Origin of the sequence: Dysgonomonas sp. GY617, from assembly GCF_015233815.1 — a bacterium.
GTDB lineage: Bacteria > Bacteroidota > Bacteroidia > Bacteroidales > Dysgonomonadaceae > Dysgonomonas_A.
Window position 1 is genome coordinate 230,687 of the sequence record NZ_JADCLR010000003.1, and the last position, 115,343, is coordinate 346,029.

Annotated in this window: 99 protein-coding genes, 2 tRNA genes, 1 pseudogene and 1 riboswitch (2 of these 103 running past the window's edge); of the genes and pseudogenes, 61 read left to right on the plus strand and 41 right to left on the minus strand. The window is 34.2% G+C overall.

All coding sequences use genetic code 11. From position 1 onward, the window contains the following. Window positions 1-1,377 carry the 3' portion of a rod shape-determining protein RodA gene (rodA, locus tag IR022_RS05180; protein ID WP_050709634.1) on the plus strand. The gene continues 81 nt to the left of window position 1, outside the view, so only the last 1,377 of its 1,458 coding nucleotides appear in the window; its start codon lies off the left edge, out of view; its stop codon occupies window positions 1,375-1,377. 12 nt (window positions 1,378-1,389) lie between these two features. On the opposite strand, the gene IR022_RS05185 is transcribed toward rodA, so the two are convergent. The 3 genes from IR022_RS05185 to gltB all read right to left on the minus strand — a co-directional run bounded on the left by IR022_RS05185 (window position 1,390) and on the right by gltB (window position 7,753). Then, complete coding sequence (locus IR022_RS05185) at window positions 1,390-1,632, minus strand: hypothetical protein (protein WP_194202881.1); 243 nt, start codon at window positions 1,630-1,632, stop codon at window positions 1,390-1,392. 89 nt (window positions 1,633-1,721) lie between these two features. Beyond that, entirely contained in the window at window positions 1,722-3,146 is a 1,425-nt protein-coding gene (locus IR022_RS05190; RefSeq protein ID WP_194202882.1) for a glutamate synthase subunit beta, read from the minus strand. A 104-nt stretch (window positions 3,147-3,250) separates the two neighbouring features. After that, window positions 3,251-7,753 carry a glutamate synthase large subunit gene (gene gltB, locus IR022_RS05195; protein WP_194202883.1) on the minus strand — a complete coding sequence of 1,501 codons (4,503 nt, stop codon included), beginning with the start codon at window positions 7,751-7,753 and terminating at the stop codon, window positions 3,251-3,253. 285 nt (window positions 7,754-8,038) lie between these two features. Between gltB and asnB the strand changes: the two genes are divergently transcribed. From asnB to IR022_RS05225, 6 genes are all read left to right on the plus strand, one after another. Then, window positions 8,039-9,709 (plus strand): asparagine synthase B, encoded by a 1,671-nt coding sequence (gene asnB, locus IR022_RS05200; protein ID WP_194202884.1) that lies wholly within the window; start codon window positions 8,039-8,041, stop codon window positions 9,707-9,709. A 130-nt stretch (window positions 9,710-9,839) separates the two neighbouring features. Beyond that, window positions 9,840-10,373 (plus strand): O-acetyl-ADP-ribose deacetylase, encoded by a 534-nt coding sequence (locus IR022_RS05205; RefSeq protein WP_194202885.1) that lies wholly within the window; start codon window positions 9,840-9,842, stop codon window positions 10,371-10,373. Between the two features lie 512 nt (window positions 10,374-10,885). Next, a complete protein-coding gene (gene dapF, locus IR022_RS05210; protein WP_199330268.1) occupies window positions 10,886-11,725 on the plus strand; it encodes a diaminopimelate epimerase in 840 nt (279 codons plus the stop codon). A 60-nt stretch (window positions 11,726-11,785) separates the two neighbouring features. After that, the gene (locus IR022_RS05215) at window positions 11,786-13,018 is read left to right on the plus strand and encodes an LL-diaminopimelate aminotransferase (RefSeq protein ID WP_194202886.1); all 1,233 of its coding nucleotides are present in this window, start codon (window positions 11,786-11,788) and stop codon (window positions 13,016-13,018) included. 29 nt (window positions 13,019-13,047) lie between these two features. Next, entirely contained in the window at window positions 13,048-15,234 is a 2,187-nt protein-coding gene (locus IR022_RS05220; RefSeq protein WP_194202887.1) for a glutamine synthetase III, read from the plus strand. A gap of 108 nt (window positions 15,235-15,342) precedes the next feature. Continuing rightward, window positions 15,343-15,831: a GNAT family N-acetyltransferase gene (locus IR022_RS05225; RefSeq protein ID WP_199330269.1), complete on the plus strand. Its 489-nt coding sequence runs from the start codon at window positions 15,343-15,345 to the stop codon at window positions 15,829-15,831. Between the two features lie 60 nt (window positions 15,832-15,891). Here IR022_RS05225 and dnaB read toward each other — a convergent pair whose 3' ends face one another. Together dnaB and IR022_RS05235 are read right to left on the minus strand one after the other, a co-directional pair. Continuing rightward, window positions 15,892-17,346, minus strand: coding sequence for a replicative DNA helicase (gene dnaB / locus IR022_RS05230; protein ID WP_194202970.1), 1,455 nt, complete (start codon window positions 17,344-17,346; stop codon window positions 15,892-15,894). 198 nt (window positions 17,347-17,544) lie between these two features. Further along, a complete protein-coding gene (locus IR022_RS05235; RefSeq protein WP_194202888.1) occupies window positions 17,545-18,561 on the minus strand; it encodes a hypothetical protein in 1,017 nt (338 codons plus the stop codon). Between the two features lie 232 nt (window positions 18,562-18,793). Here IR022_RS05235 and tsaD point away from each other — a divergent pair, with 232 nt between their 5' ends. The 13 genes from tsaD (at window position 18,794) to IR022_RS05300 (ending at window position 34,230) form a co-directional block, all read left to right on the plus strand. Further along, window positions 18,794-19,810, plus strand: a complete 1,017-nt coding sequence (gene tsaD / locus IR022_RS05240; protein ID WP_199330270.1) for a tRNA (adenosine(37)-N6)-threonylcarbamoyltransferase complex transferase subunit TsaD — start codon at window positions 18,794-18,796, stop codon at window positions 19,808-19,810. A 69-nt stretch (window positions 19,811-19,879) separates the two neighbouring features. Further along, on the plus strand, window positions 19,880-20,554 hold the full coding sequence (locus IR022_RS05245; protein ID WP_194202889.1) for a hypothetical protein: 675 nt from the start codon (window positions 19,880-19,882) through the stop codon (window positions 20,552-20,554). A gap of 59 nt (window positions 20,555-20,613) precedes the next feature. Beyond that, window positions 20,614-21,846, plus strand: a complete 1,233-nt coding sequence (locus IR022_RS05250; RefSeq protein ID WP_194202890.1) for a M48 family metallopeptidase — start codon at window positions 20,614-20,616, stop codon at window positions 21,844-21,846. After that, entirely contained in the window at window positions 21,843-22,865 is a 1,023-nt protein-coding gene (locus IR022_RS05255) for an acyltransferase family protein (RefSeq protein WP_194202891.1), read from the plus strand. The genes IR022_RS05250 and IR022_RS05255 overlap by 4 nt, the downstream gene beginning before the upstream one ends. A gap of 49 nt (window positions 22,866-22,914) precedes the next feature. After that, entirely contained in the window at window positions 22,915-25,251 is a 2,337-nt protein-coding gene (locus IR022_RS05260) for a glycoside hydrolase family 3 N-terminal domain-containing protein (protein ID WP_194202892.1), read from the plus strand. Between the two features lie 164 nt (window positions 25,252-25,415). Further along, window positions 25,416-26,555, plus strand: a complete 1,140-nt coding sequence (locus IR022_RS05265) for a glycerate kinase (RefSeq protein ID WP_194202893.1) — start codon at window positions 25,416-25,418, stop codon at window positions 26,553-26,555. Between the two features lie 123 nt (window positions 26,556-26,678). Continuing rightward, a complete protein-coding gene (gene argR / locus IR022_RS05270; RefSeq protein ID WP_194202894.1) occupies window positions 26,679-27,137 on the plus strand; it encodes an arginine repressor in 459 nt (152 codons plus the stop codon). Window positions 27,138-27,166: 29 nt separating this feature from the next. Further along, window positions 27,167-27,772, plus strand: coding sequence for a GNAT family N-acetyltransferase (locus IR022_RS05275; protein ID WP_194202895.1), 606 nt, complete (start codon window positions 27,167-27,169; stop codon window positions 27,770-27,772). Then, a complete protein-coding gene (gene argG / locus IR022_RS05280; RefSeq protein ID WP_194202896.1) occupies window positions 27,769-28,971 on the plus strand; it encodes an argininosuccinate synthase in 1,203 nt (400 codons plus the stop codon). The genes IR022_RS05275 and argG overlap by 4 nt, the downstream gene beginning before the upstream one ends. A gap of 240 nt (window positions 28,972-29,211) precedes the next feature. Further along, window positions 29,212-30,180: an N-acetyl-gamma-glutamyl-phosphate reductase gene (gene argC, locus IR022_RS05285; RefSeq protein WP_194202897.1), complete on the plus strand. Its 969-nt coding sequence runs from the start codon at window positions 29,212-29,214 to the stop codon at window positions 30,178-30,180. 120 nt (window positions 30,181-30,300) lie between these two features. Beyond that, window positions 30,301-31,677, plus strand: a complete 1,377-nt coding sequence (locus IR022_RS05290) for a MutS-related protein (RefSeq protein WP_194202898.1) — start codon at window positions 30,301-30,303, stop codon at window positions 31,675-31,677. 68 nt (window positions 31,678-31,745) lie between these two features. After that, a complete protein-coding gene (locus IR022_RS05295; RefSeq protein WP_194202899.1) occupies window positions 31,746-32,867 on the plus strand; it encodes an aspartate aminotransferase family protein in 1,122 nt (373 codons plus the stop codon). Window positions 32,868-32,940: 73 nt separating this feature from the next. Beyond that, window positions 32,941-34,230 (plus strand): solute carrier family 23 protein, encoded by a 1,290-nt coding sequence (locus IR022_RS05300; protein WP_194202900.1) that lies wholly within the window; start codon window positions 32,941-32,943, stop codon window positions 34,228-34,230. Between the two features lie 57 nt (window positions 34,231-34,287). Here the strand turns inward: IR022_RS05300 and IR022_RS05305 are convergent, their stop codons facing one another. Next, complete coding sequence (locus IR022_RS05305; protein WP_194202901.1) at window positions 34,288-34,641, minus strand: cupin domain-containing protein; 354 nt, start codon at window positions 34,639-34,641, stop codon at window positions 34,288-34,290. A 142-nt stretch (window positions 34,642-34,783) separates the two neighbouring features. Here IR022_RS05305 and IR022_RS05310 point away from each other — a divergent pair, with 142 nt between their 5' ends. After that, window positions 34,784-35,098 (plus strand): hypothetical protein, encoded by a 315-nt coding sequence (locus IR022_RS05310; protein WP_050710906.1) that lies wholly within the window; start codon window positions 34,784-34,786, stop codon window positions 35,096-35,098. A gap of 145 nt (window positions 35,099-35,243) precedes the next feature. Next, window positions 35,244-38,930 (plus strand): phosphoribosylformylglycinamidine synthase, encoded by a 3,687-nt coding sequence (purL, locus tag IR022_RS05315; RefSeq protein ID WP_194202902.1) that lies wholly within the window; start codon window positions 35,244-35,246, stop codon window positions 38,928-38,930. 116 nt (window positions 38,931-39,046) lie between these two features. Here purL and IR022_RS05320 read toward each other — a convergent pair whose 3' ends face one another. The 3 genes from IR022_RS05320 to IR022_RS05330 all read right to left on the minus strand — a co-directional run bounded on the left by IR022_RS05320 (window position 39,047) and on the right by IR022_RS05330 (window position 42,934). Next, a complete protein-coding gene (locus IR022_RS05320) occupies window positions 39,047-39,847 on the minus strand; it encodes an energy transducer TonB (RefSeq protein WP_194202903.1) in 801 nt (266 codons plus the stop codon). A 201-nt stretch (window positions 39,848-40,048) separates the two neighbouring features. After that, on the minus strand, window positions 40,049-41,077 hold the full coding sequence (locus tag IR022_RS05325) for a 2-oxoacid:ferredoxin oxidoreductase subunit beta (RefSeq protein WP_194202904.1): 1,029 nt from the start codon (window positions 41,075-41,077) through the stop codon (window positions 40,049-40,051). A gap of 9 nt (window positions 41,078-41,086) precedes the next feature. Beyond that, on the minus strand, window positions 41,087-42,934 hold the full coding sequence (locus tag IR022_RS05330) for a 2-oxoacid:acceptor oxidoreductase subunit alpha (protein ID WP_194202905.1): 1,848 nt from the start codon (window positions 42,932-42,934) through the stop codon (window positions 41,087-41,089). Window positions 42,935-43,180: 246 nt separating this feature from the next. On the opposite strand from IR022_RS05330, the gene IR022_RS05335 reads away from it, so the two are divergent. The 4 genes from IR022_RS05335 to IR022_RS05350 all read left to right on the plus strand — a co-directional run bounded on the left by IR022_RS05335 (window position 43,181) and on the right by IR022_RS05350 (window position 47,560). Continuing rightward, complete coding sequence (locus IR022_RS05335) at window positions 43,181-44,947, plus strand: S41 family peptidase (RefSeq protein ID WP_194202906.1); 1,767 nt, start codon at window positions 43,181-43,183, stop codon at window positions 44,945-44,947. Window positions 44,948-45,104: 157 nt separating this feature from the next. Beyond that, window positions 45,105-45,701, plus strand: coding sequence for a DUF4290 domain-containing protein (locus IR022_RS05340; RefSeq protein ID WP_050710900.1), 597 nt, complete (start codon window positions 45,105-45,107; stop codon window positions 45,699-45,701). 3 nt (window positions 45,702-45,704) lie between these two features. After that, a complete protein-coding gene (gene rimM / locus IR022_RS05345) occupies window positions 45,705-46,232 on the plus strand; it encodes a ribosome maturation factor RimM (protein ID WP_050710899.1) in 528 nt (175 codons plus the stop codon). 497 nt (window positions 46,233-46,729) lie between these two features. Next, the gene (locus tag IR022_RS05350; protein WP_194202907.1) at window positions 46,730-47,560 is read left to right on the plus strand and encodes an energy transducer TonB; all 831 of its coding nucleotides are present in this window, start codon (window positions 46,730-46,732) and stop codon (window positions 47,558-47,560) included. Between the two features lie 56 nt (window positions 47,561-47,616). Here the strand turns inward: IR022_RS05350 and IR022_RS05355 are convergent, their stop codons facing one another. The 3 genes from IR022_RS05355 to IR022_RS05365 all read right to left on the minus strand — a co-directional run bounded on the left by IR022_RS05355 (window position 47,617) and on the right by IR022_RS05365 (window position 50,971). Continuing rightward, window positions 47,617-48,015 carry an acyl-CoA thioesterase gene (locus tag IR022_RS05355; protein WP_194202908.1) on the minus strand — a complete coding sequence of 133 codons (399 nt, stop codon included), beginning with the start codon at window positions 48,013-48,015 and terminating at the stop codon, window positions 47,617-47,619. Between the two features lie 96 nt (window positions 48,016-48,111). Beyond that, the gene (locus IR022_RS05360; RefSeq protein ID WP_194202909.1) at window positions 48,112-50,139 is read right to left on the minus strand and encodes a TonB-dependent receptor plug domain-containing protein; all 2,028 of its coding nucleotides are present in this window, start codon (window positions 50,137-50,139) and stop codon (window positions 48,112-48,114) included. Between the two features lie 229 nt (window positions 50,140-50,368). Beyond that, window positions 50,369-50,971 carry a TetR/AcrR family transcriptional regulator gene (locus tag IR022_RS05365; RefSeq protein WP_194202910.1) on the minus strand — a complete coding sequence of 201 codons (603 nt, stop codon included), beginning with the start codon at window positions 50,969-50,971 and terminating at the stop codon, window positions 50,369-50,371. 164 nt (window positions 50,972-51,135) lie between these two features. Here IR022_RS05365 and IR022_RS05370 point away from each other — a divergent pair, with 164 nt between their 5' ends. The 5 genes from IR022_RS05370 (at window position 51,136) to IR022_RS05390 (ending at window position 57,880) form a co-directional block, all read left to right on the plus strand. Next, window positions 51,136-51,660: a hypothetical protein gene (locus IR022_RS05370; protein WP_050710895.1), complete on the plus strand. Its 525-nt coding sequence runs from the start codon at window positions 51,136-51,138 to the stop codon at window positions 51,658-51,660. Then, on the plus strand, window positions 51,641-55,009 hold the full coding sequence (locus IR022_RS05375) for a DEAD/DEAH box helicase (protein WP_194202911.1): 3,369 nt from the start codon (window positions 51,641-51,643) through the stop codon (window positions 55,007-55,009). Before IR022_RS05370 ends, IR022_RS05375 begins: the two co-directional genes overlap by 20 nt. Window positions 55,010-55,585: 576 nt before the next feature. Continuing rightward, a complete protein-coding gene (locus IR022_RS05380; RefSeq protein ID WP_194202912.1) occupies window positions 55,586-56,071 on the plus strand; it encodes a helix-turn-helix domain-containing protein in 486 nt (161 codons plus the stop codon). Between the two features lie 130 nt (window positions 56,072-56,201). Next, window positions 56,202-56,981: a dihydroorotate dehydrogenase electron transfer subunit gene (locus IR022_RS05385; RefSeq protein WP_194202913.1), complete on the plus strand. Its 780-nt coding sequence runs from the start codon at window positions 56,202-56,204 to the stop codon at window positions 56,979-56,981. Then, window positions 56,969-57,880 carry a dihydroorotate dehydrogenase gene (locus IR022_RS05390; RefSeq protein ID WP_194202914.1) on the plus strand — a complete coding sequence of 304 codons (912 nt, stop codon included), beginning with the start codon at window positions 56,969-56,971 and terminating at the stop codon, window positions 57,878-57,880. The genes IR022_RS05385 and IR022_RS05390 overlap by 13 nt, the downstream gene beginning before the upstream one ends. Before the next feature lie 87 nt (window positions 57,881-57,967). Here IR022_RS05390 and IR022_RS05395 read toward each other — a convergent pair whose 3' ends face one another. Then, window positions 57,968-58,579, minus strand: a complete 612-nt coding sequence (locus tag IR022_RS05395; RefSeq protein ID WP_050711376.1) for a SagB/ThcOx family dehydrogenase — start codon at window positions 58,577-58,579, stop codon at window positions 57,968-57,970. Between the two features lie 159 nt (window positions 58,580-58,738). Here IR022_RS05395 and IR022_RS05400 point away from each other — a divergent pair, with 159 nt between their 5' ends. The 6 genes from IR022_RS05400 (at window position 58,739) to IR022_RS05425 (ending at window position 70,037) form a co-directional block, all read left to right on the plus strand. Beyond that, complete coding sequence (locus IR022_RS05400) at window positions 58,739-59,929, plus strand: DUF4105 domain-containing protein (RefSeq protein WP_194202915.1); 1,191 nt, start codon at window positions 58,739-58,741, stop codon at window positions 59,927-59,929. Window positions 59,930-59,992: 63 nt separating this feature from the next. Next, window positions 59,993-61,576 carry an alkaline phosphatase family protein gene (locus tag IR022_RS05405; protein WP_194202916.1) on the plus strand — a complete coding sequence of 528 codons (1,584 nt, stop codon included), beginning with the start codon at window positions 59,993-59,995 and terminating at the stop codon, window positions 61,574-61,576. A gap of 50 nt (window positions 61,577-61,626) precedes the next feature. Continuing rightward, window positions 61,627-64,923 (plus strand): preprotein translocase subunit SecA, encoded by a 3,297-nt coding sequence (gene secA, locus IR022_RS05410; RefSeq protein WP_194202917.1) that lies wholly within the window; start codon window positions 61,627-61,629, stop codon window positions 64,921-64,923. A gap of 227 nt (window positions 64,924-65,150) precedes the next feature. Then, the gene (gene gyrA, locus IR022_RS05415) at window positions 65,151-67,715 is read left to right on the plus strand and encodes a DNA gyrase subunit A (RefSeq protein ID WP_194202918.1); all 2,565 of its coding nucleotides are present in this window, start codon (window positions 65,151-65,153) and stop codon (window positions 67,713-67,715) included. Window positions 67,716-67,742: 27 nt separating this feature from the next. Further along, complete coding sequence (locus tag IR022_RS05420) at window positions 67,743-69,008, plus strand: hypothetical protein (RefSeq protein WP_050711381.1); 1,266 nt, start codon at window positions 67,743-67,745, stop codon at window positions 69,006-69,008. Window positions 69,009-69,380: 372 nt separating this feature from the next. After that, a complete protein-coding gene (locus IR022_RS05425; RefSeq protein WP_050710613.1) occupies window positions 69,381-70,037 on the plus strand; it encodes a superoxide dismutase in 657 nt (218 codons plus the stop codon). An 85-nt stretch (window positions 70,038-70,122) separates the two neighbouring features. Here the strand turns inward: IR022_RS05425 and IR022_RS05430 are convergent, their stop codons facing one another. Then, window positions 70,123-71,103: a metallophosphoesterase family protein gene (locus tag IR022_RS05430; protein WP_050710600.1), complete on the minus strand. Its 981-nt coding sequence runs from the start codon at window positions 71,101-71,103 to the stop codon at window positions 70,123-70,125. A 189-nt stretch (window positions 71,104-71,292) separates the two neighbouring features. Next, window positions 71,293-71,380, plus strand: a riboswitch (TPP riboswitch). A gap of 107 nt (window positions 71,381-71,487) precedes the next feature. Here IR022_RS05430 and IR022_RS05435 point away from each other — a divergent pair. From IR022_RS05435 to IR022_RS05455, 5 genes are all read left to right on the plus strand, one after another. Beyond that, entirely contained in the window at window positions 71,488-73,713 is a 2,226-nt protein-coding gene (locus tag IR022_RS05435) for a TonB-dependent receptor (RefSeq protein WP_194202919.1), read from the plus strand. Window positions 73,714-73,790: 77 nt separating this feature from the next. Continuing rightward, window positions 73,791-74,405 carry a nicotinamide riboside transporter PnuC gene (gene pnuC / locus IR022_RS05440; protein WP_199330271.1) on the plus strand — a complete coding sequence of 205 codons (615 nt, stop codon included), beginning with the start codon at window positions 73,791-73,793 and terminating at the stop codon, window positions 74,403-74,405. Continuing rightward, window positions 74,392-75,039, plus strand: coding sequence for a thiamine diphosphokinase (locus IR022_RS05445; protein WP_194202920.1), 648 nt, complete (start codon window positions 74,392-74,394; stop codon window positions 75,037-75,039). The genes pnuC and IR022_RS05445 overlap by 14 nt, the downstream gene beginning before the upstream one ends. 156 nt (window positions 75,040-75,195) lie before the next feature. Further along, a complete protein-coding gene (locus tag IR022_RS05450; protein ID WP_317174049.1) occupies window positions 75,196-75,846 on the plus strand; it encodes a DedA family protein in 651 nt (216 codons plus the stop codon). 134 nt (window positions 75,847-75,980) lie between these two features. Further along, window positions 75,981-77,303, plus strand: a complete 1,323-nt coding sequence (locus tag IR022_RS05455) for an NAD(P)/FAD-dependent oxidoreductase (RefSeq protein ID WP_050710605.1) — start codon at window positions 75,981-75,983, stop codon at window positions 77,301-77,303. A 78-nt stretch (window positions 77,304-77,381) separates the two neighbouring features. Here IR022_RS05455 and IR022_RS05460 read toward each other — a convergent pair whose 3' ends face one another. The 8 genes from IR022_RS05460 to IR022_RS05495 all read right to left on the minus strand — a co-directional run bounded on the left by IR022_RS05460 (window position 77,382) and on the right by IR022_RS05495 (window position 85,488). Further along, entirely contained in the window at window positions 77,382-78,191 is an 810-nt protein-coding gene (locus IR022_RS05460; RefSeq protein ID WP_194202922.1) for a glycosyltransferase family 2 protein, read from the minus strand. Beyond that, entirely contained in the window at window positions 78,188-79,039 is an 852-nt protein-coding gene (locus tag IR022_RS05465; protein ID WP_194202923.1) for a beta-1,6-N-acetylglucosaminyltransferase, read from the minus strand. Before IR022_RS05465 ends, IR022_RS05460 begins: the two co-directional genes overlap by 4 nt. Window positions 79,040-79,050: 11 nt before the next feature. After that, the gene (locus IR022_RS05470) at window positions 79,051-80,103 is read right to left on the minus strand and encodes a glycosyltransferase family 4 protein (protein ID WP_194202924.1); all 1,053 of its coding nucleotides are present in this window, start codon (window positions 80,101-80,103) and stop codon (window positions 79,051-79,053) included. Between the two features lie 3 nt (window positions 80,104-80,106). Further along, on the minus strand, window positions 80,107-80,946 hold the full coding sequence (locus IR022_RS05475) for a glycosyltransferase (RefSeq protein ID WP_194202925.1): 840 nt from the start codon (window positions 80,944-80,946) through the stop codon (window positions 80,107-80,109). A gap of 101 nt (window positions 80,947-81,047) precedes the next feature. Further along, a complete protein-coding gene (locus IR022_RS05480; RefSeq protein WP_242053071.1) occupies window positions 81,048-82,094 on the minus strand; it encodes a glycosyltransferase family 4 protein in 1,047 nt (348 codons plus the stop codon). Then, the gene (locus tag IR022_RS05485; protein WP_191976352.1) at window positions 82,057-83,343 is read right to left on the minus strand and encodes a hypothetical protein; all 1,287 of its coding nucleotides are present in this window, start codon (window positions 83,341-83,343) and stop codon (window positions 82,057-82,059) included. The genes IR022_RS05480 and IR022_RS05485 overlap by 38 nt, the downstream gene beginning before the upstream one ends. Window positions 83,344-83,349: 6 nt before the next feature. After that, complete coding sequence (locus IR022_RS05490; protein ID WP_194202927.1) at window positions 83,350-84,411, minus strand: glycosyltransferase family 2 protein; 1,062 nt, start codon at window positions 84,409-84,411, stop codon at window positions 83,350-83,352. A 3-nt stretch (window positions 84,412-84,414) separates the two neighbouring features. Continuing rightward, on the minus strand, window positions 84,415-85,488 hold the full coding sequence (locus IR022_RS05495; protein ID WP_194202928.1) for a glycosyltransferase: 1,074 nt from the start codon (window positions 85,486-85,488) through the stop codon (window positions 84,415-84,417). 193 nt (window positions 85,489-85,681) lie between these two features. Here IR022_RS05495 and IR022_RS05500 point away from each other — a divergent pair, with 193 nt between their 5' ends. The 6 genes from IR022_RS05500 to IR022_RS05525 all read left to right on the plus strand — a co-directional run bounded on the left by IR022_RS05500 (window position 85,682) and on the right by IR022_RS05525 (window position 90,154). Continuing rightward, window positions 85,682-87,052, plus strand: a complete 1,371-nt coding sequence (locus IR022_RS05500; protein WP_194202929.1) for a sugar transferase — start codon at window positions 85,682-85,684, stop codon at window positions 87,050-87,052. 95 nt (window positions 87,053-87,147) lie between these two features. Continuing rightward, complete coding sequence (locus IR022_RS05505) at window positions 87,148-87,678, plus strand: nitroreductase family protein (protein WP_194202930.1); 531 nt, start codon at window positions 87,148-87,150, stop codon at window positions 87,676-87,678. 117 nt (window positions 87,679-87,795) lie between these two features. Then, window positions 87,796-88,119: a LiaF transmembrane domain-containing protein gene (locus IR022_RS05510; protein WP_050710935.1), complete on the plus strand. Its 324-nt coding sequence runs from the start codon at window positions 87,796-87,798 to the stop codon at window positions 88,117-88,119. Between the two features lie 7 nt (window positions 88,120-88,126). Beyond that, window positions 88,127-88,891: a Rossmann-like and DUF2520 domain-containing protein gene (locus IR022_RS05515; RefSeq protein ID WP_194202931.1), complete on the plus strand. Its 765-nt coding sequence runs from the start codon at window positions 88,127-88,129 to the stop codon at window positions 88,889-88,891. Between the two features lie 7 nt (window positions 88,892-88,898). After that, window positions 88,899-89,420 (plus strand): KdsC family phosphatase, encoded by a 522-nt coding sequence (locus IR022_RS05520; protein ID WP_050710933.1) that lies wholly within the window; start codon window positions 88,899-88,901, stop codon window positions 89,418-89,420. A 65-nt stretch (window positions 89,421-89,485) separates the two neighbouring features. Then, window positions 89,486-90,154, plus strand: a complete 669-nt coding sequence (locus IR022_RS05525; RefSeq protein WP_242053073.1) for a glycoside hydrolase family 25 protein — start codon at window positions 89,486-89,488, stop codon at window positions 90,152-90,154. 16 nt (window positions 90,155-90,170) lie between these two features. Here the strand turns inward: IR022_RS05525 and IR022_RS05530 are convergent, their stop codons facing one another. The 3 genes from IR022_RS05530 to IR022_RS05540 all read right to left on the minus strand — a co-directional run bounded on the left by IR022_RS05530 (window position 90,171) and on the right by IR022_RS05540 (window position 92,255). After that, window positions 90,171-90,578: a DUF2752 domain-containing protein gene (locus IR022_RS05530; protein ID WP_050710931.1), complete on the minus strand. Its 408-nt coding sequence runs from the start codon at window positions 90,576-90,578 to the stop codon at window positions 90,171-90,173. A gap of 71 nt (window positions 90,579-90,649) precedes the next feature. Continuing rightward, window positions 90,650-91,021 carry a CD225/dispanin family protein gene (locus IR022_RS05535; protein WP_050710930.1) on the minus strand — a complete coding sequence of 124 codons (372 nt, stop codon included), beginning with the start codon at window positions 91,019-91,021 and terminating at the stop codon, window positions 90,650-90,652. 67 nt (window positions 91,022-91,088) lie between these two features. Then, window positions 91,089-92,255: an AIR synthase-related protein gene (locus IR022_RS05540; protein WP_194202933.1), complete on the minus strand. Its 1,167-nt coding sequence runs from the start codon at window positions 92,253-92,255 to the stop codon at window positions 91,089-91,091. Window positions 92,256-92,381: 126 nt separating this feature from the next. Here IR022_RS05540 and IR022_RS05545 point away from each other — a divergent pair, with 126 nt between their 5' ends. The 10 genes from IR022_RS05545 (at window position 92,382) to IR022_RS05590 (ending at window position 101,691) form a co-directional block, all read left to right on the plus strand. Beyond that, on the plus strand, window positions 92,382-93,341 hold the full coding sequence (locus IR022_RS05545; RefSeq protein WP_194202934.1) for an NAD-dependent epimerase/dehydratase family protein: 960 nt from the start codon (window positions 92,382-92,384) through the stop codon (window positions 93,339-93,341). Between the two features lie 174 nt (window positions 93,342-93,515). After that, window positions 93,516-94,442 (plus strand): transcription antitermination factor NusB, encoded by a 927-nt coding sequence (gene nusB, locus IR022_RS05550; protein ID WP_194202935.1) that lies wholly within the window; start codon window positions 93,516-93,518, stop codon window positions 94,440-94,442. A 108-nt stretch (window positions 94,443-94,550) separates the two neighbouring features. Then, window positions 94,551-94,868: a preprotein translocase subunit YajC gene (gene yajC / locus IR022_RS05555; RefSeq protein ID WP_050710926.1), complete on the plus strand. Its 318-nt coding sequence runs from the start codon at window positions 94,551-94,553 to the stop codon at window positions 94,866-94,868. Window positions 94,869-95,023: 155 nt separating this feature from the next. Beyond that, window positions 95,024-95,902, plus strand: a complete 879-nt coding sequence (locus tag IR022_RS05560) for a YbbR-like domain-containing protein (RefSeq protein ID WP_194202936.1) — start codon at window positions 95,024-95,026, stop codon at window positions 95,900-95,902. 3 nt (window positions 95,903-95,905) lie between these two features. Continuing rightward, window positions 95,906-96,484 (plus strand): dephospho-CoA kinase, encoded by a 579-nt coding sequence (gene coaE / locus IR022_RS05565; RefSeq protein WP_194202937.1) that lies wholly within the window; start codon window positions 95,906-95,908, stop codon window positions 96,482-96,484. After that, window positions 96,481-97,122 (plus strand): carbonic anhydrase, encoded by a 642-nt coding sequence (locus IR022_RS05570; protein WP_050710923.1) that lies wholly within the window; start codon window positions 96,481-96,483, stop codon window positions 97,120-97,122. The genes coaE and IR022_RS05570 overlap by 4 nt, the downstream gene beginning before the upstream one ends. A gap of 107 nt (window positions 97,123-97,229) precedes the next feature. After that, window positions 97,230-98,093, plus strand: coding sequence for a metal ABC transporter solute-binding protein, Zn/Mn family (locus IR022_RS05575; RefSeq protein WP_194202938.1), 864 nt, complete (start codon window positions 97,230-97,232; stop codon window positions 98,091-98,093). Next, window positions 98,086-98,883 (plus strand): metal ABC transporter ATP-binding protein, encoded by a 798-nt coding sequence (locus tag IR022_RS05580; protein WP_050710921.1) that lies wholly within the window; start codon window positions 98,086-98,088, stop codon window positions 98,881-98,883. The genes IR022_RS05575 and IR022_RS05580 overlap by 8 nt, the downstream gene beginning before the upstream one ends. Window positions 98,884-98,935: 52 nt before the next feature. After that, entirely contained in the window at window positions 98,936-99,793 is an 858-nt protein-coding gene (locus IR022_RS05585; RefSeq protein ID WP_194202939.1) for a M48 family metallopeptidase, read from the plus strand. Window positions 99,794-100,044: 251 nt separating this feature from the next. After that, window positions 100,045-101,691, plus strand: a complete 1,647-nt coding sequence (locus IR022_RS05590; protein ID WP_194202940.1) for a diphosphate--fructose-6-phosphate 1-phosphotransferase — start codon at window positions 100,045-100,047, stop codon at window positions 101,689-101,691. Between the two features lie 75 nt (window positions 101,692-101,766). Here the strand turns inward: IR022_RS05590 and dprA are convergent, their stop codons facing one another. Further along, window positions 101,767-102,882 carry a DNA-processing protein DprA gene (gene dprA / locus IR022_RS05595; RefSeq protein WP_194202941.1) on the minus strand — a complete coding sequence of 372 codons (1,116 nt, stop codon included), beginning with the start codon at window positions 102,880-102,882 and terminating at the stop codon, window positions 101,767-101,769. A 91-nt stretch (window positions 102,883-102,973) separates the two neighbouring features. Here dprA and IR022_RS05600 point away from each other — a divergent pair. Together IR022_RS05600 and IR022_RS05605 are read left to right on the plus strand one after the other, a co-directional pair. Next, a tRNA-Gly gene (locus IR022_RS05600) sits at window positions 102,974-103,046 on the plus strand. 41 nt (window positions 103,047-103,087) lie between these two features. Further along, window positions 103,088-103,171: transfer RNA gene (locus IR022_RS05605), tRNA-Leu, on the plus strand. A 28-nt stretch (window positions 103,172-103,199) separates the two neighbouring features. Here the strand turns inward: IR022_RS05605 and IR022_RS05610 are convergent. After that, window positions 103,200-104,045 (minus strand): alpha/beta hydrolase, encoded by an 846-nt coding sequence (locus IR022_RS05610; RefSeq protein WP_194202942.1) that lies wholly within the window; start codon window positions 104,043-104,045, stop codon window positions 103,200-103,202. 749 nt (window positions 104,046-104,794) lie between these two features. Between IR022_RS05610 and IR022_RS05615 the strand changes: the two genes are divergently transcribed. Next, window positions 104,795-106,072, plus strand: a complete 1,278-nt coding sequence (locus IR022_RS05615; protein WP_194202943.1) for a tyrosine-type recombinase/integrase — start codon at window positions 104,795-104,797, stop codon at window positions 106,070-106,072. Between the two features lie 371 nt (window positions 106,073-106,443). On the opposite strand, the gene IR022_RS05620 is transcribed toward IR022_RS05615, so the two are convergent. From IR022_RS05620 to IR022_RS05680, 14 genes and pseudogenes are all read right to left on the minus strand, one after another. Then, complete coding sequence (locus tag IR022_RS05620; protein WP_194202944.1) at window positions 106,444-106,938, minus strand: hypothetical protein; 495 nt, start codon at window positions 106,936-106,938, stop codon at window positions 106,444-106,446. Window positions 106,939-107,363: 425 nt separating this feature from the next. Further along, a complete protein-coding gene (locus IR022_RS05625; RefSeq protein ID WP_194202973.1) occupies window positions 107,364-107,606 on the minus strand; it encodes an RHS repeat-associated core domain-containing protein in 243 nt (80 codons plus the stop codon). A 649-nt stretch (window positions 107,607-108,255) separates the two neighbouring features. Beyond that, complete coding sequence (locus IR022_RS05630) at window positions 108,256-108,621, minus strand: hypothetical protein (protein WP_194202945.1); 366 nt, start codon at window positions 108,619-108,621, stop codon at window positions 108,256-108,258. Between the two features lie 64 nt (window positions 108,622-108,685). Next, complete coding sequence (locus tag IR022_RS05635) at window positions 108,686-109,021, minus strand: YbbC/YhhH family protein (RefSeq protein ID WP_194202946.1); 336 nt, start codon at window positions 109,019-109,021, stop codon at window positions 108,686-108,688. 181 nt (window positions 109,022-109,202) lie between these two features. After that, on the minus strand, window positions 109,203-109,325 hold the full coding sequence (locus IR022_RS20165) for a hypothetical protein (RefSeq protein WP_262892240.1): 123 nt from the start codon (window positions 109,323-109,325) through the stop codon (window positions 109,203-109,205). Between the two features lie 6 nt (window positions 109,326-109,331). Then, the gene (locus IR022_RS05640; RefSeq protein WP_194202947.1) at window positions 109,332-109,850 is read right to left on the minus strand and encodes a hypothetical protein; all 519 of its coding nucleotides are present in this window, start codon (window positions 109,848-109,850) and stop codon (window positions 109,332-109,334) included. A 133-nt stretch (window positions 109,851-109,983) separates the two neighbouring features. Further along, window positions 109,984-110,415 (minus strand): JAB-like toxin 1 domain-containing protein, encoded by a 432-nt coding sequence (locus tag IR022_RS05645; protein WP_194202948.1) that lies wholly within the window; start codon window positions 110,413-110,415, stop codon window positions 109,984-109,986. Window positions 110,416-110,621: 206 nt separating this feature from the next. Then, window positions 110,622-110,909: a hypothetical protein gene (locus tag IR022_RS05650; protein WP_194202949.1), complete on the minus strand. Its 288-nt coding sequence runs from the start codon at window positions 110,907-110,909 to the stop codon at window positions 110,622-110,624. An 11-nt stretch (window positions 110,910-110,920) separates the two neighbouring features. Beyond that, window positions 110,921-111,730 carry a hypothetical protein gene (locus IR022_RS05655; protein WP_194202950.1) on the minus strand — a complete coding sequence of 270 codons (810 nt, stop codon included), beginning with the start codon at window positions 111,728-111,730 and terminating at the stop codon, window positions 110,921-110,923. 381 nt (window positions 111,731-112,111) lie between these two features. Then, window positions 112,112-112,816 (minus strand): hypothetical protein, encoded by a 705-nt coding sequence (locus tag IR022_RS05660; protein ID WP_194202951.1) that lies wholly within the window; start codon window positions 112,814-112,816, stop codon window positions 112,112-112,114. A gap of 54 nt (window positions 112,817-112,870) precedes the next feature. Further along, on the minus strand, window positions 112,871-113,383 hold the full coding sequence (locus IR022_RS05665) for a hypothetical protein (protein WP_194202952.1): 513 nt from the start codon (window positions 113,381-113,383) through the stop codon (window positions 112,871-112,873). Window positions 113,384-113,398: 15 nt separating this feature from the next. Beyond that, window positions 113,399-114,094, minus strand: coding sequence for a hypothetical protein (locus IR022_RS05670; protein ID WP_194202953.1), 696 nt, complete (start codon window positions 114,092-114,094; stop codon window positions 113,399-113,401). Between the two features lie 145 nt (window positions 114,095-114,239). Then, window positions 114,240-114,887 (minus strand): hypothetical protein, encoded by a 648-nt coding sequence (locus IR022_RS05675; RefSeq protein WP_194202954.1) that lies wholly within the window; start codon window positions 114,885-114,887, stop codon window positions 114,240-114,242. Window positions 114,888-114,892: 5 nt separating this feature from the next. Further along, window positions 114,893-115,343, minus strand: a pseudogene (locus IR022_RS05680) (RHS repeat-associated core domain-containing protein) (its annotated part continues 335 nt past the right edge of the window); the annotation flags it as partial.

Genomic DNA, 115,343 nt, shown 5'->3' on the forward strand with positions numbered 1-115,343 from the left:
GGATGGCTTAGCATATACGGTGCAAGCTACGACTACGATCATGTAACTAGCTTATTTGATTTTTCGGGTCGTGCAGGTATGCAACTTGTATGGATGGGGATATCAATTATAATCGGTTTTGTACTACTCAAGTTAGATAATAATCTGTATGATATTCTAGCTTATTTCGTATATGCATTTTTCATTGCTTTATTGATAGTCACCATAATTATAGCACCCGACATAAAAGGCTCTCGATCTTGGCTCGTTATAACAGATTCTATACGCCTACAGCCTGCCGAATTTACCAAATTTGCTGTTGGCTTAGCGATAGCTAGATTTATGAATAGCTACAATTTTAAATTGCTCACAGCAAAAAATCTGCTGATATTATCTATAATGATAATATTACCAATGGTACTTATTATGCTTCAAAAAGAAACAGGATCAGCTCTTGTTTTTGCAGCTTTTATACTAGTTCTATACAGAGAGGGCTTACCGGGAATGGTTTTATTTTCAGGAATTTGTGCAGTTATCCTATTCATTATAGGATTAAAATATTCGGATATCGATGTGGGAACTCTCACAATGGGAGAGTGTATATCTATCCTTTTCATTATTGTCGTGACAGCTATTCTGACAATCAACTTTCGTAAAGATTATAAAACAGCATCTTTTATATTATTAGGAACAGCCATATATGGAGGTATTTGCTATGTAATTTCTCTCTTTGATATTTATATAAATTGGGGTATTATTTCCATTACTGCTATCAGTGCAGTTATAATATATTTACTCATTACAGCAGGTCGCGAGTGGTCTAAAACCTATTTATTCTTAGCTCTATTTGCTATTGGTAGTATTGTGTATGTTAGCTCTGTAAACTATGTTTTTACAGATGTTCTACAATCGCATCAACAAATACGGATTAAGGTTTCTCTAGGTATGGAGGATGACTTAATGGGGGCAGGATACAATGTCAATCAATCAAAAATAGCAATAGGTTCAGGTGGAGCATTGGGTAAAGGTTTCTTAAACGGAACGCAGACCAAATTAAAATATGTACCTGAGCAAGATACCGACTTTATATTCTGCACAGTAGGAGAGGAGCAGGGTTTTCTTGGGTCTGTGTTAGTATTGCTAGGATTGTCGGCTCTTATAATTAGGGTATTCTTTTTAGCAGAAAGACAGAAAAACACCTTCGGACGAGTCTATGGATATGGAGTTGGCTCTATATTCTTATTCCACTTAACAATAAATGTTGGTATGGTTATAGGATTGTTACCCGTTATTGGAATTCCCTTGCCATTTTTTAGTTATGGTGGATCTTCATTATTGGCTTTTACAATTCTTTTATTTATATTCTTACGTCTAGATATGGCTAGAAAAAGGAGATAAATACTTTCTGTTTCATGCCATATTGTAAGCAATACAGGCTCCTATAATAATCCCTATTACCGTCAAGCTAATTCCCAAAAAGATAAATACAACACCATGTTCAATATTTGACCAATTGGATGGTTGACCTCTATTTACAACTCTAGAGATAAATCTTATAACACTTGGAGAAAACAAATCGAGAAATAATGTAGTTATTACTCCCAATAAACCTCCACTAATAATTCCTATTAATACAAATACAAAAGTTCTCACAAATAAATCCTCACAATTAGTTAGCCAAAAACAAAAAAGAATGCCAATATAGACATTCTCTTTTGTTTAATGAAATCGTAAGATATAGATTATTTCTTCAAATAGTCGTTTATATGTTTAGCTGTCCTACGTCCCGATGCTATACTTGTTACCACCAAGGATTGTCCACTAACACAATCTCCGGCTGCAAATACTTTCGAAACATTAGTTAATCTGTTTCCATCAGTAGCAATATTTTTACGAACATCATCTACTTTTACACCAAGCTCGGCCAACAGCCCATCTTGAATAGGGTGTATAAAACCTAATGCAAGAAAAACATAATCAATTTCCAAGATTTCGGGTTTTCCAACTTCTTTCATCACCATTTTTCCAGAATCATCTTTCTCCCAAGCTATTTCTACAAGTTCAACACCTGTTAATATTCCATTTTCTCCTATGAAGCGTTTGGTGTTCATCGACCAACGACGCTCACAACCTTCAAGATGAGAAGAACTGGTTTTCATTACGCCTGGAAATGGTATTGGCCAACTATTTTCTAACTCATCCAATGTTGGAGGTTTGGACATAATTTCTATCTGCAAAATATTAGCTGCTTTTTGACGATTAGCTGTACCAATACAATCCGATCCAGTATCACCACCACCAATTACCAATACATTTTTACCTTTTGTATTTATAATCTTATCTACTGGAACTTCTTCTTTAGCCACTAATCTGTTTTCCATCGTCAAATACTCCATAGCATAATAGACACCTTTCAGCTCTCTGCCTTCAACGGGTAAATCACGAGGAACTTGCGAACCGATAGCTACACAAACAGCATCATTATTTTTGATTAAGTCTTTGCCTTTAATATCTATCCCTACTTCGGTATTGGTTACAAATCTAATGCCCTCGGCCTCCATCAATTCAAGACGACGATCAATGATATTTTTATTCAATTTAAAGTCAGGAATACCAAAGCGGAGTAGACCTCCAATACGGCTGTTCTTTTCGTAAACAGTAACATCATGTCCCATTCGATTCAATTGATTAGCAACAGCCATTCCCGATGGACCTGAACCTATTACTGCCACTTTCTTTCCTGTTCTTACCTTTGGTATAAAAGGCTTGATATATCCTTCCTGAAAAGCATGCTCTAATGCTGATGCTTCATTCTCACGGATAGTTACCGGAGATTTATGCAAAGACAAAACACAAGTTTTCTCACATGGAGCAGGACAAATACGTCCAGTAAACTCAGGAAAGTCATTTGTTTGCATTAGTACTTCTGCTGCTAAACGCCAGTTTCCTTTATAAATATAATCTTGCCACTCAGGCATTTTATTTCCAAGAGGACATCCCCATTGACAGAAAGGTATTCCGCAATCCATACAACGTGAGGCTTGTTGCTGTCTATCTTCTGAGTTTAAAGTCTGTTCAACTTCTCCGAAGTCGAGGATACGTTCTTGACGAGGACGGTATCCCGCTTCTTTTCTTTTTACTGTTAAAAATGCTTTTGGATTTCCCATGATTCCCCGTTATATTATGTATTCTAAACTATTTATTACCATATTATTCTCAATAACAAGCTTTAGTAATATTACAGACCAAAGCAATAAAAAGGTCTGAGACCTTAGTAGTCAAATTCTACGTTTGCAATTTTCTTTTTCAAAGCTTCCATTTTTTCCTCTTGAAGAACTTTTTTATACTCGATAGGCATAATTTTTATGAACTTGTTCACTTCTTCATTCCAGTTTTCAAGAATATTCTTCGCTAATGGGCTTTTAGTATATTTATAATGTTGAGAGATTAATTGATGCAGTTCTTTATTATCTGTACTATCTTCAATTAAAGAGAGTTCAACCATTTCCATATTACAGAAGAAATCAAAATCTCCATCTCCATTATATACATAAGCAATTCCACCACTCATACCTGCTGCAAAGTTTCTCCCTGTTTTTCCTAAGACAACAGTACGTCCGCCGGTCATGTATTCACAACAATGATCACCTGCTCCTTCAACAACAGCTATTGCTCCACTATTTCTTACGCAGAAACGTTCGCCAACCTGTCCGTTAATATATACTTCACCACCTGTTGCTCCATACAATAAAGTATTTCCTGCAATAATATTATCCTGAGGTTTGTAAGTTGATGTAGTAGGGGGTACAATCACTAGTTTACCACCAGACAGCCCTTTACCAACATAATCATTAGCATCACCTTCAAGCTTGAAAGTTACTCCATGAGAAAGGAACGCTCCAAAACTTTGTCCCGCAGATCCTTTAAAGGTACATTGAATAGTATCGGTAGGCAATCCGTCATTTCCATAACGTTTTGCTATTTCACCCGAAAGCATAGAACCAACAGCTCTATCTGTATTTTTTATGGAACGAGACAGTTCTACAGGCATGGCTTTTTCAATGGCTGGACGAGAAGTTTTTATCAATTCAACATCCATTACTTCCTGTAATTTATGATCTTGTCCTTTAACTTGTTTTACAGCGTTCATTTTAGCAGCTTCGGGGGAGTAAATGATTCTCGATAAATCTAACTTACTCAATTTACTGCTCGAATTATCTTTTACATATTTCAGCAAGTCTGTACGTCCGACAACCTGATCTAAAGAAGTAAATCCAAGAGCAGCTAGATGCTCACGGACCTCTTGAGCCAAGAAGCTGAAATAGTTAATCAAATATTCACTCTTTCCGATAAATTTCTTTCTCAGTTCTTCATCCTGAGTAGCAACACCTACTGGGCAAGTATTTATATGACACTTACGCATCATTATACAACCAAGAACTATCAATGCACTTGTAGCAAATCCAAATTCTTCGGCTCCAAGCATAGAGGCCACTATAATGTCATGACCTGTTTTTAATTGTCCATCAGTTTGCAAGCGAATTTGTCCACGTAAATCATTAATTACAAGTGTTTGTTGAACTTCTGCTAATCCGATTTCGAGAGGTAAACCTGCATGTTTGATTGAACTTACAGGACTTGCTCCTGTACCTCCTTCGCATCCGCTTATCAATATAAGATCGGCTTTTGCTTTTGCAACTCCGGCAGCAATAGTACCAACACCACTTTCGGACACTAGCTTCACACTCACAATAGCTTGCGGATTGACATTCTTCAAGTCAAAAATCAATTGAGCCAAATCCTCTATCGAGTAAATATCGTGATGTGGGGGAGGAGATATCAATGAGATTCCGGGAATAGAGTGACGTGTTTTAGCAATCACTTTATCTACTTTAAAACCGGGTAACTGACCACCTTCTCCGGGTTTTGCTCCCTGAGCTATTTTGATTTGAATTTCGTCTGCATTTACCAGATATTCGGTAGTCACACCAAAACGCCCTGAGGCAACTTGCTTAATAGCCGATCGGGCATTGGTTGCAAAACGCTCGGGTAATTCTCCACCTTCACCTGTATTGCTTTTTCCTCCGATGGCATTCATGGCAATCGCCATCGCTTCATGAGCTTCGCGGCTGATCGAACCGAATGACATAGCACCCGTTACAAATCGTTTAGTTATTTCCGAAACAGGCTCTACTTCATCAAGATTGATAGGGGTATTTGTATCAAAATCCAAGAAATCACGTAAGAATAATTTTTCTTCTTTTTTATCAATGGATTCCGTGTACTCTTTGAACTTCTTATAACTGCCCAAGCGTGTAGCCAATTGAAGTTTGGTTATCGTTTCGGGATTCCAAGCATGATCTTCACCATCACGTCTCCAAGCATATATTCCTTGATTAATTAACGAACTGTCGATATAATCAACTTCGTATGCTTCGGTGTGGGCTTCAATTGTATCGGCTGCAATATCTTTCAGGTCTATACCTTCAATTTTAGAAGTTGTACCCTTGAAGTATTTATTTATAACAGCAGAGCTAATTCCTATTGCTTCAAACAGTTGAGCACCTAAGTAACTCTTTAAAGTAGAAATACCCATTTTAGAAAGGGTCTTCAACAATCCTTTGTCGATAGACTTAATGTAGTTCTTTTCTGCTGTATGGAAATCGAGTTGAATAGTTCCGCTTTTCACTAAATCTTCGAGAACTGCAAATGCCAAATAAGGATTAACCGCATTAGCTCCATATCCAAATAATAGGGCAAAGTGCATCACTTCACGAGGTTCGGCAGATTCTACTACAATATCAATCTGCATACGTTTACGGCGATCTATCAAGTAATGATGAACCGCAGAAACCGCCAACAGCGAAGGTATTGCCACATGATTGGCATCAATACCTCTGTCGGAAATAATGATATAGTTACTGCCTTTGTCTACAGCTTTTTCAGCTTTCAAACATAAATCTTCGATAGCTTTTTCTAAACCTGCCGCACCGTCTTTAGGATTGAATAATAATGATAAGGTTTCAGCTTTGAAACCTTTATACTCGATATGTACTAAAAGGTCAAGTTCACGATTAGTAATAATAGGATGCGACAAGCCAACCATCTTACAATGTTCGGGCATTGGCTCCAATATATTTTTATGAAGCGAGCCTATGTAACCTGATAATGACATTACCAATTCTTCACGAATAGGGTCAATAGGAGGGTTAGTTACTTGTGCAAATAACTGACGGAAGTAAGTAAATAAACGATAACGTTTACTTGACAATACCGCCACAGGAGTATCATTCCCCATGGAAGCTATTGGTTCTTTACCATCCACAGCCATTGGTGTAATTATTCTCTCAATATCTTCTTTATAATATCCGAAAACTTTTAAATGCTGAGAATAATTATCCAGAGAGTATTTAATACTTCTTCCAGAAGAAATATCGTCTAACGAGATTCTGTTTTTATTTAACCAATCTCTATATGGATAAGCTTTTGCTAAGCTTTCTTTTAATTCGGGATCATATTGGATAGTACCCTCTAGGGTATCTACCATCAACATTTTACCAGGTTTCAAGCGTCCTTTTTCTTTTATCTCCGAAGGCTCAAAAGAAAGAACACCGGTTTCAGAAGCTACCACCATTACATCGTTGTGCGTAATAAGGTAACGAGCAGGGCGAAGTCCGTTTCTATCTAACAAACCTCCAGCATAACGTCCGTCTGAAAATAGTATGGTTGCAGGCCCATCCCAAGGTTCCATAAATATACTGTGATATTCATAGAATGCTTTAAGATCGGAAGATATTGGGTTTTTAAAGTTCCAAGATTCGGGAATCATCATTGCCAAAGCATGAGGTAATGATTTGCCCGACATCACAAGAAATTCCAATACATTGTCAAACGAAGCACTATCACTCATTCCATGTTGTACGATAGGCCATATTTCTTTCATGTCACCCAAAGATTCTGATTTTACAACACTTTCGCGTGCTTCCATCCACAATCGGTTACCTCTGATAGTATTTATTTCTCCATTATGTCCTACCATTCTGAATGGCTGAGCCAAATCCCATGTAGGAAACGTATTTGTACTAAAACGAGAGTGTACTAAAGCTATTCCACTTGTAAAATTAGGATTTAACAAATCGGGGAAATAATGTCTCAATTGAAGAGAGGTAAGCATCCCTTTATATATAATCCTCTTAGTTGATAAGCTGACAATATAAGAATTACGTTTATCCTTAATTGTAGAACTCAAAATTACTTTCTCTATCTTTTTTCTTAACAAATAGAGTTTCAGTTCCAATTGATCTTGCGATAAACCTTCTCCTGTAACAAATATTTGTTTGATAGTCGGCTCACTGGCTTTTGATGTTTCGCCCAAAATATCGCTATTCACAGGTACATCCCTTACTGCCAAAAGGTTTAAACCATCTCTCTCAATAAGATCCGACAGTGTAATCATATAGATCTCAGCTTCCATTTCGTCCTTAGGAAGAAATACAAGCCCAGTACCATAATGTCCTTTTTCGGGAACGGGAATGCCTTGAAGAAGAATAAATTCGTGTGGTATTTGTAGCATAATACCTGCACCATCACCAGTTTTGCTATCGGCACTCTCAGCTCCACGGTGCGTCATATTTTCCAATACTTGTAAACCATTTTCTACAATGGCGTGTGATTTAGCTCCTTTAAGATGAAGAATTAAACCAACACCGCAAGCATCGTGTTCATATGTGGGGTCGTATAACCCATTTTGCTCTACTAATGATAAGTCTTGCATATTACTTAGTTGATATAAGATAAGTGAATCAATATTTTCTTTTTACCCCATCTAAAAGACTAAAAAGACAATAATATCTGCAAATATAATATATTTTGTTACTTTTAAATTGTTTTTATAGTCAAAAATTCAAATTTTAACAAAAACAATACGTTTAAACATTCATTTATTTACTTTTTGGGAACTATTTATACCATTTAAGTGTTTTTATTCTACAAAAACATACAATTACAAAATAAAATAACATATATTTGTCAAAATTTCGACTAAAAACAAACTAATAATATGTGTGGATTCGTAGGAGCATTCGATTTAACGCAAGATTTAACTAATCTACGTTCTCAGGTACTAAAAATGGCAAAACGCATACGTCATCGTGGTCCAGATTGGTCTGGAATCTATTGTGGCGAGAAAGCAATATTAGTACACGAAAGACTTTCTATCGTTGATATTAAGTCAGGTGGTCAACCCTTATACAATAAAGATAAGAATCTTGTATTAGCTGTAAATGGCGAAATATATAATCATCAAAATATACGAAATCGATTTAAAGGAAAATACGAATTTCAATCTAATTCTGATTGTGAAGTCCTATTAGCTTTATATCAAGAAAAAGGGATAAATCTATTTGATGAGCTCAATGGTATTTATGCTTTTGCTCTTTATGATATCGAAAACAATTCGTACCTGATTGGTCGCGATCATATGGGAATCATTCCTTTATATATGGGATATGACGATTTCGGACAATTTTATGTAGCCAGCGAGCTAAAAGCTTTGGAAGGTATATGTCCCAATATCAAAGAATTTCCGGCAGGCTACTATTATGATAGTCGCGATGGAGAGCTTAAACAATGGTACAAACGCGATTGGATGGAGTATGACAATGTAAAGGACAATAATACAGACTTAGAAGTTCTTAAAAAAGGACTGGAGGATGCTGTCCATCGCCAATTAATGTCTGATGTACCTTACGGAGTACTACTTTCGGGAGGATTAGATTCATCTATTATATCTGCTGTTGCCAAGAAGTTTGCAGCCAGACGTATCGAAAATAACAATGAGACCGAAGCTTGGTGGCCACAGTTACACTCTTTTGCTATTGGTTTAGAAGGTGCACCCGATTTAATTGCAGCTCAAAAAGTAGCAGATTATATAGGAACTGTACATCACGAAATACACTTCACCGTAGAAGAGGCACTTGATGCTTTGAGTGATGTTATTTATCATATCGAAACTTACGATGTAACCACAGTACGCGCATCTACACCTATGTATCTACTTGCCCGTTTTATCAAATCGATGGGAGTGAAAATGGTACTATCAGGAGAAGGTTCTGATGAAATATTCGGAGGTTATTTATACTTTCACAAAGCACCCAATGCAAAAGCTTTACACGAAGAAACTGTTCGTAAACTAGATAAATTACATTTATACGATTGCCTTCGTGCTAACAAAACATTGGCTGCTTGGGGAGTTGAAGGGCGTGTACCTTTTCTTGACAAAGAATTTATGGATATTGCGATGCGAATGAATCCACAGGATAAAATATGTGGAAATGGAAAGATGGAAAAATATGCTCTACGTAAAGCATTCGAAGGATATTTACCAGAAAGTGTAACATGGAGACAAAAAGAACAATTCTCGGATGGTGTTGGCTATAATTGGATTGATACCTTGCGTGAAGTGGCTAGCAAAAAAGTGACTGACAAGCAAATGGAAAAGGCCTCAGAGCGTTTCCCTATTAATCCGCCTATGTCTAAAGAAGAATATTGGTATCGTACAATGTTTGAAGAACATTTCCCTTCGGCATCCGCTGCGGGAACCGTACCTTCCGTTCCATCCGTAGCGTGCAGTAGTGCCGTTGCTTTAGAATGGGATGCTTCATTCAAAAACAGAATAGATCCATCTGGACGTGCAGTAAAAACCGTTCACGCCGAAGCTTACGAAAATTAAGTCCTAAATATTTAACGCACATAAAAGCAATGTAGAAGCGATTCTATATTGCTTTTTTCGTTTACAAGCATTCTATTGAGTAATTTTGTGTTAGTGAGTAAATAATTTGAAACCCTAAATTATCCAACACATGAAAATTAAAAACACAGCTATAGAATTAATAAAAGGAGACATAACAACAATTCATGCAGATGCTATAGTTAATGCTGCAAATTCTTCTTTACTTGGTGGCGGAGGAGTTGATGGAGCCATTCACAGAAAAGGTGGTAGCCAAATTTTGGAAGAATGTAAAATCATTAGAAGCAAGCAAGGTGGATGCAAAACGGGTGAAGCTGTATATACTACCGCTGGTTTACTTCCTGCAAAATATGTAATACACACAGTCGGTCCCATATGGAATAAAAGCAATACGAACAATAACCAACTTCTTGCTAATTGCTACTATAATTCATTAAATATTGCCAAAGATCTGCAAATAACTTCCATTGCTTTCCCCAATATAAGTACTGGAGTTTATAAGTTTCCTAAAATCGAAGCTGCTGAGATTACAATTAATGCAGTAAAATCTTTCCTTGAAACGGAAAGTAGCCAATTAAAGACTGTTATTTTTGTGTGCTTTGATGATGAAAACTACAAGTTATACCAAGAAATATTAGCCATCTGAAACAACCTAAAGATATATTCCTCACTTATATTATGACAATATAATCAGTAAAAATCTAGCAAGATGGTATTTTGGTTTAAATCCTAAAGTAAAGTTTAAATTACAAATCATCTAAAGCTGTAATATCTCTAAAAGCAAGAATTAATCAGATTCGTTTTTCATTATTCAAAGAAAAACCAGACAGTTATAATATCTGTAATATTTCAAAATACTGCCTTACAAATAATATTAACTATAATAGAAATTTGTGTGCTTATTTACTACAATAAATCTCATGTTATTCTATTTTAGGAAATAAGACAATATCTATCTTAAATATAATAAGTTAGTATATTTTCAGCAAGCAATCACTTTAACTATCTTTTTGAAACAAATAAAAAACAAATAATCTCAAAATGATATTTTTATCACAACAAACATAAAAAATACACATTAAATCTTGCGAGATTAAATAATTTATATCACTTTTGTAGTATAAAAAATATCAGACTAAAAAGTTGCTATTTAAAAGGATGAAAAACTTGAAATTTACAAAGATGCATGGTGCAGGAAATGACTATATTTATGTCAACGGATTGACAGAAAATATAGAAAATGCTTCGCAACTTGCAATTAGCTTAAGCAACAGAAATTTCGGAATAGGATCAGATGGTCTTGTTCTTATATTACCATCAAACAGTTGTGATTTCAGAATGCAAATGTTTAACTCCGATGGCTCTGAAGCTGAAATGTGCGGAAACGCAACCCGATGTGTTGGTAAATACGTTTATGATAATAAACTAACCAACAAAAAAGAAATTACATTAGAAACTAAAGCTGGAACTAAATATATCACATTGCTTGAAGGAGACTCTAAAACTCGCAAAGTAACAGTAGATATGGGAGAACCAATTCTCGATCCAACTCTAATCCCTGTAAATATTACTCAGAATCCTGTTCTTAACTATCCACTAAACATCGATGGAAAAGAGTGGCAAATTTCTTGTGTATCTATGGGAAATCCTCATACAGTAGTTTTTACAGAAGGAATCAAAGATTTTAATTTACCTGTATTAGGTCCAAAGTTCGAGACAAACCCAATATTTCCCCGTAAAACAAATACCGAGTTTATAGAGGTTATAGATCGTAACACTTTAAACATGCGTGTTTGGGAACGTGGGGCAGGGGAGACTCTTGCTTGCGGAACAGGTGCTTGTGCAGCGGCTGTTGCTGCTATATTAAACGGACATTGTGATAGAAAAATAAAAATACATTTATTAGGTGGAGATTTGGATATCGAATGGCGTGAAAGTAACAATCACGTATATATGACCGGTGAAGCCGTAACTGTATTTGAAGGAACAATTTTATAAGGTCTCAGACCTTTTTATTGTTTTTAATTGAAAAATATACCAATAAAATAGTTAGTACAAATGGTATTGATAAACGAAAATTATACGAAACTGCCGGGAAGCTATTTATTCTCGGAAATAGCTCGAAAAGTAAACGAATTTAAAATAGCTAACCCCACAGCAGATGTTATACGCTTGGGTATTGGCGATGTAACCAAGCCTCTTCCGCAAGCTTCTATAGATGCGATGCATAAAGCTGTTGATGAAATGGCTTCTGCCGAAACTTTCAGAGGATACGGTCCTGAACAAGGTTATGACTTTTTAGTTAACAAAATTGTAGAAAATGATTATAAAGCTCACGGATTAGATATTCAAACTGACGAAGTATTTGTCAGCGATGGTTCTAAAAGTGACACAGGTAATATCGGTGATATTTTAGGTACAGATAATATTGTAGCTATTACTGACCCTGTATACCCAGTATATATCGATACTAATGTAATGGCTGGTCGTGCAGGCGATTTAGGCGCAGACGGTAAATGGAATAAAATTGTATATTTACCTTGTACTGCCGAAAATAACTTTGTACCCCAATTACCAACTACTAAAGTTGACATTATCTATTTATGCTATCCAAACAATCCATCGGGAACTACGCTTACTAAAAGCGAATTGAAAGTCTGGGTTGATTATGCATTAGAAAACAAAGCTTTAATTCTATTTGATTCTGCATACGAAGCATATATCACAGAGGATGATGTGCCTCATAGTATTTACGAAATTGAAGGAGCTAAAAAAGTAGCTATTGAATTTCGCAGTTTTTCAAAAACCGCAGGATTTACAGGTACACGTTGTGCGTATACAGTTGTGCCTAAAGATTTAATGGCATATACTAGCAAAGGTGAGGAAGTTTCTTTAAATAAATTATGGAATCGTCGCCATACAACTAAATTTAATGGTGTACCTTACATAATTCAACGCGCAGCCGAAGCTTGCTATTCTCCCGAAGGAAAAAAGCAAGTGAAAGATACTATTGAATATTATCTGAACAATGCAAAAATAATAAGAGAAGGCCTTACTGAGCAAGGATTAAAAGTATATGGAGGTATAAACTCTCCTTACATTTGGGTGAAAACTCCAAATGGTATGTCTTCTTGGGAATTTTTCGATTATCTCCTAAATGAGCTAAATGTGGTAGGAACACCCGGAGTAGGCTTTGGTCCTAGTGGCGAAGGCTACTTACGACTAACTGCTTTTGGTACACTCGAAAATACAAAAGAAGCCGTTCTTCGACTAAAAAAAATAAAACTCTAAATAACAAAACCCAATTAAACTAGCTTAATATGTCAAAGTTACGTTTTAAAGCTGTTGCTGCTGCTGCAAACAGAAAACCCGTAGAGGTTGAGAAGCCTAAAGAAAAAACGTCAGCGTATTTTGGAAACAAAGTTTTTAACCGTAAGACAATGATTCAGTATTTGTCTAAAGCTACTTTCAAAGCTATAACCAAAGTTATAGACAAAGGAGAAGTTATAGACAGAGCAATAGCCGAGCATGTTGCTGCGGGTATGCGTATGTGGGCTTTAGAAAATGGAGCTACACACTACACTCACTGGTTTCATCCATTAACTGATGGTACTGCCGAAAAGCATGACGCTTTTGTAGAGCACGACGGAAATGGTGGTATGATCGAAGAGTTTAGCGGAAAAATATTAGCTCAACAAGAGCCAGATGCGTCTAGCTTTCCATCGGGAGGTCTTCGTAACACTTTCGAAGCTCGTGGATATTCGGCATGGGACCCATCTTCACCTGCATTTATTATTGGCGATACCCTATGTATACCAACTATATTTATATCATATACAGGAGAGTCTTTGGATTATAAAACTCCTTTATTAAAATCTATATCAGCTGTAAGTAAAGCTGCAATGGATGTTTGCCACTATTTTGATCCTCAAGTATCTAAAATATATTCCTTCTTAGGATGGGAGCAAGAATACTTCCTTGTAGATGAAGATTTATACGCAGCTCGTCCTGATTTAGCTTTAACAGGTAGAACTCTGATGAGTCACGAAAGTGCAAAAAATCAACAATTGGAAGACCACTACTTCGGATCAATTCCACAACGTGTATTGAAATTCATGGAAGACCTTGAATACCAATCATACGAATTGGGTATTCCTGTAAAAACACGTCACAACGAAGTAGCACCTAACCAATTTGAGTTAGCTCCTATATATGAAGAATGTAATTTGGCAGTAGATCAAAACTTATTGATTATGTCATTAATGGAAAAAATAGCTCGTAGCCATTCTTTCCGTGTACTTCTTCATGAAAAACCATTTAAAGGCATCAATGGATCGGGCAAACACAACAACTGGTCATTAGGAACAGATACAGGTGTTAATCTTCTTTCTCCAGGTAAGGATACTGAGGAAAACCTTCAATTCATTACCTTTATTGTAAATATTTTAGCTGCCGTTCATAAAAACAATGCATTGCTAAAAGCATCGATATCTTCTGCAACCAACGCTCACCGCTTAGGTGCAAACGAAGCTCCTCCTGCAATTATATCTGTATTCTTGGGTACACAAGTAAGTGATATTCTTGATAAATTTGAAAGCAGTAGCGTAAAAGACGCAATTGTTGTTGACGATAAAAAAGGAGTAAGTTTAGGTGTAGGTCAAATTCCAGAGATTTTACTAGACAATACCGATCGTAACAGAACATCACCTTTTGCTTTTACAGGTAACCGTTTCGAATTTAGAGCTGTTGGATCGTCTGCAAACTGTGCTTCGGCAATGACTGCATTAAATGCTTCGGTAGCCGAACAATTAAGAACTTTCAAAATTGAAGTTGATGCACTTATCAACAAAGGCAAATCGAAAGAAGAAGCTTTATACGAAATCCTGAAAAAATATATCAAAGAATCAAGAGTCATCAGATTCAATGGTAATGGATATAGTGATGAGTGGAAAGTTGAAGCTAAGAAAAGAGGTTTAGATTGCGAAACAAGTGTACCTGTTATCTACGATAGCTATACTTCAAAGCAAAGTATCAAAACTTTTTCGGGCATTCTATCAGAAGTAGAACTTCATGCTCGTAACGAAGTGAAATGGGAAACTTACGTTAAGAAAATCCAAATTGAATCTCGTGTTCTTGGAGACTTAGCTCTTAATCATATTATCCCCGTAGCTATTACATACCAATCTATTCTATTGGAAAATGTAGCCAACCTACAAAAGATATTTACAGATCCTGTAAAATTCCAGGAAATGGCAGAAGAACAAATTCGCTTAATCGAAAAAATATCAATTCATGTAAATGCTGTAAATGCAAAAGTACATGGTATGATTGATGCTCGTAAAAAAGCAAATAACATAGAAAGCGAACGCGAAAAAGCAATTGAATATCACGATGCCGTAGCTCCATTCTTAGACGAGATACGCTACCACATCGATAAATTAGAACTTATTGTTGATAACAACATGTGGCCTCTACCTAAGTACAGAGAGCTATTGTTTTTGAGATAATACTCTTCTTTAATAAGTTATATAGAAAAAGGCTATCTTAATAAAATAAGATAGCCTTTTTTATTCCTTTTTTCGAGTCTTTGAAATAACCTATTATACAAAAAAACTATGCTTACACACTGCGGAACACAAATGATCGAATCTAAAAATTTAACTCTAAGACAATTCTCTTATGATGATAACAAAAATATGCTTGATTATTGGGTAAGTGACCCTAATATACAATCTATGTATTCGGAACCCATATACACTACTGAAGAGGAAGTAAAAGAATTGCTAAACAACTACATAACATCTTATTCTCAAGAAAGCTATTATAGATGGGCAATCATAGAGAAATCAACCCAGATCTGCATCGGGCAAATAGCTTTTTTTCTTGTAGACAGTAAAAATCATTTTGGAGAAATAGAATATTGTATTGGAAGTAAATTTCATCGCAAAGGATACGCCTCTGAGGCTGTAAAAAATATTCTTCAATATGGATTTGAGAAAATCAATTTCCACAAAATCCAAGTTTGTCATAAGGAGAACAATATAGCATCAAAAGGAGTAATAAGAAAAGTCGGCTTCAAATATGAAGGCACACTAAGAGATTAACATGAACAATAACTATGTTAGCCGACTATACTATTCTCTATTAAAAAGCGAATGGATAAATTAGAATGGAACAACATCATTACCTGACATAGGAGGAAAGCTTTCAGCAGAAGGAGTAGTACTCATTTTAGACATGAATTGTGCTCCATCGGCATTATATTCGTCTTCCACATTCTGAAAACGAGCAAACTCACTCTTGAATCGAAGTAGAACGTCTGCGGTTGCACCATTACGGTGTTTTGCTATAATAATTTCGGCCATTCCTAATAAAGAATTACCCTTTTCATCTTCCAATATTTTATAATATTCAGGACGGTGTATAAAACATACCATATCTGCATCCTGCTCAATAGCTCCCGACTCACGAAGGTCAGATAATTGAGGACGCTTACCTTCAATACCTGTACGTCCCTCAACTCCACGGTTAAGCTGCGAAAGAGCGATAATAGGAATATTCAATTCCTTTGCTAACCCCTTAAGCGAACGAGAAATCATACTTACCTCTTGTTCACGGCTACCATAAGCCATTCCACTAGCATTCATCAACTGCAAGTAGTCAATAATAAGCATTCTCACACCATGCTCACGAACAAGACGACGTGCTTTAGTTCTTAATTCGAATACCGACAAACTTGGTGTATCATCTATAAATAGGGGAGCGTCATATAATTCTTTTATCTTAAAGTCTAGCTGTTCCCACTCATATGGGGCAAGCTGACCGTTCTTTATCTTCTCACCGGGAATCTCACAAGTATTTACGATCAAACGATTTACCAGCTGAACGTTTGACATCTCCAGAGAGAATAATGCTACAGGATAATTATATGTTACCGACATATTTTTAGCCATAGACAAAACGAAAGCCGTTTTTCCCATCGCAGGACGAGCTGCTATAATAATCAAGTCAGAATTCTGCCAACCCGAAGTAATCTTATCTAGATTATGGAAACCTGTTTGCAACCCGCTTAATCCTTCTGGACGATTGGCTGCGATTTCCAAAAGCTGTAAAGCTTCTTTAATAACCGGATTAATCTGTTGCACATCCTTTTTCACATTACCTTGCGACATCTCGAATAGCTTACTCTCTGCTTCCTGCATCAAGTCATCCACATCAAATGTTTCGTCAAAAGCTTTATTAGTTATTTCCGAAGAAAAACCAATCAATTCACGTGCCAAATATTTTTGAGCTATAATGCGAGCATGAAACTCTATATGTGCCGCAGAAGCCACTTTTTCAGTAAGTTGAGCAATATAAACAGGACCTCCTACGGATTCTAACTCTCCTGTCTTCTTTAATTCTTCTACTACTGTAAGCATATCCACAGGAGCCTGTTTAGATATTAAACTTACAATAGCACGATACACTATCTGGTGTATAGTATCATAAAAACTATCAGGTTTCAAGATGTCACTCACCAATGAATAAGCATCTTTTTCGAGCATAAGCGCCCCTAAAACAGCCTCTTCTAATTCTCTTGCTTGTGGTTGAATTCGTCCGATCTCCGGACTTTGCATTGTATTATCTTTGGCTCGGCCTCCTTTGCGTTGCTGACCTTTCTTGTTATTTTCCATAATGAGTTTTACCTAAAAGTATTCCAAAGATACATTAAATTTATTCGTATAAAAAGATAAAGTTATCAACACTAAATGTCAATAACTTTATCTGTATTTTCGATATTTTACTTAAATATCAATATATTAAGCGTCTATATTTCAAGGATTGTATTTTGATTGCTTGAGAATATTTTGCATATCCGATTCTTTAATTATCGAATCTAAACTTGCACCAGTATTTGCAGCATATGCTTTTACTATCTGCCAACCAATCCATGCACCTAATCGACCTGGAGAATCTGTTGAAATTGTTGCTGTATATGGAGCTTCCTCCAAATACTTTAAGATAGTCATATAATCAGTAGTGAACAGATAATTTTGATCAACTGTAACTTTCCATATCTCTTTTTCTTTATTCTTGCTCCAGTCTAGTTGTTCAGAAGTATAACCAATTAAGGCAGCCTCCCCCCAATTAGGTAGAAGTAATTGCAAAGTATATAGAATTTTTCCTTCATTTATAATTTCCGCCAATAAATCCTTACGCTTATTGGAAATTGGTATTTCTGTGAGAATCCACGCTTTAAGATAATCTCGACTAATCATTTCCGGTTTCATTTGCTGACGTTGATAGTCTTCAAAAAAATCTTTATAACCTGAATAATCCGTACCTAGATATCTATCAGAAGAAATAGAAATAAAATCAGCTAGAACAATTGTATTAGCTTTAAAGCCCGAGACATGCATTCCTAAAGTAGGCAATTGCTTACCTGCAAAATACTTTCGAATAAGTTCATCTGCAACTGATAATTCTTTCTCATATGGAAGCACCACACTAAACGTATCCAAAGCATCCTTGTATATTTGAGAAAGCATCGGATTTGAGAAATAGCCTTTTAAGTCAGAAAAATAAGACGCAACACTAATATCAGAATTATTAATAGTTACAGTCCCAAAAGCTTCCATAAACTTTCCGTATGACCCAATTAGAGAGTCTTGTTGTAGTGAAGATGGGTTTTGTAAATATCTATATAAATCCTGATCGAAGCGCTTAATGCTAATTAATTCGCCTTGATTTTGTATCGATGCAGAGTCATTCCGTTGTTTACTATTGCTGGTACAACTATACAGTGATGATAATGAAACGAAAAGGAAGAGTAAAGTGATAACATACTTCATATTAATTTAAGAATCTGCGTAAAATTTCTGTACGAGGCAAAGTTAAATAAATTTTGGATATAAAGATAAATTTATTTCAAAAAAAGGTCTAAGTGACACTTAATAATAAATAACCTGATAAATAGTATCTTGTGCTAATTTAATGTATTTATATCGCGATTTTACTATTTGAGAAACAGAAATAAACCCATACATTTGTATAACAATTTTATATATAAAGGCTATAATTATTATGATTAATATATTAGGTATAGAATCATCATGCGATGATACCGCTGCCGCTATAATACAAGACGGTGTTTTACTATCAAACATCATATCCAGTCAAAAAGTTCACGAAAGCTATGGAGGGGTTGTTCCCGAGCTAGCATCTCGAGCTCACCAACAGAGTATAATCCCCGTAGTAGATGAAGCTTTAAAGAAAGCAGGTATATCAAGAGAAGATATTACTGCCATTGCTTTTACCAGAGGTCCAGGTTTAATGGGCTCCCTCTTAGTGGGAACATCTTTTGCTAAGGGGCTATCTACAGCATTGAACATCCCGATGATTGATGTAAATCACTTACAAGCACATGTTTTAGCACATTTTATAAAGGAAGATAAAGACGACCAAGATCAGCCAGCTTTTCCTTTCTTATGCTTACTGGTATCAGGAGGAAATTCTCAAATCATTGTTGTTAAGTCTCACAAAAAGATGGAAATTATAGGGCAAACGATTGATGATGCTGCCGGAGAAGCATTTGATAAATGTGCGAAAGTTATGGGATTAGGCTATCCCGGAGGACCTATTGTAAATAAATTGGCAAATCTAGGTAACCCTGATAAATTCAGATTCAATAAACCACACATCCAAGGTTATAATTACAGTTTCAGTGGTTTGAAAACTTCTTTCCTATATTTCTTAAGGGATGAATTGAAAAAAGATCCTGATTTTATTGAAAATAATAAAGAAGATTTGTGTGCATCACTGCAAAAAACCATTATTGATATATTAATGGATAAGCTACGTAAAGCAGCTAAAGATTTAAACATAAAAGAAGTTGCTGTAGCTGGTGGAGTTTCTGCAAACTCAGGACTGAGAGATGCTTTTGAAGACCATGCCCAACGTTTTGGATGGAAAATTCATATACCTAAGTTTGGCTATACAACAGATAATGCTGCCATGGTAGCTATATCGGGACACTATAAATATTTAGACAACGAGTTTTGTTCTATGGATGCTGCACCTTTTGCTAGGGTAACAGTTTAGTTTCATTTTGTTTATAATGTCTAAGAATTAGACTTTTCAAATCATACACTAACACTAAATATTTGATTTATGAGCAACAGGGATTTTGATGAAATTCACGATTACGATTATAACAAAGGCTTTGAAGAAACTGATATCACTCATAATGAAATATCAGAAGATAGTAATCTAAGCGAGCCATCTACTATCAATGAGCGTGAAGTAATTAACAGCAGATCATTGTTTTCGCCAAATAGTGAAAATAATAATTCCAATATAATTGATAATGAGACTGCAATGAATATGATTCAGGGCAATGTGGGAGATACCATTAGCCTTGAAGAGCTTAGAGCACAACAAAATTTACCAATGGGATTGGTTGGTGGAGTATTAGCTTCAGTTCTATGTATTCTTGTATGGTCATTAATAACTGTACTAACCAAATATCAAATCACTTATATGGCTATAGGTGTAGGTTTTGCAGTCGGATTTTCTATTCAGAAACTAGGCAAAGGAATAACACCTATATATGGTGTAATAGGAGCAATACTTTCTTTACTGACATGCTTTATAGGTAATCTTATCAGCTCGATTTGCTTAATTGCAGATGAAGTAAATTTTAGCTATTCAGAAGCATTCTCTAGCCTCGATAGTGATACTATAATTATGATCGTAAAAGAAACATTTCAATTTATGGATTTAGTATTTTATGGTATAGCAATATACACGGGGTACATCTGCTCTATAAAGAGCGACCCTAAATAATACGAATAGTATTCCCTATAATAAAGGAATACTATTTATTTAGAACCTAAAATTATTATATGATATATTACACAATCTTATTATTCGTTATTCTTGATTTTCTTTGGACTCAATATCTAGCATATAGAAATAGAAAACGAATGAACCCTAATATTCCTGAGCAATTAATCGGAATATACGACCAAGAAAAATATCAAAAACAACAAGCTTACCAGAAAGAGAATAGTAGAATTGGACTATTTTCCGGATTCGTTTCATTTGTAATAATTTTGCTCATTCTTGTTTTTAATGGATTTGGTTATCTCGATCAATATGTAAGAGGATATATCCATAATAGTATTTTGGTTTCTCTTGCATTTATTGGCATCCTATATATTGGTAACGAAATCATATCATTACCATTTTCTCTTTATGACACTTTCGTTATAGAGAAAAAGTATGGATTTAATAAATCTACACTACAAATATTTTGGATTGATCAACTAAAAGGATTAATCCTTTCCGTAATATTAGGCGGATTGATATTAACTCTTCTGATTTGGTTTTATAATGGCTTCGGAAATTACGCATGGTTGTATGCTTGGGGGCTTATTACAGCATTCTCTCTATTTATGACTTTATTTTATTCCAACATCATTGTACCCCTTTTTAATAAGCAAACTCCTCTTGAACCCGGAGAACTACGAAATGCTATTGAAAAATTTTCTCAAAAAGCCGGTTTTGAGCTTACGAACATTTATGTGATGGATGCATCAAAGCGATCAACTAAAGCAAATGCTTATTTCACAGGCTTAGGCAGTAAAAAAAGAATTGTTTTATTCGATACTTTAATAAATGATCTAACCACAGATGAGATAGTAGCTGTACTAGCACACGAAATAGGACATTACAAGAAAAAACATATCATTCAGCATCTCATTACATCTATATTATATATAGGAGTACTACTTTTTATATTATCTTTTTTCTTAAACAACTCCACTTTAGCACTAGCATTAGGGAGCGAAATACCATCTTTTCATCTAGGAATTATAGCTTTCTCAATTCTCTTCACTCCTATATCCTTATTACTCGGATTATTAATGAATATGGCAAGTCGCAAGAATGAATATGAAGCAGATGCATATGCAGCAAGCTTTGGCTTAGGCGATTCTTTAATTAGTGGTCTAAAGAAACTATCTGTGGAAGCTTTAAGTAATCTAAATCCTGATCCATGGAATGTATTCGTTTATTATTCACACCCAACTCTTTTGCAACGCATCGAGCGACTTAGACTTAATAATCAAGAATGAACAAAATAACCAGAATTGAAGCTCTTAGAGGATTCGTTGCAATATACGTAACCTTTGCCCATGTTTTTCATGATCGATCTTATGCTTTAGCAGAATACAATTTCATCTGGAACTATGGAGATTTAGGAGTTGCAATCTTTTTCGTTATATCAGGATTTGTTATTCAATTATCGTATGAACGAGCTAAAGATAAATCATTTAAATCTTATTTCTTTAAACGATTCTTTAGAATATACATTCCATTGATATTTGTTTTTATAACAAACTATTTTGTGCAATTAATGGAATTTGGAGTGGAAGGTTTTACCATACCTCGATTAATAACCAATCTGCTAATGCTCCAAAATACAAATCAGCCAGACTCAATATTTGCTCCTCTTTTCAATAATGGACCTCTGTGGTCTTTAGCCTATGAATGGTGGTATTATATGATATTTTTCTTTATCATCAATAAATTAAAAGAAAAGTCTTCAATAATTATTTACACTTTAGGAATAATCTCTAGTATATTATATCAATTTTATCCTGTTTTCATTGTTCAATTGATGATCGATATGGTTATCTGGTGGTTTGGGGTAGAATTAGCTAGGTTATATTTATCCAACAAAAGAATATCCTTTGTCAATTTAAAATATCCTTTATTAGTACTTCTAGCTTCTGCTTTAATTATAACTTTTACTGAGCCAACCGATGGAAAAGAATTCCTATTCAACACACACCTTTGGAGGGGCTTATTTGCAATATGTATAGGTATACTATGGTATAAAGCAAATTGGAAATTTTTTAATAAAACAATTGGGTTATTCCTCCCTTTTGCAAGTATGTCTTATGTTATATATATTTCTCATTGGTTTCTAGTCCATGAAGCCACTTTTCTACACTTTTTATTTGGACGAAGCCGACTTGTATATCTATTTTATTTCATAATTTGTCTTATTTTCAGTTATTTAGTAGAAAAGATAATTTATCCGAGACTTAATAAATTCTTTATGAGCAGAATTTTTCCATTGAAGAAATAAAAGATATATCAATAATTGCAATTACCTAATAATTAAATAATATTATCTGATGAAATACACATTACTGCTTTTATGTATAGCCTTATCTTTAGGACATACATATGCTCAACCAAAGTATAAAAATCCCAAACTGAGTGCGGAAGAACGAACTAAAGACTTAGTCAGTCGCATGACTCTTGAAGAAAAAGTAGGTCAGCTACTTTGCCCACTAGGATGGGAGATGTACGAGATAAAAGGCGATAAAGTTACACAGTCAAAGAAATTTGAAGATATCGTAAAAGAAAGACAGATCGGTATGCTGTGGGCAACCTTCCGTGCTGATCCATGGACTCAGAAAACATTAGAAAACGGATTAAATCCTACTTTAGCTGCTGAAGCAGGAAATGCACTTCAAAAATATATTATAGAAAATACACGTTTAGGAATTCCTATCTTCTTAGCTGAAGAATGTCCTCACGGACATATGGCTATCGGAACAACTGTTTTTCCGACTGCCATAGGTCAGGCTGCAACTTGGAATCCTGAGTTATTAACTAAAATGAGTTCTACAATCGCACAAGAAGCTCGCTTACAAGGTTCACACATTGGATATGGTCCTGTGCTTGATTTAGCTAGAGAGCCTCGCTGGTCTCGTACCGAAGAAACTTATGGAGAAGATCCAATCTTGATAGCTCGCATGGGCGAAGCGTTTGTAAAAGGTTTCGGTAGGGGCGATTTAACTAAAGAAAATAGCCTTATATCAACCCTTAAACACTTTGTGGCTTATGGTGTACCCGAAGGTGGTCATAATGGAAACCCAAATAGTGTAGGAATGAGAGACCTTAGAGAAAATTATCTCCCTCCTTTTCAAGCAGCAGTAAAAGCAGGTGCATTATCTGTGATGACTGCATACAATTCTATTGATGGTATTCCTTGTACTTCTTATGAGTACCTCTTAAAAGATGTACTTCGTAAAGAATGGGGATTTAATGGTTTTACAGTTTCTGATCTTGGTAGTATCGAAGGTCTGAAAGGAAGCCACCATGTTGTAGACAATATACAGGATGCAGCTATTTTATCCGCTAATGCAGGATTGGACGTTGATTTAGGAGGAAATGCTTTCTTTCTATTAATTGATGCAGTGAAAAACAACAAAGTAAAAGAGTCTGTTATTGATGAAGCAGTTAGACATGTTCTTAGGTTGAAGTTTGCAATGGGACTTTTTGAAAATCCTTATGTAGATGTAAAACAAGTAGCTACAAATATCAGAAACCAAGAACATATTGATTTAGCTCGTAAAGTAGCACAAGAGTCTGTTACTCTTCTTAAAAATGAAAAGAATATTTTACCTCTAAACAAGAACATAAAAAAAGTAGCCGTTATAGGACCTAATGCCGATAACATCTATAATCAATTAGGAGATTATACAGCACCTCAAGAAAGAGATAATATAAAGACAGTTTTAGATGGAATTAAATCAAAACTGAATGCTTCTCAGATTCAATATGTAAAAGGAACAGCAATCAGAGATACTACAAACCTAGAAATACAAGAGGCTGTTGTTGCTGCAAAAAATGCAGATGTTGCAATAGTTGTAGTAGGAGGATCAAGTGCTCGTGACTTCAAGACAAAATATATTGACACAGGAGCTGCCGTTGCTTCAAAAGACAATATCAGCGATATGGAAAGTGGCGAAGGATACGACAGAGTCTCATTAGACTTAATGGGAAAACAGCTTGATCTATTAAAAGCAATAAAAGCAACAAGTACCCCTGTTATTGTAGTATATATTGAAGGACGTCCATTAAATATGAACTGGGCTGATGAAAATGCAAATGCACTTCTTACAGCATGGTATCCAGGGCAAGAGGGAGGAAACGCTATTGCTGATATTCTATTTGGAGATTATAACCCCGCAGGTCGTTTGCCTATTTCTGTACCTCGTTCAGTAGGTCAATTACCAGTATATTATAATCAGAGAAATCCAAAGAGCCATGATTATGTAGAAATGACTCAAGCTCCACTTTATCCCTTTGGTTTTGGCTTAAGCTATACATCTTTTGAATATAGTAATCTAGCTATTCGCAAAGTAAATAATACAAGTTACACGGCAGAATTTACAATTACAAATACTGGTAATTTTGATGGCGATGAAGTTGCTCAACTTTATATACGCGATGAAGTTGCATCTACAGTTCGTCCGGTAAAACAACTAAAACACTTCTCACGTATTAATCTGAAAAAAGGTGAAAGTAAAACTGTTTCATTTGAACTTTCTAAAAACGATTTCTCAATCATTGATCAGCAAATGAAACAAATTGTAGAACCCGGAAAATTCAAAATTATGATAGGCTCTTCTTCTGAAGATATTAAATTAGAGGATGTAGTAAACATTGAGACTATTTAAGGGTTCAGACCTTTTATTACTTTAGCTAGCACAACAGAAATAATCGGTTATAAATCGAAAGTATATCATTTACAGAAAGCTCCTGAAATAAAATTATTTCAGGAGCTTTTTTATTAACTTTATATTGCATTCAGAAAACAAACAGACTTTATATAAAAATACCGATGGAAAATCTAACATTTGTTTTAGCACCAGATTCTTTTAAAGGCTCTATGACTGCACAAGAAGTATGTGAGGCTATGGAAAAAGGCATAAGAAAGGTACTTCCCAATGCAAACTGTATCAAAGTTCCGATGGCAGATGGGGGAGAAGGTACAGTTCAATCATTAGTAGATGCAACCCACGGTACAATATATAACCTTGAAGTTGTAGGTCCTCTAAATACTCCTGTTATTGCCCAATACGGAATACTGGGAGATGGAACAACCGCTGCAATAGAAATGGCATCCGCCAGTGGTATTCAGTATATAAATGAAAAGACCCGTAATCCTTTAATTACCACAACATATGGTACAGGTCAATTAATCATAGCATGTTTAGATAAAGGCATAAAGAAAATAATCCTAGGAATAGGAGGCAGCTCAACCAATGATGGTGGAGTGGGGCTTGCCCAAGCATTAGGTGCACGCTTCTTAGATAAACAAGATCGTGAATTACCATTTGGAGGCGAAGCACTATCTCAACTTGCGAGAATTGATATATCGAAACTTGATTCTCGTTTAGATAATATTGAAATGGAAGTTGCCTGTGATGTAACTAATACTTTGTATGGCGAAACAGGAGCATCTAAAGTATTTGGTCCTCAAAAAGGAGCTACACCTCAGATGGTAGAAATCTTAGATAATGCACTTTATCATTATTCTGAAATAATAAAACAACAACTAAATAAAGATATTGCAAACATTCCCGGTGCAGGAGCTGCTGGAGGTTTGGGTGCAGGTATTCTTGCATTTACAAATGCAAAACTAAAACGAGGTATAGATATTATCATCAACTACACCAACTTAAAAGAAATTATCAAACAAGCAGATTTTGTATTTACAGGTGAGGGTGGTATTGATTTTCAAACACAATACGGAAAAACTCCCTATGGAGTTGCTCAAGTAGCTAAGTCTGAAAACAAAAAAGTGATTGCCATTGCCGGATATATAGGTGAAGGTATAAATCAACTATATGACTGTGGCTTTGATGCTATTTTGGGAATTTTACCACAAGCAGTTTCTCTGGAAGAAGCTCTTTCGAAAGGAAAAGAAAATGTTGAAAGAACTATCGAAAATATTGTCCGCATACTTCTAATTAAATAAAAGCACCTTTACTTAATACAAAATCGTTTTTTAGCATCAATATATACAAAAAATAATCTCAAATATGTTTGAATATACAATATTATGTATAAATTTGCAGAATAAAATGTATATTTATTCAAAATGAGAAAGAAAATCCGACATACAACCATCAAAGAAGTTATATTATCTGAGGATATAACCAATCAGGATATGCTTCTAAATGCCCTAATAAACAAAGGGTTTGATGTGACACAAGCAACACTTTCTCGTGATATAAAAGAGCTGAAAATTATAAAAGCACCAACACCAAGAGGTAATTATGCATACCAATTGGCTGATGCAATTGTAAATTCGCCCGAAAATATAATGCCTCTATCATCATTTGGTTTTCTTAGTATTGAATTCTCTGGACAACTGGCAGTTATAAAAACTCGCCCCGGATATGCTATGGCTATTGCCGGAGAAATAGATTCAAAAGCTAACCAAACGATACTAGGTACTGTTGCCGGAGACGATACGATATTAATAATACCCAAAGATAATATTAGCAGAGAAGAAGTGCTAGCATCTCTTTCCTCCTTTATTCCAAATATGAAATGATCAACAATATTTTATCGACAGATAAAAAAATGAAAGAAGAATTAAAACCAGAAATAACTATCGAAATAGCCAGCGATAAACATATCGAATATGTTCAGACTATATTAGATACAATAGAAGCAGCCGCAAAGGTGCGTGGTACAGGTATAGCCAAACGCTCGCCCGAGTATGTGGAGCTTAAAATGAAAGAAGGCAAATCGATCATCGCTCTTGCCGGGAAAGAATTTGCAGGTTTCTGTTATATAGAAACTTGGGGTAATAAACAATTTGTTGCCAATTCGGGGCTTATTGTTGTTGATAAATTCCGAGGGCATGGTTTAGCTAAACGTATCAAGCAGATGGCTTTTGCTCTTTGTCGTCATAGATTTCCTGATGCAAAGGTATTTGGGTTAACGTCGGGTGCTGCTGTCATGAAAATCAATACCGATTTGGGGTATGTACCTGTTACTTTTGCTCAATTAACGGATGACGAAGCTTTCTGGAGAGGTTGTCAAGGTTGTGTTAATTATGATGTATTGACCCGCACAGACCGCAAATATTGTATTTGTACTGCAATGCTTTATGATCCAAAAACACATGAAGATAAGCCGGAGATAAAAGATTTACTGAAAAAATTAAAAGATACAGACCAATGAAAAAGAAAGTCGTTTTAGCTTTTAGTGGAGGATTAGATACTTCATTTTGTGCCAAATATTTGTCCGAAGAAAAAGGATACGAAGTATATACAGCTATAGCTAATACCGGAGGTTTCTCGCCGGACGAACTAAAGGTAGTTGAAGAAAAAGCCTATAAATTAGGAGCAGTAAAACACGTAGCATTAGATGTTACACAAGAATATTACGAGAAGAGCATCAAGTATATGGTGTTTGGAAACGTTCTGAGAAACGGAACTTATCCAATATCTGTAAGTTCTGAACGTATATTTCAAGCAATAGCCATTATTAATTATGCAAAAGAAATAGGTGCTGATGCAGTTGCACATGGCAGCACAGGTGCCGGTAACGATCAGGTACGTTTCGATTTGACTTTTGATGTATTAGCTCCCGAAATAGAAATAATAACTCCAACACGTGATATGATCTTAACCCGTGAATATGAGATTGATTATCTTAAAAAACATGGTTATGAAGCAGATTTCACTAAAATGGAATACTCTATAAATAAAGGTCTTTGGGGAACAAGTATAGGTGGTAAAGAGACATTGAAATCGAACCAAACCTTACCCGAAGAAGCATATCCTTCTCAATTGATTAAAAAAGAATCGGAGATTCTAACCATTGATTTTGAACAAGGAGAAATAGCCGGAGTAAACGGAAAAAAATATACTAATAAAATAGAGGCGATTAATAAAATTGAAGAAATAGCTTCGGCTTTTGCAATAGGTCGCGATATGCATATTGGTGATACCATTATAGGTATTAAAGGACGTGTAGGTTTCGAAGCTGCTGCACCGTTGGTAATTATCAACGCACACAAAATGCTAGAAAAGCACACTCTTACCAAATGGCAACAATACTGGAAAGAGCAATTAGGCAATTGGTACGGAATGTTTCTACATGAAGCACAATACCTTGAACCTGTAATGCGTGACATTGAGGCTTTCCTTACAAGTTCTCAAGACAATGTAACAGGTACAGTTACTATCAAATTAATGCCTTATAACTATGTACTAGTTGGTGTTGACAGCGATTTTGACTTAATGAAAGCCGAATTTGGAGAATATGGAGAAATAAATAAAGCATGGAGTGCTGATGATGCAAAAGGCTTTACTAAAATTTACTCTATCCCTACAAAAGTATTTCACAGCGTACAAAAGAAAAATAATAAAGCCTAAGAAACCACTTTAAGGAACAATAAGTATTTAATGCAACAGAATTTAATTATAACTATCTGTTGCATTTATACTTACTAAAGTAGTAGGTAATTCTAAGATCTTTGTTGTTCTTTTTTTCTACAAACGACAAGATACTTCTAAAAAAACTCTTATTTTTATAACTATGGGTCTCGAACCTATTTATAATTTAGTGATATAACACTAAATACTTTTATTTACTAAATAGACGATCAAAATAAAATGATAAAAGCAGGAATAATAGGTGGAGCAGGATATACAGCAGGAGAATTGATTCGTTTATTGATTAATCATCCTCAAGTAGAACTAGTTTTCGTTAATAGTACTAGTAATGCAGGAAATAAGCTAACCGATGTTCATGGAGGTTTACTTGGTGAAACTAATATGAAATTTACAGATCAGCTTCCATATAACGAAATAGATGTACTCTTTTTCTGTACAGCACATGGTGACACTAAAAAATTCTTGGATACAAATAAAGTTCCTGAGAATTTGAAAATTATAGACTTGTCTACTGATTACCGTAAAGAATCGGCAGAACATGAGTTTGTATATGGTTTACCCGAATTAAACAAAGAGAGAATAAAGCAAGCAAAACGAATTGCTAATCCCGGATGCTTTGCAACAGCTATACAATTGGCTTTACTGCCCTTAGCTAATGCTCAATTATTGAATACCGAAGTTCATGTAAATGCAATTACGGGATCAACAGGGGCAGGGGTTAAACCTTCGGCAACATCACATTTTAGTTGGAGAGAGAATAATATTTCAGTATATAAAGCTTTCGAACATCAGCACTTAGGCGAAATTCGTCAATCATTGACTCAACTTCAAAATAATTTCTCTGAAGATATTAATTTTATACCTGTTCGCGGTAATTTTACTCGTGGTATATTCGCCAGTATTTATCTGAATTTTGAAGGTTCGGAAGAAGATGCTCGTAAACTATACGAAGACTTCTATAAGAATAGCCCTTTTGTTATAGTAACTGATAAAAATCCTGATCTAAAACAAGTTGTCAACACTAACAAATGTGTTTTATATGTAGAGAAGCATGGTAATAAACTGCTTATTCTTTCTTGCATCGACAATCTAGTGAAGGGTGCTTCGGGGCAAGCTGTTCATAATCTAAATCTTATCTTTGGTTTAGATGAAACAGAGGGATTAAAGCTGAAAGCAACAGGATTTTAAGATCAAGTAATATCTTATTTTCTAAATTGAGATATTCAGTTTTTGAGCTAATGACAAAAGAGTCTTATAAAAAAATAACTTTATCGAATACTAGGTTTATTAATTAAAAACATCGCGCCTATGCCCTTTCAGATAGACGACCAGACAAAAAAGGATCTAGACATTTTTGGTACATACAAAAGTGGTAAATCGATATTTGACCTGTTTAACTTGACTACATGTAAAGGAGGTCAAGACAAATTGTATCGCTTTTTGGCAGAGCCAATGACTGATCTTCAAAAAATAAACGAAAGGAAAGAGGCTGTTCTGTTTTTTCAGCATCATGTGACATCACGATTGACGATTGATAAAGATGCTCTCGATTATGCAGTATATTACCTAAAAGACAGAGGTGCATCTATCAGACGTGCATCAAAAGTATGGTCGGCGGAGCGAAAAATAATGAATACACTGAATCCGACAGAAAGCTACTATGTTGTAAAAAACGGAGTGAACTCTATGATTGTGATTCTAAAATCATTGTACGAATTTTCTCTAAATTTGGTTAATGAAGAAAAAGCTAATCATTGCCCTATATTATTAAAGAAAGACAATGATAAGGTTCTCGAAATATTTGCTTTATCAGAATTTCAAAGTGCTCTTGATTTAAAAAGCCTAAAGGCTTACGATATAGATGTGTATGACTCTATTTTCAGACACTCACAAAGTAGAAATATTCAATTTCTAATCAATCTCATATATGAATACGATGCTTTTCAGGCAATAGCTAATGCTGCTGATAAGTACAATCTTTGCTATCCCGAAGTTTTACCCAAATCAGCAAATTGTCTTGAACTCGAAGGACTTTTTCACCCATTTGTAGAAGATGCGATAGCAAATGATATTAGCTTCGGAGGAGAGTCAAATCTATTATTCATCACGGGACCCAATATGGCTGGGAAATCAACTTTTCTAAAAGCCTTGGGTGTTTCTGCATATTTGGCACACGCAGGATTTCCTGTCCCTGCCAAAAGCATGAGATTGAGTCTTATATCAGGGTTATGTACTACCATCAATATATCTGATGACTTACATTCGGGTTACAGCCACTTCTACGCAGAAGTTCTGAGGGTAAAGTATGTTGCTAATCAACTGAAAGAAAATAATAATCTACTGGTTATTTTCGACGAACTATTTAGAGGAACAAACGTAAAAGATGCCTATGATGGTACTTTAGCCATAGTGTCGGCATTTGCACGCATCAAAAGTTCATTCTTCGTTATATCTACACATATAATAGAAGCAGCCGAAAGTTTAAGTGCAAATGATAATATAAGTTTCCGAAGTTTTGAGATACGTGAAGTTGATGGACATCCTACCTATACCTATAAATTAAAAAATGGTATATCGACAGATAGATTGGGCATGTACATAATTCGTAAAGAAAGGGTAGTGGAGATGATAAATGAAGTATTGACAACCGAACCCAAAAGTGATAATATAGAAAGCAACGATTAGATTACTTTCTAAAATAGAAATAAGAATAAGTAATAAATAGGTTTAAGACCTTTAATATAAAGTATAAAATGAAACTATTTGATGTATTTCCATTATTCGACCTTAACATAGTAAAAGGAAATGGATGTTATGTATATGATGAAAAAGGAAACGAATATCTGGATCTTTATGGCGGACATGCGGTAATTTCAGTAGGTCATACACATCCATATTATGTGGAAAAAATAACAGACCAATTAAATAAACTTGGTTTCTATTCAAACTCAGTTATCAATGAATTGCAACAAGAAGTTGCTCAAAAATTAGGAGAACAATGCGGTTATCCTGATTATTTCCTTTTTCTTATCAACTCGGGTGCCGAAGCAAATGAGAATGCAATAAAGTTGGCTTCTTTTCACAATGGTAGAAAAAAAGTTCTAGCCTTTAAAAAAGCATTTCACGGACGTACATCTGTAACTGTTGCAACAACAGATATTCCTGCATATTCTGCTCCTGTAAATGATAACTCAAATGTTACATTTGCTCCGTTCAATGATATTGAATTCGTCAAAAAAGAATTGGCAACAAAAGAATATTGCTCTGTAATCATAGAAGGTATTCAAGGCGTTGCAGGTATTCACATTCCAGACGATAAGTTTCTAAAAGAACTTCGTGATGTTTGTACAGAAACCGGAACAATCCTTATTCTGGACGAAATTCAATCAGGTTACGGACGTAGTGGTAAATTCTTTGCACATCAGTATGCTGATATAACAGCTGATATTATAACTGTTGCTAAAGGTATTGGTAATGGTTTCCCTATGGCTGGTGTTTTGATTAACCCTATGTTTAAAGCTGTTTACGGACAACTTGGAACCACATTTGGTGGTAATCATTTAGCTTGTGCTGCTGCTATTGCAGTATTAGATATAATGAAAAAAGAGAAGTTGGTTGAGAATGCTTTAAATATAGGAGAATATTTAATCACGGAACTAAAAAAAATATCAGGAATAAAAGAAGTGCGTGGACGTGGTCTTATTATAGGTATCGAAATGAACGAACCTATTAAAGAAAAAAGATCAAAGCTTCTATTCGAAGATAAGGTATTTACAGGCTCAACAGGAACTCATGTATTCCGCCTCCTGCCTCCATTGTGCTTAACGAAAGAGCAAGCCGATGTATTTCTGACTAAATTTAAGCAGATAGTATAATTCCTATTAAAAAAGCACCTATTTTAGCGGTGCTTTTTTATTGCCTAAAAATAAAATCAATCAAATCATTACCATGAAGCCTTCGAGTAAAATAGTTCTTCGAATAGATGAGAAGCCTAAATTTCATCAATGGATCTTACTAAGTATCCAACATCTCTTTGCCATGTTTGGGGCAACAGTTTTAGTTCCTGCCCTTACAGGTATGAGTCCTGCAGTTGCTCTTGTTTCAAGTGGCTTGGGTACATTAGCCTTTATTTTAATAACTCGTGGAAAAGTACCTTCTTATTTAGGATCATCGTTTGCATTTATTAATCCGCTTATAGCAATAAAAGCATTTGAAGGATATGCAGGTATTATGGTAGGAAGTTTCCTTGTGGGAATCGTGTACGCTCTTGTTGCTTTAATTATTGCTAAAACTGGGACTAAATGGCTGATGAAATTATTACCACCTATTGTAGTAGGACCCGTAATTATGGTAATCGGACTAGGATTATCAAGCGTAGCAGTCAGCATGGTTACCAATCACGATGGGGGATACGATATAGATTACGTTTTAGTGGGACTTGTAACACTAGTCATAACCATTGTATTTGCCATATTTACCAAAGGATTTTTAAGTGTGGTTCCTGTATTAATGGGAATCATCGGAGGATACATTTTTGCTCTCATAATGGGAATTGTCGATTTTCAAAGAGTTATAGAAGCCAGCTGGTTTGAAGTACCCCCTTTCGAAATTCCTTTTGTACATTTTACACCTCACTTCACATGGAGGGTATTTTTACTCATGGTTCCTGTAGCTATTGTACCTATTGCCGAACATATAGGGCATCAATTGGTATTGAGTAAAGTTGTAGAGAAAGATTTGCTAGAAGATCCAGGATTACACAAATCCTTATTTGGTGATGCTGTAGCATCTATGATTGCTGCTTGCATCGGAGGACCTCCCAATACTACTTATGGCGAAAACATCGGAGTACTTGCTATCACAAAAGCATTTAGTATATACCTATTTATTGGAGCTGCCTTTTTTGCTATCCTTTTCGGATTCTGCGGTAAAGTATCAGCCCTTTTATCAACCATTCCTACACCTGTGATGGGTGGAGTATCTATACTTCTATTTGGAATTATAGCATCTAGCGGATTGAGAATGCTTGTTGAAAATAAAATAGACTTTTCTCAAAAGAGAAACCTCATTATAGCATCAGTTATTCTTGTTATTGGCATAGGTGGAGCGGCAATACATATCGGAAGTCACTTTTCGCTCGAAGGTATGGCATTAGCTTCTATTATCGGAGTAGTATTAAATCAAATATTACCGGGAAAACAAGTTGTCGATTTTAAAGATATGTTTAGCGGTGACTAAAAGAGAACTGGCGTTTAAATAATAAAATAAAGAGAGCTGTTTTAATAACAGCTCTCTTTATTTTATCGTCTCATAGAAATCTTCTCTTACCGGACTAAAAGTATCAATAATAATACCTGCCTCTAAACAAACTAAGCCATGCATAATATTAGGTTCTGCAAAAAAACCATCACCGGCTTTTAAAGTCTTAGTTTCTCCATCTATTGTAACTTCATACACTCCCGATTCAATATAAGCCGTTTGCACATGAGGATGCGAATGCTGATAACCAATAGCACCTTTTTCAAAGATTACTTTCACTGTCATTATCTCATTGTTATACCCTACAAATTGACGTATTATACCCTTATCGGCAGTATATACAAGTTCTTCATCTTTTAGAAAGAAAGGTTTACTTTTAATCTGTTCCATTGTTTTGTATTTATATTTCAGAACAAGGTAGATATTTATCTGAAAATATTCAAATGATTCGCAATTATAACCATAGTTTGTTAAACTATTTTTTATACATTGGCGTTATAAGAACATAAGAATAATTTTAATATTAAATAATATGGAAAACTTACTAAAAAGATTACAAGAAGAAGCAGGTTTATCGGAAGAACAAGCTGTAAAAGTTGTAACGATAGTGAAAGACTTTATGGATAAAGAAGGTCTTGAAATAGATTGGGATAAATTTTTCAAAGGAAAATATGGTGATCTAAGAGAGCAAGCCAAATCGTTATTCGATGTAATTTCACATAAAGCTCGTGAGTACTCAGATAAAATCGAAGATAAAGTAGAAGATCTTACAATACAAGCTAAACGTACAGCCCGCGATCTTTCACAAAAGGCAAGCGACTATCTGGACGATGAAAAGAAAAAATAAAATCACTTATGATAGGAAGGTTGGTAATTTAATTATCAACCTTTTTTATTTTATGTCTTAAATAAAGAATTTTGTCTTTATTAGTTGTATACTTTTGATTAACTTTGTTCACAGATTAATAAAGTGATAATATAGCTTAATCAATATGGTATCTTTCTTCCTTAATTCTGCTAAAAACGTCATTGCAGTAGAAACATCTTCTCCAATAGAATCTTCTGATATCCAAAAGTTAAAATGGCTCTTCGACGAAGCTCAACTAATTGACTCTTCGGAGGTTCAAGGGCATTTCGTTGGCCCTCGTAAAGAGATGGTTACTCCTTGGAGCACCAATGCTGTTGAGATTACTCAAAATATGGCTATTACGGGTATTATCCGTATTGAAGAATTCTTTTCTGCTGAGCCAGATTCTAAATACGACCCAATGCTTCAACAAAGCTACAATGGGTTAGGACAAACTCTGTTTACAATTGATAAAAAACCCGATCCGATTCTAGAGATCGATGATATTGCAGCATATAATGCCAAAGAAGGTTTGGCTCTAAGTTCAGAAGAAATAGACTACCTAAATGGTTTAAGTGCTAAGTTGAATAGAAAACTTACAGATAGTGAAGTTTTTGGTTTTTCTCAAGTAAACTCAGAACATTGCCGCCATAAAATATTCAATGGCACATTTATTATTGATGGTGAAGAAAAAGAAAGTTCTCTTTTTCAACTTATAAAGAAGACATCAAAAGTCAACTTAAATAAACTAATCTCTGCTTATAAAGATAATGTTGCATTTAATGATGGACCCGAAATAGAACAGTTTGCTCCTGCCAGTGGAGATAAACCAGACTATTTTGAGACTAAACAAATTAAATCGGTCATTTCATTAAAAGCCGAAACTCATAATTTCCCTACCACAGTAGAACCTTTTAATGGTGCTGCAACAGGAACAGGGGGAGAGATTCGCGACCGTTTGGCAGGAGGTAAAGGTTCTTTACCCATTGCTGGAACAGCTGTTTATATGACAGCATATCCTCGTACCAAAGAGGGTAGAGCATGGGAAGAAAATATGGCTGAAAGAGATTGGTTATACCAAACTCCTGAAGAAATCTTGATCAAAGCATCAAATGGTGCGTCAGATTTCGGGAACAAATTTGGACAGCCTCTTATTTGTGGTTCAGTTTTGACTCTTGAGCACCAAGAAAATCAAAAGAAATTTGCATACGATAAGGTAATAATGTTAGCCGGAGGTGTTGGTTTTGGAAACAAACGCGATGCTATAAAAAACGAACCTGAAACAGGTGAAAGCGTTGTTTTGTTGGGGGGCGACAACTATCGTATCGGAATGGGTGGAGGTGCAGTATCTTCTGTTGATACAGGTCAATACTCTAGTGGTATTGAATTGAATGCAGTTCAACGTGCTAACCCTGAAATGCAAAAACGTGTATCGAATGTTATCCGTACATTATCGGAATCTGATAATAACCCAATTGTATCAATCCACGATCACGGTGCGGGAGGACACTTAAATTGTCTTTCGGAACTTGTAGAGCTAACTGGTGGTATTATAGATGTATCAAAACTTCCTGTAGGAGACCCAACTTTATCTTCTAAAGAAATTGTAGGTAACGAGAGTCAGGAAAGAATGGGTATGATAGTGCCTGCAGAAACAGCAGAAGCTATAAAAAGAATAGCAGAACGCGAACGTTCGCCGATGTATGTAGTTGGTAAAACTACAGATGACAAGAAGTTTGTTTTTGAACAAGCTGATGGTAAACGTCCTATAGATTTAAGTTTAGAAGACTTCTTCGGAAAAGCACCACGTACAATTATGCGTGATGAAACTATAGAAGAGTATTTCACTAATCCCGATTATAAATTATTAAGCTTGAAAGGACATTTATCAAATGTTCTTCAACTCGAAGCTGTTGCTTGTAAAGACTGGTTAACAAACAAAGTAGACCGTTCTGTAACAGGAAAAGTAGCTCGTCAACAATGTCAGGGAGAAATACAACTTCCATTAAGTGATCTTGGTGCTGTTGCACTTGATTACAGAGGTCGTTCGGGTATTGCAACATCTATCGGTCATGCACCTCAAGTAGCAATGGTAGATTCGGAAGCAGGTTCTGTAATAGCTATCGCAGAAGCACTGACAAATATAGTATTTGCACCTCTTGAAGATGGAATTCAAGGTATATCACTAAGTGCAAACTGGATGTGGCCGTGTAAAAACCCCGGAGAGGATGCTCGTTTATACCGAGCAGTAGAAGCTTGTTCTAACTTTGCCTGTGAATTAGGAATCAACATTCCAACAGGAAAAGATTCACTATCAATGACTCAAAAATACGGAGATGATAAAGTATATGCTCCCGGTACAGTAATTATATCTGCTGCTGCCGAAGTGAAAAATATACGTAAAATTGTATCTCCTGTATTAGCGTATATCAAAGGTACATATCTCTATTATATTGACTTCTCTTTTGATACTTTCAAATTGGGAGGATCAGCTCTTGCTCAAACCATGAGCAAATTGGGCGAAGAGGTTCCTACTGTAAAAGATCCTGAATACTTTAAGGACGCATTTACTTGTATCCAAGAATTAATAGAAAGAGGATTAGTACTTGCAGGACACGATATTTCTGCCGGAGGTATGATTACTGCTATGTTAGAAATGTGTTTTGCAAACCCTCAAGGAGGTCTGGAAGCTAGATTAGATAAATTACATCATACAGATCTTATCAAAGTATTATTCTCTGAAAACCCGGGAGTTTTGATTCAGGTAAAACATCATCATTTAGTTGAAAAAATATTGGATGATTATGGTATTGGTTATGCAATAGTTGCGAGACCTACTGAAAATAGAAAACTAACTATTCAGAAAGACGAGTTCTACGAAGAGTTTGATATTGATGAATTGAGAGATATTTGGTACCAATCGTCTTATTTATTAGACAGACTTCAAAGCGGAGAAGATTGTGCTAAAGCTCGTTACGAGAATTATAAAAACCAACCCGTAGAGTTTAAAATAAATAGTTCTTTCAATGGCAAATTCTCACATTTGGGAATTACACCCACGAGAGAAGGAAAATCGGGAGTTAAAGCAGCTATCATCAGAGAAAAAGGAACCAACGGTGAGCGTGAAATGGCTTACGCTTTATACTTGGCCGGATTTGATGTAAAAGATGTACACATGACCGACCTTGCATCAGGAAGAGAAACCTTAGAAGACATAAGTTTAATTGTTTTCTGTGGTGGATTCTCAAACTCGGATGTACTAGGTTCTGCTAAAGGATGGGCTGGTAGCTTCATGTATAACGAAAAAGCAAAAATTGCCTTACGCAATTTCTATGCTCGTGAAGATACTTTAAGTTTAGGAGTTTGTAACGGTTGCCAATTGGTAATGGAGTTAGGATTAATTTATCCTGAACACGATGAAAAACCTAAGATGAATCATAATGCTTCTCATAAGTTTGAATCTACATTTATATCTGTTGATATACCTAAAAATAACTCGGTGATGTTTGGTTCATTATCAGGCAGCAAGCTTGGTGTTTGGGTAGCTCATGGCGAAGGACGCTTTACATTACCTAAGGCAGAATCAGAATATAACATTGTTGCTAAATATGCATATGATGAATATCCGGGTAACCCTAATGGATCGGATTATTCTACTGCAGCCGTATGTTCTAAAGATGGTCGTCACTTAGCAATTATGCCACACCCTGAAAGAGGAATATTCCCTTGGCAATGTGCTTACTATCCATTTGAAAATCGTAAGGATGATGTTACACCTTGGATGGAAGCGTTTATCAATGCTAAAAATTGGGTAGAAAAACATAAATCTTAATAGTATAGATCTATTATCCAAAAAGACCAATACCTGAGGGGTATTGGTCTTTTTGGTATTTTATATAAGCATTTAACTTACAAGTATTAAAAAATATGCAACCTTATCTCTGCAATTTAAATAATACAGGTAAAGTAAAGTACACAGCCACAGGATGTCCATTTAGACATGCTTCTTACAACTCTTACAGCTTCCTTATCGCAAGATGGATCAAGAGGTCTTATTACCTGTATGTTAGATATACTACCATCTTTACCAACTACAAATTTAAGGACTACACGCCCTTCAATATTATTTTCAGCAGCAATTGTTGGATACTTCATATTTGCACTTAAATATCTCATCAACTCACTTGTTCCTCCAGGAAATTGAGGCATTATTTCCACAATTTCATGAATTTGATTAGGCTCTTGTGGTGGTTGATTTGTTATTTGTCGTTGTTCTTTTAGAACTTCTGCAATATCAACACCTTCAGTATTGCCAGTCTCCATTGTTGCAATAGATATTTGTGCAGTACTAGAGTTTAGCTCCTGCTGAGACAATAACTCTCTTGATTCCTCTACCATATCATCGGCTGTTACAACGGGAGGAGTAAATTTCTGTGAATCAATAATAGGAGGAGGGGGTAGGGTAGTAGAAGGTTTTACAATAGGTTCTTCCTCTTTTTCTAGTTCGTCTGCTCCTCCAACTATATACTCACTTGTTATATTTTGAACATATTCCTTTGGTGGATTTACTGCATTCAATATTGAAGGAAGGCCTGCAACTATTCCTACAAAAATGACGACAATAAAAAAAGCCAGAAGATGCCTCTTTGAAGAACTTTGGCGTAAAGCATACGCCCCATAGGTTTTGTTTTTACCGGTGAAAACTATATCACACCAGTCAGAAGAATTAAGTTGAATGTTACGTACCATAATCATATAATTTAAATGGTTATTACTACATATTCACTCCCTCTTTGCTTAATAGATAGAAATATTTAACAAATTCCATAAGGCGTAATAAAAAAGAAAGAAACCATTGATTAAAAGTTGATATAAAAAAGAAAGAGCCTGTTTGCAAATTGCAAACAGGCTCTTTCTTTTTTATATGTATGGATAATTAAGCAGCTGAGACTATTTTACTTCCCAAACTTCGCCACTCATTAGAAAATCGTTTAATGTATGTACTTTCGTTTTAACTTGAACATCATCAATCATTTTCTTCACTTCCTGATCATAGCATAATCCTTTTACATTACGAATTACACCTATAGCTACCGGAAATCCGTTTTCAGGAGCCATTAATCCTAGCCTTAGATGTAACATATTATCTTCAGTAGTAGCATCATGCACCAAAATATCTTCAATAGTATAACCATCTTGTCCAATAGTTACCACCTTCAGGTTAAAGCCATCCAATACCAAGCCTTTATCCATATTAGATCCAAAGATCATCTTTTCTCCTTGTTTCAATAAAATGGTACGATCGTCTCTGTAAGCTTTGTCTACTATCTCTTTGTGTATATTATCATTAAATATGACACAGTTTTGAAGGACTTCAACCACAGAAGTTCCCTTATGTTGTTCTGCCTGAACAAATGCATCTGTCGTATTTTTCAAATCAATATCAATACAACGTGCAAAAAATGTTCCTCTTGCTCCCAAAGTAAGTTCTATCGGATGAAAAGGGTCTTCTACAGTTCCATAAGGAGACGATTTTGAAACAAAACCTCTATCCGAAGTAGGAGAGTATTGCCCTTTAGTTAAACCATATATTTTATTATTCAGAAGTAAGATATTAATATCCACATTCCGTCTGATTGTATGTATAAAATGGTTACCTCCGATTGCCAAACTATCGCCATCACCGGTTGTAAGCCACACCGACAATTCGGGTTTGGCTACTTTCACACCTGTCGCCACAGCCGCTCCACGCCCATGGATAGTATGAAAACCGTATGTATTCATATAGTAAGGTAAACGGGAAGAACACCCAATACCCGAAATCGCAGCCAGATTATGCGGTTCTATTTGTAAAATTACCATTGCCTTATGCAGGCATGTTAGCACAGCATGATCGCCGCATCCGGGACACCAACGAACATACTGATCACTTTTATAACTTCTGGTGTCATGAACAATAGGATTAGTTATTGTATCCATATGTTTTATTTATTTTTTAAGCTTTTGTGTAAAAAAGTCGATTAAATCAGAAACAACAAAAGGCTGACCATTCACTTTGTTGTATTTAATTATGGGTAGATTATTGAATTTCTCGGATAAATATCCGGCAAATTGACCATTGTTTTGCTCTGCCACAATTATTTTATCATATTTTCTTAAAACGCTCTCAGTATTTCTAGGCAAAGGACTTATAAAATTAAAGTGAGCTAAAGCTATTTTATTTTCAGCTCTATTCATTTCTTCTACGGCCTCTCTTAAATGTCCGTAAGTACCTCCCCAACCAACAATTAGAGTCTTCGCATTGATATTTCCTAATACCTCTAGCTCAGGAATATAATCTGCAATTCTATCTATTTTTGCTTGTCGGGTGTCAACCATCTTTTGGTGATTATCAGGATCCGTGGATATTGCTCCTGTAAAATAATCTCTCTCTAAACCACCTATACGATGAGTATATCCTTCTGTACCTGCTGGAGCCCAATAACGTGCATAATTCTCCTCATTTCTGGCAGCTACTGTCCATTCATCTCCTGTGTACAGGCTTATATCATTTGGCTTGATTGAAGGATATTCATCCATATTAGGAATTTTCCATGAAGAAGATCCATTTGCTATATAGCTATCAGTCAACAAAATAACGGGAGTTATATGCTCCAATGCTATCTTTGATGCCCAATATGCTGTATCAAAGCAATTAGTAGGACTTGATCCTGCAATAACTACAATAGGACTTTCGCCATTACGTCCATATAATGCTTGACGCAAATCTGTTTGCTCTGTTTTGGTAGGCAATCCCGTTGAAGGTCCACCACGTTGTACATCTACTACAACTAAAGGTAATTCTGCCATTACCGCTAAGCCAATAGCTTCCCCTTTAAGAGCAAGCCCAGGTCCAGATGTTGAAGTAACAGCTAAGCTTCCGGCAAAACTTGCACCAATAGCTATACATATTCCCGCAATTTCATCTTCTGCCTGTACAACCTTTACACCTAAGTCTTTTCTCTTTACTAACTCATGCAAAATATCTGTAGCAGGAGTTATAGGATATGACCCTAAAAATAATTGCAAATTAGCTTTTTCAGCAGCAGCAATCAAGCCAAAAGCCGTTGCTGAATTACCGTTTACATCCATATAGTATCCCTTATCCATTTGTAAGGTATCTACTCTGTATGAAGAAACAGACAAACTGGTATTATGACCATAATTATATCCATTCGCTAAAACCTGTAAATTAGCATCAGCCAAAATCGGTTTTTTCGAAAATTTAGTAGATAGCATTTGATTCACAACATCAATAGATCTGTTGAATAGCCAGCAAACAACACCAAGAGCAAACATATTTTTGCATCTGATTTTGCTTTTCATATCCAAATCAAAAGTAGCTAAGCTATCTTTCGTTAATGTTGTAATAGGAATAGCAACTATTTGTTGAGTAGTAAGTCCTAATTCGAGAAAAGGATCTTCGGTTTTGAACAAAGCCTTTTCTAAATCTCGTTTTTGAAAAGAGTCTGTATCAACAAGTATTATTGAGTTTGATTTTAGTTGGTTTGCATTTACTTTCAATGCAGCGGGGTTCATAGCTACTAACACATCCGCTTTATCACCGGAGTTATAAACTTGTGTACCTATATGCAGCTGAAAGCCCGAAACACCACTTAATGTACCTTGAGGAGCTCGTATTTCTGCCGGAAAATCGGGAAATGTAGATATCTGATTTCCCAAAATAGCAGATAAATTCGAGAATAAAGTACCGGATAATTGCATCCCGTCTCCTGAGTCTCCCGAAAAGCGTATTACAATATCTTGTACATCGTTAACTTGCGTTTTTTCCAACATTGTCTTTTAGTTTTATATCTTTAGCAAAGGAATAAAAGAGTGCTCGAATAAGCAAGGAATAATAAGAAATTAAAAACTTTTATGCTCACTATTTTGTTTTTAAATACATAATAACAAAAAATAAATCCTCGTTTGTAAAAAAAGTCGTTACTTTGCTCGGCTTTGTTAAAATTACAGCCTTGCAGGTTTTAGCTTGAACTGAATATAAATCACTATTAAATAATAGATTAACACATATAAAATTAGATGAAAAAAGGAGTTGGATTTCTTGTTTTTGCAACATTTCTCCTAAGCGGATCGTCAATGTATGCTCAAGACAAAGGCAATGCCGAAAAACGGTATTTCGAGATCAATAAAAATATTGAAGTCTTTAATTCAGTTATTAAAGAACTAGATATGTTTTATGTAGATACATTGGATGTAGAAAAAACAATAGAATCGGGTATTGTAAATATGTTAGCTGGATTAGATCCGTATACTAACTATATGACTGAAGAAGAAGTTAGCGATTTTACAATATTGACTACCGGAGAGTACGCAGGAGTAGGAGCCGTGATTTCGTCACGAAATCTTGATGGACGTGATATAGTTTATATAGTAGAGCCATACGAAAATATGCCTGCTGCTAAAAGTGGACTGAAAGTAGGCGATATTATACTCTCTATTAATGGAGAAGATATGACAACTGCCGAAAAAGTGCCGGGAGAGCCTTATGGTAAAACGCTATCAAATAAAGTTACCAGCAAACTTAAAGGACAGGCGGGTACCGAAATTACGGTTAAAGTTGAACGTCCAGGGGTAAAGAAACCCATTGAAATGAAAATTGTACGTCAAAATGTACAAATCTCATCCGTACCATATTATGGACTACTTCAAGACGGCGTTGGATATATTGTCCTCACAGGATTTACAGATAAATGTGCTCAAGATGTAAAGAATGCTTTTCTTGATCTTAAAAAACAAGGTATGACTTCTTTGATCCTCGATCTTAGAGGAAATGGCGGAGGTATTATGGAAGAAGCAGTACAACTAGTAAACTTCTTTGTACCAAAAGGTCAAGTAGTATTGAGTACCAAAGGAAAGATGAAACAATGGGATAGAATCCACCGTACAACCCTAGATCCTATTGATGCCGATATTCCTTTAGTTGTTTTAGTTGACAAAGGTTCTGCTTCAGCTTCAGAAATCGTATCGGGAGCATTGCAAGATTTGGACAGAGCTGTCATTATGGGACAGCGTACCTATGGTAAAGGTTTGGTACAAGCTCCTAGAGATTTACCTTATGGTGGAAGTCTTAAAGTAACTACCTCTAAATACTATATACCAAGCGGTCGTTGTATTCAGGCAATAGATTATAAGCATCACAACGAAGACGGAAGCGTAGGGCGTATTCCAGATAGTTTGACTACAGTATTTAAAACATCTATTGGACGCGAGGTCAGAGATGGTGGGGGAGTAACTCCAGATATTAAACTAGAAGAAATAAAAGTTCCAAGTATTACATATTATCTTCTAAATCAGTATATCGTAAATGATTGGGTTACCGATTGGGTTATCAAAAATCCTAAAATTGGTCCTCTTGATAAATTTAGCATTACTGATGAAGATTATGAAAGCTTCAAGACTTTTGTAAAATCTAAAAAAGACTTTAAATACGATGGGTTGAGTGAAAAAAGATTGAAGACCTTGAAAGATGTAATGGACTTTGAAGGATACTCAAAAACAGCTGATGAAGAATACAAAGCTTTAGAAGCAAAACTTGTTCCCAATCTTGATAGAGATTTAGATAACTTTAAAGATGATATAAAAAAGCTTCTGAATATGGAAATTGCTAAACGCAATTATTTCCAAAAAGGAGAGCGTATTGAGTCTTTGAAAACAGATAAAGATGTGAAGCAAGCTATTGAATTATTAAACAATCAAGAGCAATATAAAGAGATATTTACTCCCGGTCGTAAGATTATAGATCTGGCTAGTAAAACAGGTTCGGAGGAAGAAGCCGAAAATCTATAATTCGATATAACGTTTTAAGACAAAAACCTATAAAAAAGTATCTCACCGACAAGATGAGATACTTTTTTTATTATCTTTGCACTACTTAAGAACTACTTAATTAGAAGAACTTTCGTTTATACTTTTCTTATTCTCACTTATATAGATTATTTTATACATGGATTATAACACGCAATTAAAAAAGCTTGCTCTTCCTGAATATGGAAGAAATATCCAAAACATGGTCGATTTTTGTCTGACTATCGATGATCGTGCGGAACGCAAAAGATGCGCCAATACGATTATTAATATTATGGGGAACATGTTTCCACATCTACGTGATGTGAACGACTTCAAACATATACTTTGGGATCACTTGGCTATTATGTCTAATTTCGAACTTGATATTGATTATCCTTACGAAATCATTAAGAAAGAAGACTTATTTTCTAAACCTGGAAAAGTTGAGTATAGCCGTCCTACCATGTTTTTTAAACATTATGGAAAAACGCTCGAAAAACTAATAGCACTTGCTGCCGAATATCCGGAAGGAAAAGAAAAAGAGCAATTAGTATGGTTAGTTCTTAACCATATGAAAAAGACATATATCCAATGGAACAAAGAAGTAGATGATGCTAAATTATTTCAAGATTTGTATGATTTATCTGAGAGAAAAATAGATAAACGTAACTCTGATATGAAATTAGCAGATATGAAAGATCTTAACCAAAGGAAGCAACAGCGTAATAACAGCCCACAGCAAAAGAAAAAATAATATATGATTCGTGAAGACGAAGTTCTCAAAATAGGGAAATTTATTAAACCCCATGGTATCAAAGGCGAAATTACTTTCGCCTTTGATAATGATATATTCGATAGAGTTGATTGCCCCTATTTAATCTGCTCTGTTGACAACATCTTAGTACCTTTTTTTGTTAAATCGCGAAGATTTAAAGGTAGCGATACTGCACTGATTCTTTTTGAAGATGTAAATTCGGAGATTGAAGCAAAACGTTTCAATGGATTGAGTGTGTATTTTCCACGTAAGTATTTTGATGAAAATGAGGAGGTAGAATTCACCCTCAGTTATTTTATAGACTTCATTGTTATTGATAAAGAACTTGGCGAAATCGGAACTATTTCTGATGTAGATGAATCTACTATCAACACACTCTTTTTGCTTAAAAAGAAAGGAAATGGAGATGATATTATTATCCCTGCATCTGATGACTTCATTACAGATATTGATTCTGAAAAGAAAATATTATATGTAGACCTACCTGCTGGTCTGATTGATGTAGAATAATAAAAGTTACTGTTTTCACATATAGACATAAAAAAAGAGGATAGCTTAACTTCCTCTTACCAAACCACAAAACTAATCTAAACAAAAATCTCTCAATCCTAATGATTGACGAGATTTTAAAATATTACTAATAACCTAAACACTTAAACCTTAAACCTAATTTATTGGATGAGTCCAATAATAACCAATTTTCAATCTTCTTACCTAGCTTTACACTAATTCCTTAACTCTATACGACAAAGATATGTGATATATTTTCATCCTCCAAATATTTAATGCTATAAAACATGTTTTTTTAATTGTTTTTCTCAATGTTAACATAAACTATATCTATTTCCAAAACAACAGAAAACAATAACTAACTAATATACAAAACAATAGAAATATAAAAATTAAATACTCTAAAATATTTATTAAGATATTTATGGAATATCTGATGCCAATTCTATCTATTAGGTAAAGAGACACTAATTACAAACACTCTAAAACCTAAAGTTATGGCACGTAATATCCAACTCAATTCTTCTGACTGGTGTGATATAGTTTTCGCCGGCAAAAACAAAACCTATGGAGCCTACGCTCTACGTCAAGGCTCTTCCAAAAGACACATTTTAGCTTTCGGTATTATGGTGTTCTTTGTTGGAGCAGTAGCTGCACTTCCATCATTTTTGGAAGTAGTTAAAGCCAACAGCTCCCTTATAAAAGGCATAGATGATGAATTTAGAATGTCTACAATAACAAAAGTAGAAGAACAGATACCCGAAGAAAAGCTAATCCATCAAGAAATAGCTCCACCCAAACCAATTCTAAAATCAACTATTGCATTTACACCTCCAGCTATAGTATCTGTTGTAGCCCCTGAGAAGGAAATGAAAGCTATAGGAACACTTCTTGATAGTCCAGCCCCAATATCTAAAGCAACTATTGAGGGTAGTAATGATCCCGGAGCAATAGACATAGCCGATATAAAAGAGCATACAACAATTATCGAGGAACCTGCAAAACAAGATAGACCATTTATAAGTGTAGAACAAATGCCTCAGTTTCCAGGTGGTGATGCGGAACTTATGAAATTTATCAGCAGCAATCTTAAATACCCTATTATTTCCATAGAAAACAGAATCGAAGGACGTGTGATTATCCGATTCGTAATAGGTAAAGATGGACGAGTATCTGACATTGAAGTAGTAAGAACTCTTGACCCCGCTTGCGACAAAGAAGCTATGAGAGTTGTGAAAATGATGCCAAAATGGGTTGCAGGAATGCAAAATGGAAGAAACGTACCCGTGTATTACACATTACCTGTACTATTTAAACTTCAAAAATAATACTCTTTATACAAAGAAAAAGAGAGACAAATTTTAAAATTTGTCTCTCTTTTATATTATAGATATTTTTCTAATATTTTATCGAAAACATCTGGTCTACCTATCTTCCCATTCACTAAGCAGACGACCTCTACTCGAGCTTCTGAGCATAAAGCATTATCCGAAACTCGTATTATTTGCTGATTAAAATAATATCTAATCCCCTTCTTTTCAAGATTGATAGTACAAATAAATTCATCAGAACCAACAAGTGAATTTCTATATTTAATAGTTATACTCGAAACAATAGGGTCTATTCCTTGATTATGAACTTCCATGAAGCTAACTCCACAAGATTCAAGAAACTCGTGTCGTGTTACTTCATAATAATGCTGATAATTTGCATTGTTAACAATACCTTGAGCATCCAACTCATAATCACGAACTTTCATTTTATACTGAAAAATAGGCTCCATCTCTAATGTATTTTTTATACAAAAGTATCTTTAAAAATTAGAAAGTCAAAAAATCAGGCTCAATGTCCCATTTTACATAATAAAAAGGTATGAGACTTACTTTAAAGTATAAGAAACTCCCGCCATCAGCCAGAAACCGGCTTGCGGAATATTTCCCAGATCGAAATATTTTCGGTCAAATATATTATTAGCAGTTGCAGTAGCTACAAAATCTTTTAATTTCCAGTTGATCTGCAAATCTAAAGTAGCAAAAGAAGGGTAGGGCTCTTGCCTTGTGGGTTTTAGGTTCTCATACTTAAGATATGTACCCATACGCTTTTGCCAACGAAAATTCCAGTTTGCACTAATCCCCTGATAAATAGGATGATTTACTTGAGCAGTAAATTTGTCTCTTAAATAATTAAGAGTAAAATTTGAAATTAATTCTCCCGAACTTTTATCTTGATGCAAACGAGAATATCCCAATTGCAATGTAGTAGATGGATCGATGGAGGGAAATAGCTCTTTAAAAAAGAAAGTAGCTCCCATATCTAATCCCTTTTTATCTATTTGTGTTATATTACGAGATTCCCATTTATCGTCAGGATTCTCTTTTATCCAGTCTATCATATTCTTACCTTTCATCAGATAGCCCGTAATGTGTGCTTTTACGAAAGGAGTATTGTATTTAAAACCCAAATCTATAGACTCCGAATCTTCTGGTTTTAAATCACTATTACCAATATGAGTAACAGTAGTATAATACAGATCGGTAAATGTAGGCATCCGAGTAGCTTTATTCCACGAAGCATACACTTTGAAATTATCTAATATCCTAAAACTACTATTTATTGCAGGATAAAACATGTAATCCTTCTTTAGATAGGTATTATAATTAGCTAATATGCCGACTGAAAGCGTAAACCTATCTAAGAGCAAATTATGCTCCAAGGCATAGCTTATATTAGTTCTATTATCTGAGTGCGTAAATCTTCCGCTAGGCTCATCTATCTTTTTACCTAACACAGTACTCATAATGCCTTCATTCCTAAATTCTGCACCAAAACTGGTTATACCTAATTGCGATGTATATTGCAGATTAAGATTAGAACCATATACATCGGTTTTATGATAATTATAAGGAACTTTAGATTCATCGCCTTTTATCAACTGAAAGCAATCGTTGTGCCTATTCCAATATACCTGAGGTATAAATTTCAATTTACTACCCATTTCACCTTTTACGGAAGCTAGATAAGAATTGATTTCCTCATACTGATTAGGATAGGCGGCCGAATAAAACGTATTAGCACCATACTTTTTATCATTAAAGCCTAATTGCACATCAACTTTCGCTCTTTCAATATTCAGTCTGGTTTGAGAGAGCAAATTAAATATATCATAGTCACTATTATTTATATAACCCGAAGAAGTCATATATCCGGCTGATAATTGTGTAGTCACAACATCATTCTTTAGAACACCTCTAGCTTCGGTATTCAATAAATTATGAGCTCCTGCTTCAACTCTAGCATATGCTTTGTGATCAGGATCTTTTCTTGTTATGATATTGATACCACCCGAAAAAGCACTTGCACCATAAATGAGAGATGATGGTCCGTAGACGATTTCAATACGTTCAATGTCAGATAAATTGATAGGGATGTCGAAACTGTAATGACCTGTTTGTGGATTGGAGAGGTTTACTCCGTTTAGTAGAATTGCTGTTTGATCGAAAGATCCTCCTCGGATCGAAACGTCGGCTTGGACTCCATGCCCTCCGCGCTGTTGCACATCTATGCCTGATACATAGTTTAATAAATCTTGAATACTCTGGACGGGTGCCTGCTCAATCTCTTTACGAGTTATTACCGTTACTTGCTTTGCTGCTTGGTTAGCTGAAAGCTCTATACGAGAAGCAGTAACGGTGACTTCATCGAGCTCCTTCTCTGTAATTTTTTCCGACTCACGAGACTTAAGACTCGATTGAGCTGATGTTTCTGTTGTATGGGCAAAGGTTAGCACACACCCCGCTACGACACCAATGTTTACCACTTTTCGCATACTGTTAAATGCGCTGTAAGCCTTATGAGAAAATCGCTTAAAGCGAAAAGCTCGTGGCTTATCAAATTGTTTCTGATTCATAATTTTGATTATTATTAATAAAATTAATTCATCGCAAAACTAAGTAATTCTGATTTAGAAAACTAAAAAAAACAATTATATAGCTTATAAAAATTACCTGATAAGTTATAAACAACTACAGATTAACAATGTAGTCGTTTGTTAAAATTAAACTCTTAATTATTCAATAGTAAAAAATAGAGTAGGGTATTCCATCTTTTATTTCAGAAATAAGACTATCCATCTTTTGTTAATCATACCACTTATCAACCAACAAATCTATACCTAATGCCAATTGATCCCAACCCTTATCACTCTGTAAATCTATACCATTATACATAGAGCAATTATCACTAAGTAGAACTAAATAACTGATCGCCGCACTCAACAGCGTAGCTATTGCAGCAACTTCTTCCTGAGGATGCTTTGCCAATTGACTAATTATGGTAATTAGCGTAATCCCCTTTGCCTCCCGTTTCAACCTCAATTTTTCAATGACACCATTATGGTTCGTCAATTCCCATCGATACAACTCTTGTTCCAGTTTACTGCTTCTCAATTGAATAATTTGATCCCGAAACATCTTTTTTATAAACCCTTTGAGATTTTCATCTTTTGGGAAATCTACAGAGAAACTTAGCCAGAAGTCATTCTGAGAGAGATATTCCACAATTATATTATCGATCGAACCAAAATATCGATATATCAAAACCTTTGAAACACCTGCTTTTGAAGCAATTGCATTTACACCAACCTTATCGAAACCATGCTTAATTATTATCTCACCTACAGCCTCTAATAATTTTTTCTCTGTAGATTCTCTATCTTTTTCATTATTAATACTTTCTATCATAAATTCACGCGTGTTACTTATGGGTTACAAAGATATGTAACCCACAAGTAACACGCAAGCTTTAGAACAAATTAATTACGATCCTATCAATCATATTTAATATCAAGATGCTCACGTCATCTCTTTTTGTTATATTTGCTTCCTTTAAATAATTTAAGGATACAATGAAAAAAAGTTTTTTAATTTACACACTTTTCACACTGATTATTGGATTAGGATTTAGTTCTTGTAAGAAAGATAAGGAATATTGGGTTCCTGCCACTCTTGATTGTGAACTACCATCTATAATTAAAAATGGTGATTTTATAACCAGTAGCACAATCCGTCTTAGAGATATTACAGATGTAGACCAGTTAGATTTTCGAATTATTGATATTGAAACAAAAAATTCGTGGATAGCTTTAAATGGTGATATCTCAAGAAATGATGACTTTATCATTTATGATATAACCATTAATGGGGTAACGCTTAATTTGCAAAATTATGTATATAATGCAACCGGAGCAGAACAAGGCAAAGACATAACTTTTCAGAATGACCAATTATATATGGATTTTATGTATAAAGCAATGAAATTATTGAATGAGAGAGGTCAAATAAATGTTTCTGTAAGAGGTTGGTCTAGAATGAGCCGAGGAGAATTATACATAACATTGTTCAATAATTTAGATGTACTTACTAGAGAATAACGAGAAAAAATATCAAGAGATTATAGCTGAAATTGAAGAAAACAACAATTCAGATATTCCTCTTAGAGAAAAATACATCCATTTAAAACGGATATTAGAAAGAAGCTGCAAAGAGATCACCACTAGGGAGACTTTGCAGTTTCCTTCATTATTTGCACGCCTGGTTTATATTTGTCAGATATATAAACTACCACAATCTCTAGAATGGGCATTGCAAAATATACGCGTAAAAACCTCATTCCTTCTTCGAAACGAACAGAATACTGTTTCACAAACTCAATACAACAGCTCTTATCAAAGTATAAATAATTTTATATCAATAATTTATACTAGTCAAGACACTTATAAAGAAGAAAATACTGAGCTATTAAACAAAAGTGAAACAGCTCCAAACTTGGATTATATCCGAATACAGGTAGTGGTAATAGATAGAGATAGCGAGCTAATTATAGGTGTGAGTGATTCCATTTCACATTCCACTATTCGTATAAAATACAATGTCAAAAATATAAATGATGCTTTCAACCAAACTGTTGAACGGTTGTGGATAGGAGCACAGCTCAATTTATTAGAATGCAAAATTGATAAAAACGAAAATTATATTCCTAAATTTATCGTTTTAGAACCCGATTATCTGATTGATGCATCTGCACTAGCAGAATGTTTTCAGAATTATGGAAGATCTCATTTACATTATTTCCGTCGCAAGTTTGAGCAAACAGACAATTCTCAGCATATACTTTTAGGAAATTTAGCAAATTTCTTTCTGGACGAACTTATTTTTTCCGACACACCTGAACAGCTCGAATTCAATGATATATTTCTTAAAGCTTTCAAAGAAAAGCCTTTTGAATTCACAAGTTGCAATGATATAAAACAAACCACTGATTTTAGAGCTTTTATGGTAAAAGCTCGAACTCAATTTGCTAATATACAACGGGTAATAGCACAAGATTTTCCTTTAAATAGAATAGATGTCCAGAAATGCACCTTAGAGCCTTCTTTTTTTAGTGAAAAGTTTGGAGTTCAAGGACGATTAGATTTACTTCAACTATCTGATAAAGAAAACAATAACAGTAAAATAATAGAATTAAAATCAGGAGGTCTACCTTATCCTAAAGAAGATAGTGGTAAAATAGCAATAAATCATGAAGTACAAACAGCAATTTATCGACTAATAATTCAAAGTGTTTTCGGATATGATGAGAAGAAAATAACTTCTGCAATATTATATTCAGCAGCTGAGAATAGTGGAGAAAATCTCCGACTAGCTGCAGTTTATAAAACTTTAGAAAAAGACATTATTAATATCCGAAATCTAATTGTTGCTACTGAACATGACCTATATTTAGGTGATTCTGAAACTGTAGAAAAATTATTTTCAGATATATGTAATTTAGATAACTATGGAAGAACTCCTAACTTTTTCATTAATCAAATAGCAGATTTTCATAAAACGATTTCAAATATTACTGAGATTGAGAAACAATATTTCTTTAGATACATAATATTTCTAGCTAGAGAATTATATATTCAAAAAGTAGGTGATGATTACTTCGAATCCAACCGATCTACCGCCAGTCTTTGGAATACTGAATTTAACGATAGGCTAGAATCTTTCGATTTAATATCAGATCTCAAGATCAAAAAGATTGATGATAGTGGTCGGGATATGAAAATTCTATTTGAAAGAAATAGCTCCTCAGATTTTATAAATTTCAGAGAAGGTGAAATCTGCATACTATATCCACACGAAGAAATTACAGATTCTGTACTCACCAACCAAATATTGAAAGGAACAATAGCAGAAATTACCCCTACACACATCCTTCTGAGATTTCGATATAAGCAAAAGAATAAAACTTTTTTTGAAAAATACTCTTCTTGGGCAATTGAACATGACAAACTAGATCATGCTTATACTAATATGTACAAGAGTTTATATACATTTTTATCTTCTTCTGCAGATAAACGTGAAATATTATTAGGGCTCAAAGAACCTCAATCATTATACTATCAAATAACTGATAAAGAAGTAACTAAAGAGAGTAAACAGGATATAATAATGAATAAAGCAATCAACTCTAAAGATTATTTTTTAATTGTAGGGCCTCCCGGAACAGGTAAAACATCCATATTTGCTCGTCGATTAATTGAGCATTATTACAACAATACACTAGATAATATTCTCATAATTGCTTACACAAATAGAGCCGTAGATGAATTATGTGAATCTATAAACCAAGCATTTAGCTGTAACAATAAAGAGTGCGACGCATATATTAGGATAGGTACAGAATTATCTTGTGATCTTCATTATAGGCATAGATTGTTACAAAACATAGCAGATAAGGCGAAAAGTAGGGAAGATCTTCGAGAAACATTAGCTAAGCATCGAATTTTTATAGGTACATTAGCATCTATTGTTAGTAAGCCTGAGATATTTGATATTAAGAAATTTAATTTATCGATAATAGATGAAGCATCCCAAATACTTGAACCACAGATAATAGGGATTCTTCCTAAGGTTGACAAATTTATAATGATAGGAGATCACAAACAATTATCAACTATAACCTTACAAAATACAGAGAAAGCAAGATCCAACAATGAACCATTAAACATAATAAAACTATATGATTGCGGAGAATCACTATTTGAACGTCTATATAGAGTCTGCCAATCGAATAGGTGGGAACAAGCCTATGATACTCTAGTATATCAAGGGCGAATGCATCAGACATTAGCAGAGTTCCCCAATAAACTATTTTATGATAATATACTTTTATCTGCTAATGAATGGCAGAAAGAACAACTATCTTTAGAAATAGCTGATTACCAGGATATCTATGAAAAAATAGTTAGCAGAAAACGTCTAGAATTCATTAATTGCAACGATAATTCTAATACTGTTAGTGATAAGGTTAGTTATAAAGAAGCTGAGATCGTAACTGAATTATCAAAAGCTATACTCAAAACCTACAAAACAAATAATCAGCATTTTGACCCACTTAAAACTTTAGGCATTATAACGCCTTATAGAAATCAAATTGCCCTGATTAAGCATAAATTACACGAAACTGGAATTTCGGAGCTTCAGAATATAATGATAGATACAGTTGAGCGCTTTCAAGGTAGCCAGCGCGAAATTATTATTTTATCATTTTGTATTAATAAACCATATCAACTAGATTTTTTCTGTAATTTGAATAATGATAAAACAGTTGATAGAAAGCTGAATGTTGCAATAACTCGTGCCAGACAGCAACTTTTTCTCATTGGGAATGAATATATATTAGTCCAAAATCCTATCTACAAGAAACTAATAGAATATATTAAATCTCTATAATAATCTCCTCTTCATTTTCAATATATAATAGTATTTGCATTAAATGTAAATACTATTTTTTTTTACAAATAAAGTATACAGATGTATTCGTTAAGTTAAAAAAACATATGTATACAATACATTAAGCAGTACATTTGTACACTAATTAAATTTAGAATACAAACATTCGTGATTAATTTACAATACACGAATAAAAAACATCTGTATATTATAGCAATGTAAACGTATAATAAATGTAAATATTTACTATATATATACCTAAATATAAGTAGATTAATGTCTATATTATAAACTATAAGTTTAATAAAAAGCGTCTATTTATGCATGAATAATAGAATACAGGAATTTACATATATTTTATATAACTTATTGATATAATAACTAATATTTTATATGCATAATATAAATATACACTTTATCACAATTTAGTAATGTATACAATTATACACAATCATATGTATACAACGGAACATAATTATTATATACAAATATATACTGAAACTATTTAGATTTGTGAAGTATTTGTTATACATTTGTATTGTCACATATGTTTACATATTATAGATAAAATGAGGCATGAAAGAGCGAATAAAAAAAATAATGGACTCTGAGAATATGACTCCTGCCAGATTTGCTGATAGTTTGCAAATAGGTAGAGCTGTTATCTCTCATATTCTTAATGGAAGAAACAACCCTAGTTTGGATGTTATTACCCGCATCCTTACTCAAATGCCAGACATAGATTCTCAATGGTTATTAACAGGTACAGGTACTATGTATAAAAGTGAAATAAGTAATCATAGTGCAGACATAAAAAATCAAAGTAGCTTCCCCGATTTATTTTCTCAACTATCTCAAGAGAATGACAGTCGAATATATTCGACCAAAGAGACAGAAGATCATAAATATCGCAAAGAGAATATAGTTGAGCTACATCAACAAGACACACAAGAAGCTATAAAAGAAAGAGTTGTATATAAAGAAGCTCCATCTAAGAAAGTTAAACAAATAATAATTTATTATACCGATAATACCTTTGAGGCTTTTACTCCTGGACAATGACGATTTTCTTAAACTCTTTATTCTGAAAAAGCATAAGTTTTGATTAACTTTGTATGATAAACTATCTATATAAGCTTATTATACTAACCAAAGCAATAAAGAGGTCTATGACCTTAGAAAATTTGTGCAAATGAAAAAAATGCTTGATTTGATTATCGTCGACAATGATCAGCTAAATCAAAATTACATCCTCTTAAAACTATCAACTACTGATGGCACTGTACTTCCCGATATGTATCCGGGACAGTTTGTTGAAGTTCATGTAGCTGATTCTCCTTCCACTTTTCTCAGACGACCTATATCTGTAAACTATGTGGATAAGTCTAAAAACGAACTTTGGTTATTAATCCAAAAAATTGGAGATGGTACCAAACGTATGGCTGAATATAAAAAGGGAGATATTGTAAATCTCTTATTGCCATTAGGTAATTCGTTTTCTACTCCTGAAGATACCAATAGTGAAGTCTTACTTATTGGTGGTGGTGTAGGTACTGCTCCTATGCTATATCTAGGTAGTGAATTAAAAGAAAAAGGCTTTAAGCCTAACTTTTTATTAGGAGCACGCTCTTCTGCCGACCTTCTTCAACTAGATGAATTTGCAAAATACGGAGAAGTGTATACTACTACCGAGGACAGTAGCCACGGAGAGCAAGGATATGTAACCAATCATTCAGTTTTAGAGAAAAAGAATTTTTCCCACATATTTACTTGTGGTCCTAAACCGATGATGATGGCTGTAGCTAACTATGCTCATAAAAAACAAATAAATTGTGAAGTTTCATTAGAGAATACAATGGCTTGTGGCTTTGGTGTATGCCTCTGCTGTATAGAAAATACAAAGAGAGGTAATATATGTGTATGTACGGAAGGACCGGTATTTAATATTAAAGAACTGAAATGGATAAATTAAAAATAAATATAGGTAACCTCTATTTAAAAAATCCCGTGATGACTGCCTCGGGAACTTTTGGCTATGGCAAAGAATATGTAGATTTTATCGACCTATCTCAATTAGGCGGAATTTGTGTAAAAGGAACTACTTTGTACGATCGTCAAGGAAATGATTATCCTCGTATGGCAGAAACTCCTGCAGGAATGCTTAATGCTGTAGGACTACAAAATAAAGGCGTTGACTACTTTGTATCAGATATATATCCTGAAATTAAAGACTTTGATACACACATCATAGTTAATGTATCAGGTTCAACAATAGAAGATTATGCAGAATGTGCTTCCAGGCTTAATCATTTAGATAAAGTTCCTGGAATAGAATTAAATATCTCATGCCCCAATGTAAAAGAAGGTGGTATGGCATTCGGAACATCGGCTTGTTCGGCAGCAGATGTAGTAAGGGCTGTTAGAAAGGTATACGATAAAACTCTGATAGTTAAACTATCACCAAATGTAACAGATATTACCGAGATAGCGCGTGCAGCAGAATCAGAAGGAGCCGATGCAGTTTCTCTGATTAATACTCTCCTAGGTATGGCTATTGACATTAATAAGCAAAAACCAATCTTATCAACAGTCACAGGCGGCTTATCAGGGCCTTGTGTGAAGCCAATAGCACTACGGATGGTTTGGCAGACATATAATGCCGTAAAAATCCCCGTAATAGGCATGGGAGGTATATCATCATGGCAGGATGCTATCGAATTTATACTTGCTGGCTCATCTGCCATCCAAATTGGTACATATAACTTTATTGACCCAACTATATCTGTAAAAGTATTAGAAGGTATAAAGAACTATATGGATCAATACAATATCGCAAATATCAAAGATTTGGTAGGACAATTAAAGGCATAAATATTTGTAAATAAATAATTTACAGTACAATAAAGAAAGGTCTGCAAATTTGCAGACCTTTCTTTATTATATACATTTATATATCAATCACTTAACATAGCCAATAGCTTGTACTAAAGTAACCTCTTGTTTATCAGTCAAATTTAAAGCAGGAGGTAGTTTTGTTCTGCTGAATGAACCTCTGGCAACAGTTCCCAAGTTGCCTTCAGAAGCACAGAACAGATATACATTCTGAGATATATAGCCTGTATCAATAAATGCAGCTTCTCTATTAGATGCTTTATCTAGATTAGCAACAAATACCAAATTTATAGCAGCATCATTCACATAAGTCTGTGATCCAAGACCATCTCTTAAGTCTCCTTTAGCGTGCAATTTCAATTTGTTTTCTTTAGCATCATAAAAATATACCCCATCCTTGAACATCACATATACATCAATCTCCTGACGATTTTGTGACGAAGGCACAGTTCTTTTATCCGGACGGTTAAATCCATAAGCAGCCCAAAGCAAATTAGACAGGGTTTGATTATCAAATTCTTTTCCTGTAAAATCTTTCAAAGACTGTCTCTCGTTTAAAGTCTCCAATAAAGGCTTTCCACCTGTTTTTATTGGAGCTGGTAAATCTATGGTTTCTTGCTGAGCATAAGCAAATAAAGCGGATGCAAATAAGCAAACGGCAATGAGTAATTGTTTCATGTTAATTCTATTTTTATAAATTATATATACAAAAATATGCTTTTATTAATAAGAATATTTCTTTTTGCTATTTTTTCGAGGGCGTTTTTTATATAATTAAGAAGTTTGTGGTTTACATATATACATTATCTTTGTATTTCACATTTTGAATTATACAGAATGATAAAGAGATTACTCTGTATTATATTGATATTTTACATCAGTATATTACATCTAAGTGCACAACAAATACAATTGTCCGATTCCGCTAAAGTGAGCCTCTTAACCAGTGCTCCTTGGGAAAAAGAAGTTTATGCTCTTTTCGGACATACCGCTATAAGAATACAAGATCCTATTAATCAGTTTGATTTAGTATTCAATTATGGACTATTCAGCTTTGATAGTCCCAACTTTATGCTTCGGTTTATAAAAGGAGAAACAGATTATATGGTTGGAGCCGAAAACTTCAACAGATACATAAGTGAATATAAATCGAGAGGTGTTGGTATTACAGAACAAGTTTTCAACCTAACCCAACAAGAAAAACAAGCTGTGTTTGACGCCTTGGCTATAAATAGCTTACCCGAGAACAGAGTATATAGATATAATTATTTCTATGATAATTGTTCGACACGTCCAAGGGACATAATTGAAAATAATATTCACGGAACAATTCACTATACACCCACAAAAGAAAAGCAAACCTACCGTGATTTAATTCACGAGTGCGTTTGGGCACAACCTTGGGTGCGTTTTGGTATTGATTTGGTGATTGGGGCTGATGCTGATAAAGAAATAACAGATAGGCAAAAAGATTTTCTGCCATTATATTTAATGTCAGCATACAATAATGCCAATATTAAAAGTACAGATGGTAACACAAGAGCTTTGCTATCAGAACAAAATGACATCTTGCTTTCGCCCAAAAACGATACAATTATCCTTATCGATCCACCTTTAGCTATTGGATGTTTACTATTGGTTATTACACTGATAATCTCATTCTTATCATATAAGAAAAATTGCATCTTGCTAGGAAAGATATTCGACACTTTCTTATTCATTACAGCAGGTGTTGCTGGAAGCATCATATTCTTTCTGATGTTCTTTTCAGTACACCCTTGTACCAATCCAAACTGGAATATTATATGGCTGAATCCATTCCAATTAATATTCGCATTTTTCTTTTTAATAAAATTCTTCTCAAAATATGTGTACTACTATCATTTTATTAACTTTGTAGCCTTGATACTACTGCTTTTGGCTTGGTTTTTGATACCACAGTATCTGGAGTTAGCATTCATTCCATACATTCTTTCACTATGTGTTAGATCTGGAACCAATGTATTACAATATAAAAATAGATCTTAGTTCTCTATTATTTAATCAATTACAAAATAGTAGAAACACTATAAAGATTAGCTAGATAGTTTAATGATAAGAATAATAACATCCCTTGTAGCTGTACTAACAGTAGCATCTATACAATCGCAAACTACTTTGAGAGAAACTCCAAAGTTGGTGATTGGGATAACTATTGACCAGTTGCGAGCAGACTATCTAGAATTATTTCAACATACTTTCTCTGAAAGAGGCTTCAAAAGACTTTTAAATGAAGGCTTAGTATACCAAAACATGAGATTTGATTTTCCAAATCTGAACGAAGCTTCTTCAATAGCAACAATATATACAGGGACTAATCCTTCTCACCATGGTATAATTTACAGCAAACGGTTTTTACCTGACAGAAACTCGGAAGTATCTATTTTCGAGGATAATTCTTTTTTGGGGAATTACACCAAAGAAAAGTTATCCCCTGCTGCGTTACGCGTAGGAACTATTACTGATGAATTAAAAATTGCTTCTAAAGGGAAATCCGATATATATAGTTTTGCACCAAATTCTTTTCAAGCCCTTATTTCTGCTGGACACTCGGCAAATGGAGCTTATTGGATAGAAGATTATTCAGGGAAATGGGCAACTTCAACCTACTTCAAAGATTTTGACTGGAGTGTTGAACAAGAAAATCGCTCAAATATCTACCCCAATAGAATAAATACACTTATTTGGCAGCCACTCTTGAGCCCCGATAAGTATAATTTATTTCCATACGGAAGCGAAGCCGTTAGCTTTAGCAATAAACTGGTTCGGGCTGATAATTCTTTTCAGTTATTCAAAGAATCTCCATTTGTCAACGAGAATATAACCAAAACAGCCATAGCATTAATGCATAAAGCTGATATGGGTAAACGTTCACGTCCTGATTTTCTAGCTCTTACTTATTATGCAGGTAATTTTTCAGCATCAACAGATGGTGAATATTCTTATGAGATACAAGATACATATGCACGTCTAGACAGAGAAATAGCAGCATTACTAGATCAGGTTGAAAAGACTGTAGGTCTTCAGAATACGCTAATCTTTGTGACCTCTACCGGATATTACAGTTCTAACATTGTTAACAGCGATAATATCCAAGCATCGGCAGGTACATTTTACACCAACAGATGCGAAGCATTGTTGAATATGTATTTGATGGCTATTTATGGTAAAGAGCAATGGGTAGAGAAATACCATAATCAACAAATATATTTGAATCGTAAGCTGATCGAAAGCAAAAACATCAGTTTAGAAGAAATACAAAATAAAGCCGCTGAATTTGTTGTCCAATTTACAGGAGTACAAGATGCAACAACATCGATTCAACTCCTTACCGGAAAAGCAAATTCTAACATGTTGGCTTATCGCAATGCTTTAGATAAGGATGTATCAGGCGATATTATAATACAAATACGTCCCGGATATCAGATTGTTGACGAGCAAAACACTTCATCTATAAAGAAAATACAGAGAGAAGTATCTATAGTTACTCCTGTAATTTTCTTTGGTTTTAATACAAAACCCGAGAAAATAAAAAGAACAATAAAAGCCACAGAAATAGCACCGACAGTATGTCGAATACTACGCATACGTTCCCCCAATGCTGCTAAAGACGAACCTTTATCCGAGTTTCTTTAAAACAACAAGAACTCTAATATAAAACTGAAAAATAATAACAAACAATATATATGGGATTTAATGATATTCTAGCCAAACTTTTTGGCAATAAATCAACAAGGGATGCAAAGCAGATCACTCCTTATGTGGAAAAGATAAAAGCTGCATATCCTGCTATAGAGGCTCTATCGCATGACGAATTAAGAGCTAAAACTGTAGAACTGAAACAAAAAATACAAGATTTTGTTTCTGTAGAGAAAAATAAAATAGCTGAACTAAAAGCTGGGATTGAAGATATTGAGATTGATCAAAGAGAAGATATCTGGGCTGAAATAGACAAGCTTGAAAAAGAAATTACAGAGAAATACGAAGTTGTTTTAGACCAAATCATGCCTGAGGCTTTCTCTGTAGTAAAAGATACAGCTCGTCGTTTTACTCAAAATGAAGAAATTGTAGTTACTGCTACTGATTTTGACAGAGAACTTGCTGAAACAAAAGATTTTGTACGCATTGAAGGTGATAAAGCAATTTATCAAAACCACTGGATGGCCGGAGGTAACGAAATCACGTGGGATATGATCCACTATGATGTTCAGTTATTTGGAGGGGTCGTTCTTCATAAAGGTAAAATTGCCGAAATGGCAACAGGAGAAGGTAAAACTTTGGTAGGTACACTTCCTGTTTTTCTAAATGCGCTTACAGGAAATGGGGTCCATCTGGTTACAGTGAATGACTATTTGGCTCGACGTGACTCTGAATGGATGGGACCATTGTATATGTTCAACGGATTATCTGTAGAATGTATCGATAAACACCAACCAAACTCAGAAGGTCGTCGCAAAGCATATCAAGCTGATATTACATTTGGTACAAATAACGAATTTGGTTTTGACTACCTTCGTGACAATATGGCTATCAGTCCTTCTGACTTAGTGCAACGCAAACACAATTATGCTATTGTCGATGAAGTTGACTCGGTATTAATTGATGATGCTCGTACTCCTCTTATTATTTCGGGTCCAATTCCAAAAGGAGAAGTGCAGATGTTTGACGAATTTCGCCCTCGTGTCGAAATTATCGTAAAAACTCAAAGAGATCTTTGTACTAAACTGCTTGCAGAAGCTAAATCAAAAATGGCGTCTTCTGATTCTAAAGAACAAGAAGAAGGTGCACTTTTACTATACAGATCATACAAAGGTTTACCTAAAAATAAACCTCTTATCAAGTTTTTGAGTGAGCCTGGTATTAAATCGGCTATGCTTAAAACCGAAGAACATTATATGTCTGAGCAATTGCGTAATATGCATATTGTTACTGACGAATTGTACTTCGTTATTGATGAAAAGAACAACAGTATTGAGCTAACTGATAAAGGTATCGACCTTTTAACTGGTAATTCTGATGATCCTCTTTTCTTCGTTCTTCCTGATATTGGTGCACAAATGGCAGAAATAGAAAATGCCAACACTACAGATGAAGAAAAAGCAGAGAAAAAAGATGAATTGATGCAAAACTATAGCGTCAAATCAGAACGTGTTCATACAGTAAACCAATTACTTAAAGCATATACTCTATTTGAAAAAGACGATCAATATGTTGTTATTGACAATAAAGTAATGATTGTTGATGAGCAAACAGGTCGTATAATGGATGGCCGTCGCTATTCAGACGGACTTCATCAAGCAATAGAATCTAAAGAACACGTGAAGGTAGAAGCTGCAACTCAGACTTTTGCAACTATTACACTTCAAAATTATTTCCGTATGTACAACAAACTGTCAGGTATGACAGGTACAGCAGAAACAGAAGCAGGTGAACTATGGGATATCTACAAATTAGATGTTGTAGTAATTCCGACCAACCGCCCAATCTCTCGTTCTGATATGAATGATCGTATCTACAAAACAAAACGCGAGAAATATGCTGCTGTTATACAAGAAGTTGAAGACCTTACATCTAAAGGACGTCCGGTTCTTGTAGGTACAACATCTGTTGAAATATCGGAACTTTTAAGCAGAATGCTTACTCAACGTAAGATCAAACATAATGTATTGAATGCTAAGCTGCACCAAAAAGAGGCTGAGATTGTTGCTCTAGCTGGACAAACCAGTGCAGTAACCATTGCAACCAATATGGCAGGTCGTGGTACCGACATTAAGCTTTCTCCGGAAGTTAAAGCTGCAGGAGGTTTAGCAATTTTAGGTACAGAAAGACACGAATCTCGTCGCGTTGACCGTCAGTTACGTGGTCGTGCAGGACGTCAAGGAGACCCAGGATCATCTGTGTTCTTTGTTTCTCTTGAAGACCAATTGATGCGTTTATTTGCTACTGAGCGTATTGCTAGCCTAATGGATAGAATGGGATTCAAAGAAGGCGAAGTACTTGAACACAATATGTTGAGCAAATCGGTAGAACGTGCTCAGAAGAAAGTGGAAGAAAATAACTTTGGTATTCGTAAACGTCTGCTTGAATACGATGATGTAATGAATTCACAACGTGAAGTTATTTACAAACGTCGTCGCCACGCCCTTATGGGAGAACGTATTGGCATAGACATTATGAATATGTTATTCGATTCGGCAAACTCTATTACTGAACAATCTGCAGATAATCAAGACTATGAAGGTCTAAAAATTGAAATCCTTCGCGTATTGGCAATGGAATGTCCTATTGATGAAGCTACATTCAGATCTGCAAGACCTGAGAAGCTTGTAGATTTAGTATATGAACATGCTGTAAAGAATTTCAAACAGAGAATGGACAGATTGGCAGAAATAGCAAATCCTGTAATCAAAGATGTATTTGAAAATCAAGGAGGAAACTTCGAGAATATATTAATTCCTATAACTGATGGTAAACGTATCTATAATGTTACTTGTAACTTAAAAGAAGCATACGAAACTGGTTCTAAGGGAGTTATTAAATCTTTTGAGAAATCGATTCTTCTACATACTATTGATGAACAATGGAAAGAGCACTTGCGCGAAATGGACGAACTACGTCATTCTGTTCAGAATGCAAGTTACGAGCAAAAAGATCCTCTATTGATTTATAAACTTGAATCTTTCAGTTTATTCAAAACAATGGTCGACAGTATCAATAAAAAAGCAGTAGCTATTTTGATGCGTGGTCAAATACCTGTTCGTCAATCAGAAGAAGTACAAGAAGCTAAAATTGAAGAGAAAACAGATTTCAGTAAGTACAAGACTGAAAAAGAAGATATAGATGATGAACAAGCTCCAAAAGAGGAAAATAAAAAACCTAAACAAGCTCCAATCAGAGTTGAAAAAAAATTAGGAAGAAATGATCCTTGCTTCTGTGGAAGTGGCAAAAAATACAAAAACTGCCATGGACAAGATGAAGATTAATCATTAACTTATCTCCAGAGACACACAAGAGTCTTATATTGCTTATTTTTAGCAATATAAGACTCTTCTCTTTTTTACTATAATCTTCACCAGCAACCATTAGTTTGTGTCAAAATGTTTCCAAAATTGAAAGTTTTTTTGTAATTTAGCAGGGTTTTTAAAGTCAGTAGCACTTTATATTAAAATAGAAAACAAACAAAAAAATATTATATTAAAACTTATCTTTAATGATAGATCAGGAAGATAGAATTATTAGAATTAACATCGAGGACGAAATGAAATCAGCATACATTGATTATTCAATGTCTGTTATTGTAGGTCGTGCTTTACCCGATGTTAGAGATGGGTTTAAACCCGTACATCGCCGTATTCTTTTCGGGATGAGCGAATTAGGAAACACATCCAATAAGCCCTATAAAAAATCCGCGAGAATTGTAGGGGAAGTTTTAGGTAAATTCCACCCACATGGTGATTCATCCGTATATTTTGCGATGGTCCGCATGGCACAGGAATGGAGTATGCGTTATCTATTAGTAGATGGACAAGGTAACATGGGTAGTGTAGATGGAGACTCTCCGGCTGCTATGCGTTATACTGAGGCTCGTCTTAGCAAACTAGCAGAAGAAATGCTTAAGGATATTGACAAAGATACTGTTGATTTTCAACTAAACTTTGATGATACCTTAAAGGAACCAACCGTTTTACCTACACGTATTCCCAATTTATTAATAAATGGTGCTTCAGGTATTGCTGTGGGTATGGCTACTAACATGCCTCCTCACAATATGGTTGAAGTTATCAATGCTACTGTTGCCTACATTGACAATAGAGAAATTGACATTGAAGGTTTGATGGAGCATGTAAAAGCTCCCGACTTCCCTGGAGGTGGTTTCATCTATGGTTATCAAGGTGTTAAAGATGCTTTTGAGACTGGACGTGGACGTGTTATTATGCGCGGACGTGCTGAGATTGAAATGGATGGAAACCATGAAAAAATTGTTATTTCCGAAATTCCATTTCAAGTTAATAAAGCCGAATTAATTAAGCATATTGCGGACTTAGTTGGTGATAAAAAAATTGAAGGTATAAGCAATGTCAATGACGAGTCAGACCGTGAAGGAATGCGTATTGTTGTTGATGTGAAGAGGGATGCGAACGCAAATGTTGTACTAAATAAATTATACAAACTTACTGCATTACAAAGTTCTTTTAGTGTAAATAATATTGCACTTGTAAAAGGACGTCCACAAATGCTTAACCTAAAAGATATGATTTCGTTGTTTGTTGAACACAGACATGAAGTTGTTATCCGCAGAACAAAATACGATCTTTTAAAAGCTGAAGAAAGAGCTCACATCTTAGAAGGTTTAATTATTGCATCAGATAATATTGATGAAGTAATTGCCATTATACGTGGTTCTAAATCGCCTCAAGAGGCAATCGAAGGACTTATAAACAGATTCCAACTATCAGATATTCAAGCTCGAGCTATTGTTGAAATGCGTCTACGTCAATTAACTGGACTAGAACAAGACAAACTGCATAGCGAATATTCTGAAATACAAAAATTGATCGCTTATCTTAATGAAATCTTAAATGACGAAGTACTTTGTATGCAGGTTATCAAAGATGAATTAATAGAGGTAAGAGATAAATATGGTGATATTCGTCGTAGCGAGATTGTTTATTCGGATATTGAAATGAATCCGGAAGATTTCTACGCTGATGACGAAATGATTATCACAATATCTCACATGGGATATATTAAACGTACACCACTATCTGAATTTAAGGCTCAGCATAGAGGTGGAGTGGGAGTTAAGGGTTCTGAAACCAGAGACACCGACTTTGTTGAATATATTTATCCTGCATCTATGCACAACTATATGTTGTTCTTTACTCAAAAAGGTAGATGTTATTGGTTGAGAGTATTCGATATACCTGAAGGTAGCAAGAATTCGAAAGGAAGAGCTATTCAGAATATGTTGAATATTGAGGCTGAAGATAAGGTAAATGCATTTATTAGAATTAAGGGTCTTAACGATACCGAATTCGTAAATAATCATTTCCTTGTATTCTGTACTAAACAAGGTGTTATTAAGAAAACTAGTTTAGCAGCATACTCAAGACCTCGCCAAAACGGTGTTAATGCTATTACAATTCGCGAAGATGATAAAGTTATCGAAGTATTGATGACTGATGGTAATAGCGAAATATTAATAGCCAATCGTAATGGTAGAGCTATTCGTTTCCACGAGTCAGATGTACGCGAAATGGGTCGTACAGCAACTGGAGTACGTGGTATGCGTATAGACGAAGACCCAACAGATGAAGTAATCGGAATGATTGCAATGTCTAAAGATGCTCCTGAAGAAACTATTATGGTTGTGTCTGAACTTGGATACGGAAAACGTACCAGATTGAATGACGAAGATGGAGAGCCTGTATATCGCATAACAAGCCGTGGAGGTAAAGGTGTAAAAACCATGAGTATTACTGAAAAAACAGGTAAACTTGTTTCTATTAGTAATGTTACTGACGAAAATGACTTGATGATTATCAATAAATCGGGTATTACTATCCGCGTTAAGGTTGACAATCTACGAGTTATGGGACGTGCAACTCAAGGTGTGAAACTGATTAATCTAGGTAAACGTAACGATCAGATAGCGTCTGTTTGTAAGGTTATGTCTGAAAAAGACGAAGATATCATTATTGAGGATGATATAATACTTGATGAATTAAACAATGAGAATAATACATCTTCGAACGAAGACAATTCTGATGAATAACAATAATTATTAAAATTTTAATAAACGATGAAGAAAGTACTTTTGACAGCAACATTGTGCATGGTAGTAGCGCTATCTTTTGCACAAAAAAAGGCGGTAAAAGATGCTAAGAGTGAAATGAACTCGAACAATTTTACTGAGGCTCGAGAACTAATTAAACCGGCACTTACTGACCCTGAAACAGCTAATGATGCTGAAACTTGGAAAGTTGCAGGTGATATTGAAAATAAGGCATTTGATACTCAGAGAACAAATCAAATGCTTCAAAAAGAGTTCAAAGAAGACATCATGTATGATGCTCTATTGAATTCATATGCACCCTATATCAAAGCGGATGAGTTAGGTCAAATACCTGATGAAAAAGGAAAAGTAAAAAACAAATTCAGAAAAGATATAGCTGTAACTTTAAGAGCTAATCACCCATTCTTTATCAATGGTGGTGTTTACTATAATGATAAACAAGATTATAGCAAAGCATCTATCTTCTTCGAAAAATATTGGGAGTTACCTTCTTTGCAAATATTTGCTGATGATAAAGACAAAATAAATACTAACGATAGTACATTCCAAACTATTAAGTATTATGCTGTTATCACTGCTATCCAAGCAAAAGAAGATCAAAGAGCTATTGAACTATTGAGCAGAATACTTTCTGAACCATTTACTCCTAATAGCACATACAAAGAAAGTGATGTATATGAGCTTTTAGCTAGCGAATACGAAAATACTAAAGACAGTGTAAACTTTGTGAAAACATTGGAACTTGCTGCTGCTAAATTCCCTGAAAACAAATACTTTGTTCCTAACTTGATCAATCAATATATCAAAGCGGGTAAATCTGAAGAAGCAATTGCTTATTTAGATAGAGCTATTGCAAACAATCCTGAAGGATCATGCGATATGTATAGTGTAAAAGCTTCTCTATTTGCTGAGAAGAGAGACTTTGTTACTGCAGATGCTACATATCAAGCTGCTTTGAGCAAAGACCCTGCTTGTGAGAGAGCTCTTGAGGGTTTAGCTGTATCTTATATTGTACAAGCACAAAACTTGAAAGAAGAGGCTGGTAATGTTTCTTCAGCTAAAGAAAGAGCTGAATTAGATGACAAAGCTAAAGACCTATACAACAAAGCATTTCCTTTATTAGAGAAATATAAATCAGTATTGGAAGGTCGTACAGCTGACGAACAAGAAATCAAATCAATGTTAGTTAAACTACAAAACGTATACTACAATCTAAATATGGAGAAAGAATACGAAGCTGTAAGTGCTGAACTTGAAAAATATAAATATTAAGTTTTAAATAAAACTTAATCGAAATCTATAAGGGGTTATCAAATAGTGATAACCCCTTATTTTTTATTTATAAGCCTGTATAGAAGCACATTTTCTCCAATTAATTCAAAAGATTAAAATGTTACATAATTACCATTATGTTTAATTGATGTTTTATTAATTAATACCGTTAGTAATAATCACTCAAAGACTCCTATTCAAAGCATAGTAAATTAAAGTATTATGTTAAAGAATATACTCTGTCAATGCTGACTTAGAAACAATCTATATAAATATGAAAGTGATTTTCAAACAAATGTCGAATAGATTTGTTTAATTTGTATAATGCTTAATTAAAAAAACAAGTATATGACTACGATTATCTCTTACTTTCTGATGACTTTACTTAGTTTTAATTTAAACGTGGAGGATCAAACAAATAATAATAACGATTATAAAAGTACAAAAGCTATGAAATTTGAAATGCCTAAGTTGCCATATGCAACAAATGCTTTAGAGCCAGTTATCAGTCAACAAACTGTAGAACTACATTATGGTAAACACCTTCAAACGTATGTAAACAATCTGAACAATTTAGTACCAGGAACTAAATTCGAAAATTCGGATCTTATTACTATCATCAAAGAAAGTGATGGAGCTATATTTAATAATGCTGGTCAGATTTTGAATCACGACCTATATTTTGCTTCATTTACAACTCCTGGAACAGGTGGTTCTCCTAAAGGAAAATTAGCTGAAGCTATTACAGCTAAATTTGGTTCGTTTGAAAACTTCCAAAAAGAATTTAATACAGCTGGTGCTGGATTATTTGGATCAGGTTGGGTATGGTTAGCTAAAGACGCTAGCGGTAACCTATCTATCGAAAAAGAACCAAATGGTAGCAATCCTGTTGTAAAAGGTTTAACTCCAATCTTAGGAATTGACGTATGGGAACATGCATACTATCTAGATTACCAAAACCGTCGTGCTGATCACTTAGCTGAAGTTTGGAAAATCATCAATTGGGACGTAGTTAGTGCACGTTACTAATCAAAACTCATAAATTCAATAAAAGCAGTCTTATAGAATAAGACTGCTTTTATTTTTTAAGGGAAACCCTACTCTCTTTTAGTTCTTAATATGCGTAAGTTATATCTGTTATCAGGGCAGAACTTACAACTTTATCTTGTGTTAGATTATTAATTTGTTCAGGTCTATCTAATTCCTGCGGAGAAGGTGGTATGAAAGAACTTTTTGAGCCCTTAATTGATATTTGACGAGCTTTAGAATCAATTGATATATTTGCATATAAAGCACTTTTATATGGAACTGTATATGGCAAAGCTGAACGTGTTTGATAAACTGATTCAGGAAAACGTGTTCTATCAGCATATTCTTCTCCAACCCATACATAACTTGCACTATTAATCTGCATATAGTTTATTCCATCTCTTATTGTATGACAGTCGACATGATTATGACCACTTAATACACCTACAATAGTTACACCATCAAGCCTTGCTTTATTTAAAATACTCCTTAAAGCTACAAAACTCTCATTATCATCAAGTGCCCCATCAACAGGTGCATGAGTAAATAAAACGATATGTTTACTTTTATCTTTTAATAAAGCTTCTAGCCAATTTAATTGTTTTGACGATATCCTATCATTCTTTTTACCATAATAATTACCATCTGCATAATCTATTTCTTCCCCATTGGCATCTATAAAATTATTGGTATCTAAGACTATAAAACGAAATATACCTTTATCAAAATAATAATAAGGGGCTTTCATTTTCAAATATTCAACATACTGTTCTTTTGTACCAATATCCATATCGTGATTCCCTAGAACGGAATATTTTTCCAATGGGTAGTTAAGCCAAGATTCAACAAACTCTTTGTTTTCAGGCTTTCTCATAGCAAAATCACCTAATTGAATAATGAATTGTGATGAATTCTTCTCCGCAGCTTCAAAGACATCTCTCAATCGAATATCGGCATCATGTATTATATCTTGATGGATATCTGTAAACAAAGTAAAATCAATCACCTCCTGAGCTTTTAATAATGGAGAAAAGAATAAACATAAAATTAAAATTCGTGCATGCATAACAATATTAGATTTATTGGGTTAAAATAGGTAAACTACTAAGGTAGTTCATTATAGTATACCAATAATACAAATTATAAATGAAATATCCCCTCTAATAATAAACAATAATGCAGTCCCCTACTCTATCCATGCTCTTTTTAACTATTACTGGAGCTGTTGTTTCTTATTCTTTTATATCTTTGCCTCCTGATCTAGGGGTGCCCCAAAGGCTGAGATTATACCCATATAACCTGATCCGGATAATGCCGGCGTAGGGAAATAGATATGCTTCGTGCACAATGCATACTACTTCACAATAAGGTAAACTTCTCGTAATCCCCTTTTTTATTTATTAAGCTCGATGAAATGTTCTGCATTTTATCACTAATCATTATTATTTAAATGAAAAAGGAAATAATATCTTTCACTGTTTTTCTATCTAGCGTTTCTCTATTCTCTGAGGAAATAGAAATTCCAATTCCAGACAGCTTGAAACAAGTAAATCTAAGTGAGATTATTGTATCAGCAACTCGAGTTAACGAACGTGCTCCCATCGCATTCTCGAATATCAGTTCTATAAAAATAAAAGAAAACAATGCGGCAAGGAATATCCCCTATATTCTGGAAACCATGCCTTCCGTAGTTGCTTTCTCCGAAGATGGCTCAGGAGTAGGAAATACCTCTCTACGAATAAGAGGTACAGATGCTACGCGTATCAATGTAACCTTGAATGGAATGCCTCTCAATAATCCAGAAAGTCAAGAAGTATATTGGGTAAATATCCCTGATATATCTAACTCTCTACAAAGTATTCAGGTACAGCGCGGCGTGGGTTCTTCAACCAACGGAGCCGGAGCTTTTGGTGCCAGTATATCGATGAAAAGCCAAGGAGCAAAGCCCGAAGCATATGGAGAAGCGTCTACTGCCATCGGTAGTTATAATACATTTACATCCACTATCGCAGCAGGAAGTGGTATTCTCAAAAATGGTCTTTCTTTTGATGGACGCTATTCGCGTGTAACAGGAGACGGATATATTCGTAACGGTAAAGTAAACCATCGTTCCGCATACGCAGCACTATCTTATTATACTGATAACCAGTTGCTAAAATTAAGCTACATCAATGGTATTCAGCACACAGGAATCACTTGGGAAGGAATCAGCCCCGAGCAAATGAAAGTAGACCGTAGATATAATACTGCTGGTAGATTTTATGACAGCGCTGGCAATGTACAATATTACGATAACGAAACAGACAATTATTATTCTAACATAGTACAGCTAACCTATTCGAACACTATAAGTGAGCAATTGTCATTAAATGTAGGATTTAATTACAACCATGGATATGGATATTATGAGAATTATAAAATGGATCAGAAATTCAAGAAATTTGGCTTAGCTCCTCAGTTGGTGAATGACTCCTTATATAAGTCTTCTGATATTATCAGACAAAAACTGATGAAGAATAATTTCTATACCGGTAGTGCTACTTTAAACTACATTACAGACCAATTAAGCTTGGTTGGAGGGGTTATGGTATCCTCTTTTGTTGGAGATCACTATGGAGAGCTTAAATGGTCTAAACTCAATCAAAACATTCCGGCTAACTACGAATGGTATAGAAATGATGCAAATAAGAAAGAATTTAATATTTTCATGAAAGGATCATATAGAGTAACCAATGGTTTATCTGTGTTCGGAGATCTTCAATACCGCTATATTGATTATAGAATGAAAGGCATTGATGATGACCTGCAAGATATAACTAATAATAACTATTTTAGCTTTTTCAACCCTAAAGGTGGACTCTCATATACCTTTGATACTAAGAATGAAGTATATGCATCATTATCTTTTGCTCAACGTGAACCTTTGCGAACAGATATAAAAGAATCAGTAAAGGGAGGTAGCTTTCAACGCATCAAGCCTGAGCAAATGCTAGATTATGAATTTGGCTATAGATATGCTTCGGCTGGAGCCTCTTTTAATGCCAATATCTATTATATGAAGTATAAAGATCAGATGGTTCAAACAGGTAAACTAAACGATGTAGGCTATAAACTGATGGAAAATGTACCTGATAGCTATCGTTTAGGTTTAGAGTTGATAGGAGCTTATCAATTTGCAGAATGGATACGTTTGGATGCTAATGTTACTATAAGCAGAAATAAAATAAAAGACTATACTGCCTATTTCGATTTATATGATAATCAAACAGATTGGAATTTAGTAGGTCAAACATCAGAGCATTTCAAATCAACAGATATTTCTTTCTCTCCTAACGTTGTTGGTAGTGGAATAATTACTGTTACACCCTATAAAAAATTGTCTGTTGCACTTATTGGTAAATATGTTGGAAAACAATATTATGACAATACCTCTAACAAAAACAATCAATTAGCTGATTATTTTGTAAGCAATCTGACTATCGGGTATACCTTCAAAACACAAAAAATGGGAGAAATTGATCTTCAATTCTTTGTTAACAATGTATTTAATAAAGAATATGTAGCTAATGCGTGGGTGTCTACCGATAAGTTTGAGGACAATACACAAATTGTATATACCGGCTTATTCCCTCAAGCACCCCGCAATATAATGGCCAAATTAGGTATTAGATTTTAATCAAGTTACAAACCTTTTTTATTACTTTGATAAGCAAAACAAAAAGACTACTCCTATTACGACATATATAAAAGTAAATGGAAATTATTATAAATTTTATTGAAGAGAATTGGGTAGAGATTATAGGAGCCATTGTTGGGCTCCTATATCTCTATTATGAATATAAGGCCGATCTCAAAATGTGGCCGGCAGGCATTATCATGTCATCTTTTTACACTTTTGTATTCATACATGCCGGTTTCTATGCATTTGCATGTATAAATATTTACTATATTTTGGCTGGAATATATGGTTGGATAAAATGGCATAAGCCTTCTATTGAAGACGCTGATACAACAAATGAGATAGGACTGCTCCATGCCCCTGCCCGATTGTTATTACCTCTTACAGTGGCCACTATCATTATCTTTGGCATTATAGTATTTGTTTTACAAACTTATACCGATAGTGGAGTTGTATATGGCGATAGTTTTGTTACTACAATTAGTATTGTAGCCATGTGGATGCTGGCTCAGAAATATGTTGAACAATGGCTATTACTCATTGTTATAAACATCGTATCTGTTTTTTTATATTTATACCAAGACTTATACCCCACTTCCGTTATGTACCTTGTTTACAGTATAGTTTCTGTATTTGGATACCTAAGATGGAAAAAGATGATAATTAAAGAAATAAATGAAAATATATAAATACCCCACTCTATCGACTAAAGCTGACGCTATAATATTGGCTAATGGAGAATTTCCTACAAATGACATTGCGTTATCTATTCTCACCAATAATAATTATATAGTTTGTTGCGATGGTGCTATTAATAATTTAGCTCATACAGATATAATACCTCAAGCTATTGTAGGTGACTGCGACTCGTTGTCTGAAACCAATAAAAAGAAATTCCAAGACCTAATTATTCAGATAGAAGAGCAAGAAACGAATGATCTTACAAAATCAGTACAATATTGCATATCTCAAGCTAAAAAAGACTTGATTATTCTTGGAGCTACAGGGCAACGAGAAGATCATAGTATTGCAAATATTGGTTTATTAGCCGACTATATAGATTATATTGATGATATATGTATGGTCACAAACCATGGTGTATTCAATGCAATTAACACTTCAAGTGTTTTTGAAACTTATCCAGGGCAACAAATTTCAATATTTTGCATTTCTCCTTGCGAAGTAACAACCAACAACCTCAAATACCCCATACAAAAAAGAGTATTTACAAATTGGTGGCAAGCTACTCTAAATGAATCAATAAGCACCTCCTTTTCGATAGAAACTACCGGAAAACTAGTTGTATTCAGAGCTTTTTCATAACATCGGATAATAATCATATAACTATTCCAAATAGATAGATAAAGCTTAATATAACTGCATTTTAGCATTCTATTCTATTTCATTAACCGTAAAAAAGCAATATCTTTGTGAGGCATTAATATTGATGTTGTTTATACTACTTAATCAATGGAATTTATACACTTCATTATCGATTTTATCCTTCACATCGACAGACACTTATTAGAACTAGTTGAAAATTATGGCGTATGGGTATATGCTATTCTCTTTTTAATCGTCTTTTGCGAAACAGGCTTAGTGGTAACTCCTTTCCTTCCAGGAGATTCTCTCCTATTTGTAGCAGGAGCTCTAGCAGCATCCAATGTTACCGGCGATTTTAACATTATCATTTTGAATATAATACTCATCGCAGCCGCTATTTTAGGCGATGGAGTAAACTATACAATCGGGCGTTTCTTTGGAGAGAAACTCTTTAGTAATCCCGATTCCAAGATCTTTAAACAAAGCTATTTAGAGAAAACCCATCAATTTTACGAAAGGCATGGCGGTAAAACAATCATTTTAGCTCGCTTTGTTCCAATCGTTCGCACATTCGCGCCTTTCGTTGCAGGAATGGGACATATGGGATATAAACATTTTGCAGCCTATAATGTTATAGGAGGTGTTATCTGGGTTGTGTTATTTACACTTTTAGGTTATTTCGTAGGTACCATCGATTGGGTACAACAAAATCTTAAGCTACTAATGGTAGCAATTATATTTCTTTCGATTGTACCAGCTATAGTTGAAGTAATCAGAGAAAGAGCTAAGAGCAAAAAAGAAGCTTAAAACAAGCATTCTGCATAACTCATTTATTTAGAGTAATTATAATATTTACTGTCACATTCTACAGTCATAACTAACAGTTGCTTATTATGCTTAGATAGACAACAAATAGGTCTGAGACCTTAACTATGAGATAAATGGAAGCAATCGCAAATATACCGGACTGTCAGTCAAAACAAAGAATCGTTATAATCGGAGGTGGTTTTGCCGGCTTAGAAATAGCTCGCAAAATAGACTCTGCTTATTATCAAGTAGTTTTAATTGACAAAGTAAATTACTATCAGTTTCAACCCTTGATGTATCAAGTAGCAACCGGAGGCTTAGAGCCTAGCTCTATATCGTATCCCCATCGCAAAACCTTTCAAAGGAAGAAAGATTTTCACTTTAGAACTTGTTATGCAAAACAAGTTTTAGCTGATGAAAAGATCATTGAGACCAGTATAGGATCTCTAAAATACGATCACCTTATAATAGCAACAGGCTGCGACACCAATTATTTTGGAAATGACAGTCTTAAAGAATCTACATATGCTCTAAAATCTATTTCGGAATCGCTACTTGCTAGAAATAGAATTCTGTTCAGTTTCGAAAAAGCACTAAGTGCCAGAACAGACGAAAAGGTACGAGAATTGCTAACTTTCGTTATTGTTGGTGGTGGAGCAACAGGTGTTGAGTTATCGGGAGCTTTGGCTGATATGAAAAAAACTATATTACCAAAGGATTATCCTGAGCTAGACTTTAATAAGATGGAGATACACTTAGTAGATGCTTCTCCACGCTTGTTATTTGCAATGTCAGAGGAAGCTTCGGCAAAAGCAGAAGAAACATTACGTAATAGAGGTGTTATTATCCACCAGAATATATCTGTAAAAGATTACAATAAACCTGATGTAGAACTATCTAACGGCGAAAAAATTCAGACACACAATGTTTTCTGGGTAGGAGGTGTTAAACCAAATAGTTTAGTCGGATTAAAGGAAGAATCTTATAATAGAGGTCGTATACTGGTAGACGAATACAATAATGTTATTGGTCACAACAGCATATATTCTATTGGTGACACTTGTTTACTTGTATCGAACAGTTCTCCAAAAGGACATCCACAAGTAGCTCAAGTAGCAATGCAAATGGCAAGAAACTTAGCTAAAAATCTAAATCAAGAAGCTAAGGGATATACCGTAAAAGAGAAGTTTGTATATAAAGACAAAGGTTCATTGGCTACCATCGGTAGAAATGCAGCTGTAGCAGATATATGGAAACTCCATTTTGGAGGAACCGTTGCATGGTGGTTATGGCTATGGGTGCACATTCTCTCTATTGTAGGAATAAAAAACAAAGTATCTGTTTTTATCGATTGGGTATGGAGTTATGTTACATACGATGTTTCACTTCGCCTTTTTATTCGCCCAAAGAACGATAGAATGTATGAAGAGATAGAGGAACGCGAAAAGACCAATTAAATAAGGTCACAGACCCTTACTTAAAAAATAAATATTACAACATTACGCCTTTCATAGAAATAATAAAAGAGATCTAAATTAGATCTCTTTTATTATTGTATCGGTTTGCTTCTTTATTTTATTTTCCCTCACTCTTTCCCATATAAAATGAGGTATCAAACTTCTCATAAATTGTCTGATATAAGCATTTCTTATATATTTTTTGAAATAAGGAGAGTCATTTGGAGCACCATATGCTATTTGCATGTCTACAAATTCTTTCGCATGCTTCACCTCACTATTCATACTTATACCCACCGAGGCATCATAAGAACAAACAATAACAGAAACATGCTTCAATAGATGACCTTCTCTGTTTAATCGAAGGAAAAACTCTGTATCTGCAGCAATCTTATACTTTAAATCGAATTTATTCTTCTTTGCAATATCAGCACGAGCAAAAGCTGCCTGATGCGAGAATGGCATGAAATGGTCTCTATCACACTCGTAACCTTGTCGTATATACGAAAAAGTTTTTAATCGATATTCTGCATCTCCATAAACCGTAGCATATTTAGAGTAATCTTCCTGTGTATCAAAAATCTCTGTAACCACAGTCGAAGAGTAAAAATGATCACCGGCATTCATAAAATTAATCCAATTCCCCGTGGCCCTTTCTATCCCTTTGTTCATCGCATCATAAATACCTTTATCTGGCTCACTTACAAATATGGATAGCTGGTTTTCGTATTTTCTAATTAATTCGACTGTTCCATCCGTTGAGCCTCCATCTATAACAATATATTCTAGGTTAGAATATGTCTGATCAAGTACACTTTTAATAGTTTCTTCTATGATAGACACTGCATTATACACAACAGTTACAACTGATACTTTATCTAGAGTCATTGTTTTTCAGCATTTAATTTGTCTAACATATCTATAAGTTGGCTATCAATATTAATATCTAATTTACGTGCAAACCAAGCTTTAGAGGCTTCTATTTTAGGGAAATCTTCCGATGTCAGTACCTTGGGACTTTTCCCTTTATCACCCCAATCAAAAAAACGATAAATTTCGTTCTCCATATCCTTTTTCAAAGGAGAATTTAATAATACTGATTGTATATACAACTCGTCCGAACATCCCGTATATCTAAAAAAGTCTACAACTTTCGGATTTCTCTCCGTATAGTCTAGTAAATAGTTCACTGCTTCCGTAGATAAAGTGAACCAGCACGAACCATAATACACTTCAGTAAAAGGATATTTACGTTTAAAGCCAAGCTTTTGAAGTATCTTCTTTATAATATGATTGTTCCTTATGTCTTTTTCAGGCAAAAAGAACCAATATTCAAAACGTTTTCTCATTAAGTTAGACCAATCATCGGTTCCCAACTTAAAAGAATCTATATAGCTTTTATTAGGCTTATTATTCAGAAACTCTACTATTTCAGATATGGGTACAATAGGATAATCTAACCCACTAATAAATAAAATGTGAGAATATATAGCTTTTGTATGGGTTATTTCATTGAATGAGTTAAGTATTTGCTGCAATTGAGAAAATCTCCCCCAAACAACCTCTACCCTATCATTCAGAAAAAACACATTCTTTACAGCATCCTTAAAAGGCTCGATATCAACTTTTCCATCCACATTTATAAAGATATCCACATTGGGATGTCTTAGACGAGAAATCAATCGAGCAAGTTGCTCAGGATTAGTGTGCGCATGAATCAATAAGGCTACTTTCATTACAAAGTAAATTATGAATATCGTTTTACTAACTCCAAAACTTGTTGGGCTGACTTATCCCATGAATATTTTTGAACCTGTAGCCTACCCTTTTGGCTCAATTCCTTCCTGAGTTGAGTATCACGAATCAGCAAATCCATTTTAGAGCTCATATCCGCAACATTTAAAGGATCGGTATATAAAGCTGCATCTTCGTTGATTTCTCTCAAAGCAGGTATGTCAGATACTATAACGGGGCAACCATAGGACATGGATTCTAAAGGTGGAATCCCAAATCCTTCATATAAAGAGGGATATACAGAAAATAAAGCATTCTTATACATCTTTTGTAAAGACTCATCATCAAGATATCCTGTAAGAATAACATTTTCGCTAATAAGCTTTTGCATATCAGGAGTATTAAATGCTTTGAATTGCATACCAACAATATATAGCTTTATAGACTTATCTTCTATATTATTGAAAGCTTCTACCAAACGAATAAAGTTCTTTCGAGGATCCATTGACGAAACCGATACTATATAGCTTTCAGCCTCTCCGCTATGTTCAATTGATATATTATCAACCTTATGGTAAGAAGGAATACTACAATTGATTACATAAATTTTTTCAGCTGCAATTTGAAGAGTCTCTTCAATTTCTTTCTTAGAGAATTCACTAACGGTAATAACTGCATGCGCCTTTTTCCCTATTCGAGGCATCATATAACCATAAAACCGACAATAGTTTTTAGAAAACCATTCGGGATGTCTCTCGTGCGACACATCATGTATAGTAATTATCTGATTCGAATAATTTAGAGGGCCACAACCCGAAAAACTTACAAGTAAAGGATTTCCTTGTTGTTTAAGATACCTAGGTAAACTAATCTGCTCCCAAAGGTGTGAGCCCATCGATCCACATGCTACAGTTTTAAAATTAAATTTGTAGTCAGAATTAATTTCCTTTGGCACAGCCACATAGAAATCAACCTCAAGTTCATGAAGTTTATTACACATCTCAAAAGCAAACCGATGAACACCTGTTGGCTTCTGTGTCAAAAATCGACCATTTACTACAAACATATATTATTGGGTAATATCTCTATAATATTTCTTTTGAAACCAACTTTTTTTAATAAAAAGATAACTTAAACGAGTCCAAAAATACATTTTAAACCTCTCCCACCCCTTATTAGACACAGGCTCTTCTTCAAAAAAATCGTAATTAGCAACCGTATTAAAATAGCGTTTCTTTTGAGGCATTCCTCCCTTTAGGAATTCAATATGGTGAGTAACCATCTTTGATTTTGGAAAAACATAGAATCTCCTTTGCGTTGAGTCATCCACATACGGATACCTAGACACATAACTAGGTACATGTACAGGCATATTCTCTGTTATCCATTTAAATCTCACATTGGCATCTCTCAGATAATTTGCAATATAACATTCCGGATATATTTCAAAATCAAACAATTTAGGATTTTGACGTATAAAATCTGATTTTATTACAGCAAAATCTACAGCCAAAGCGTAATCTTTATCGTACCAATCGGCACTAGACCAAACCACGCTAGAGGCTTCTTCCATGAATTCGACATACTCTTTTACTGTTCGATCAGTATACATCCATGTATCAGCTTCTAAGATAACTGTATAATCGCAATCCACAGGAATATACTTCTGACCTTCTATAAGTAATTGAGAATTGCCTTTTTTATGTCCCGCATTATGCTCTAATACAATAAGATTATCTATAAGGCTGACCGATTCAGCATTAATACGATAACCATCGGGGTAACCATTACTAATAACAATTATATGATAATCAAACTCAGTCCATGTACGTCTTATTATCTGAAGATTATACTTCAAATCTTCAATACGATCATATACCCGAATTAAAATTGCAACTCTTCTTTTCATCTAAACTCTTAGTAATATAAAATACTCATTACTACACTCCATAGCTCTAACTAATTATTCTGAATATTATGCATTTCAGAGTAACAGCAAGCTCAAAATCTTTATTTCTTGACTAAGCTTTTAATAATCTTATCCATTTTGTTGACAGCAATATCCCATGAAAATTGCTGTATAAAAGTATTCCCTCTTTTTGCTAAAGATATTCGATTTTCATTATTAACAATCAAACTCATCACTTTGTTAGCTAATTCGTCTGAATTTCTAGCTTCATATAACAATGCCGTTTCATTATTTTTTCCATATTCTGCGTGCCCCTCTATATCGGTTAATACAGCTGCACAACCACAGAACATGGCTTCCATAGGCGTTAATGCCATTCCCTCTGTTAAAGAGTTTGATATAAATATAGCATTTCTATTATAAATCAGGCATAAATCTTTAGGATCCCGGTAAAAAGTAATCCAATCTGGTAAGTCTTCTGGCTCTGGGCATATACCAAATAAGTCAACAGTTAACTCAGGGCACTCTTCTTTTACTTGTGCCAAAGCTTCAAGTCCATAATTCGAACCTTTTATTTCTTGTATAGAATACAACATACAAATTGAAGCTGGTTTTCGTCCTTCTATAGACTCTAAGACTTTGTATTTATCTTTGTCAATTGCATTGGGAATAAGAAGTGTTGGATTCTGAGTATACTTCTCAACAATCTCTTTTAAATAAGAGGCAACTACAATATTGGTTACACCTTCCATATTATACGAAGCATGTAATTCATCTTCATGTCCTATCCAATTTTCGTAGCCTTGAATAAAGTTTATCTTTTTTCCTTTACGACTTTCCAACTTCCCCATTTTTACAGCATTTGCCCACCATGTTGCTATAATAATATCCGAATCCTTTACGCTTCTATTATTTATAGTATTAGCATACGACATCGAAATATTATGCCTGAAATCAAACCATTTACTAGTTCTAAACCCTTCTATATATGATAAAACATAACGCAAAAAATATGGCAATCTATATTCCATATATCTTGTTTTCAGAGGATAGGTAATATGCACATCATACCCCAAATCTGATAACCTATTTGCATATTCATACATAACTCTAAACCCTCCTGCGGGGCGTCGAGCTTTGAACGGCATAACGAAGTTTAGTCGAATTGAATTTTCCAAGTCGGTATAATTGTGGTGTGTAAATATAATATCTGTAATGAAGAAAGTAGAATATAAAGAGATACATGAATAAGTTCAAATCTGACAGTCCCTTATAATTCAGTGCCAAGTTGTATGCATACATTACCAACAATGTAAAAGTAAATGCTCTATCATTGGTAAAAGACATTTTCACCAGCATAAACTGATAAAAAAAGTAAGCTAATGTACCAGGTAGCCCTACATAGAATAACAAACGAGTATACCCCACATCACTACCCCAGAATTCCATAACTCCCCATCCATACAACCATTGATCAAAAGTATGTGGTAATTGAAACATATTTTCCAATCCATCAGAAGAAGCAGTTCTAAACTCTCCCGTATTACTATAATTAATAAAAGCTTCAAATGCCCAATCTGCAAACTCAGGAAAATAAAGATATGCAAGTGTATGACCTATTGATCCAAACAAAGCTGCAACAGCCAAGAACCTAAAAAATTGTCCTTTCTGAACTTTCTTTTTACCACTCGTAAAAATTAGAATTACAGCAAGAATAATACTTGCAAAAAGCCCAATGGAGGTTGTTCTTGCAGAGAGAAGTCCTACATATGCAATAAAACAATATACACTAGCGATTAAAAGAATCGAAATTAGATTCAGCTTAGTCTTTAATATGATATATACTAAAACAATAAGAGCAAAACCACATGAAATACCTGCTCCAAAAAAGGCAACACCATATCCTAACAAACGAGCACCTTCTGTTTCTTGTCGCTTTGCAAGAGCAACCATATCCATCATTTGCAACGAATTGAAGAAATCTCTAATTGTAGCATTTTGATGCATAGCTATGGAGATTACACACTGTGCAAATATCGCTCCAACAATATAGTACAAGAATAGTGTAAAACTCCCTCTTGGGTGTATAATAAAGAAAAAAGTGACAATTAAATATGACCCAAATATCCATGCAAACTGACTTTTTGTATAGTCCATCATGTATGCATCTCTAAACGGAGTTAAGTATGCAGTGATAAGACAGGCTAATACAAATGGAATATATGATAAAAAAATAGTTATAACCTCATCAAAAGGTTTTCCATTATACAGATATAAAATAAGTCCTAATACCCCAGATGTAAAAAGGAAAGAATACCCAAAGAATGAAATAGCCTGAGGATATAACGTATAGAAAAGGAAAATAAAGAATATCGTTATTAACAATATTTTTTTCATATAATTTTATCTAAATACAAGTTTATATAAAAAAGACTTTTTGTATTCCATCTTAAATATACATTTAATTCGTAATATTAAAATATCTCGTTTTTTGTAATATGTTTTATCATATAATGAAGATGTAAAACATTTATCTAAAACACTCACACCCAATCTTGAATTAGCGCAAAGTCGAATCCAATGCAAAGATAAGATCCTCTTTAAATACTCTGGAGAACAAAACTGATCGTTTCTATTTCTATCTAACAATGTTTGCATAAACACCTCACATTTTTCAAGATATTCAAAACTTGAATGTGTTGGTACGCATTCTGCAACCGATGCATATATATCTAAATCCTCCTCAGATGACGATAGCCCTAGTTTTTCACAATGAATTTTAAAAACTTCTTTTTTATTATCAATTTGTTTTTTTTTATTCAATGAAGATACTTGATGTTCATGAACTCTATAATACAGAAGAGGTTCATTTAAATTTGCTAATTTAGTACAATAAAGAGCTTTAGACCATAAAGCATAATCTTCTACATGCAAATATTTTTCTTCAAACTTCAATCCTAATTCTGTAAAAAGAGTTTTACGAACCATTACTGCCGGATGACAAATTCCTGATCTGAATAAAAGATAAGCTTGTAATTCCTCATATGTCACCGGATTTATATATAGATTTCGCTTAGCCTTACCTGTTCTAAAAGTATAAAACATGGTACTAACAACATCATAATCCCCATTTCTCTCCAAAAACTCAACTTGCTTTTCTATTCTTGTAGGAAAAGAGATATCATCGGCATCCATGCGAGCTATATATTTGCCATTACATAAATCTACACCTTTATTGAGAGTCTTTATCAATTTTAAGTTTACATCATTCGTATAAATCTTGATTCGGCTGTCTCTATGGGCTAATTCGTCTAATTTATTAGCCGTACCATCAGACGATGAATCATTTATAATAATGATTTCCAAGTTTGTATATGTTTGAGACATAATGGAAGAAACGGATTCAACCACATAATCTTCAACATTATAACAAGGTATTAAAACTGATACTAGGGGTGTTGACATATTTTATGAACGATTTCCTTTATTATATATTGCCTTAAATATAGAAGTATATCCTTCGACCATTTTGTCTATTGTAAAATTTCTCAAATAAGAATTTCGAGCCTCAGATCGCATGACTTCATTTGTTGTACCTTCTAAAACGTAATCTATTTTTTCAGTAAAAGATTGAACATCATTTTCTACTGCAAAACCATTCTTTCCATCCAAAACTTCTCCAATACCTCCAACATTAGATGCTACTACAGGAATTCCAAATGATAAGGCTTCCAATAGAGAAATAGGTAAACCCTCATAATTAGAAGGCAGTATAAAAACATCAGCGTATTTCAAATACACATATGCTGCATGCGTTTCGCCTAAACAAAATACATTAGATGGCAAATCTGAGATAATCTCCTTGTTCCCAATCCAAACAAATGCATACTCAGTTCTTTGCTTTGCAATATCAATAAATAAGTCAAATTTCTTTTGTGCAGATATTCTAGATACACACATTATCAACTTACTGTAATTATTCTTTATACCTTCAATCTTATTCTTTAAATTAGAATCTTCAAGAGCCTCCAAATTATCAAACTTATGATCTACAACTCCATTGTAAACAAGCTCAACATTACGAGATATCCCCTCCTCTTGTAAACAATTTACATCATATTGGCTAACTCCAACTATCTTCGCAGCTCTATTTTTTAACAATTTCTCTACAATCAAAAATTTACGAAAAGCTTTTCTTATAGAGTCAAAGCCATGCACACTGTACACTATAGTTTTGGGGTTAAAAACGATACGACCTATTGCTCCCATCTTAGAAGAGTGTAAATGAACAATATCTGGCTTACATTTTATTCTTAGACGCAATAATTTAAAGGCCAAAGATATATCCTTCAAAGAAGCTTCCTTTCGATGCTCACAAATTTTGATTAGATGTACCTTTTTTGTTAGATGTTTCCAAGCCTCACCATTACCTCCATATAGAATGAAAACTTCATCATCATCGCTCAACCCTTCAATAAGGTTTGCCACAACTGACTGAGCTCCGCCAAATTCCGACACGGTTATAACTTGAAATATTTTCATCCTATTTTAACATACTTATTAATAACCAAAGTACAAAGATATTCCTTTTTAAACAAAAATAGCGATGAGATACAATCTTTCCTATCGTTCTTCACCTTAATTAAAATTTAGAATATATCCTTTTTTAGTAATATCTTTCTAAATTTGCAATTAAATACTGAATTTAGGATTTAACAATTTTAGGAAATCATATATGGAAAGATTATTCACGAGAAAGGGATTTAGTATGTTTATACTTCTGGTAGATCTCTTTATCATTTATCTATCAACCTATCTTGCATATTTATACTTTGCTGACAGTTTAGCTGCATATAACGACAATTTATACTCCATTATATCAATGGCTCCCTATATTGGTTTGTTTTATCTCATTGTAGGGCATGTATTCGAACTTGATAAACCTAAAGAATTTACATTATTTGGAGTAGCCTATTCCGTTACAGTGGCAATTCTATGCTTATTTATGCTAACAATGGCGATGAGCTTTCTTACCCGACGATTGGCTTATCCTCGAAGTATACTTATTGTGAGCTCCATAGTCCAGGTCGTACTCCTAACTCTGTGGCATCTATATATTAATAAAAAATACCTTAGAGACAATGTACTCAAAACTGTTTTAGTCATTGGGTATGATAAAGCAAAGTATTTAGCACTAAAGCTAATACATTCAAAAGGTATTTGGTCGAATGTTACACATATTTGCACCCCAGAATCTGTTAATTTAGAAAAACACCTATTAAATTCAGATCTGATTTTTATTTCCGATGATGTAGATGAAAGTAGGAAACAAGAAATGGCTGAAGATTGTGTTAAAAAGAACAAACAGTTTTTTTATGAACCTAAGTTTCAGGAAATTTTTCTATTTAATGCCAATTTTATTCAAATAGAAGATACCCCCGTTTTAAAAGTAAGACAGTTTGATATAAATATAGAGCATGATTTTGCAAAACGAATCTTGGATATTTTACTATGCTCCATAGCTTTTATAATAGCATTTATCCCCGGTTTATTCGTTGCACTATGCCTCAAGATTGGAGGAGGTAGTGTATTCTATAAACAAGAACGTATTACACGAGCTAATAAGCCGTTTTTCATCTATAAATTCAGAACAATGATAGAGAATGCAGAAGCAGCCTCTGGACCAACTCTAGCCCAACAATCGGATAATAGAATCACCAAACTTGGCGCTTTTTTACGGGCAACACGATTGGATGAAATTCCACAAATTTACAACATACTGAAGGGTGACATGAGCATTGTAGGACCACGTCCCGAACGCCCATTCTTTGTTGATCAATATTGCAAAGAGATTCCCGAATACGACTTGCGCCATAGAGTTAAAGCTGGTTTAACAGGTTTAGCTCAAGTACAAGGTAAATATAATACCTCTGTTAAGGATAAACTAAAGTACGATCTATTATATATTAATGGGTATTCATTTGCATTAGATATTAAGCTTATCATGCAAACCTTAACAGTTCTATTAAAGAAAAGCAGTACAGAAGGAGTTCGTGATATCGAAGACCAAGAAGAATTTATAAACAAATTGATAGATAAGGACTAGAAAGTACGATATAATTCAATACTTAAGACTTATATAGTAACCAAGCCTTACTTAAATACTCCTATCAACTTAAATAATTTTACCAAGACACAATAATGAATAGTTTCTCTGAATTAATCACACAAAGACGTAGTATACGTAAATTTACGTCTGAACCTCTTGATGCAGAACAAGTAGAATTAATTTTAAAGGCCGGATTAAAATCTCCGACTTCAAAAAATGCTAAACCTTGGCGTTTTATTGCTATCGAAGATAAAGAATTACTTGCTCAACTCTCGTTATGCAAGAAAATGGCTAGTAGATTAATTGCAGATTGTGCATTGGCAATAGTTGTAGCTGTTGATCCCCTGACTAGTAGTGTATGGATTGAGGATGGCTCTATAGCCTCCATTATGATGCAACTTCAGGCAGAAGACTTGGGTTTAGGCAGTTGTTGGGTACAAATCAGAGATCGCTATACTGCGTCAGAAACTTCATCCGAAGAATATGTAAAAGACTTATTAGATATCCCAATGCAATTACAAGTTCTATCCATCATTGCTTTTGGTCATAAAGATCAAGAAAAGCCTCCGCATGATGAAGAAAAATTAGAATGGGAAAAAGTCCATATAGGTAAATATAAATAACCCTTTAGACCTTTTATTGCTTAGGTTAAGCTAACTATAATAGTAATAGCTTGTGCCAAGTAGCAAAGAGAATTAACTCCTTCAAAAAAATACTGAAAACAATATAATCTCCTTCACATGGCTAAAAGTTCAGGAAACAGACTTCCATATGGTCTTTTAATTCTTATCATAGGTATTATTTATTTACTAAGTAAAACAGGTATATTATCACACATTCCCTATGCTGATAAGCTAATGAATATTGGTACATTTTTTATAATTGCCGGTATCATCTTTTTATTTACAAAGGCTGAGAAGACTATGGGCATTGTATTTACAGCGATAGGTGTTATTATGAATTTCGATTTCTTCTTTGGATGGATTCATAATTATTCGTCATTAATAGTCCCAGTCATACTAGTTATCATCGGGCTTTTTATGGTTATAACTTCAAGAAAATAGATATCAAATGAATATTGTATTTATTGGAGCAGGAAAGCTAGCTACACATTTGGCTACCGAATTAGCTAAACACTCATTTACTATTCAGCAAGTATATAGTAGGACAGACCATTCAGCACAAGAATTAGCCCAAAAAGTTAATGCTAAAGCAACCTCCAATATCAAAGCAGTTGATACTAATGCTGATATCTATATCTTTTCAGTTAAAGATTCAGCCTTACTTTCAGTTATTACCGAAATGCCATCCAACAATGGACTATGGCTGCACACCGCCGGTAGTATTAGCTTAGATATATTTAAAGGATATAGTATTCGATATGGGGTATTATATCCCTTCCAAACATTCAGCGATAACAGAGACTTAAACTTTCGTAAAATCCCTATCTTTATAGAAGCAAGCAATAAGACTGATCTGGATTTATTACAAAGTATTTGTCTACAAATTTCGGATAAAGTTCGAACCTTATCATCCGAGAAACGCCAATATTTGCATGTAACAGGCGTATTTGCATGTAATTTTGTAAACCACATGTATACAATTTCTCAACATATTTTAGAAGAAGAAGGTATTCCTTTCGAATCCCTCTTACCTTTGATTGATGAGACTGCATCAAAAGTTCACACCCTATTGCCACAAGAGGCTCAAACAGGTCCTGCAATACGTTACGATGAAAATGTAATTCAAAAGCATATTGATTTAATAGAAGACCCTGATTTGAAGGAAATATATGCATTAATAAGTAAGAATATACACAAAACAAATAAGTCTTAATAAAAATATGAGTTCTATAAATTACGATCTAAATAAAATAAAAGCCTTTATATTTGATGTAGATGGAGTATTATCTCCTGATAGTATACCTATGTCTCCCGAAGGAGAACCTATGCGTATGGTAAATATAAAAGATGGCTATGCGCTCAATCTGGCATGTAAAACAGGTTATGGAATGGCTATTATAACAGGGGGAGATACAGAAGCTGTTAGATTACGTTTCTCTCGCTTAGGAATAGAGCATATATATATGAAATCGTCTATTAAAATAACCGATTTCAATGATTATCTCTCCAAAACAGGTTATAAGCCCGAAGAAATTATTTACGTTGGAGATGATCTTCCCGACTATCAAGTAATGCAAGTAGTAGGCTTACCCGTTGCTCCGGCTGATGCTGCACCCGAAATCAGAGGTATTGCTAAATATATATCTCATAAAAAAGGTGGAGAAGGCGTTGCCAGAGACGTTATAGAGCAGGTTATGAAAACGCAGGGTACATGGATGAATGATAAAGCTTTTGGTTGGTAAATTAAATGACAAAAAAACAGATCCTATATACCTTCATCTTTTTATCTATAACACTTGTTGGTTTTATGGGTCTCAAATATGCATATAATTCCGGATATATAAGACTTAATTATCCATCTTCTGAGCAATACCCCGTTCATGGAATTGATATTTCACATCATCAAAAGATAATAGACTGGGAGAAGCTTGATAAGCAGAAAGTACAATTTGCATTTATAAAGGCAACCGAAGGTGGTGATTTTAAAGACACTCGCTTTGTAGAGAATTGGCAACAAGCTAAAGAGCTAGATATAGCAGTAGGAGCTTACCATTTTTTTACATTCTGCAAAGATGGCGAATTACAAGCCCTAAATTTTATAGGTTCTGTACCCAAAGACAGTACCAACCTTCCTCCAATTATTGATCTTGAGTTTTCGGGAAATTGTAGTAAAGAGAATTATCGCGACGATATTCTCCACGAAATAGATCTCTATATAAGAACAGTTGAAGCTCATTATGAGAAAAAAGTAATCATTTATACTACATGGGAGTTTTACCGAAGATATCTGACACAAAACTTCACCAATAACCCTATCTGGATTCGTGATATTCAAAATACACCTAAACTAGATAATGACAGGGAGTGGCTATTTTGGCAATATACAAATAGAGGAGAAATTGAGGGAATAGAAACCTTAGTCGATCTTAACGTTTTTTCGGGGACTAGAAGTGAATTTGAGCAACTTATGAGGTAAGAGTTTATCTACTTAATCAGGGTGGAGATAAATACACAAAAGGAATAGCAGGTATATTACGAAGGACAAAAAAAGTAAGAGTTACTACCAATACAATCACACCAAACTTGCTCGAAAACAAAAAGCTATTTAGATATTTCTGCCTCTTAAGTCCATACACCTCAATCAAAACAATATATAGATAGACAAAGAACGGAATACAAATTACAAATATGGCATTAGATCTAAAAGCTTTCAAAAATTCGCCATGTAACAAATAGTGTAATGCTCGCTGCCCTCCACAGCCCGGACATTGCAACCCTGTTATCTGATAAAAACTACATTGTACACTCCATCCACTATTTGCCTCATTATAAAAATAATACATACAAACTACTAACAGAGGAAGTATTATTGATAAAGCTATAATAATATATTTTCTCATACTCGAATATAGAAAAGGGCAATACTGTAAATATTACCCTTTCTTCTTATAATATAGTAAACTATAGTTTATTAAGATACTTGTTCTAAATATTGTTGATAATATTCCATAAATCCGGTAGTTCCTAAAGTCGCAATTTGAATAATATTCCAAATTAACCCTACTACACCTAGGCCTATTGCAATAAAAGCTAATATTTTAGCATTCTTAGCTGCACCTTCAGCTCCAAAATAGTCGCCTACATTGTATTTAGAATCTACTTGAGTAGAAAATACAATCGCAATAATACCTAATATAAGCCCAATACAACATGGACTACAAAAACCTAATACTGTACCTACAATTGCCAAAGGTAAATTATTATTGGGCTTAGGAGGCCTATTTTCATCGTTAGGAGTGTTGAAATTAAAATTCGGATTCTGAGTAAATGATTTATTTTCCATATATAATAAAATGTTAGTTAAGATTGCTTGTTCTTGTGCTCAATGCCTATCAAAATAGTGCTATTACTTAATAGTTAAATGTACCAAACTCACTTTCTATGGTAAGTTCTGTTTTGGCAGATGCCTCTACCCTTCCTACTATCTGAGCATCAATATTAAAAGATTTAGATATATCAATAACCTTTTGAGCATACTCGGGAGAGATATAAATTTCCATTCTGTGCCCCATATTGAAGACTTTATACATCTCTTGCCAATCGGTACCCGATTGCTCATGTATAAGCTTAAACAATGGAGGAACGGGAAACATATTATCTTTTATAATCTTTACCTTATCTACAAAATGAAGTACTTTTGTTTGAGCACCGCCCGAACAATGTACCATTCCATGAATTTGAGAACGCAACTGCTCCAATATTTGTTTTATAACAGGAGCATAAGTACGTGTTGGAGAAAGCACCAATTTACCGGCATCAATAGAAACATCAGCAATTGTATCTGTTAGTTTCTTAGCTCCGGAATATGCTAAATCAGCAGGGATCGAAGCATCGTAGCTTTCTGGATATTTCTGAGCTAGATAATTAGCAAATACATCATGACGTGCCGATGTTAAACCATTACTACCCATTCCTCCATTATATTCAGTTTCGTATGTTGCTTGTCCCGATGACGATAAACCTACAATAACGTCACCTGCTTGTATATTATCATTAGATATTACATCCGAACGCTTCATGCGACAAGTAACTGTACTATCTACTATTATGGTACGTACCAAATCGCCAACATCAGCAGTTTCGCCTCCGGTTGGATATATATTCACTCCTAATTGCGAAAGCTCTACACACAAATCGTTAGTAGCATTTATAATAGCAGAAATAACTTCTCCTGGAATTAATAGTTTATTACGTCCTATAGTCGAAGATAATAAAATATTATCAGTAGCTCCTACACAAAGTAAATCATCGATATTCATGATCAATGCATCTTGAGCTATTCCTCTCCAAACAGAAAGATCACCTGTTTCTTTCCAATATATGTATGCAAGAGAAGATTTAGTACCTGCTCCATCAGCATGCATGATATTGCAATATTCAGAATCGCCGCCTAATACATCAGGTATTATTTTACAAAAAGCTTTGGGATATAATCCTTTATCTATGTTCTTTATAGCATTATGGACATCTTCTTTGGAGGCTGATACACCTCTCTGATTATATCTTTGATCACTCATGGGTATTTAATGTAATGTTTCTCTAAATCTTATTAATAACTTTTTGCAAATGTAAGAAAAAAGAACTTCGGGACATACTTATATTAGGTATATTTGTCTTTCAGTATTGACTCAGAATAAGTTTTTATGACAAAACAACGAATTGCAATAACAGGTGCAGCAGGAAATTTGGGAAGCTTATTAGCTCAAAAATTACAACAAGAAGATGTGGAATTAAATCTATTAGTTCACAATAAAAAAGTACCCAACGATTTATCCGATAAAAAGAATGTATCTGTTTTTAAAATAGATTTAGCAAAGGAGAACACCTTATTTGCAGCATTCAACAATGTAGATACAATCGTTCATTTTGCAGGTGTATTATTTAAAGCAAACCCTGAAAAATTTCTGCCTGAGACTAATACTCAATACTTCAAGAATCTACTGAATGTAGCAACGAAACAACAAGTTAAAAGAGTTATCCTTATAAGTTTTCCGCATGTAGAAGGTGAAACTACACCACAAAATCCGGCAACAGGGATATTAAGTGGTAAACCAATATCTTCGCATGCTCAAACTAGACTGGAAGAAGAAAAATTACTTTTCCAATATGCAGAGCAATATAAATTCGAACCTGTTTCACTACGAGTTGGAATGGTTTACGGGAAAGGTATATTAATGATTGATGCAGCACAATGGTTTGCTCGTCATTACCTGCTTGGTATTTGGAAACAACCCACATACGTTCATCTTATATCTAAAGACGACTTTGTGAATGCTACCATAGCAGCAGCAGCTATAAAACCCAATATTCAAGGAATATATCATATTGGAGATGAAGGTATCCAGACATTACAGCAATTTTTGGATGACATAACTACTTACAAAAAAAATCCTACACCTTGGCGTATGCCTCTTTGGATGATAATGACCGCCGCACGTTGTTTTGAATTTTATTCATACATATCAGGAAACATAAGTCCTCTCACACGCGACTTTATAAAAATAGGTAGAGTTTCTTATTATGGCGACACAAAAAGAATGAGGCGAGAGCTCCTGCCTACACTTAAATATAAAACGTATAAGGAAGGAATAAACTTATTTTAATAAAAAGATATAAATAAAAATATCACATCTGAACCTTTCGAAGGTTTATATATTTTATCGCTATCAATAATTTCACTTTTATGAAAAATCAAAAATAGAAGAAAAACTAGCAATCTAGCACCAATTATACGACAGGAATCATTACCTTTGCACCTCAAATTTACTTACTGAGCAATGATCAATCGCGTTCTTATTCGTATTCGGGTTATACAAGTACTGTATTCTACTTATCTAAATGAAAGTGGAGACCTCAAAAAAGCAGAAACCGAACTAATGTTTAGTCTTCAAAAGTCGTATGACTTATACTACTATCTGCTAGCTCTTCTTATCGAAATTACAGATACTCACACCAGACGTCTAGAGTCTCGTAAGGCAAAATTACTGCCCACCGATGAAGACATCAATCCAAACACCAGATTATCAGACAACTTGTTTATCAAGCAATTGAAAAACAATGAACAGTTCAACAAATATGTTTCAGACAGGCCACAATCGTGGGAAGACCATGAAAACTATGTAAGAAGTTTGCTTGAAAAGATCTTGAACTCTGACATTTATGCTGAATATTTAGCTAATGAAGTTTCAGACTACGATACAGATCGCGAATTTTGGAGAAAAGTATTCAAAACATTCATCTATTGTGAAGAGCAATTAGATGATCTGTTAGAAGATGACAGCTTATTTTGGAATGATGACATTGAGATAGTACAATCATTCGTAATCAAAACAATAAAGAAATTTGATCCCGAAAAAGGAGCAAATCAACCTTTACTTCCGATGTTTAAAGACGAAGAAGATCGTCAATTTGCTATAAAGTTACTTAGAGAGACCATGTTTAATGTAAAATTGGCTCGTGAGTATATTGATAAATATGCAAAAAACTGGGAATCTGAGCGAATCGCTTTTATGGATATGATAATTATGCAGACCGCAGTATCTGAACTAATAGCTTTCCCATCTGTTCCTATTAATGTAACGATGAATGAATATATAAACATTGCTAAATCATATAGCACTCACAAAAGTTCATCTTTTATAAATGGTATATTAGATTCGATAGTTACAGAACTAAAGAGCGAAAACAAATTATTAAAAAAATAAAATCTTAGCACCCTAAAGTGCAGGATATGCAGTTTTCACTTTTATATTTTACAAAAAAAAGTATCTTTGTAGAAAGAGACTTAATAAAAATAAAAAACGATAAATTTTATGAATTCATTAGTTGTATTCTTACAAGCGGCAGAAGGGCCAGCTGGAGGAGCATGGGGAACAATCGCTATGTTTGGTCTTATTATTGTGGTATTTTATTTCTTTATGATACGTCCACAACAAAAGAAACAAAAAGCAGTGCAAGAAGCTCGTCAAGCAATGAAAGTTGGAGACAAAATCATTACAGCCGGAGGAGTGCATGGTAAAATCAAAGAAATTGGTGAAACTTATTTTATTATTGAAATAGCAGAAAGTGTTAGAATCAAGATAGACAAAGCTTCGGTATTTGCAGTTTCTGAGGGTTCGCCTAAAGCTTAAATAGTAAATAACATTGACGAAATAAAGATGCATAAGCGATGAGCAATGCGGTAAATGAAATATGGCAAAAAGTCAGAATTTTTTTAAGAAAAATATCTTGGAAAAAAATTCTGACTTTTTCTTTTTTTGTCATAATTGCTGCAATCCTCTGGTTCATGCAGGTTTACAATCAATTTTTCGAAACATCCATTTCAATTCCTATCAAATATGTATCTGTTCCGGATAGTATAATTTTTCAGGATTCTTTGCCCTCTCAAATCTCCTTGAGAATAAAAGACAATGGCTTTAGTATGTTTAAATACTATTTTAAAAAGAGAGACACATTACGCTTAGATGTTTCTGCAATAATCAATAGTAGCTCAAGTAAAGTTTTACAGGGTAGCACGTTTGATATGTATGTAAGAAAGGCACTACCCTCTTCTACTCAGATACTGAGTTATGACCCTCTGCGAATATCATTCAACTATTCAATTCTTGAATATAAAAAGATACCCGTAGTTTTCGACGGTCAGATAAACTTGTCGCCAGGTTACTTTTTGAATAGCGATATACGAATTGTACCCGATAGTGTTACTGCATATGCAGCAAGACCCGACCTAGACAAGTTAATGTTTGCCTATACGGTGAGTGATACTGTGAGTGGTCTAAATTCCGATAAAGTTATACCATACAAACTGGTATCTCTAAAAAACATCAAATTTGTACCCGATGTAGTTGATATCGATGTACCCGTAGAAGCATATACTCAAAAGAATGTAGAAATACCCGTAGAGTGTATTAATCTGCCGGACAATTTAAATATCAAGTTCTTTCCATCAAAAGTAAAACTATCATTTTTTGTAGGAGTTTCAGAAGTAGACTCTATAAATATGAAAGACTTTTCGGTTGCAATAGATTATGATGGCATAAAAGATTCTAAACAAGCCTCTGTCCCTGTACGTATAACTTCTAGTCCAAGTTATGTACGTAACCTTACAATTTCGCCACCTAATGTAGAATTCATTTTCGAATATAAAAACACAAAGGTGCAATAAGTTATGATAAGGCTAGGGATAACGGGAGGAATTGGCAGTGGAAAATCGACTGTAACAGATATCATTAAATTATTGGATATCCCCGTTTATATTGCCGACATAGAAAGTAAAAAAATCACAGAATCATCGCCTGTGGTTCGCGAAAAATTAATGGAAGCCTTTGGTAATGACTTATACGAAGGTCACAAATTAAACAAACAATTATTAGCCTCATATATTTTCAATGATAAACATAAGCTTGCAATTGCGAATTCAATAATACATCCTATAGTTGATCAGCATTATTGCGAGTGGGTCAAAAGCCACCAACATCATCATATAGTTGCTCTCGAAGCGGCTATTCTTTATGAATCGGGTATGCAAAGATTGACGGACAAAGTCATGATGGTCTATACTCCTCTTGAAGAACGTATAGTACGGACAATGTTGCGAGATAATACTACTCGTGAGAAAGTTCTTGAAAGAATAAATAGCCAACTATCGGATGATGAAAAACTAAAGTTAGCTGATTATATCGTCTATAACGATGAAAAAAAATCGCTAATAGAACAATGTATTGAAATAATTGAAAAGATAAAATGATAGAAGATAACTTATATAATGATATATTTGAAGCCAATAAACGTTGGGTTGAAAATAAACTAAAAGAAGATCCCGAGTTTTTTCACCATTTGGCAGATGAACAACATCCCGATTTTTTATACATTGGATGTTCAGACAGTAGAGTACACGCCAATGAAATTATGGGATTGAGACCTGGACAGGTTTTCGTTCACCGAAACATAGCCAATATGGTTATCAATACCGATCTCAATGTATTATCTGTTATAAACTATGCTGTACTAAACCTTAATGTTAAGTACATTATTGTATGCGGACATTACAATTGTGGAGGTATAAAGGCTGCCATTGAATTTAAAGACTCAGGATTAATAAGCCCTTGGCTAAGAAGTATTCGTGATATATACAGATTACATGAACAAGAACTTAGCCAAATAAAAGACCCTGAAGAAAGATACAGACGCTTTGTTGAAATAAATATTTATGAACAATGCATCAATGTTATCAAGATAAGAGAAGTTAGAGAGTCCTTTAAAAACACAGGCTATCCACGTGTTGTAGGTTGGGTTTATGACTTAAACGAGGGAATGCTCAGAGACTTGGAAATTGATTTGAATAAAGAATTTGATAGAATACACAATTTATTTCGTCTTGGTTGATCCTAAGGTCACTTACCTTTCGATCGCTTAAGCTCGTAAAATAAATAGAAGTGGTTCTATTCATAAAATGTAATAATAGTTATTTTTACATTATATCCTATTTTGAAATGAAATATATAATTTATACACTAAGCTTGTTACTTTTTACCCTATCGGGATGCAAGCCTCCTCATAAAGATCCGGACAATACATTATCGGTATCAATTGAGCCTCAAAAATATTTTCTAGAGTCAATTGTAGGAAATAAGTATACTGTAAATACAGCTATACCAGCTGGTTCAAATCCCGAATCCTATGACCCATCTCCTTCCCAAATGGTAAATATAGGAAAAAGCAGAGTGTTTTTCAAAGTAGGAAATCTGGGCTTTGAAAATACTTGGTTGAATAATATAAGTATCAATAACCCTAATTTACAGATAGTTGATTGCTCGGTAGGCATTCCTATTATTATCGATGATCATGGGCATGAAGGTCATAGCCATCAAGGTAGCGATCCTCATATTTGGAGTTCTCCTTCAACCGCACTTATAATCACTAAAAATATGTATAACTCTATGATTGAGTTAGATCCTAAGAATAGCGATTATTATCTTGATCGATTTGAAGATCTCGAAAAAGTTATACTAGCAACCGATAGTACAATTCAGTCATATCTATCACAAGCACCAAGTAAATCCTTTATAATTTTTCATCCGGCATTAAGTTACTTTGCTGATCAATATGGTCTAAATCAATATAGCATTGAGGTCGAAGGGAAAAATCCAACACCGCAACAAATGTCTGAACTTATTCAGAAAGCTAAGAAAGACAATGTAAAGGTGGTCTTTGTACAAGAAGAATATGATAAGAAGAATGCTGAACCAATAGCAAAAGAACTTGGAGCTGAAATAGTATCTATCAATCCATTATCTTACTCTTGGAATGACGAACTTATAAAAATAGCTAAAGCTATTGCACAAAAACATGACTAATAAAATTCTTGAATTAAAAAATATAACTGTTGGTTACGAAGCCAATAGACCTATACTCAATGATGTTAATCTGGATATATATCAGAATGATTTTCTTGGGATTATAGGTCCTAATGGTGGAGGAAAAACAACGCTATTAAAAACTATACTTGGACTTATAAAACCAAGTACAGGAGATATTTCGTTTTACAAAAAAAATCAATCTGTTAACCGCCTAAATATAGGTTATCTACCACAGATCAATCAAATAGATCGAAAATTTCCAATTTCGGTATTCGATGTCATTCTATCGGGTCTCACTCCCAGACGTAAGTTTTTTACTTATTTTACTAATGAGCAAAAACAACAGGCTAAAGATGTAGCGAGCAGAATGGGCTTAGACGCTCTTATTAATAGACCAATAGGAAATCTCTCGGGAGGGCAACTCCAACGTACATTATTGGGACGAGCTATTGTAGATAATCCCGACCTGCTGATACTTGATGAGCCTAACTCTTATGTAGATAAACGATTCGAGACTAACTTCTATAAAATATTAGAAGAAATAAATTCCAATACTGCCATTATTATTGTCTCTCATGATGTGGGAACCGTGATTTCTTTGGTGAAAAATATTGCTTGCGTAAACGAAGGGCTGCATTACCACTCGGGTTCAAATGTCAGTAGCGAATGGTTAGAACAAACTTACACATCTTGTCCTATAGAAATTGTAGGTCATGGAGATTTTCCACATCGTATACTCGAGAAGCACGATGGATGTAAATGTTGTGATACAACTCCATCCAATTGAACATTATCTGGATAATGTTGTTCTCAATTATATTAAGTAATAATTATAAAAGATGAAAAGTATCCTTATATACTGTATTTCGGCTGTCGTTTTATTATTATCAGGTTGCAGTAGCGTGCCTTTGACTGGTCGGAAGCAAGTACTATTGGTTTCTGAGCAAGAAGTTCTAAACCTAAGTTTGCAAGAGTATGGTGAGTTTATGAAAACTGCACCAAAATCTACAGATAAAGCAAACACAGCATTGGTACAAAAAGTAGGAAGAAACATAGCTAATGCGGTAGAAACTTATCTTAAGGCAAATGGTATGGAAAGTATGCTTGCAGAATATGCTTGGGAGTTTAATCTTGTTAAAAGTGCTGATGTTAATGCATTTTGCATGCCTGGAGGTAAAATTGTAGTTTACGAAGGTATCCTACCCATTACAAGAGACGAAACAGGTTTAGCTGTTGTATTAGGACACGAAGTGGCACACGCTGTAGCAAAGCATGCTAATGAGCGTATGAGCCAACAAATGCTGCAACAATATGGTGGCGCTGCTTTAGGTGTAGCATTAAGCGGAACATCAGGTGCTGTTCAAACAGTAGCTAATTCAGTATACGGCCTTGGAGCACAATATGGTGTTATGCTACCCTACTCTCGCAAACAAGAATTAGAAGCCGATAAACTTGGACTTATTTTTATGGCAATGGCTGGATATAATCCGCAAGAAGCTGAAGGCTTTTGGACTAGGATGTCCGAGAAGACCGGAGGTGCAAGTGTTGCCGAATTCCAAAGTACTCACCCTTCAGACGAAACTCGTATAAAAAAGATACGTGAATCACTTCCCGAAGCAATGAAATATTATAAAGGGGCAAAAACTACAGCAACTAAGAATCAATCGTCCAAAACAGCTAAAGAATGGACATTCTAAAGATATAAAACAATAAAAAATAAAGATCGTCTGAGTTTTGTCAGGCGATCTTTATTTTTTAGATCATTCCTCAAACTTATCACTTGATTACTATTTTTATATTTCAAAAAAAATAGCGAAATTTGTACAAGATGGTATACCTCGTTTTTTAGATTGTTAATCTAAAAATATCTAGTGGGGACAATACCTCTTTGTTAGGTAAAAAGAAAGGCTAGTAATTAATCCAATTTAAATAAACAAATAAAAACAACATGACTAAAAGTGCATTACAAGTAGCTAGAGCTGCTTATAAGCCTAAAATGCCTAAAGCATTACATGGTACTGTAAAAATCGAAGAAGGTGCAGCAACGCAATCAGTAGCAGATCAAGAAGCTGTTGAAAAACTTTTCCCACATACTTATGGTATGCCTATCGTTAAGTTTGTAGAAACTGCTGATAAAATTGACTACCCTACTGCTAACGTTGGTGTTATCCTTTCAGGAGGTCAAGCTCCAGGTGGACATAACGTTATAGCCGGTATTTTTGATGGTATCAAAAGTCTGAATAAAGACAATAAAGTTTACGGTTTTTTGATGGGACCTGGTGGTCTTATCGATCATAAATACAAAGAATTAACTGCTGATATTATCGATGAATATCGTAATACTGGCGGTTTTGATATTATTGGTTCGGGTCGTACCAAATTAGAAACTACTGAGCAATTTGACAAAGGTCTTGAGATTCTAAAAAAATTGAATATCAAAGCTCTTGTTATCATCGGTGGTGACGACTCTAATACTAATGCTTGTGTTTTAGCTGAATATTACAAAGCTATTAATGCAGGTGTACAAGTAATTGGTTGTCCTAAAACAATTGATGGTGACTTGAAAAACGAAATGATCGAAGCTTCATTTGGTTTCGATACAGCATGTAAAGTATACTCTGAAGTTATCGGGAATATACAACGTGACTGTAACTCGGCTCGTAAATACTGGCACTTCATCAAATTGATGGGGCGTTCAGCATCACACATCGCTCTAGAATGTGCTTTACAAGTTCAACCTAATTTCTGTATTATATCGGAAGAAGTAGAAGCTAAAGAACAATCTCTTGATGATATTGTAAATGAAATTGCAAATGCTGTGGCTAAGCGTGCTGCTAAAGGAGATAATTTTGGAACAGTTCTTATTCCTGAAGGTTTAATCGAATTTGTACCTGCAATTAAAGCTCTTATTTCTGAATTGAACGATTACTTGGCACATCACCAAGAAGAGTTTGATGCTATTGCAAAAGATCAACAACGTCAATATATCATTAGCAAACTTTCTGCTGATAATTCAGCTGTATACGCAAGTCTTCCAGAAGGAGTTGCTCGTCAGTTGACTCTAGATCGTGACCCACACGGAAACGTTCAAGTATCATTGATCGAAACAGAAAAACTTCTAGCTGAAATGGTTGGTAACCGTCTAGCTGAATTGAAAAAAACAGGTAAATATGATGGTAAATTCTCACCACAAGTACACTTCTTCGGATACGAAGGTCGTTGTGCTGCTCCATCTAACTACGATGCTGACTACTGCTATTCATTAGGATACACTGCATCGGCACTTATCGGAGCAGGTAAAACTGGCTACATGTCATCAGTACGTAACACTACAGCTCCTGCGGATCAATGGATTGCTGGTGGAGTACCTGTTACAATGATGATGAACATGGAACGTCGTCACGGTGAAATGAAACCTGTAATTCAAAAAGCTTTAGTGAAATTAGATGGTGCACCATTTAAATTCTTCGCTGCAAATCGCGAAAATTGGGCTATCAATACAGAATATGTATATCCAGGTCCTATTCAATATTTTGGACCAACAGAAGTTTGTGACCAAACAACTGTAACTCTAAGATTAGAGCAAGGAAAATAATAAGCCTTTATTATAAAAGAAAAGGACTGCCTATACAGGTAGTCCTTTTCTTTTATTGTTTTTTTAAACTACTTCTTACAAGAGTTGATAAGAACCTCCTGCAATTGTTCTTACAATACCTTTCATCTCCATAGTCAACAACACTGATAACAAGTTAGAAATAGGAACACCCAATTGATTAGCTATTAAATTGATATGTAATGACTCAATTGTAGCTAATAAATCATATACAGCTTGCTCATCGTTAGATAAATCTAAAAATAATTGACGCTGCTTTGGTTTATTTATTTGTTTACCTGCATCCCACTGCATATGTTTTATAAAACTATCTGCTGATTGTAACAAGATTGCTTTATTATCTTCAATGAGCATATTACAACCTGCTGATTCTTTATCTGAAATTCTTCCAGGCAAAGCAAATACATCCTTGTTATAGGAATTAGCCATTTCTGCGGTTATCAAAGCCCCGCCCTTACTGTCTGACTGAACAACAATAGTAGCATCAGACATACCCGCCACAATTCTATTACGGCGAACAAAGTTAAATCTATCTGGCTCCGTTCTACTTGGAAATTCGGTTAACAACCCTCCATTCTCTAACATTTCCACTGCAGTTTTCCTGTGACCCGACGGGTATATACGATCTAAGCCATGTGCTAAAACACCAACTGTTGCCAAATTATGTTTTAATGCTGATTTATGAGCCTGAATATCGATACCATAAGCTAATCCGCTTATAATTAACACATCAGGAAAGGCTGAAACTAAATCTGCTAAAAAGTTATCACAGAAATCATTCCCATAATTAGTAGATTTACGAGTACCTACTATACTTATTATTTTTGTAGCGTTCAAATCGGCATTACCCTTATAATATAAGAGAATCGGGGCATCTATACATTCTTTCAAACGATAACAATAATCATCATCTGTATAAAACAGAGTCTGAATACTATTTTTTTCAACAAATAAAAGTTCTTTCTCAGCATTCTCTAGCACCTTAGGATCTAAAACGGCATCTGCTAAATAGGTTGAGATTCCTTTTACTGCAATTAGTGATTTTTTACTTGATCTAAATACTTCTTCTGCACTACCTATAGTATCTATTAAATTACGGGCTAATATATCTCCTACTCCTTCAATTTGAGTAAGCGCAATCTGATATAATAGCTTTGTTAAGTTGGTGTTCATTGTTTATAATAAAATAAGGTCAAAGATATTGAATTCTTTTGTAGAAAAATTTTGCAAAAACAAAAAATGAGTATATATTTGCACCCGTATTGCGAAAGTAGCTCAGTTGGTAGAGCACGACCTTGCCAAGGTCGGGGTCGCGGGTTCGAATCCCGTCTTTCGCTCGAATGTGACCATAGTCACATTTTTTTTTCTTAAAACTCTGGCACACGTGGTGGAATTGGTAGACACGCTACTTTGAGGGGGTAGTTTCTGTATGGATGTGTGAGTTCGAGTCTCATCGTGTGCACTAAGAGCTTCAAGTTATTGAAGCTCTTTTATTTTTTAGGATATAAAGCTCTAAAAGCATTAAAAACAGCCTGATGTGTTACAGTTGCATGGTTTTCTTCCGGCAAGTAATCAAAATAAACATTTACATATTTAGATTGACCAGTTCTTATTTTTTCGGCTAATAGTTTAGCATCCTCTTCCATTATATGATTTATCGAGCCGTCAATTGAACCTTCCTTACCTACAGCGATATAAACATCCGTCGGAACAGTGTAATCTGCATTTAATATACGTGGTTCGTCATTCAATAGAGCACCATCTTTCCACCAAAGGCTGGGACTAATGATTATATATTTAGTAAATAACTGCGGTTTAGTAAATAATATTTCTGTAGCTAGAAGCCCTCCTAACGATTGACCAATAATTGTTTTACTGTCAGAGGTCTTATATTTTGCTTCTATATAAGGTTGTAATTCTTTCTCTATAAAAGATATAAATTTTTCAGAACCTCCATTGTCTGGTATCAGCTTTTTATCAGCTTCTCGACTACTAGGTGAAGTAAAATTTCGCTTTCTATTAGTATTAGCTATACCAACGACGATGGATTTTGGAACTCTATCGACCCATGGAAATGTATTATACTGTACAATGCCTACTATATGAATAAAATCTTCGTCTGCTGATCCATCCAACAAGTAAATTACTGGGTATTTTGTATCTTTATCATAATCATCAGGTAAATATATATTCAAAACCCGATCTTCATTCAGTATTTCTGAGTGCACATTATCAATATAACCTAAAATAAATTCCTCTATTTCTTTTTTGTGAGGCTGTTGTTTACAAGATGCGAGTAAAACAATCAAGAATATAAATAATAATTTTATTTTCATCGTTTATTTTATGTGATATAAAAATTTACGTTAATAGATGCTTTTTCATTGTTTATCAAGATAAACAGTGAGGAAAATCTCAATGAGAAAGTATACCATTTAGTAAGTTAAAATGGAAGGGTAATAAAAAATAACAAACAGAACAATCATATATAGAACAGCTAATGATACACCGACGATAGACACATACGATAAAATCTTAGCTAGCTTTACGTAGCCCAACTTATTAAGTACCAAACCCAGCACAATAGCAATAAGGTTTAACACAAACATCCACTTTACAATATAAGGAATTAAAGACATCATTCTCAAAAGTAATAAAACAAACTAATATACCAATAAGCAGAACTCCAAAAGGATAAAAATAAACCTATATATATTATAATCCTTTTCTTATCTCGATATGTTTAAATCATACAGTTTCTCTAGTTATTATAATCATCAAACATATCTATTTAGCATAGAGATAATTCATAGAACTTTATAAGCCTCTCAAACGTTTACATTATGTGTTTTTCATAGTATTAGATTTAAGGTTAATAATGGAGATTGGTTGTCGGGATGACAACCTTTCCTTTTTTAGATATATAACGAATACTTTGTAAAACATTAGATGTTAGTTTATTATAGAATATAGATAGTACGGACTATTAATAATAAACATAAAAATGTTGGATTACCTAGTCTTATGTAGTTATCAGTGTGGTTTTTCAAAACGCACTACATATTGGACATAAAAACTATCTAACATGTTTACTATTAACTTAAAAGGGAAATCAAATCCCAAAGACAAAAACTTAGTAAAGCTTGAAATGGTTTTGTTTAAAACCGGATATACCAGAGTAACAAAGGTCTTAAGCATTACCGGAAAGTTAAAAGAATGGGATAATAAATCCCAATCTTTCAAATCTAAAACAGGCGAATCTTTCCTGAAAAACAAATCTCTTTCTGATTTAAGATTACAGTATCAAAATGTCGCTGAAGAATGGGAAAATGAAGGTCGAAATTGGTCTCCTGTTGAATGGACTCGTTATTTCGATGAAGAAGCTCTAAAGCAAGAAGAGTGTAAAGTAATAACAGTCTTACAAATGATCGATCAACTGATCGATAGATTTTCGAATCAGCAAAGATTCAAAAACGGTAAACTTGTCACTAGTAATTCAAATGCCAGAGAATATAAATTTCTGAAAGGTTCTTTAACTGCTTTTACTAAACAAAAATATGGTAAAGCATTTTCCTCCTATTTCTTTCGGGATATTACCGAAAAGTTTTTAATTGACTATGCCTTATATCTTCAAATGAAAGGAGCTGAAAAAGGTAACAAAGGAGCAGTGGTTGGCAGGCTAAAAAAGCTCTACGCAGTTTTTAATCATGCTGAAAAAAAGGAAATGCCCGGTGTTAATACTAAATTGTTCAGGTGTGTTGAACAGAAAATGAAACACGGGAAATTTGTTCCCAAAACAATATCTCATGAAATTATGCTGAAAATTGAAAAACTGGATAGATGTAAATTTTCTATTCTTGAAAATTTACATCTCGACTTATTTCTCTTCAGCTATTATTCCGGAGGTATGGCGAATGTGGATGTGGCACATCTGAAATGGAATAATATTGTAAACAATCAGTTCGAATACGAAAGAATCAAAATTGCGAGGGAAGCGAAAATGCCTGTGGTTGATAAAGCCAAAGCTATTATTGATAAATATAAAGACAAATGTTTTGAAGATTATGTCTTACCTATATTTACTCAAAAACATATATCTGAACAACAGCAGCACGACAGAGTAGAACGATTATCATACAAAGTAAATAAAACACTCGAAAAAGTACGAAAGTTAGTGAAGTACCCAACTAAGATTACTTGGTATTCTGCACGCGGAACATTTATTACACGTATGCTAAAGGAGGGCTATAATACTTCAGATGTCGGAGCATTCGCCGGAAATACAGCTACCACTATTGACAGGCATTATTATCGACCCATCTTCAATGAAGAGACCAGAAAAGAAATCAATAAGATAATATGATATATCCTAGCCTGTATTTCGATGCTGGCTTTTTCAGTCATGGTATACAAGTATGAAATATTTTAAGACTAAAAGCAATAATTAAGATTGACCGAATATTCAGGTCTTTGAAGAATTTGTTAGAATTGATCGGTTCGTTTAATGTACAAAAATGCTCTTTTAAGTATATTACCCGGGAAATTATAATCCAGTTTTTGTTTGATATGATTATTGGTTATCGCTTCCGTCCAAAATTGAATATTATAGGATATACACTCTACTTTGGCATATAACACAAAACTACTGTAGGTTAGTCACTTACGGGAGTTATCTTAAAATTATTTTTTGAGATACAAACAGGTAGAAAGCTAAAGATAATGCTTAATCAAACTTTATTCTTTTCTCCACTTCCCCAATTTATTTAAAATTTCTTGTTCAAATAAGTCTTTTACTTTTTCATTTTCTTCTTTTGATAACGCTTTCGAATTTATGTCTTTCCATGAGATATTACGGCTTTTAGATAGTCGAAGAAGAGTTATTCTTACATTTTCCAAGGGTTCCTCTGCATCTTTTCTGATATAGCATAAAACGGTAGCTTTCTCTTTTTTTAAACAGAAAAAAACTACATAATCCTTAGATTGAGTTTCTTGCCAAACTAATTCCATTGTCTGTTTCTTTCCATCACTTGCATACGCTCGATATTGAGGATATTCAGTTTTGATTGAATCTATCTTATCTTGGATTTCTTTAAAAGAAGAAATGTTATCAATTCGATAATCTTGTCCGTATACATCGACCCCTGGCGAGTAGATGTGAGCGATAAAATAAAGAAGACCTGTGACCAATAATGATATGAGGATAATCTTAATTATTTTTTTATTTTCCATTTCTTCTCTTTTGTATATTATAATAATTTATAGTTTCTATCTTCTTTTTGAATTAACAGAAAAAGTTTTATTCTGAAGACAAATGTAATGAATGCATGTATCTAATTTAAAACTAATATGATCTCTCCCTTTATCTGTTGTAAGAGTATATATATCAATATACATAGTATCTGAACTTTCATATACATCAAAACTGGATTCAGAATCTTGTATACTATATATCGAATCTGCTCTAGAAGAGATTACAACTAAATCAGTTTTTGCTGCTTTATTGAAAATTACATAGAAATGGAGATCTTCTATATTAGGCTTTTTTGTTCGAATACAACTAATACAAAATAATGAAATAATTATTAAGATAAATCTAAACTTTTTCATATTATACTATTTTTTACTAGGGACATTTACAGGAATGAAAGATTGCATTACATTAAAAGTTTTAAATAAATTTTTAGGCTCTCTCCAAAAGAACTCGTTATATATAGTTGATCTGTAGCAATACGATTAACAACTTGTTCTTTTTCGTTTATCTCCCACTCATCTCGCCCGTCTGGATCAATAAATCGCATCGGATTGTTACGACAATATACGTAAGGACTTAACCATGGTTTCTTCTCGCTCAGTGGATCTTGAGTTGTAAACCTCTGTACAAAAACCGTTAAAAACAGCTATTTACATTGTATACCCTTTCTAAGAACGCTATCTTTCGAGTTGTACACCCATCCGCCAAAGATATATTTTTTCTTTCAATTGAAGTAAAAAAGACTTGTATTTGAGATTGATAACGAAGCTTATTTCAGATAAAAAAAAACGATTCTTGTTTTTTATGGCGATAAATACAACGAATTAAGACAAGTACTATATAATCATACTGATGAATATCCGAAGATAGAGACGGAGATAAGGGCTATATTAGAGGATGATGAATGAGCTATTCGTGTAAAGGTATTGTTATGCTATAATATGAAACTCCCGTAGATTTACTTACGGGAGTTATTATTTAGATCTTTATAATACAACGCCTCGTTGTAGCTTGATTTAACAAGACGCTACACTCAGCGGGAGGACTTTTAATTTCTTTATTCTAAGAATAAACTAAATAAGCGATACCTACAAATAATAATAATAATAATAAAACGATTAACCCCACTGTTGTATTTAGAAAATTATTTGATATGTTCGATATTTGATCTTTAAATTCTCCTGAAAGATATTTAATACTCTTTCTCTTCCCTATTAATCGAAAAAATAAATAACGAGTATATAATCCCAATACATTAGCTATAAATCCCCCTAAAAAAAATTCAAGTATTTCCATCATTTATTTTTTTTGTCAGACTTCATTAAGCTTGCTCCCGTCTTAATAGGTGTTCCACTTTGCATAGACCCATTTATATAATTTATGCCTTGATTTAATGTTACATTTATCTTACCTCTTATTTGGGCTGACAATGTACTTAGATTCCCCTTGAACGTTTTAGAAAATTGAGCAGCATTCAATTTATTTATATGCCATAATCCTTTAGCAGGGACACCTATCCCCACTCCCTTTGCTGCTGGAGCGAAATACATTCCTATAATATTAACTAAGCTATTTGTTGCATCATTATTAAGACTTCCATCTAAATTTGTAAAACTGGATTTTGCTCCTGTAAATTCATTTGTTCGACTAACGGCTACCAATTTTGAAGTGTAGCCGTTAGTAGTAATTTACATGCTTTATTGTAATCCTAATATTCTTAATATTTTATCTTCCATGCATGACTTTTAGTATTTTACAATCGCTTTTTCGGATTTCAATGTAGGCAGTACCTCCTCTGCAACCAGGCTCATCACGACAAGGCATAAGCCCTCCAACTTTCCAAATATCATTAACTAATATTGCATTGTATGGTCTTTGTGCCAGGACTTCTTCTCCATATATTGGAAGCCAAATAGCTTCTGCTATTTTTTTAGCGGTTTCTTCATTCGGAACATAATTTGTATTTACGGTGTCTTTGGGGGCTGTTCTATGGCACTCCTGCGAATAGAGGTTCAATGTTATTAATAGAACCACTAAAAATGAAATTATTTTCTTTTTCATGATTATTTCTTTTTATTTTCTGGTTTATTGTATTCATCAACTACACTAAAGGGTCTCTCGTCTATATTTCGTCTATCAATATAATATGGTTTAGTATCTTTAGCATCAACCTGATTTACTCTTTTTCCTCTTGCAGCAGACTTGGGATCACTAGGAATATCTGTAGCTGCACCAACAGGGTTTAATGTCTCTTTGACTTTACGTCGTATTCTAATAACTCGCCTCCTGGAGTTACAATATATTCATTCTGCCCATGCTTTTCGGCAGCAGCTTTATCTGCTGTTCTTTCTCCTACAACCTTCAAATGAAATCATTCATAACACAAGACATCTATTAATTGTAATTGTTGATCATGAAAAGTTAAATACCACGTAGAAAATTCTTCGGATTGTAAAGAATCATAATCTAACAATTTACCTTTCATATTAATTAATCTTTTTGTATAAAAGAATTGATCTTCTTTGTTTATCACACAAAAAAGAGTATCTATATCTCCACATACAACAAATAAAGAATTTCTTATTAAAAAAAAGCCTAAGTTACATGTTATTCCCAATATTGAATTTGGCATGAGGTTTATTTCGATATCATTTTTCACAATATTCATAGAGTAAATATAAGACTCTCTATTGCTTGAACACAATTCATTTCTTAACACTAGAGAGTCAATCTGGGATATTAACGCACTATCTTTGAACATAAGCTCCGGTAATACAGCTTGATATTCTTTAATTATTATTTTTTGTGGATTCTGGGCGTCAAGTCTCCCTCCAATAAAAGAGATAAGAATTAATAGTCCATATTTTATCACCCATCTAAGATTTATCATATTATTTTTTATTTATTAAAGTAGGCAAAGTTTGCTTTTGTAGAATTTGGGTTATATTTCAATGTTTCTTTTGTCTGAGGAATATATAATTTAAACTTTGGGGCTTCACTTGAAATTAAAAGAGTTCCATCTGTCAAAGCTTTTGCTGATGGAATATCCCCTCTTTCAGCTTTTCGCGTTCCTTCAGGAAGTCCACTAGGAAATGGAGCGTAAATAGTAGTTGGAGATTATGTGTGTGTTCTAATAATGGAATGTCTTGTAAAAACTGATTTAGATAGACATCTCTCATACCTCCCTCATTTCTTTCAGAATGAGTTGTTGTTATAAAATTAGAAGTTGGTTGCCCATCTTTTCCAAAAACACCATGACTCCATTCTACGTTTGTATTATCTGCAACAAAATGAAATAATGAATTCGCATTCTCCCCTCCATTTACAGTGTACACATCATATGACCAACTACTTTTATCATCTTCTGAATTTACAGTTACCGTTGACTGGTTTATAGTGCCATATTCGAATGAGATAGATTGTCTGTCTATTCTTGCCCCATCAGTATCTACCATAAAAAGGCATCATGTTGATCTGTAGCAATATGATTAACAATCATTCCTCTTTCATTTATTCCATCTGGCTCAATAAACCTTAGAGGGTTATTCCAACAATATGCATAAGGAAAAGACCAATATTCTTCTCTGATAATGGATCCATTGTCGGTAAATGCGGCACCACCAGATCATATTCACGAATAGCATAATCATACTAAAAATGACTAACAATCATCTTTTTCTTTAGTTAAATCATTGATAAATAATAAAGACAAGATAAGCACTATACCTTGAATTATAAAAACAGGGTATAGAGAGTTACCAACTAAATGATAAACAAAACTAACTAAAGAAACAGGTAATGTTAGTAATATTAGACATCCTGAATAAGTTGAATCCCAATAAAAGGGGTCTTTAGGTAATAATCCTAAAACACCTACTAAACCTAGAAGATTATAGGTTATCATAAGTAGTGATCCTATTTTTTGCTTTTTTGTTTTTAATATTTTCATCCTTCTTTGATTTATGGAAGTGGGTGTTGCTGTTTAAAAAGAATCATAGATGCTAGAATAAATGGAACATTATAACCTGCTAGTCCTTGGATCCCATTTACTGGACCTTTTACAGTTGAGATAGCACCAAAACCAATATACATTAATCCTGCATCGAAACGATCTCGGGGACTTCCAACAAACATTCCGAACCGAGCCTGGAGTGTAAGTAATCTATCTTCTGAATAAACATTAGCACCAAAAAGTGCAGCTGCTCCCTTAGCTTGTTTTGAATCATACCCGAGATCATGCATATAAGCTATAGCATCATTGTAAGATTGTGGCATGAATTGATAAGAATCATCTCCAGAATCATCCCCAACATATTTTTTTGGATTATTTGGTCCAATATAATTTGAACCAAACAAATTACGATGTAATGTTTCAGCATTCACACTATCATCACTAGTACCAAAAATATGATAGCCACTTCCTGATATGATTTGGTTATCTGCCATCAAGTTTCCATTTTGATCTAAAACAGTCCCATACTGATTAGTGTCATTTGGATCATTAGAAAATGTATACTGAGATGTAACCTCGCCATTTTGACTTATGGTTGCAGTGGCACCTGTCGCCAAATGAGTCACGCCACCATCTGAACCATATTTTACATTTACATCATCCTGAGAACGAACACTTCTATCATAATATATTTCATGAACTCCGTCAACAACCCTATATACCCAATCTTTTCCATTCGGGTCAATGAGATTCATTGGATTATTGCCTACATACACATACGGTGAACAAGCGTAATAGTTCTCACTATGTGGATCCATTGTAAGAAATCCAGACGTTTCTGATTTTCTAGACCTAACCAGATAATATTAATCCATATTACTTATAAGGTGACATTGGTATAGAATTAATGTCAAATACCTTGTCATTTTGTAACTTAATATAGTCAATCCCAGCTTTTATTGGAATTAAGATTGGATGCACAGTACTATCTTCTGGGTCAGGGGTGTAAATTGATTTTATCTCAATAAATAGTGTGTCCTTTTCCTCCCTAGTTTTATACTCTTTTATAATATGATACGAGTCAATAATACTAATGGTTACCGAGTCTATTGATATCTTCTGTAGGATAATTCCATTAGAGTCTCTAGGCTGGAAAGAACAACTGGATACAAGTACTAATATAATAAATAATATATATTTCATTTTCTTTTATTTTTAGGTATGGGATAATAAATCGGAATCATATTCTTAAATATGTTATATAAATCGGTTGGTTTTCTATAACCAGATTCGGGGTATAGATTTTGACCTGTTATAGCATTCCACATTTCAACAGCATAATCAGTACAGTTATAGCCATTTGCCCAATCTGTATTGCCTTTTAACTGATTTAATAAATCGACTAAAAGACGCTGTTTATTTGTAATAGGAGTACTTGCTGATAAGAATTCGTAGGCTTCATATAATTTATCTTTTTCATAATTTATTTGAAAAGTTTTACCTTGATTCAATCCATCTTGGACTATTCCCTTTTTGAAAGTTCCAAAAGTTTTCTCTTCACCATCAGTTGAAGTAAGTTTGAGCCACAAATGACCAAATCGGATCCAGCCTGAGGCTTGAGAAGATAGCCCTCCACTTCCTGGATTTGCTAAAATAGTAAGTGTACCCCAATTTTCATCTTGATCTGTTTTCTTATCTCCTTGAGCCGTTAGCCAAGTATTGACTTCCTCCCATTCAACTCTTTCACCATCATCATTTACATAGTATCCCCCTTCCTCACCTTCTTCTTCATTAGCATAAACATATCTGTATGCCATACCTGTCAGATCAGTCAATCTCATCGGATTATTCCCGACATACACATACGGACTCCAACTGTAATAGTTCTCACTATGTGGATCCATCGTAGGTAAATGTGTTACCACTGGGTCATATTGAAATGTCTAATATTCGAGACTCTAGTTATACCATCGCTTATGTTTCCATTTACCCAACTTATCGAGGATCTCGACCTCAAACTTCTTTTTGATTTCCTTATTCTCTTTTTTAGTCAGGTCATCTGTATTTATTAATTTCCAACTGGCAAAATTTGTTCCTTTTGAGACAGCATATAGCGATAATAATGCATTTTTGTTATCTATTGGATCTATTAAACACTGGACTGTCTGATTTTTATCTTCCCAATAAAAAAATACGTGATAATGTTTATTGGAACTATGATCTTCATAAACAATATCCTCCCCTTTTTCATTTGTTTTAATTAAATAATATTGAGGATTGGTCTTCTTAAATTGGTATATCTGCCAATCTAAATCATTAAAAGATTTATTCACAATATACTCTTCTGAAGACATATAGACATCACCTGAAAATCTATATACAAAATGCAAAAACTGATACCCCATAAAAAGTATTATAATTAAAATAATACTTATAACTATTTTATTGGGTGTGATGTCTAAATTTCTCATAATTTTATTGGTAAGTTATGGCATATAAGGTAGTGATGGACTAATATGACTATTCATATAAGAAGTTCCTATAGTCTGATTTTTATTTATTAAGGCATGATTAATGGTATATTGTACATACTTACTTGCTGTGATTGGTCCAAAAGCTCCTAATATCCGTGCAGCTTGTTCTCTATCTCGATAAGTACTACTTGGATTACCCAAAATTGCCTGACACCTCTCCAGTAAATCTTTGTATGCTTTGTATGTACTGGCTGTTAAAAAAGCACCTGTTAATCCGGAAGCTTTGAGCTTATCATAATCTAAATCATGCTGATAAGCCGCTTGTTCTGCTTTCCCTCTAGGATAATATTGATAAGAATCTCTCCCTTTATATGTTTTTGGATTATTATTTCCGATGTAACTAGTTCCACTAAACATTCCGAGTAAGAACCTTTGATGTAAAGTCGTTGCATTTACACTATTATTACTTGTTCCGAAAATAGAATAACCATCACCTCTTGTAATTTTTGAATTATCAATAGTATTCCCATTCATATCTGTTACAGTACCATATTTATTTGCTTTAGTGTCATTTGTAAATGTAAATTCTCCAATGATATTTCCTTTGTTATCATATTGAGTAAGTGTTGATCCTGTTGTTGCATGAGCTACCCTCGGATCTTTACCATATTTTTCATTAACTTGATCCTGTGAGGTTAGATCACTCATCCCTGAACGATTGTTGCTTTGTAGCCTCGAAAATAGTAAACCTGTGAATAATAATATTCATAGGTTTATCTTTAATAGGTCTAAAATCAGTTTATTCATATAAACTCAAATCAATTTTGCATATCATATTAGTAAACTAATATGGCTACCAAGCCACAAACCAAGAAATAAAAATATTTTTTTCTTCGTCTATTGCTACTCCTCTGGAGAAACCATTTTTCCACCCATCTGGCATATAATCTAATGGAGATAAACCTTTCCAGAAATTTCCAGATTTAGATTCCAAAACATAGATTGTAAAGTCCTTAGATAAACCACTGGCTGTCTTATTCGAAAATACATTCTCTTCTGTTAATCCTTCAACCATATTGTCAAACTTCATATATGCGAAGTAAGGAATTGGATAATTTATTTGTCCATTTGCAAAAATATTTTTATAATAAATCTTTGGTACTATATTCCATCTTATATCTCTGTTTGTTTTTATAGTTACTAGATTAGAATCATTTGCACTATAGATTTTATAGGAACTCTGATCAAGAGATTGTTTTAATCTTTGCTTAATATTAAGGTCAACTTCATAAAGTATAAATTCAACACATTTATTTGTAGGATCAGTAATACTAAATGTTACATATCCTTTTCCTTCAATTTTTGAAGGAAAATGCATTACAAACTCTTCCGGAAACTCTGATAATTGCTGTTTATAGGAGGAAAAAGGATCACATCCTCCTAATACAAAGATCTCTGAATAAAGAAAAAATATTATAATAAGAATCGAGTTATTTCTCATAATAATTAAAATGCTGAAAATACTAATTTAATTAGACCACCAAAGGTTATTACATTTTGATCAAGTCCGTAATAATATTGTGATTTGTATTTGTGTCCATCAGGCTTAGTTAATGTATAGCGTGTCGTTTCTATTGAAGCAAAATAATTCCCTTTCACACTCTGATCAACTTCTGATATTTCATTCATTTTGTCACTACGTACATATGTTTTGCTAGGTTTACTTATAGGTTTAGCAGGATCAAAGGTATACATTGTATGAGGTCTGTCCCCCGCATCCCCCCTTGTTGTCACCTTTTTTTCTTCCATATCTACTTTTTCTGCTTTTGTATAATTATATCTCTGCATAAATTCCTCCGATTGTACACCTAAAGAAACAAATTCTTGGTCTAAAAGTTTTCCTTTATCCCCATATTCTATACCATATCCAAATGCTCCATCTTCTCCTAAATTTTCA

Coding starts and splice junctions, on each gene's coding strand:
- IR022_RS05485 (WP_191976352.1), bottom strand. CDS start 83,343: ATGAAAAAAATATTGTTAATAACGATATTCTTTATTTTCCTTTTCTAT.
- IR022_RS05635 (WP_194202946.1), bottom strand. CDS start 109,021: ATGAAAAAGAAAATAATTTCATTTTTAGTGGTTCTATTAATAACATTG.
- IR022_RS05360 (WP_194202909.1), bottom strand. CDS start 50,139: ATGAATCAGAAACAATTTGATAAGCCACGAGCTTTTCGCTTTAAGCGA.
- IR022_RS05620 (WP_194202944.1), bottom strand. CDS start 106,938: ATGGAAAATAAAAAAATAATTAAGATTATCCTCATATCATTATTGGTC.
- IR022_RS05495 (WP_194202928.1), bottom strand. CDS start 85,488: ATGAAAATATTTCAAGTTATAACCGTGTCGGAATTTGGCGGAGCTCAG.
- IR022_RS05430 (WP_050710600.1), bottom strand. CDS start 71,103: ATGCATGCACGAATTTTAATTTTATGTTTATTCTTTTCTCCATTATTA.
- IR022_RS05370 (WP_050710895.1), top strand. CDS start 51,136: ATGAAAAAAAGTTTTTTAATTTACACACTTTTCACACTGATTATTGGA.
- gltB (WP_194202883.1), bottom strand. CDS start 7,753: ATGCAAGACTTATCATTAGTAGAGCAAAATGGGTTATACGACCCCACA.
- IR022_RS05265 (WP_194202893.1), top strand. CDS start 25,416: ATGGAAAATCTAACATTTGTTTTAGCACCAGATTCTTTTAAAGGCTCT.
- IR022_RS05580 (WP_050710921.1), top strand. CDS start 98,086: ATGACTAATAAAATTCTTGAATTAAAAAATATAACTGTTGGTTACGAA.
- IR022_RS05610 (WP_194202942.1), bottom strand. CDS start 104,045: ATGAAAATAAAATTATTATTTATATTCTTGATTGTTTTACTCGCATCT.
- IR022_RS05320 (WP_194202903.1), bottom strand. CDS start 39,847: ATGGTACGTAACATTCAACTTAATTCTTCTGACTGGTGTGATATAGTT.
- asnB (WP_194202884.1), top strand. CDS start 8,039: ATGTGTGGATTCGTAGGAGCATTCGATTTAACGCAAGATTTAACTAAT.
- IR022_RS05330 (WP_194202905.1), bottom strand. CDS start 42,934: ATGTTGGAAAAAACGCAAGTTAACGATGTACAAGATATTGTAATACGC.
- IR022_RS05670 (WP_194202953.1), bottom strand. CDS start 114,094: ATGAGTGATCTAACCTCACAGGATCAAGTTAATGAAAAATATGGTAAA.
- IR022_RS05250 (WP_194202890.1), top strand. CDS start 20,614: ATGATATATTACACAATCTTATTATTCGTTATTCTTGATTTTCTTTGG.
- nusB (WP_194202935.1), top strand. CDS start 93,516: ATGATCAATCGCGTTCTTATTCGTATTCGGGTTATACAAGTACTGTAT.
- IR022_RS05215 (WP_194202886.1), top strand. CDS start 11,786: ATGGTATTGATAAACGAAAATTATACGAAACTGCCGGGAAGCTATTTA.
- IR022_RS05305 (WP_194202901.1), bottom strand. CDS start 34,641: ATGGAACAGATTAAAAGTAAACCTTTCTTTCTAAAAGATGAAGAACTT.
- IR022_RS05295 (WP_194202899.1), top strand. CDS start 31,746: ATGAAACTATTTGATGTATTTCCATTATTCGACCTTAACATAGTAAAA.
- IR022_RS05420 (WP_050711381.1), top strand. CDS start 67,743: ATGAAGAAAGTACTTTTGACAGCAACATTGTGCATGGTAGTAGCGCTA.
- dnaB (WP_194202970.1), bottom strand. CDS start 17,346: ATGCAAAGTCCGGAGATCGGACGAATTCAACCACAAGCAAGAGAATTA.
- IR022_RS05520 (WP_050710933.1), top strand. CDS start 88,899: ATGAGTTCTATAAATTACGATCTAAATAAAATAAAAGCCTTTATATTT.
- IR022_RS05205 (WP_194202885.1), top strand. CDS start 9,840: ATGAAAATTAAAAACACAGCTATAGAATTAATAAAAGGAGACATAACA.
- IR022_RS05405 (WP_194202916.1), top strand. CDS start 59,993: ATGATAAGAATAATAACATCCCTTGTAGCTGTACTAACAGTAGCATCT.
- IR022_RS05510 (WP_050710935.1), top strand. CDS start 87,796: ATGGCTAAAAGTTCAGGAAACAGACTTCCATATGGTCTTTTAATTCTT.
- IR022_RS05655 (WP_194202950.1), bottom strand. CDS start 111,730: ATGGATCCACATAGTGAGAACTATTACGCTTGTTCACCGTATGTGTAT.
- IR022_RS05590 (WP_194202940.1), top strand. CDS start 100,045: ATGACTAAAAGTGCATTACAAGTAGCTAGAGCTGCTTATAAGCCTAAA.
- IR022_RS05545 (WP_194202934.1), top strand. CDS start 92,382: ATGACAAAACAACGAATTGCAATAACAGGTGCAGCAGGAAATTTGGGA.
- IR022_RS05615 (WP_194202943.1), top strand. CDS start 104,795: ATGTTTACTATTAACTTAAAAGGGAAATCAAATCCCAAAGACAAAAAC.
- IR022_RS05225 (WP_199330269.1), top strand. CDS start 15,343: ATGCTTACACACTGCGGAACACAAATGATCGAATCTAAAAATTTAACT.
- argG (WP_194202896.1), top strand. CDS start 27,769: ATGAAAAAGAAAGTCGTTTTAGCTTTTAGTGGAGGATTAGATACTTCA.
- pnuC (WP_199330271.1), top strand. CDS start 73,791: ATGGAAATTATTATAAATTTTATTGAAGAGAATTGGGTAGAGATTATA.
- yajC (WP_050710926.1), top strand. CDS start 94,551: ATGAATTCATTAGTTGTATTCTTACAAGCGGCAGAAGGGCCAGCTGGA.
- rimM (WP_050710899.1), top strand. CDS start 45,705: ATGATTCGTGAAGACGAAGTTCTCAAAATAGGGAAATTTATTAAACCC.
- IR022_RS05560 (WP_194202936.1), top strand. CDS start 95,024: ATGCAGGTTTACAATCAATTTTTCGAAACATCCATTTCAATTCCTATC.
- IR022_RS05380 (WP_194202912.1), top strand. CDS start 55,586: ATGAAAGAGCGAATAAAAAAAATAATGGACTCTGAGAATATGACTCCT.
- purL (WP_194202902.1), top strand. CDS start 35,244: ATGGTATCTTTCTTCCTTAATTCTGCTAAAAACGTCATTGCAGTAGAA.
- IR022_RS05355 (WP_194202908.1), bottom strand. CDS start 48,015: ATGGAGCCTATTTTTCAGTATAAAATGAAAGTTCGTGATTATGAGTTG.
- IR022_RS05260 (WP_194202892.1), top strand. CDS start 22,915: ATGAAATACACATTACTGCTTTTATGTATAGCCTTATCTTTAGGACAT.
- secA (WP_194202917.1), top strand. CDS start 61,627: ATGGGATTTAATGATATTCTAGCCAAACTTTTTGGCAATAAATCAACA.
- IR022_RS05480 (WP_242053071.1), bottom strand. CDS start 82,094: ATGCCGTTCAAAGCTCGACGCCCCGCAGGAGGGTTTAGAGTTATGTAT.
- IR022_RS05385 (WP_194202913.1), top strand. CDS start 56,202: ATGAAAAAAATGCTTGATTTGATTATCGTCGACAATGATCAGCTAAAT.
- IR022_RS05190 (WP_194202882.1), bottom strand. CDS start 3,146: ATGGGAAATCCAAAAGCATTTTTAACAGTAAAAAGAAAAGAAGCGGGA.
- IR022_RS05400 (WP_194202915.1), top strand. CDS start 58,739: ATGATAAAGAGATTACTCTGTATTATATTGATATTTTACATCAGTATA.
- IR022_RS05660 (WP_194202951.1), bottom strand. CDS start 112,816: ATGGATCCACATAGTGAGAACTATTACAGTTGGAGTCCGTATGTGTAT.
- argR (WP_194202894.1), top strand. CDS start 26,679: ATGAGAAAGAAAATCCGACATACAACCATCAAAGAAGTTATATTATCT.
- IR022_RS05675 (WP_194202954.1), bottom strand. CDS start 114,887: ATGAGAAATAACTCGATTCTTATTATAATATTTTTTCTTTATTCAGAG.
- IR022_RS05540 (WP_194202933.1), bottom strand. CDS start 92,255: ATGAGTGATCAAAGATATAATCAGAGAGGTGTATCAGCCTCCAAAGAA.
- IR022_RS05335 (WP_194202906.1), top strand. CDS start 43,181: ATGAAAAAAGGAGTTGGATTTCTTGTTTTTGCAACATTTCTCCTAAGC.
- IR022_RS05470 (WP_194202924.1), bottom strand. CDS start 80,103: ATGTTTGTAGTAAATGGTCGATTTTTGACACAGAAGCCAACAGGTGTT.
- gyrA (WP_194202918.1), top strand. CDS start 65,151: ATGATAGATCAGGAAGATAGAATTATTAGAATTAACATCGAGGACGAA.
- IR022_RS05515 (WP_194202931.1), top strand. CDS start 88,127: ATGAATATTGTATTTATTGGAGCAGGAAAGCTAGCTACACATTTGGCT.
- IR022_RS05500 (WP_194202929.1), top strand. CDS start 85,682: ATGGAAAGATTATTCACGAGAAAGGGATTTAGTATGTTTATACTTCTG.
- IR022_RS05325 (WP_194202904.1), bottom strand. CDS start 41,077: ATGGATACAATAACTAATCCTATTGTTCATGACACCAGAAGTTATAAA.
- IR022_RS05340 (WP_050710900.1), top strand. CDS start 45,105: ATGGATTATAACACGCAATTAAAAAAGCTTGCTCTTCCTGAATATGGA.
- IR022_RS05525 (WP_242053073.1), top strand. CDS start 89,486: ATGGGTCTCAAATATGCATATAATTCCGGATATATAAGACTTAATTAT.
- IR022_RS05445 (WP_194202920.1), top strand. CDS start 74,392: ATGAAAATATATAAATACCCCACTCTATCGACTAAAGCTGACGCTATA.
- IR022_RS05235 (WP_194202888.1), bottom strand. CDS start 18,561: ATGAAGTATGTTATCACTTTACTCTTCCTTTTCGTTTCATTATCATCA.
- IR022_RS05245 (WP_194202889.1), top strand. CDS start 19,880: ATGAGCAACAGGGATTTTGATGAAATTCACGATTACGATTATAACAAA.
- dprA (WP_194202941.1), bottom strand. CDS start 102,882: ATGAACACCAACTTAACAAAGCTATTATATCAGATTGCGCTTACTCAA.
- argC (WP_194202897.1), top strand. CDS start 29,212: ATGATAAAAGCAGGAATAATAGGTGGAGCAGGATATACAGCAGGAGAA.
- IR022_RS05395 (WP_050711376.1), bottom strand. CDS start 58,579: ATGAAACAATTACTCATTGCCGTTTGCTTATTTGCATCCGCTTTATTT.
- IR022_RS05220 (WP_194202887.1), top strand. CDS start 13,048: ATGTCAAAGTTACGTTTTAAAGCTGTTGCTGCTGCTGCAAACAGAAAA.
- IR022_RS05300 (WP_194202900.1), top strand. CDS start 32,941: ATGAAGCCTTCGAGTAAAATAGTTCTTCGAATAGATGAGAAGCCTAAA.
- IR022_RS05460 (WP_194202922.1), bottom strand. CDS start 78,191: ATGACTCTAGATAAAGTATCAGTTGTAACTGTTGTGTATAATGCAGTG.
- IR022_RS05275 (WP_194202895.1), top strand. CDS start 27,167: ATGAAAGAAGAATTAAAACCAGAAATAACTATCGAAATAGCCAGCGAT.
- IR022_RS05475 (WP_194202925.1), bottom strand. CDS start 80,946: ATGAAAAGAAGAGTTGCAATTTTAATTCGGGTATATGATCGTATTGAA.
- dapF (WP_199330268.1), top strand. CDS start 10,886: ATGAAAAACTTGAAATTTACAAAGATGCATGGTGCAGGAAATGACTAT.
- IR022_RS05490 (WP_194202927.1), bottom strand. CDS start 84,411: ATGTCAACACCCCTAGTATCAGTTTTAATACCTTGTTATAATGTTGAA.
- IR022_RS05505 (WP_194202930.1), top strand. CDS start 87,148: ATGAATAGTTTCTCTGAATTAATCACACAAAGACGTAGTATACGTAAA.
- IR022_RS05290 (WP_194202898.1), top strand. CDS start 30,301: ATGCCCTTTCAGATAGACGACCAGACAAAAAAGGATCTAGACATTTTT.
- IR022_RS05455 (WP_050710605.1), top strand. CDS start 75,981: ATGGAAGCAATCGCAAATATACCGGACTGTCAGTCAAAACAAAGAATC.
- IR022_RS05350 (WP_194202907.1), top strand. CDS start 46,730: ATGGCACGTAATATCCAACTCAATTCTTCTGACTGGTGTGATATAGTT.
- IR022_RS05375 (WP_194202911.1), top strand. CDS start 51,641: ATGTACTTACTAGAGAATAACGAGAAAAAATATCAAGAGATTATAGCT.
- IR022_RS05570 (WP_050710923.1), top strand. CDS start 96,481: ATGATAGAAGATAACTTATATAATGATATATTTGAAGCCAATAAACGT.
- IR022_RS05650 (WP_194202949.1), bottom strand. CDS start 110,909: ATGAAAATATTAAAAACAAAAAAGCAAAAAATAGGATCACTACTTATG.
- IR022_RS05530 (WP_050710931.1), bottom strand. CDS start 90,578: ATGAGAAAATATATTATTATAGCTTTATCAATAATACTTCCTCTGTTA.
- IR022_RS05585 (WP_194202939.1), top strand. CDS start 98,936: ATGAAAAGTATCCTTATATACTGTATTTCGGCTGTCGTTTTATTATTA.
- coaE (WP_194202937.1), top strand. CDS start 95,906: ATGATAAGGCTAGGGATAACGGGAGGAATTGGCAGTGGAAAATCGACT.
- IR022_RS05535 (WP_050710930.1), bottom strand. CDS start 91,021: ATGGAAAATAAATCATTTACTCAGAATCCGAATTTTAATTTCAACACT.
- IR022_RS05310 (WP_050710906.1), top strand. CDS start 34,784: ATGGAAAACTTACTAAAAAGATTACAAGAAGAAGCAGGTTTATCGGAA.
- IR022_RS05575 (WP_194202938.1), top strand. CDS start 97,230: ATGAAATATATAATTTATACACTAAGCTTGTTACTTTTTACCCTATCG.
- IR022_RS05255 (WP_194202891.1), top strand. CDS start 21,843: ATGAACAAAATAACCAGAATTGAAGCTCTTAGAGGATTCGTTGCAATA.
- IR022_RS05365 (WP_194202910.1), bottom strand. CDS start 50,971: ATGATAGAAAGTATTAATAATGAAAAAGATAGAGAATCTACAGAGAAA.
- IR022_RS05665 (WP_194202952.1), bottom strand. CDS start 113,383: ATGAGAAATTTAGACATCACACCCAATAAAATAGTTATAAGTATTATT.
- tsaD (WP_199330270.1), top strand. CDS start 18,794: ATGATTAATATATTAGGTATAGAATCATCATGCGATGATACCGCTGCC.
- IR022_RS05435 (WP_194202919.1), top strand. CDS start 71,488: ATGAAAAAGGAAATAATATCTTTCACTGTTTTTCTATCTAGCGTTTCT.
- IR022_RS05390 (WP_194202914.1), top strand. CDS start 56,969: ATGGATAAATTAAAAATAAATATAGGTAACCTCTATTTAAAAAATCCC.
- IR022_RS05640 (WP_194202947.1), bottom strand. CDS start 109,850: ATGATAAATCTTAGATGGGTGATAAAATATGGACTATTAATTCTTATC.
- IR022_RS05465 (WP_194202923.1), bottom strand. CDS start 79,039: ATGAAAGTAGCCTTATTGATTCATGCGCACACTAATCCTGAGCAACTT.
- IR022_RS05645 (WP_194202948.1), bottom strand. CDS start 110,415: ATGGTAGATACTGATGGGGCAAGAATAGACAGACAATCTATCTCATTC.